Here is a 105977-nt window from a genome sequence, read left to right as displayed (position 1 = left end):
GTTCCTGCTGCATCCGTGAAATCATAGGTGCCGTCGCCATTATCCACCAAAGCCACCGTACCGGCAGCCGCGTTGATCTCATCGATCGCATCCTGTACATTCAGGGCTGCTAAGCCAGAAGTCGTATTGTCGTAATTTACTTCTGTTGCTGTTTGGTCATCGGTACCTACAAGTCCCGAAAGATCAACGGTTTGGGTATTACCACTCTCTAAAGTAATTGTAAGAATATTGCTTGCATCTAAGCTAAATGCAGTTATTGTCTGATCGTCTGTATTGTCTAAATAAGGAGCAAGGTTTACGGTACCACCATCTTCCAAAGTAAGGATATTACCTGCAAGGGTAAGTGCCTGGTCATCTGTGCCACTGTTGCTCAAAGCAGATAAATCTACTGAAACGGAATTACCATCTTCAATATCTAAAGTAAGAATACTGGTTGCCCCATTAAAACTAAAATTCTGCAGTTGCTGGTCATCCGTTGATGTCAATTCCCAGCTATTACCATCCCAGAAATATATGATTCCGGTGTTAGTATTTACATAAATATCTCCTGTATCTGCTCCTGAAGGACTAATTGCACCGGGCACAGTAACCGCAGTTCCGCTTAAGACCTCACAATTACACTGATCCTGCAGCGTAACCGTGGTTTGGGCAAAAGCAAATCCGGATATCAGAAATACTACTAATAAAAGTCTTAATTTCATGACTATATCTTTACCTATAAATTTTTCTTCAACTTTATAATTCTACTTGTGTAATACACCTTGTTTGGCTTCCTCCCATTATGTGATCTGGATCACATTTTTATAAGAGCGCAACCAACATTAAATTGACTATGGGAATATCTTTTTCCGAACAGAAAAGAAATTTGTTCAGGCCGGAGAAAATTTCTCCATGATGAGCTGAGAAACCAGGCCTGGTTATACTTCATTAAGTTGGTCAAGTTATTCATAATCCGGGGGTTGATTAAACCATTAATCAATTGTTTATTATTCAAATGGTTTAATTACACCTTACAAAATTAACTCTATGGCTGCGCCAGGAAAATAATTGTTGTGTAAGTGGCATTATTCAGAGTCAAGGGATAAATAATTGAGGTGTTCATCGAAAATTTGCCTTTTTTCTTGGAAAATTCGTTGGTCGATCATCCCAATAATGATAGGGTTTACCAAAATATTTTTGTAAGAAATACCTGTAATTTTAACAATTTATAGCCAACCTTTACTTAGGCTAATTTTGGTTAACTCTGTAAGTGATTCTGCGGTTGGTAATGACCGTTTGGACTTTAAGTATACTCATAGGGGAAAATTCAGAAGTACTGTTACTTAGGGTAGCAGTCGCCGTTATAAAATCACCTATGGAAACTATGGGTGGGATTGCCATACTAAAATGAAAACGATTGGTATTGTCCGTGTTTCCGTCAACATCCGTATACGCAGAGCTGCCTGTATCAAGATCAGCTCCACTTCCCTCAACGACGGTTCCCAGATATGACTGACCTTCACCATAGTCCGTACTGAAGCCTAATTCGTTCTCTCCTGCAGTGGCAGTTCCTTCATTGATATCGGTAAGAAATACCTCAATAGTGGCCCCCGGACGCGCCCAGCCTTTAATCACCAGGTCGGTACCCGACATATATGCTGCAGTTATAATTGGAAAATTCGACAGATTATTAGGACCGTTATCACTATCGCCATTATCGTTCAGGGTAACCCCATCTCCTGCGTTATCCGAACTGTCCAAATCAATCCCCAGGGCATCTGAGGTGGTTCCGTTGGCATAAATGGAATTTTGAGAAATTAGATTTCCACTGGTATTTCCTCCGGCCAGAACTATACCCGGGCCTCCATTAGAAAATATTAAATTATTTGTTATAGCAGAATTATCACCGTCGAGCAATATCCCTGCATTTTCAAGATTTCCACTACAGGTACCTCCATCCTGACCAGAACCGGTAATTGTATTTTCCAGTATCGATACATTTCCAGAAATCCCATCCCCGTCAATACCTAGTCCGGTTGCATTTTCAATTAAATTCTGTTGTATCACGATTCCTGTTCCACCTGCAATTGTAATATTATCATCACAAGGCCCATCGCCATTCGTGCTAAAATGATTATTCTGAATGGTGGTAGAAGTTCCTCCATCTACCAAAATTCCGGCATCCGTATTGCTGGAAAAATAATTTCCATCTATAACTGCAGCCCCGTTGGAAATTAATATACCATTGTCAGTATTGCCTGATCCTACGCCAGCAGCATTAACTCCAATAAGATTATTGGATATAGCGGCAGATCCGTCTAATACCTCTATACCTGCCACATTTCCTCCAAGGATTGCCATATTTCGGATTGAGACATTTGTACCCTGTGTTTGTGCTACTTCTCCATTTTGTTTGTTAATTTGTATTTCAGGCAGGTTATAACTTGGTAGCGGAATTGCCGAAGTTCCAACAGATGTGCCACCAGAACCAACGGCTCCCGTATTGGTATCTCCGGAGTAGGCCGTCTGTGTTCTCCCATCGATATTTGTGTTATTACCAGAAATCACGGATAACGGAGTACCATTAGTTAAGAAAATATCGAAATAACCACTCCCAAAATTAGGATCGGCTGCCCTGCCTAAAGGATCTGCGGAGGATGGGATCATAAATACGGAAGTATCTTCCCCGGCCACGGGATCAAATATGGCATTTGCTTCAATATCGAGTCCGGTTTCACCCAGATTATTGCTATTTACAATAAATTGTTCCAGGGACCCCTGTTCATCCGCATTAGTATTTACAATAGTATTAAAATTAAAGCCAAAGTCTAATCCAGCAACTCCCTCATTAGCAATAGTAACAGAAGCAATTGTTTGAGCACCTGCTAATGTACCTGCTGAAGGATCTGCAGCAGAAGGATTTGCTCCTCCCACCTCATTGGGTCTTTCCACGAGAGCACTGGCAATATATTCGGTTTTAAAGGTCTGGACCGGGATGCAACTGCCACAACCGCTACCTCCCGGCCTTGACGATCTAACATTTCCATTTACAACGCGTATGTTATACGTATCATTCACCATCCCGGCGAATACATATGTTCCTGAAGCATCTGTAGTTTGGGTGTCCACAAGGATACCAAGCGAGTCGTATAATTCGACTGTTACACCGGGTAACCCAACACCGGAAGCGGATGCATAGTTTCGTCCGGCACCACCTCCATAATTCACATCTTCAAACACACGTCCGGTTATTAAATTGGAAGGCACTTTTAGTACTACAGCGTTCATAATTACATAATCAATCCCTACATTGATCTGGGTAGTGGCGGATGTTTCGCCAGGTAAGATATACGAAGAAACGTCATATGTATCTAGATCAACGCCATAATTGCCAGTGTTATTTACAACCGGGGCCGTTGTATTGTCATATAGAGTGGAGTTAAATGGATTGTCTGTAGTAACGCCGTCATTATCTCCATCTCCAACGAGTTTGTTAGTCCCTGATAATGGAGCTGTGAATTGTAGTGATTCGCTGCCCGTACGGTTTTGATCACCTTCCCAGGAAAGAGCAGTAGTTTTCGCCCCTGTTGAGCCAATGGCATAAAATCCGCTTAATGAAAAAGTGGAAGAAGAATATTGATTGCCATCATATCCCTGATAGAGGTTGATCGTAGATGCCGGTAGACTTGGATGCGAATAAAAAACAATTAACGACCACCCTCCCAAAACGACGGTGGTACTGCAATATGAACCTGTATTATCTACGGACAATCCTGAAAAATCATAGACATTGGTGGATGGATCAGGAATTCCTGAAATTAGAGAGGTCACATCGCTGACTAATCCATAAAAGGTCAAACCAAATTCCGTTGTCGTATAAGCCATATCTGCATTAACCGTAGTACCCTCAAAAGTAACTTGAGAATCCAGGGTAGTACCGGAATGAGCCCAATACAAATAAGCTCCTTCAATAGTTGCCCCGGCGGGTATTGATGAAGTTAACGTATTTGAGGAAGAAGTGGTAATGGCACATGGATCGACAGAATCTGGTTGAGTTCTAAGTGTACCAGCCGTTGAAGTATAATCCATATATCCATCAAATTCACGAAAAAGGGCTAAGGGAGTATTCCCCAAAACCGCTTCATTATCATTTATAGACCCTGTACCCGTATCAGTGATATCAACTGAGACATCAGAAGTTCCTGTAAGTTGAATACTAAAGGTTTCAACGGATTCAAATATAGTATCATCGCTTATCGAAACCGTTATTTGTTCTGTATCTCCAACTGTTCCGTTAAAACTTAATATACCTCCAGTTATAGCCGTATAATCGCTTCCTGCGGTAGCTGTACCGTCAACAGTTTGAAAATTCACCGTAAAAGGCCCTCCGGCCGGAAGCCCCAAATGAGTGGCCGTAAAAGTCGCCGTTCCGGCATTCTCATTAACCGATATTTCATCAATGGAGATAAATGGCGTGGATATTGCCACAAACTGAACATTATCAATAAAAATTGTCTCTCCATTACCCCAACCATTATCAACACCCACAAATCTAATAGCCGATGCTGATGACATTTGATCAGTAGTTAATGAGTGTGATATAGAACCGCTTACAGAGGTATTAATCGTTGCAACCGTTTCGTAAGCGGAGGTGTTGTTATTCCAAAGCTGAACCTGCAAACCTTCATTGCCACGGCTGGTAGCATCATAATCTAAGGTAAGTGTCACTGCTGTACTTACAGACAAGTCCAGGGTCCTGGCTATGCTCCTTCCATCCAGATTATTAAATCGTAATTGATTGGAATTTATCTGTATCCTGCCTCCTGACGGATCTGTGCCTTCATTCGTCTCCACCCAATCCGCGGCAAAATTTGCCGATCCATTGTTGTTGGAATATGAGGTTGAATTGAAATTATCCAGGAAAATTCCCTGTCCATAAGATTGAACTGCCGAACCTAAAAAGGCCATAAAGACCAGGGCAAATAGCAATGGATTATACTTCATTTTATAATTGGGTATAGCTATAAGCATCAAAAATACCTTTGATAATCCTTTCAAATAAATATTTGTTGTATAAGTGCGAATTAGGTTAGTGAAAAGCCTGGTTATCGAAGTATAGCATACTTTTTTTGAGCCAATTCCGGAGATATTCAGCGTGCAGTTAAACGATAAAGCCCTGCTATTAATGATTTTTAAACCTTTAAAAAAATAAAGCAGTTACCAAAAGTAACTGCTTCAAAATCATACTTTGTCAAATGAATTTACTCCAAAATGATGAACTCCGACCTGCGATTTAACTGGTGCTTTTCTTCGGAGCATTTTACACCATCATCACATTCATTTATCAGGCGGGTTTCTCCATATCCCTCACCTTTAATACGATCTGCGTCAATACCCTGAGATATCATATAATTCACGGTAGACTCGGCCCTTTTTTGAGATAACCAAAGATTAAAGGAATCAGCCCCCCTGCTATCTGTATGAGAATTCGCTTTTATTTTAAGGCTGGGATATTTATCCATTGCCGCGATAACTTTCTGAATTTCTATTTCCGCATCGCGCCTGATATCGTATTTGCCAAAATCGAAATATATCGTGCTTAGCTGCAACAGTTTGAACAAATCATCCCCAAAACCGGCATCTACTATCTCTCGTTCCAAATAAAAGTCAATTATAATTGGTTTGCCATCCGATATTGGAAGATATTCCTCTGCCGGAATATACCCTTGTGTTTGTGCCCTGACAAAATTTCCCTGATTGCAATCGCAACTCAGGGTATAATTGCCATTATCATCTGTAATTGCAGACAAGACTTCTTCATTTTCTTCATTTATCACTTTAACAGTGGCTCCAACGAGTACGTCATTGGAAATTTTGTCTCTAACGGTGCCTGTTATAGGTTGCAGACATTCAAAGATTAAAGGTCTTGTTTCCAGGAAACCATAAATATCATCGGCTCCCATGCCATCGGCGCGATTAGATGCAAAATAACCTCTTTTGTTTTCCTCATTTATTATATAGGAAAAATCATCCCTGTTACTATTTACAGGCTCTCCCACATTTAATACAGGATTTGAAATATTCTCATTGTCGATTTTAGTTGCAAAAATATCCAACCCTCCGAGTCCCGGATGACCATCTGAAGAAAAATAAAGGATATTTTCACTACTGACAAACGGGAATGTTTCCCTTGCTTCCGTATTTACAGCAGCGCCTAAATTCATTGGTAAGCCAAACGTGCCATCCTCATTTATGGAAACCTTATAAATATCGGATGCGCCTTTTGAATCCGCCATATCTGCAGCAAAGAAAAGTGTTTTTTCGTCAGGGCTCAAGGCCGGGTGGGCAACTGAATAGCTATCACTGTTAAAGGGTAATTCTTCAATGGCAGACCATTCGCCATCCTTCCAGTTAATCCTGAAAACCTTTAATCGCACAACACCTTCTTCATCTTTTCTGGATTTACCATCAACAAAGTTATTTCGTGTAAAATAAATTGTTGTGCCATCCCTGGTGGCCACGGAAGTAGATTCATGCAGCCTGGAGTTAAGCATATTCATCTTTACCACCCGGTTGTTCGAACTGCTATCTGTATTTACCTTATAGATATCCAGAAAATCCTTGGAATTCCAGGTATGTCTGTATCTGGCAAGATTGCCCGTGTCCCGGTCTGATGAAAAAATCAAACCCTCTTTATAGAAGGCAGGTGCAAAATCTGAATATTTGGAATTGTACTCAAAAAGTTCAATATCATAACGGCCGGAATTTCTGGCAATTTCTTCCTTATAATCTTTTGCGGTTTTGATTATTTTTGATCGCAAATCATTTGAGCTCATATCCGCAAAGCGGGCCAGGATAGAATCCGAGTTTCTGTAGTCTCCAAGTGTTTTGAGCGTTTGCCCATACCTAAAATAGTATTCCGGACCTACTTCAGACCCATAAGTTTCAATAAGCTGCTTATAGACTTTTTCCGCCTCTTCGTAATTTGCATTAAAATAATATGAGTTTCCTAATTTTTCTAATAGTTCACTAGTCACATATCCTTTATCGATTACTTTTTTATAAATATCAATCGCCGGACTAAATGAATATTCGGCATACTTTTTATTCCCCTTGACTACGAGTCTTTCCTGAGCAAATGTCATGGCCAGCAGAAATACTGTCAGGATTGAAGTTAAGAGTACTTTTTTTGTCATTTAATTACATTTTAAAAGAATCGGGGTGAAACTAAACGTTGAAATGATTTTACCAATTCGAATCTAAGGAATACCTCAAAAGACCCATCATTAAATCGGGTACTTCCCAGTTCAGTAGTTTCCTTATCATATGCAAGGCCCAGCATTAACTGATCAGATAATTGAAATCCGATTAATGCGCTAAAGGCAGCATCCCAACGGTATGCCGCACCAAAAGAGAACTTCTCATTCAATAGAAAACTTGCAGAAAGATCTACCTGTAGGGGGGCTCCTCCTACAACTTTAGTCAGTAAGGCAGGTTTAAACTTTAGCTGACTGTTTAAATCAAGTACAACTCCGGTGATTAAATAAAAGTTTATTTTTTCTCTTGAAAGGAATTGCACACTATTGGCATCGCGTTGAGAATTGTCAAAATAATCTGAGGCTATCAACCTTGGTGCGGATATTCCGGCGTAAAATTTATTGGTATGATAATAAACTCCCAAACCAAAATTGGGGCTAAATTTATTTTCTATATTATCCCCTGCAATTGGTTCGTCATCAAAATTATTCAAACCTGCAAAATCCAGGTTTAACATACTACCGCCAAAGTTAAGACCAAAAGACAATTTTCCTTCGTAGGATACGTCAATAGTATATGACAAAACCCCATCCAGATAAGTTTCCTGGACTACGCCATCACCAATATTATCATTAATAATAGAAATTCCATAGCCTAATTTGCTATTCCTTATAGGTGAATGAAGGTTTAATGTAAATGTTTCCGGGGCTCCCTCAAGGCCTACCCACTGAGATCTATACAAACCCGCAATACTAAGCTGGCCTCTTGAACCGGCATAGGCAGGGTTAACGCTCATTGTATTATACATATATTGCGTAAACTGGGCATCTTGCTGTGCTAACAAGCCTCCTATTGCAGTAAAAATCAGTATTAGAGTAACAATGTAGTGCTTGTTAAATATCATATACTTTGCCATGTATTATTTGCTTATGTAGAGATAACCGCTGGCGGAAATATTTTCCTGGTCTTTTACGTATTCAAAGATATAGAAATATACCCCAGACGGCAGATAATCATCCGTACTAATCGTTGATCTGCCCCGCGACCTGCCATCAAAAACATTATTTTGATTATTATAGTTACTACCTTCATAAACAGCAACCCCCCATCTATTAAATATTTTCAGAGAATTATTTAATGCATTTTCCACTCCGTTAATAAATAAGAAATCATTTCTACCATCATTATTAGGTGTAACCAATTGATTGACTTCAATGGCTGTTGCTATTGTTTCTGATACTAACACAACAACAGTAGCTGTGTCGCAATTAGTCGGAACTTCATTCTCACATATAGTATATTCAATACTGTATGATCCTGTAGGCGTATCCGGAGCAACACTAATAGTACCATCCACATTAACTGTCAAAGGGCCTGTTGGTGTTGAGGTAATGGTTACATCGTCTGCATTAACCGAAAGTCCATTCAAAGTATCATTATCTAAAACATTGCTATCAGGTAGAATACCGCCGTCTTCTCCGTCTATAAAAACATCACTATAGTCATCATCCACCGCATCTATTGTAACCAGAATGACTTTGACTGTTACAGTAGCCGTATCACAATTTATTGCATTTGCAATCTCGCATATTGTATATTCTATCGTATATATACCCGGGTCAGTCCCAGGTGCCACACTAACGGTCCCATCAGGATTAATGGTCAGAGGGCCCGTAGGGGTCGATGTTAAGGTTACATCCGCCGGATCGAGCGCTTCTCCGTTTAATGTATCATTATCAAAAATGTTACCTCCTTCTACAATGCCTCCCGCAGTTCCATCTGCCAACAATTCACTAAAATCATCATCAACAGCATCTATAGGGTTCTCTGATACAAAGATGGTAACTGTGGCCGAAGCGCATACATCCGGATCCGGAACCGTATTACATACTTCATAAATTATCGTAACGCTTATATTGTTTTCTGATGATGATGGAGTATAGGATAATTCCCCTGTTTCAGGGTCAAACAAAACTACTCCGGTTGCATCTCCTCCTATTCTCGCAATAGATGTAATTCCCAGATTATTGGGATCATTATTAGGAAGGTAATCATCGTTCTCTAAAACATTGATCACTACCTCAGCCAGTGGTAAGGTGGTTCCAGAATCATCAACTGCTGTAGCCGTTAGAGGGTTAGGATCTGTTCCGTTCGGATTCCCATCATTATCACAATCCAGGAGATTCCATTCTTCCGAAGGATTCTCAGTCTGACTTGCCAGTAGAAGATCGCAAGGATCTAATGGATCTGTTGCATCAATAATTTCATCAACATTAGTTACACCATCACCGTCGCAATCCAGGGTTTCCCATTCATCAGAAGTCGCCACCGTTTGGTTAGCGAGCACAAAATCGCAGGAATCCAGAGGATCCGTTGCGTCAGATATTTCGTCACCATTGGTTACACCGTCTCCGTCGCAATCCAGATTGTTCCACTCATCACTCGTTGCAACCGTTTGGCTTGCGAGTATAAAATCACAGGAATCCAGAGGATCTGTACCGTCTGTAGCCTCATCTCCATTTGTTACGCCGTCACCATCGCAATCGGCCACTAAATAATCCCCGCCTGGTGCAAGGGTTACACTGTCTGCATTAAAGTCGCATGGATCTAACGGATCAGTTCCATCCGAAACTTCATCACTATTGGTAACTCCATCTCCATCACAATCCAGGTTGTTCCATTCATCGGTTGGCGTAACACTTTGGCTGGCCAGTAAAAATTCACAGGAGTCTAGTGGATTCGTTCCGTCTGAAACTTCATCCCCATTGGTAACCCCATCACCATCACAATCCAGGTTGTTCCAATCAATTGTTGGAGTAACTGTCTGACTTGCCAGTATAAGATCACAGGAATCTAATGGATCAGTTCCATCTGTAGCTTCATCCCCATTGGTTACGCCATCGCCATCACAATCTGCCGTTAAATAATCGCCCCCGGGAGTGAGTGTTACACTGTCCGCATTAAAGTCGCAAGGATCCAATGGATCTGTTGCATCCGAAACTTCATCACTATTGCTTACACCATCTCCATCGCAATCCAGGTTGTTCCACTCCTCACTCGGTGTAACAGTTTGACTTGCCAGTATAAAATCGCAGGAGTCCGCCGGATCGGTTTCATCTGCAAGTTCATCCTCATCAGTAACTCCATCTCCATCTGTATCCGGATCGCAGGTTGTAGTTTCCGAATCTAAATAATCTGGTGTTCCATCACCCGTGCAATCATCGTTGGTAGGATCCCCATCCCCATTGGCATCCTCATCGGGAGTGTCGAAACCATCCCCATCATCATCGAAGTCCCGGTAATTTACATCTTCAGTACCGTCTGTATCCGGCAAATCAGTTGCGGGATCTGTAATTTCATTATTTACAACAAAACCGTCATTAATATCACTGCCCTCATATCCATCATCCAAACCATCCCCATCGGTATCTGCACCTGTAAAGGCCTGATCCGGAATTCCATCAAAGTTAAAGTCGTTCCCCTCATTATTATCAGGAACCAAATCATTGTCTGTGTCTGTGTCTAAATAATCGAATTCATCTGTTCCATCCGTATTTTGTGGTGTAAGGCCACCTAAGTAAGCTGAGTTCACCCCATCATTGGAAACATAGGTTGCCTCATCATCTTCATTTGGCAAAATATAGCCACTTGTGGTCTGTGCTTCTATATTGTCGGGCAAACCATCATTATCCGAGTCAATATCGAGATGATTCGGGAAACCATCATTATCACTATCCAATGGATTGGTTAAAGGATCGTCATCATTATCGAGGTTAGGGTCTTCTTCTGTGTCCAGAAGACCGTCATTATCATCATCAAGATCTGTACTGTCTTTTACACCATCCCCATCTGTATCCGGATCGCAGGTTGTAGTCCCCGAATCTAAATAATCAGGCGTTCCATCACCGGTGCAATCGTCGTTGGTAGGATCGCCATCCCCATTTGTATCCTCATCGGGAGTATCGAAACCATCCCCATCGTCATCCAGATCGCGGTAGTTTACATCATCCTTACCATCAATATCGGGGAGGTCGGTGGCAGGATCTGTAATTTCGTCATTTACAATATATCCATCATTTACATCACTACCTTCGTAACCATCGTCCAAACCATCGCCATCGGTATCTATACCGGTAAAGGTCTGATCCGGAATCCCGTCAAAGTCAAAGTCGTTCCCCTCGTTATTATCAGGTACTAAATCATTATCTGTGTCGGCATCCAAATAATCTGGTTCATCGGTACCATCAGTATTCTCAGGAGTAATGCCCTGATCCCCGGATCCTTCATAAGAATTATCCAGGCCGTCTTTATCATCATCCATCCCTGAAGGCAGAATATAGCCGCTTGTGGTTTGTGCCTCTATATTATCCGGGAGACCATCATTATCTGAATCTATATCCCTGAAGTCGGGATTTGGGTCGTTATCGGAATTAATCGGATGTAGTCCTTCTCCTGCCCCCGGACTGCTCTCATAATGATCATCAAGTCCATTGCCATCAGAATCCGTTCCGCATGGTGGTTGAAAATCTGCAGCAGTTTGTGCTTCCATATTATCAAGGATACCATCATTATCTGAATCTATATCGCGATAGTCTGGCTGTAAATCACCATCCGTATTTACAGGAGTAAGTCCTCCACAGCTACCAGGTGTTTCCTCATAATGATCATCCAGGCCATTGCCGTCAGAATCCATGCCACAAGGAGGTTGAAAATCTGCAGTAGTCTGCGCTTCCACATTATCCAGAATACCATCGTTATCACTATCAATATCCAGATAATCAGGATAGTTATCCAAGTCTGAATCTATAGGTACCAATCCTCCGCAACTTCCCGGCGTTTCTTCATAATTATCATCCAGTCCATTGCCATCAGAATCAATCCCGCCGGGGGCAATATAGTCATCCGTGGATTGTGCTTCTACATTGTCAATAATTCCGTCATTATCCGAATCCACATCGAGGTGATTCGGAACCCCGTCATTATCAGTGTCTGTCGGATTTGTTAATGGATTATCATCCCCGTCCGTGTTTTTGTCTTCAATTGCATCTATAATACCATCATTGTCGTCATCAATATCGGTAAGGTCCTCTACGCCATCATTATCCGTATCTATATAGCTTGCTGTAAGTGCAAACTCTGCAGGAACTGTAATAAATGAAGAAGATAGCGTAAAAACCAGAATGGCAGTTATCAAGGTAATGCCAAAAGCCGCTTTACCTTGTATTTTGTTTGGGGTGATGTTATCCATAAATGATAGTTTTCAATTAAACATATCACCATGGCTTTGTAGGAAAAAAATTATGCAAGAGATAGGGCTTCTCTAAAATATCATTGCAAGATATAGTTAATATACGTAGCATCAAATGCATTTGAAAACTTAAGTTAACAAATATCTTTAAATAACCTCAAAACTCGTTAAACGTCAAATATCCCTGATCTAATTGGCGGTATGCCGGGTAATAAAAAGCCTCTAAAATTTCTGAAAGATTCATAAAACGAAGATTCTTAGCCGTTAATCGATGCAAGAGCTGAAATCAATAAAAATGCGAGACATAATCTAGATGGGATGCATGCTATTTGATGAATTGGAAGTGAATCTATAAAAACCCGCCTATTCGTAAAGAGTTATTTTATTTGCCGTATTTTTGCACAAATTTTTGCGGTGAATTTTATAAAAGAAATAGAAAAAAGAAGAACATTTGGGATTATTTCTCACCCCGATGCAGGTAAAACCACGCTTACTGAAAAATTACTGCTATTTGGGGGTGCCATTCAGGAAGCCGGAGCTGTTAAAAATAATAAGATAAAAAAAGCAGCAACCAGCGATTTCATGGAAATTGAGCGCCAGCGTGGAATTTCTGTAGCTACCTCTGTGCTGGCATTCCTGTACAAGGATAAAAAAATTAATATTCTTGATACACCAGGACATAAGGACTTTGCCGAAGACACTTTTAGAACTCTTACCGCGGTAGATAGTGTAATTGTTGTTATAGATGTTGCCAAAGGAGTGGAAGAACAGACCAAAAAATTGGTTGAAGTCTGCAGAATGCGAAACATTCCCATGATAGTGTTCATAAATAAACTGGATAGAGAAGGAAAGGACGCTTTTGACCTTTTGGATGAAGTAGAGCAGGAATTGGGACTAACCGTTACCCCACTGAGTTTTCCTATTGGGATGGGTTATGATTTTAAGGGCATTTATAATATTTACGAGAAAAACATCAATCTTTTTAGTGGAGATAGCAAAAAAAACATATCAGATGTAATTGCATTTGATGACATAAGCAGTCCTGAACTGGAGAATTATATTGGGGTATCGGCTGCTGAAACCTTGAGGGACAATATGGAGTTGGTAACCGGGGTCTATCCCCCTTTTGACAAACAAAAATATCTGGAGGGCGCTCTTCAACCTGTTTTTTTTGGTTCGGCATTGAATAATTTTGGAGTAAAAGAACTTCTGGATTGTTTTATTGAAATAGCTCCGTATCCAACATCAAAGATGGCTGAGGAACGGTTGGTTAAGGCAAATGAAAAAGAGCTTTCGGGTTTTGTATTTAAAATTCACGCAAATATGGATCCCAAACACAGGGATCGCCTGGCGTTTGTAAAAATTGTCTCAGGTATATTTGAACGCAACAAACCGTATTTGCATGTCCGGCTTAATAAAACTTTAAAGTTTTCAAGTCCAAATGCCTTCTTCGCAGAGAAAAAGGAAATTGTAGACAAGTCTTATCCCGGGGATATAGTAGGATTGCATGATACCGGCAACTTTAAAATAGGTGATACTCTGACTGAAGGTGAAATTCTTCATTATAAAGGTATCCCCAACTTTTCTCCAGAACATTTCAGGTATATTAACAATGCTGATCCGATGAAATCCAAACAATTGAACAAGGGAATCGACCAGTTAATGGATGAAGGTGTAGCACAGTTATTTACCCTGGAACTTAATGGCCGGAAAGTTATAGGCACTGTAGGTGCCCTGCAATACGAGGTAATTCAATACAGATTGGAGCATGAGTATGGTGCTAAATGCACCTATGAAAATTTTCCTGTTCACAAAGCGTGCTGGGTAGATCCTGAAGATCCTAATAATCATGAGTTTAAAGAATTTGTTAGAGTGAAACAGAAATTCCTGGCTAAGGATAAGCGCGGGCAATTAGTCTTTCTGGCTGATTCCTCATTTTCATTACAAATGACACAACAGAAGTATCCTACTGTAAAACTGCATTTTACTTCAGAATTTGAATAAACTCAGAATGCGCTTATCACTAAAAATCAAAAACCCCTGAATTATATAATTCAGGGGTTTTTGATTAAGCCTCTCCGGTTGGTCCAAAATTCAATGGAATCGGAGGTTGTTCGTAATCTTTAATAGCACCGTGAGCCTTTTCAAAACGACTTACATTGTCATTCAGGGCCTTTAAAAATTTCTTGGCGTGCTGCGGAGTCAGCACAATCCTGCTCTTCACCTTTGCCTTTGGTGCCCCGGGCATCATACTTATAAAATCTACAACAAATTCTGAAACCGAGTGATTGATTATAGCCAAATTCGAATAGATTCCTTCAGCTATTTTTTCATCCAGCTCAATATTTATCTGTTGTTGTTTCTTGCTTTTTTCTTCCATTATTCACTTCAAAAAATAATCAATATCATAAACAAAAACCCTCAATTAGAAAATTGAGGGTTAATGATTTTAAAACTTCAATTCTTCTTTGCGTGCCATTATTTCATCGTATTCCTCTTTTGAACCTACGATGATATTTTCATAATCCCTCATACCGGTACCGGCTGGAATTTTATGGCCTACAATGACATTTTCTTTCAATCCTTCCAGATAATCTATTTTACCGCTTACTGCAGCTTCATTTAAAACCTTTGTTGTTTCCTGGAACGATGCCGCGGAAATAAACGATTTGGTCTGTAATGATGCCCGGGTAATCCCCTGCAAAATTGGTGTAGCTGTTGCTGAGACTGCATCCCTGGCGGTAACCAAAGTCTTATCTGCACGCTTTAAGATTGAATTCTCATCTCTCAGTTCGCGAGCGGTTATAATCTGGCCTGCCTTAAGGTTTTCTGATTCCCCTGCATCCTCAACTACTTTCTTACCAAAAATTTCATCATTTTCTTTGATAAAGTCATCTTTGTGAACCAACTGATTTTCAAGGAAAGTGGTATCTCCGGAATCCTGAATTCGAACTTTTCGCATCATCTGGCGAACAACAACTTCAAAATGCTTATCATTAATCTTAACACCCTGAAGACGGTAAACTTCCTGTACTTCATTTACAAGATACTGTTGTACCGCAGACGGTCCTTTAATGGCAAGAATATCTTCAGGTGTTATTGAACCATCGGATAAGGGCATACCAGCCCTCACATAGTCGTTTTCCTGAACTAATATCTGGTTGGAAAGTTTTACCAAATATTTCTTAATCTCACCAAGCTTGGATTCAATGATAATCTCTCTGTTTCCTCTTTTGATCTTACCAAAAGAAACAACTCCGTCTATTTCTGTTACAACTGCAGGATTAGAAGGGTTACGAGCTTCAAAAAGTTCGGTTACCCTTGGCAAACCTCCTGTGATATCACCAGCTTTGGCTGATTTACGAGGAATTTTCACCAAAATTTTGCCTTCTTTAATCTTATCGTTGTCATCCACCATTAAGTGGGAGCCAACCGGAAGGTTATAAGAACGCAAAACTTCATCCTTGGCATTTTTTATCAATAAGGTAGGAATCAACTTTTTATTTCTGGATTCAGAAATTACCTTCTCCTGGAAACCTGTTTGTTCATCAATCTCTACCTGATACGTAATTCCCTGCTCAATATTCTCATAGGCAATCTTACCGGGAAATTCTGAAACTATGACTCCGTTGTAAGGATCCCACTGACATATGATATCCTCCTTAGAAATCTTACTGCCATTCTTTACAAAGATTTGAGAACCATAAGGTATATTGTTTGTACTAAGTGTAATTCCGGTCTTGGCATCAACAACTTTGATCTCTGAAGTTCTTGAAATTACTATATCCGCAACTTTACCTTCGGCATTCTCACCTTTGACGATTCGCAAATCTTCAATTTCTGCAACGCCATCAAATTTTGCTACAAGTTTACTCTCCTCTGAAATGTTACCTGCTATACCTCCAACGTGGAATGTACGCAATGTAAGCTGCGTTCCGGGCTCTCCAATAGACTGCGCTGCCACGACGCCAACTGCTTCACCGCGTTGTACCATTTTATTGGTAGAAAGGTTTCTTCCATAACATTTGGCACATATTCCCTTTTCAGCTTCACAAGTAAGTGCAGAACGAACTTCTACTTTATCTATTGGCGAAGCCTCAATTTTCCTGACATCGCTTTCCATTATCTGCTGTCCTGCTGTCAATAATTGTTCTTCAGTCAAAGGGTTATACACGTCATGTAAAGAAACTCTGCCTAATATGCGTTCTCCGAGAGTTTCAACGACTTCTTCATTTTTCTTTAAAGATTGAACCTCAATTCCTCTAAGCGTTCCGCAATCCTCAATATTCACTATAACGTCCTGCGAAACGTCAACCAGTCGCCTGGTAAGATATCCTGCATCGGCTGTTTTAAGAGCTGTATCCGCAAGTCCTTTACGAGCACCGTGTGTAGAGATAAAGTATTCCAAAATAGATAATCCCTCTTTAAAGTTGGAAAGAATCGGGTTTTCTATAATCTCACCCCCACCTGCAGTAGATTTCTTAGGCTTAGCCATTAATCCACGCATTCCGGTTAACTGTCTAATCTGTTCTTTTGATCCCCTGGCACCAGAATCCAACATCATATAAACCGAGTTAAATCCTTGTTGATCTTCCCGGATTCGCTTCATTGCCAACTCTGTTAACATGGCATTTGTTGAAGTCCAGACATCAATTACCTGATTGTAACGTTCATTATTGGTGATAAGGCCCATATTATAATTCATCATGATAGCATCTACCTGTTCATTGGCATCTGCAATCATGTCGTGCTTTTCCTGCGGAATTATAATATCTCCAAGGCTAAATGACAATCCTCCTTTAAAGGCAAATTCATAACCCATGGTCTTTATCAAATCAAGGAAAGAAGCTGTTGTGGGCACATCCGTTACCGCAAGAATCTTTCCGATAATATCTCGTAAAGATTTCTTGTTGAGTACATCATTAATATATCCCGCTTCTTCCGGAACAACCCTATTAAAAAGTACTCTACCAACTGTAGTTGGGATAATCTGATTTACTAATTCTCCTTCCTCGTTGAAATCTTTAGCTCTAACCTTAATTCCGGCATTCAGCTCTACTTTTCCTTCATTGAATGCAATTACTACTTCTTCATAGGAGTAAAAAGTAAGGCCTTCTCCCTTAACGGGTACTTCCTTCGTAGATTTGCGTTCTTTGGTCATATAATATAACCCCAGGACCATATCCTGTGAAGGCACGGTAATAGGTGATCCATTTGCAGGATTTAATATATTGTGAGAAGCCAGCATTAAAAGTTGTGATTCCAATATAGCTTCAGGACCCAAAGGCAGATGCACCGCCATCTGATCCCCATCAAAATCCGCATTAAACGCCGTACAAACAAGAGGGTGTAAACGAATTGCCTTCCCTTCAATCAGTTTGGGTTGAAACGCCTGTATGCCTAATCTGTGTAATGTAGGAGCCCTGTTAAGCAAGACTGGATGTCCTTTTAGGACGTTTTCTAAAATGTCCCAAACTACCGGTTCCTTTTTATCAATTATCTTTTTGGCTGATTTCACAGTTTTAACAATACCTCTTTCGATCAACTTTCTGATTACAAAAGGTTTGTATAGTTCAGCAGCCATATCTTTTGGCAGCCCGCATTCGTACAAGTTCATTTCCGGTCCAACAACAATCACGGAACGAGCAGAATAATCTACCCTTTTACCCAATAAGTTTTGACGAAAACGCCCTTGTTTTCCTTTTAAGGAATCCGAAAGCGATTTTAAAGGTCTGTTAGATTCAGTTTTTACTGCTGACGCTTTACGTGTATTATCAAAAAGAGAATCAACCGATTCCTGAAGCATTCGTTTCTCATTTCTTAGGATAACTTCAGGTGCTTTAATTTCCATTAATCGCTTTAAACGATTATTCCTTATAATTACACGCCTGTACAGGTCATTCAAATCAGAAGTCGCAAACCTGCCACCATCCAGGGGAACCAATGGACGTAGCTCCGGCGGGATAACCGGAATTACCTTCATGATCATCCATTCGGGTTTGTTATCTCTGTTATCCTGAGATTCTCTGAGTGCTTCAACCACCTGAAGTCTTTTTAAGGCTTCCGTTTTACGTTGTTTTGAAGTCTCGGTATTGGCTTTATGTCTTAAATCATAGGATAATTGTTTCAAATCAATTCGTGCCAGGAGATCAATAAGGCATTCTGCTCCCATTTTGGCAATAAATTTATTCGGATCTGAATCTTCCAAATACTGATTTTCCGGTGGAATAGAATCAAGGATATTTAAATACTCTTCTTCTGTAAGAAAATCTAATTTTTGAATTTCCTCTCCATCAGGTCCCTGAGCAATGCCGGGTTGAATTACCACATAACGCTCATAATAAATTATCATATCCAGCTTCTTGGAAGGCAATCCAAGGAGATATCCAATTTTGTTTGGAAGGGAACGGAAGTACCAAATATGCGCAACAGGTACTACTAAGTTTATATGCCCTACCCTGTCGCGACGAACTTTCTTTTCCGTTACTTCAACGCCACATCTGTCGCAAACAATTCCTCTGTATCGGATACGCTTGTATTTTCCACAAGCACATTCATAATCCTTTACCGGACCAAAAATACGTTCGCAGAACAATCCATCGCGTTCTGGTTTATGAGTTCTATAATTAATAGTTTCGGGTTTTAAAACCTCACCACGGGATTCTCCTAAAATTGATTCAGGAGAAGCCAATCCAATTGAAATTTTATCAAACCTTTTTATTGCGGTATTATCTTTTATTCTAGCCATTATAATATGGTGATGGTAAATTTATTATATCTAAAAAAACTATTATTCTTCAAGCCTAATATCCAAACCTAATCCCTTAAGTTCGTGCATTAAAACATTGAAAGATTCTGGCAAGCCAGGTTCAGGCATGGTTTCGCCTTTTACAATTGATTCGTAGGTTTTGGCTCGTCCAATCACGTCATCAGATTTTACAGTCAAAATCTCACGAAGGGTAGCAGATGCGCCATATGCCTCCAGGGCCCAAACCTCCATTTCTCCGAAACGTTGTCCACCAAATTGTGCTTTACCTCCTAAAGGCTGCTGTGTAATCAACGAGTATGGTCCAATGGAACGTGCATGCATTTTGTCATCCACCATATGTCCTAATTTTAACATATAGATTATACCTACCGTTGCGGCCTGGTCGAAGCGTTGGCCAGTTCCTCCGTCATAGAGATACGTATGGCCAAATCTTGGAATCCCGGCTTCATCTGTAAATTCGTTAATCTCATCAAGAGTCGCACCATCAAAAATTGGGGTGGCAAATTTCTTACCAAGATTTTGACCTGCCCATCCAAGAACGGTTTCATAAATCTGACCAATATTCATACGGGATGGTACACCTAATGGATTCAATACAATATCTACAGGGGTTCCATCTTCCAGGAACGGCATATCTTCATGTCTTACAATACGGGCAACAATACCTTTGTTACCATGACGCCCGGCCATTTTATCTCCTACCTTAAGTTTACGTTTTTTAGCGATATAAACTTTGGCAAGCTTCATAATACCTGCTGGTAATTCATCTCCAACAGATATGGTAAACTTATCTCTTCTAAGGTTACCCTGAAGATCGTTCAACTTAATCTTATAGTTGTGAAGCAGGTCGGCTACCAAAACATTTGTGCTCTTATCCGTAGTCCAGCTGCCCCCTACAAGGTGGGCAAAATCATCTACTGAATTAAGCATCTTCATGGTATACTTTTTACCCTTTGGTAAAACCTCTTCACCAAGATCATTTAATACTCCCTGAGAAGTTTTCCCATTGATAAGTTTAAACAATTTCTCTACCAGGATATCTTTAAGTTCCTGGAATTTCACTTCATATTCCAGTTCCAGGCTAGAAATTGCTTCCTTGTCTTCAGAACGTTTGCGCTTATCTTTAATAGATCGGGAGAACAACTTTTTATCAATAACAACTCCGCGTAATGAAGGTGAAGCTTTTAAAGATGCATCTTTTACATCCCCTGCTTTATCTCCAAAAATTGCGCGAAGCAGTTTTTCTTCCGGAGTGGGATCCGATTCGCCTTTTGGTGTAATCTTACCAATAAGAATATCCCCTGGTTTTACTTCCGCACCTATTCGTATCATCCCATATTCATCAAGGTCTTTGGTAGCCTCTTCAGAAACATTAGGAATATCATTGGTTAGTTCTTCCGCTCCTAACTTTGTATCTCTAACTTCAAGAGCATATTCATCTATGTGTATTGAAGTAAAGATATCCTCGCGGACAACTTTTTCAGAAATTACAATTGCATCTTCAAAGTTATACCCTTTCCAAGGCATAAAAGCAACTTTAAGGTTTCTACCCAAGGCCAATTCACCGCCTTCTGTAGCATATCCCTCGCAAAGTACCTGTCCTTTTTTAACCTTATCGCCCTTTTGAACAATTGGTTTAAGATTAATGCTGGTACCCTGGTTGGTTTTTCTGAATTTAACCAATTCATAAGTCTTGGAATCTTCTTCAAAACTTACCAGTTTCTCATTCTCGCTGCGTTTGTAATTAATAGTGATCTTTTTAGAATCTACATATTCAATCACTCCATCGCCTTCTGCATTTATAAGAACTCTTGAGTCTGATGCAACTTGTCTTTCCAATCCTGTACCCACAATAGGAGATTGTGGCTTCAATAAAGGAACAGCCTGGCGCATCATGTTAGAACCCATCAAAGCCCTGTTTGCATCATCATGTTCAAGGAATGGAATTAATGAAGCCGATATAGATGCAATCTGGTTAGGTGCAACGTCTGTATAATTGACTTCTTTGGGATCAACAACCGGAAAATCTCCTTCTTCCCGTGCAATAACTTTTTCCTGATCTATTGCCCCGTTATCCTTGAGTGGAATATTGGCCTGAGATATTTTCATGCCTTCTTCTTCTTCCGCACTCAGGTATACAAAATCTTTTGTGTCTACTTTTCCATTATCAACCTTGCGATATGGTGTTTCCAAGAATCCCATTGGGTTTACTTTGGCAAATACTGCGAGAGATGAAATAAGTCCAATATTCGGGCCTTCCGGAGTTTCAATCGGACAAAGCCTTCCGTAATGTGTGTAATGTACGTCACGGACTTCAAATCCAGCACGTTCTCTGGAAAGTCCCCCTGGTCCAAGTGCAGATAATCTTCTCTTGTGCGTAATTTCGGCAAGAGGATTCGTCTGATCCATGAACTGCGATAGCTGGTTTGTTCCAAAGAATGAATTTATCACAGAAGACAAGGTTTTGGCATTTATAAGGTCAATTGGCGTAAATACCTCATTGTCTCTTACGTTCATCCTTTCACGGATAGTTCGTGCCATTCGGGCCAAACCAACACCAAATTGCGATGACAATTGCTCCCCTACAGTTCTCACACGCCTGTTGGAAAGGTGGTCTATATCATCAATTTCTGCTTTCGAATTGATAAGTTCAATCAAATACTTGATAATAGTAATGATATCTTCCTTGGTAAGAACCTGCTTGTCCATACCAATGTCCAGACCAAGTTTTTTGTTCATTCTATAACGACCAACTTCACCCAGATTATAACGTTGATCAGAGAAAAACAATTTATCAATTATCCCACGGGCTGTTTCTTCATCTGGCGGTTCAGCATTTCGCAGCTGACGATAAATATGTTCAACGGCTTCCTTTTCGGAATTAGTAGGATCTTTTTGCAAAGTATTATGAATAATTGCATAATCACTTTGGGCATTGTTCTCTTTGTGAAGCAAAATGGTTTTGACATCTGCTTCCATAATTTCATCAATGTGTTCTTTTTCAAGTACGGTATCACGATCGAGTACTATTTCATTTCTCTCAATAGAAACAACTTCCCCTGTGTCTTCATCAACAAAATCCTCATGCCAGGTATTAAGCACCCTTGCTGCAAGTTTGCGTCCCAGGTATTTTTTCAACCCGGTTTTTGAAACTTTTACTTCTTCGGAGAGGTCAAAAATCTCCAGAATATCTTTATCCCTTTCAAAACCTATTGCTCTGAATAAGGTTGTGACCGGTAATTTTTTCTTTCTGTCAATGTAGGCATACATGACGCTATTGATATCCGTAGCAAATTCTATCCAGGATCCCTTAAATGGAATTACCCTGGCGGAATACAATTTAGTACCGTTTGCATGGAAAGATTGACCAAAGAAAACCCCTGGCGAACGATGCAATTGTGAAACAACTACGCGCTCCGCCCCATTAATAACGAATGTACCACTGGGCGTCATATAAGGAATAGTGCCCAAATAAACATCCTGAACAATAGTTTCAAAATCTTCGTGTTCCGGATCGGTACAATAAAGTTTTAAGCGCGCTTTTAAAGGTACGCTATACGTAAGGCCTCTTTCTATGCACTCCTGGATGGAATACCTGGGTGGGTCTATAAAGTAATCAAGAAACTCGAGTACAAATTGATTTCTTGTGTCAGTTATTGGAAAGTTTTCCATGAAGGTGTTGTACAAACCCTCATTGCCCCTTTCGTCAGATTTTGTTTCAAGTTGAAAAAAATCTTGAAATGATTTAATCTGAATGTCCAAGAAATCCGGATAGTTCGGAATGTTCTTAGCGGATGCGAAGTTTACTCTTTCAGTCTGTTTTGTGAACATCAATGGACAATATTTTGAACGTGAATATCTAAATTGGGTCGTATATTACATCATATACTAAATATTATATAAAAGGGTTTAGGTCTAGCCACCAAACAGGCGGAAAGACCTAAACCAAAACCGTATGGTTGTTGCTATTATTTAAGCTCAACTTCTGCTCCAGCTTCTTCCAATGATTTTTTGATTCCTTCAGCTTCGTCTTTAGACACACCTTCTTTTACTGCTTTCGGTGCACTATCAACGATATCTTTAGCATCTTTTAATCCCAGGCCAGTTAATTCTTTTACCAATTTAACTACTGCCAGTTTAGAGCCTCCAGCTGCTGTTAAAACAACATCAAATTCTGTTTTTTCTTCAGCGGCCTCGGCTTCACCTCCTGCGGCGGCGCCACCTGCAGCAACTGCAACAGCAGCAGCAGCGGGCTCTATGCCATACTCTTCTTTTAATATATCAGCTAACTCATTTACTTCTTTTACAGTCAGGTTAACCAATTGTTCTGCGAAATCTTTTAAATCTGCCATTTTTCTATCGTTTAATGAAATTCTTAAATTATTCTAGTTTTTAGTGCGTATTAGTTATTTTTCAGATAATGTTTTCAGGATACCTGCCAGTTTTCCACCTCCGGATTTCAATCCAGAAATAACATTCTTGGCCGGGGATTGTAACAGAGCAATAATATCGCCTATTACTTCCTCCTTTGATTTAATATTAACCAAAGTATCCAAATTCTCGTCACCTACATAAATTGCTTCTTCTACAAAAGCGCCTTTTAATAAAGGTTTGTCTGATTTTTTTCTAAAACTTTTAATAAGCTTAGCCGGCCCGTTACCAGTTTCTGAAAACATTAAAGAAGTATTTCCCTTTAACGTTTCAGGCAACTCTCCGAATTCTTTTTCAGACGCTTCCATTGCCTTTGCCAGTAAAGTATTCTTTACTACAGACAATTTTATATTTGCTTTAAAACAAGCTCTTCTTAATGCTGAGGTTGCCAATGCATCCAGTCCGGAAATATCTGCCAAATAAATCGTCGAATTATCAGCTAACTGAGCCGTCAAATCTTCAATAACGATTGCTTTTTCTTCTTTTGTCATGATTTTAAACGTTTACAGTTATACTGCTTTTGGATCTAATTGGAGACTAGGACTCATTGTACTGGACATATATATACTTTTCATATATATACCTTTTGCAGCAGCCGGTTTTAACTTATTTAAAGTATCCAGCAATTCCTGGGCATTACCGGCTATTTTATCGGCGGAAAAGGAAGCCTTTCCTATGGCCGCGTGTACTATACCCGATTTGTCTACTTTAAAATCTATCTTACCTGCCTTCACATCTGATACTGCCTTAGCCACATCCATGGTTACTGTACCTGTTTTTGGATTGGGCATTAATCCTCTGGGACCTAAAACTCGTCCTAAAGGCCCTAATTTACCCATGACACTTGGCATTGTGATGATTACATCTACGTCTGTCCAACCGCCCTTTATTTTATCCAAATACTCATCTAATCCAACAAAATCTGCTCCGGCTTCTTTCGCTTCGGCTTCTTTATCTGGTGTTACCAAAGCAAGGACCTTTACATCTTTACCGGTACCATGAGGCAATGTCACAACACCACGCACCATTTGATTGGCTTTACGCGGATCTACTCCTAACCTAACTGCGAGATCGATGCTGGCATCAAACTTCGTTTTGGTTATTTCTTTTACAAGCGCAGAAGCTTCTTCAATTGAATAGAGTTTGTCTTTCTCTATTTTGGCATAGGCTTCTTTTTGCTTTCTAGTTAATTTTGCCATGTTAAAAATTGCTTTTAAGATTTTTTAAAAAGGTCTTTTTCCTGAAACTTTCAATCCCATAGATCTGGCAGTACCTGCCACCATGGACATTGCGGATTCAACAGTAAAAGCATTGAGGTCAACCATTTTGTCCTCTGCAATACTTTTTACCTGGTCCCAGGAAACATTCCCTGATTTTACTCGGTTAGGTTCGCCAGATCCTTTCTTAATCTTAGCCGCTTCCAAAAGTTGCACTGCCGCCGGTGGTGTTTTAACAACAAAATCAAATGACTTGTCCTTATATACGGTGATAACAACAGGCAGAATTTTGCCTTGTTTGTCCTGTGTACGAGCATTAAACTGCTTACAGAACTCCATTATGTTAACGCCGGCAGCACCTAAAGCGGGTCCAACCGGTGGCGACGGATTCGCAACACCTCCCCTAACTTGTAGTTTAACTACTTTACTTACTTCTTTTGCCATTGTTTAAAATTAAATTTAAAGCGTGTTATAATTTGGAAGCAACACAACTTTTATATATGTAACAATTTTCTATACTTTTTCTACCTGCATGTAACTTAATTCCAATGGTGTTTTTCTGCCAAAAATTTTCACCATTACTTCCAGTTTTCTCTTTTCTTCATTAATTTTTTCAACTGTGCCATTAAATCCATTAAATGGTCCATCTATGACCTTAACAGTCTCCCCGATAACAAAAGGAATTGCAACACTGTCGGTACTTACAGCTAATTCGTCTACTTTCCCTAACATGCGGTTTACTTCAGACTTTCTCAATGGAACAGGATCTCCTCCTTTTGTCTCACCTAAAAAGCCAATTACATTTGTTATGGAGCGGATAATATGAATCATTTCTCCACCCAAATTGGCTTTGATCATTATATAACCCGGAAAATAAACCCGCTCTTTGTTTATCTTTTTTCCATTTCTTATCTGAACCACTTTCTCAGTTGGCACCAATACTTCTTCCAGATAATCAGCAAATCCATGGCGTTCCACTTCACTTTCTATATAGCCTTTGATCTTATTCTCCTGACCACTGACTGCTCTTACTACATACCATTTCTTTTCTAATACTTCAGACATAGGTCTCAAACTTAATTTATTAAGGCGTTAAAATAAAATTGGATAAGTTTACTAAATACGGTATCCACACCCCAGGTTGCCAAAGCAAACAATATAGAAAACACAGCCACTATAACCATGAGGTTTGATGATTCTGCCCTCGATGGTAATGTAACATTATGTCTTAATTCTTCTATGGACTCCTTTATATAAGTTAACATACCTCTTATTTTAATCCTTTAAATGCAATTATAAGCTCTATTATTCAGCTACTTAACCAGACCATTACTTAAGGTCCTTATCTCCTCAATCTTAACTCCTTGTCTGCACGGGAGGAGAGGCTCGAACTCCCGACACCTGGTTTTGGAGACCAGTGCTCTACCAACTGAGCTACACCCGTTTATATTTACACTGAAAGGTATCCCGCCAAAACGGGACACCCTTAGTGCAAAAATTATATAGTGATTAATCTAAAATCTTAGTTACCTGACCAGCACCTACAGTTCTGCCTCCTTCTCGGATAGCAAATCGTAGTCCTTCGCTTAGAGCGATAGGCTGGATAAGGTCTACAGTAATAGTTAAGTTATCACCAGGCATTACCATTTCAACACCACTTGGAAGGCTTATTGTTCCTGTAACATCCGTTGTTCTAACATAGAATTGTGGACGATAGTTATTGTGAAATGGAGTGTGACGACCACCTTCTTCTTTTTTAAGGATATAAACCTCAGCCTCGAATTTTGCGTGCGGCTTAACAGAACCTGGCTTACAAATAACCATACCTCTGCTAATTTGAGATTTTTCAATACCCCTTAATAAAATACCAACGTTATCACCTGCTTCTCCTCTGTCCAAAATTTTACGGAACATCTCAACCCCGGTAATAGTAGAGGTTAATTTTTCAGCACCCATACCAATGATTTCAACAGGGTCTCCTGTATTGGCTATTCCTGTTTCTATACGTCCTGTTGCAACAGTACCCCTACCTGTAATAGTAAACACATCTTCAACAGGCATTAAGAAATCCTTTTCAACATCTCTTTTTGGCAATTCAATCCATTCATCAACAGCAGTCATTAATTCCATAACTGTATCTACCCACTTTTGCTCACCATTTAAGGCACCCAAAGCTGAACCTGAGATAACAGGACCATTGTCACCGTCGTACTCATAGAAAGAAAGAAGTTCTCTCACTTCCATTTCAACAAGTTCCAAAAGCTCATCATCATCAACCATGTCTACTTTGTTCAGGAAAACAACGATTCTGGGAATACCTACCTGACGTCCCAATAAGATATGCTCTCTGGTTTGAGGCATTGGACCATCTGTAGCTGCAACCACCAAAATTGCTCCGTCCATTTGCGCTGCACCTGTTACCATGTTCTTAACATAATCCGCGTGACCAGGACAATCAACGTGAGCGTAGTGACGATTCGCCGTTGAGTATTCAACGTGAGAAGTATTAATTGTAATACCTCGTTCCTTTTCTTCCGGAGCGTTATCGATTGAATCGAAACTTCTCATTTCGGATAATCCTGCGTTTGCCAAAACAGATGTAATAGCAGCAGTTAATGTAGTTTTACCGTGATCAACGTGTCCAATAGTACCAATATTTAAGTGCGGTTTGGAACGATCAAAAGTTTCCTTTGCCATTTTGAATGAATTTAATCTTAGTTTATATTAGTGTATAATAATTAATGCCTAACTTATTTTGAGCCAACGACGGGAATTGAACCCGTGACCTCTTCCTTACCAAGGAAACGCTCTACCCCTGAGCTACGTCGGCTTTTGGGTCTTCAGGTTTTGTATTTTGACAATAAGGTTAAAATTAACCCCGATCATAATAGCAAACGTTAACTCAATTTCTTTGAGCGGGAGACCGGGTTCGAACCGGCGACATTCAGCTTGGAAGGCTGACGCTCTACCAACTGAGCTACTCCCGCAATTATAATTTTCAAAATTTCAACAATCCCGCTATAATATTTTAGCTCAAAACTGCAATTATTTCCAGATTGCAACTTTTTCCGGTCCCGGAATACCAAGGGCATTTTCATAAAACTGCTCTCAATAACCTGTTGTGGGGAGAGCAGGATTCGAACCTGCGAAGGTAAAACCAACAGATTTACAGTCTGTCCTCGTTGGCCGCTTGAGTATCTCCCCCTCCTTGTTTTTATGAACTTACGAGCCGATGGAGGGACTCGAACCCACGACCTGCTGATTACAAATCAGCTGCTCTAGCCAGCTGAGCTACATCGGCCTTTTAAAGCCTTTTAAAGCATAAAAAAGTCCGCTATTTCTAACGGACTGCAAATGTAGATAATTATTTTTTTAATCAAAACAATTTTACAAAAATTTTAAAGAGGTCTGGAACCTTGGTTTTTTCTTCTTTTTAACCAATTTTCTCTCCAGAGAATTGCATGCCGAATCAATCGCTTCTTCAAAAGTTTTGCATTGCTTTTTTACTACGAACTTATCCTTTGGAATATACAGTTTGATTTCTACAATTTTATTTTCCTTAACGCTGGTATTTTCAACCTTTAAATATACATCCGAAGTGACAACCCTGTCATAAAAAAGCTCGAGTTTGTCTAAACGAGATTGAACAAAATCTAGAAGCCTGGCGTCAGCATTAAAGTTGACAGCTTGCGCATTTACCTTCATAAGCAGCGTGTTTTAGATTAAACAATAGAAAAGAACATAACCCAATTTATTTCTTACTCCTTGGATGAGCAGACGCATGTACTTTCTTCAATTCGGCTATACTATTATGTGTGTAAACCTGAGTTGAAGCCAAACTGGCATGACCTAACAATTCCTTCACCGAGTTTAAATCTGCCCCTTTATTGAGAAGGTGAGTTGCGAAGGTATGCCTGAGTATATGCGGACTCTTTTTAACTTTGGAAGAGACCTTACTAAAATACCCATTAATAATTCTATATACAAGTGTTTCATAAATTTTAACCCCCGATTTGGCAAGAAATACAAAGTCCATTTCCTTAATGGACTCTAACTTCATTCTCTCATCCAAATAAATTTTAAACAAATTTATTGTCGGGTCCAGGAGCGGAACAATTCGTTCCTTGTTTCTCTTTCCCAGTACCTTCATTGTTTTTTGAGACAGCTCGATATCCTTTAATCTGAGATTGATTAGCTCTGCCCGCCTTATTCCTGTGGTGTAAAGTAATTCTATGATCAACCTGTCCCTGTATCCTTCAAATCCATCTTCAAAATGAACCTGTTGTAAAAGCAATTCCATTTCCTTTTCAGAAAAAGGTACTTCAATTTTTGCAGGAGTTTTTAGAGCCTTGTGCTTAGCCAAAGGATTAACCCGGATATTCTCAGTTTTCAACAAAAACTTATAATAAGCTTTTAATGAAGCTATTTTTCGGTTTACAGATCGGTTAGATAAACCCTGAGTGACCATCTGAACTACCCACCCTCTTATTAAATTATACTCAACCTGCTCTATTTCCTTTAAATCGTACTCCTTAATACAAAAGTTTGCAAACCCCTGAATATCTTTTTCATAGGCCTTCACCGTATTAGGTGAATAGTTCTTCTCATAAGTAAGATAGGATATAAAAGCAGCTAAAGACATATCACAAAGTTACCTTTAGTTATTTTCATAAAAAAATCCCGTCGTGATAGTTATCACAACGGGATTATGTAATGCTATAAGCTTTGTATTATATTTCTTCCTGGTCCCTTAGGCCCTGAATATACTGTGCTTTCTGTATTTGTTGTCGTCTTTCAACTGAAGGTTTGGTAAACTGCTGGCGTTTTCTCAACTGACGCATGGTACCCGTACGATCGAACTTTCGCTTAAAACGCTTTAAAGCTCTGTCTATATTTTCTCCTTCTTTTACTGGTATTATCAACATAGGCTACAACCTCCTTTCTTTAAATATTTTCGAGTGCAAATATAGAATGAATAAATTAAATGGTAACAAATTATTTTAAAATATTCTTCGCTATAACTACTTTTTGTATTTCAGTAGTACCTTCTCCTATTGTACAAAGCTTGGAATCCCTGTAGAATTTTTCTACCGGAAAATCCTTGGTATATCCATAACCCCCATGAATTTGAACAGCTTCATTGGCTACTTTAACACATACCTCAGAGGCATACATTTTGGCCATTGCACTCATTTTAGTCATTTGGCGACCCTCATTTTTCAAAAATGCGGCCTTATGAATTAATAATTCAGAGGCTTCTATTTCTGTAGCCATGTCCGCCAGTTTAAATGAAATTCCCTGAAATGAACTAATAGGCTTGCCGAATTGCACACGTTCCTTGGAATACTTTACAGCAGCTTCATAGGCGCCTTTGGCTATCCCAAGAGATAAGGCCCCAATTGATATCCGACCCCCGTCTAAAACTTTCATGGATTGTACAAAGCCGTCCCCAACTTCACCAAGTCTCTGGCAATCAGGTATCCGGCAATTATTCATAATTAATTCAGCCGTCTCACTGGCACGCATGCCTAATTTATCCTCTTTCTTCCCACTGGAAAAGCCCGATGTCCCTTTTTCAATAACAAAAGCTGTCATCCCATGACTATCACCTTTCTCTCCTGTTCTTGCAATAACCACGGCGATATCTCCACTAATACCATGAGTTATAAAATTCTTTGCCCCGTTCAGAATCCAATCATCCCCATCTTTGACAGCCGTTGTACTCATCCCTCCGGCATCTGAACCCGTGTTATGTTCTGTTAGGCCCCAGGCACCAATCCACTCGCCAGTAGCGAGCTTCGGAATCCACTTTTGTTTTTGCGCATCGTTTGCAAAAGATAAAATATGATTCGTACATAATGAATTATGAGCAGCTATAGAAAGTCCAATTGATGGATCGACTTTTGAAATCTCTTCTATGATGGCAATATATTCATGATAGCCCAAACCCGCTCCACCTAAATCATGAGGCACCAATACGCCCATAAAACCATATTTCCCGGCCTTTTTTAAAAGATCAGCAGGAAAAAACTGAGCCTCGTCCCACTCCATGATGTGCGGCCTGATATACTGTTCAGCAAATTTCCTTGCAGACTCGGCTACATGGTGTTGCGTCTCAGAATAATCAAAACTAATAATGGGCACTGTATCTGTAGTCATTATTGCAATTTTTTAGAGCGACAAATATAATTTAATTCTATCAATCTTTTTTGCCGGGAAATCGTCAATTTTTATTAATTCATCAAAAGATCTTATAATCCCCACACTATCTCTGTAACTAACTATTTGAATTGCAAGGCTTTGATTGATATAAATCAGATTTTCCATCTCTTTTCCGGTAGCCGTGTTTATATTGATCTTTTCAATTTCGGGTGGCTGCTTAACACTAAATTTTTCCAGTATTCTTAAAACAACTTCTTCCTCCAGACCATATACATCATATAGTTGTTCGTTTACCATAAAGCCGCCCAACCTGTTTCTGAACTTTATAATCCTTGCAGATAATTTATCGCCGATTCCATAAATGACCTTAAGTTCCTCTGCTTTAGCCTGGTTTAAGTCTTCTAGGTGAGGATTTGCTGCTACCGACTTTTCCTGACTAATTCTTTTTTTGTTTTCTGATTGATTAGCCCATTCCGGGAATAAAAATAATGGCTCTATACTGCGCAGTAAGGAATCTGAAACAAGGGTAACCCTTTGAAATTCATTTGCGGAAGAAACCCATCTGTTTTCAGATCTGAATAGATGTAGTCTATCTATCTCATCATTAGACATGCCAAGAGCATAACCTTTGTAATCAGACAAAAAGTTTGGATTGAATGGGTATATCTTAGGTGATTCATCTGCTTTACTTTGCGCCTTTATTGAATCCAATAATTTTTGAACTTTGGTGTCCAATACAAAATTAACCTCCGGGGCATAAAAAAATTCATTACTGATCATCGTATAAACCAGTTGTAAACTGAAAATTACAAGCAATAAATAGAAAATCCCACTTCGTTCCTGTTTATTGAACTTAAAGTGGGATTTTAAATTTTTCAAGAATCTTTTTATTTTCTTATGCCTTTTATATCCATTATATATTTGTTGAGTTCTTCTTTTACCCTGGGAAATAAAAACAGTAAGCCTATCATATTCGGAAAAACCAATGCGAGGATCATAGCATCTGAAAATTTAATAACAGCATCTAAAGTAGCTCCGGCACCTATTACAACAAATAATAAAAATAACACCTTGTATACAACATCTGCATATTTACCCCGGCCAAAAAGGAACTTCCAGGATTGAAGGCCGTAATAAGACCACGAAATCATGGTTGAAAATGCAAAGAGTATAATTGCAATTGTCAGGATATATCTGAATCCGGGAATTACTGAATCATAAGCCATTGAAGTTAAATCAACGCCTCCAACATAATTGCCCGTTTCAGTAATTAAAACAGTGCTATTTACAGCATTGCCATATTCGAAGGCACCGGCATCCATATTAAAGAAAATAATTACCAATGCGGTCATGGTGCAAATAACCACAGTATCAATAAACGGCTCTAAAAGAGCAACAACTCCTTCACTGGCCGGATATTTTGTTTTCACTGCTGAATGCGCTATTGCTGCCGAACCTGCGCCTGCTTCATTAGAAAAAGCAGCCCTCTGGAAGCCTACAATAATGACACCCAGAATACCCCCTAAGCCGGCCATTGGAGTAAAGGCACCATTAAATATCATTGCAAATGCTTCACCTATATATTTAATATTGGCAAAAATTATGACCAGAGAAGCCAAAACATAAATTACGGCCATAAAAGGCACAATTTTCTCTGTTACACTGGCAATCTTTTTTATTCCCCCAATGATTACAATACCAACAAGAAATGCAAGGATAACCCCAATAATTACTCCGGTAGCACCCCCTTGCAAATTCAACATTGTTGTAAGTTGTACAGCTGCCTGATTTGACTGAAATGCGTTGCCACCTCCAAAAGAAGCACCTACGCATAGGATGGCAAATACAATCCCCAAAACTTTCCCTAATCCGCTAAATCCCTGTTGTTTTAAACCTCTTGATAAGTAATACATGGGACCTCCATAAACCGTTCCGTCTGCTCCTACATCCCTGTATTTAACTCCTAGCGTGCATTCTACAAATTTTGTAGACATCCCGATTAAACCACAAACAATCATCCAAAATGTGGCTCCGGGCCCTCCAAGCGCAATGGCTACGGCTACTCCGGCAATATTACCCAGACCTACCGTACCTGATACTGCTGTGGCCAAAGCCTGAAAATGACTTACTTCACCTTCTTTGCTTTCGTCCCCGATTGTATCAACAAGGTCGCCATCAACAATATTTAATTCTGCTTTCTCTACGCTGTGATGATCTAATTCATCATACTTACCGCGCACGGTATTTATAGCCAGACCAAATTTTGTGATATTTGGAAATTTAAAATATACCGTAAAAAAGGTGGCACCAATTATCAATAGCATTAGAACTATTGGCAAGTTATATCCGGCTATAGGAATTGATGTAAGAACAAAACCCTCCCACCAAACTGCTACTGGCATAAAAGCATCATTTACTTTTTCGTCTAGGCCTTTATCCTGAGCAAAAGTCAGCATTGGCAGAAATATGGTAAAAATTGAAAGAAGTTTGTACTTCATAATAGTTTTTTTGGTTTTATCTGGACTGTTCGGCCGGCAATATCCTAAAAATTAGTAACACTAAAAAATATAATTATTTATTGAAGTTTAGGTAATATGAAACATTTCATTGAGCTTTTTAATCTGTTCCGGTCTTCCTAAAACAATTACTTTGCTTTTCGGCTCCAGGGGCAAATCGGCTTCAGGGTTGATTATGTAATTACCACCTGGATCTATGTAACCAATGATGGTACAACCTGTTTTCCTCCGCAGATCAAGGTCCCTTAAGGAATTGCATTCCATCTGATCTGCAAAATCTTCAATTGCAACTTCTTCCAGGTTGGTTGTATTTTCTCCCTCGGTAGATAATTTGTCCATAAATGTTATTAAATCTGGTATTACAACCAGGGAGGCCATATGATCACCTCCAATTTTATCTGGCATAATAACCTTGTCGGCCCCTGCTAATTTCAATTTTTTTTGGGATGTTACATGAGAGGCTCTGCTAATGATAAACAATTTTTGATTTAACTGTCTGGCCGATAACACAACAAATAAATTTGCTGCATCATCCGGCAATGTAACTATTAAGTATTGTGCATCCTTTAAACCGGCAGATAATAAAGTTTCATCCTCATTGGCATCGCCCTCAACAAATAAGACATCTTCTTCATACCTGTTTATAATATCTTTGTCGTTTTCAATGACAACAAAAGGTTTTTTGTATGCCTTAAGACGTTCCACTGCTTGCATTCCGTTACGTCCATAACCACAGACAATAACATGATTGGATAAACCTTTAATCATTTTTTTCACCTTTTTTGTTTTAAGTAGCTGTAACTGATTTTTGCTGAATAAATATTCTGTAATCACAGAAATGGCATAAGCAAATATAAAGACACTGGATATTATTAAAAAAATCGTAAATATTTTACCTTCTGCTTGCATCGGCCCAACTTCAGTAAATCCAACAGTGGTAACCGTAATTATAGTCATATAAACGGCATTCAACCAGGATAATCCGGATATAAAATGATATCCGAGGGTACCTGCCAGCAATACTGTTAACATCAGCCCAACTGCAATGTAAATTTTGGAGCGAAAGAGTCTTATCATAGCTAAAGATCAAAAACCGAATGCCTCTTGGTGTAGATCAAATCCTTTATTCTCAGCCAAAATGCTAAAAACAGGTATAATGCGAAACCAAAGCCCAAAGTTACAAAGGTCAGGTAGATAAAAGTGGTTCTTACCACACGTGCCCTGATACCAAGACTCTCTGCAATCCGTCTGCAAACTTCAAAACCTCGTTTTTGAAAATAATATAAAAGGCGATAGAAAATATTCATTTTTTAAAAATACTATTTTCCTTTTAATAAACTATCTCCAACAACACATTCCATACATCTGTTTTTTGTACAATATGAATTGTAAAGCTGCAGCAAAGCCTGACTATTCATAGCGTTGCCACACCTCACTCCAAAATTTTTAAATTTTCTGGTAATCTTATTGTCCTCCCTATTTAGCTTGTGCAGTAATGAAATTATTTTTGCACTTACATCAATGCCCTGCCATTTGGAATAACAAAAAATCAGCGGTAGTATCGTATTAATAAGCAAAAGATTTATAAAACTCTTTGTTAGCTTATTTTCTCTTTTGGGAGACAATTTCCCAAATACATAATGGGTTTTCCAATAGGTGCCGGCCGATATGCTAAAAATTTCATAAAAGTGATCAACTTCTTTTGTCGTAATTATTTTACCAAATAATTGAGGCTGCCTGCCGTATAAATTAGCTAGTTGTGATAAACGGATAGTAGGAAAGTTCACAGGGCGTAATCTAAAAAACGACGGGCATTGAACACTATTCTCTCTAATGTTGTATTTATTCCTTAAAAAAGAATATTCGCTTTGCATTTGAATTAAAAACTTATCCGTAGACGAGGCATTATTCAATAGCCCTGATAATCCAAACAGCAAACTCTCCAACTGAAAAACATTGTGGGTTAACTTACGGACTATATCAAATTCCATGGCCTTGCCAAGGCTTAAAAAAGCATCGCCGTTTAACTTTAGTCCGAAGTTTTTCAATAAGAGTAAGAAAAGTACTTTTTCCCAATTGTTGTTTGTTTCTACCAGCAAGCTGTTTATTTCATTGGATTTTTCTTCCAGCCTCTCAATGTAAAGTCGTTCCAGCCAAATTGAAAATTTAAAATCATTCGTCAGGCTTATCTCCTTCTCACAATTAATAAACTTAGCTTTCCTTGAACCGAAGAGATTATAATAATTGGTAAGAATGGTCAAGGGTATATAATTAATAAGTTCAAGTGCAGGTATTTCTTCCTTGTTTTTCCTGTATACCACGGCATCTGCTTCCCAGACCACATGTAATATAACATTGTCATAGTTGGTATCTGTATGGTGCTGGTGTACATACCAATCCGAAGATTTTACATGAATTTCTACATTTCCAAACCAAAGTTGTCCGTCAATTTCTAATTTTGCGTGAAGAAAATCAGGTCCTGCATCATGATTATGAATTCCAAGCGATATAATTTGAAGTGATTTACGTCTGGAAGTATATAGATTGGATAATGGAATTTTTCCATTTTTCCAGATGTAATGAAGGAGGTCTTCGCGCATGCTCCTAAACTAAAAAAACCCACTGAATGTGGGTTGCAGCATCAAAACTTTAAGATAATCAGATTATATCTCCATTCCATTCCAATATACCCCCCATGAGGTTGTAGGCATTGGGAATGCCAATACTATTCATTATGGCACATGCCTGACGACTTCGCTGACCAGATCTGCAGTATACATAGTAATTTTTAGATTTATCTAATTTCTTCAATTCCTCCAAAAATTCTGGCCCCAGATAGATATTTAGATTGATTGCATCCGGAATTTGACCCTGATCTACTTCTTCCGGGGTTCTTACATCCAAAATAAAAGCGTTGTTGTCTTTCTCCAGTTTCTCAACCCATTCATCCTGTAATAAATCTGCCATTTTTATTTTTAATTTCTTTTTGGGCGAAGGTACAAACTCCTTTAGTTTTCACAAACATTTATCACTTGCGCGATTTTATTGAACAACCAATAGCCCGGGTAGTGGTTAATGGTATTTCCTCTCCGCTTAACATGGCATCTACGGCATTTTCAACATACCTGGTCTTAACCGAAGAGGCATCGGAATAGTTGTCATCAATTGTACCGATATAGCGTACTACATTTCCATTTTTGGTTTTTTCGAGCAAATATACATGGGGCGTTTTAGTTGCGCCATATTGCGGAAATATCTCCTGTTTTTCATCAACTAAATAGGGAAAAGTGAACCCTTTCTCCATTGCTCTTTTTTTCATGTGCTGAACATCATCTGCCGGCTGCAAATCGGGGTCATTGGGATTTATGGCAATTACGGGAACCCCTTTGGTCTTATATTTTTTATCCAGAGCAATAATCCTGTCTTCATAGGCAATTGAATATGGACAGGTATTGCAAGTAAAAATCACCAAATACCCTTTTGCATCTTTGAAATCGGCCAGAGAGACCTTTTTTCCATTAATATCAGGGAGACTGAAATCGGTTGCATAATCCCCTATACCATAACCTTTGTCAATTTCTTTAAGGGTACCGTTGTGACTCAAAAAACTCGCTAATAAAACTAAATTGGCTAATAGATATTTCATACTTACTTAATTTTGGAATTCTTGTAATTCTTTGTTCAGCATATCGTAAGTAAAGGTCTGTTCATAGAACTTCCTTTTATTACGACTATAGATTAATGTCGCCGGAATTGCCCCAGACCAGTCCTTGTCTATTTTTGGAATCCAGCTATTCTGATCCGGGTCATCTAAAACCACGACTTCCGCTTTAAGGTTTTTGTTCTTTATAAAAGGAATTAATTTTGTCTTCCACATAGAAGGCATATCAAGACTAACCAGAATCACCTTCCAGTTGTGGGCCTCCCCTTCCCGGTTGATTTTTTCAAAATAGGGTAATTCCTTGATGCAGGGTGCGCACCAGGTTGCCCAGAAATTTATAATATAAATTTTATCATCCTTTTTATTTAACAGCGGTTCCAATTCATCAAATTTATAGACAGGGATACCCAGGCTATCTGCCGGAGCTAGTTCGGTTTCAACGAATTCTGAATTTGCAGATGTCGCTTTCTCACGCTCTTTGAAATCACATCCCGCTAAAACCAGAATACATAATAAAAGGACTGACCGAATCATTAGGGTTACTGCTTTTCAACTAAAATTAGGCAACATTAGATAAGGCATAATAAATTTAACAAAATTTTATCTGTAATGGTGTGGCAGATGCAAATTGAATTATTACATTTGTATATACAAATATTGTAAGTACATGAATGTTGAGGCTATTATAAAAACCGATAAAAAGATTCCGTTAAGAAGCAGGACTATTATCCACTTAATGCTGATTCATAATAAAGTGTCCGAACATATCTCACACGCGCTAAAACCATATGGAATATCAATTCAACAATTTAATGTTTTGCGCATACTTAGGGGCCAGCAAGGTAAACCAGCCAATCTGTCTACCCTAAACGAGAGAATGGTCAGTAAAATGAGTAATACGACCCGTTTAGTGGATAAACTTTTAAAGAAAGGTTACGCGAACAGAATTGTATGTATCTCTAACCGGCGCAAGGTAGAGATTACTATAACCGATGAAGGACTGGAAGTTTTATCTGACATGGATAGTGCAATGAAAAAGGCTGAAAAAGATTTGTTAGCCAATTTAACCGACTTAGAATTGAAACAATTAAATCACTTATTCAACAAATTTTAATTACACTTATGAACGATTACCTGGAAAGCCTTAACTGGCGATACGCAACAAAAAAATTTAATAGCGAAAAACAAATATCTGATGCAGATTTAAATGCTTTGTTAGAAGCTATTCGTTTGAGTCCTTCTTCCTATGGACTTCAGCCCTATCATGTGTTTATCATCAAGGATAAAGAATTAAGGGAAAAATTAAAAGCGGCCTCATGGGGTCAACCACAAATCACAGACTCGTCTTGTTTAATTGTCTTTGCAAATAATACGAGCTTTGATTCGGACCTCATCGATAATTATTTAGCGAATATCAGCAACACAAGGGACATCGATTTAAATAATTTGCAGGGGTATGGAGATTTTATGAAATCTAAATTACTTGATCTCCCGGACAACATTAAAGAGAACTGGAGTGCAAGACAAACCTATTTGGCCTTAGGAAATTTACTCTCAGCGGCGGCAAACCTAAAGATTGATGCCTGCCCTATGGAAGGTTTTGAAGCCGAAGTATACAATGAACTATTAGGTTTAAATGATAAAGGATTGAATACTTCTGTTGTAGCCGCAATTGGTTATCGAGCTGAAGAAGATGATACCCAACATTACAAAAAAGTCAGACAGTCAAAAGATTTATTATTCACACATATATAGAACCTTAATTTTAAAACAGTAATTAAACAAAGTAAATTTAGAAACATGAAAAAAAATGTATTAAGTCTGGCACTGGCCATAGTATTTGGGGCAACAGCGGTTGCAAACACTTCAATCAATGAAGAAAAGAAAGAAGTAAAAGCCAATGAAAGTAAGGTTACCTGGAAAGCTTATAAAGTAACAGGGTCTCATACCGGAACTGTAAACCTTAAATCCGGTGCACTAATGTTCGATGAAGGCAAACTTACGGGTGGAGAATTCGAAGTAGATATGACATCTTTGATCTCAACGGATCTTGAAGGAGAATACAAAGGAAAATTAGAAGGACATCTTAAGTCTGATGATTTCTTTGGTGTTGAGAATCACCCATCCTCTACATTGGTTTTTACAAATGTTAAGTCCAGTGGAAAAAATTCTTACGAAGTTAAAGGTGATCTTACTATTAAAGGTGTAACAAAGCCGGTTACCTTTGATGTATCTGTTTATGGAAGCAAGGCAACTGCGACTTTAAAAGTAGACCGGGCCCAATACAATGTTAAATATGGCTCAGGTAGTTTCTTTGATGACCTGGGTGATAAAACAATCTATGATGAATTTGATCTTGTAGTAGATTTGGAATTCTAAGAAAGTTTAAACTGATATCAAATCCTGAATATGATCATATTCAGGATTTTTTATTTAATGGCATCCCATACTGCTATTGCCTGACTTGAAATATTTTCTTCAGGACTGGCCTATCCTATTTATCGCCTGTTTCATCTGCAGGGTATTGTCATTGATTGTATCCTTCCATGTAAGCTATCAGTATAAATGCTTTTATTCCGTCTGATTCTCCCTGCGAGAAATTTTTATCTATATATAAAATCAGTGAAATTAGTCCTAAACCTTTATTTTTGAATAAAAATAAAAAATGACATTTAAGGCATCCTCTAGCTTAGCTGGTACGTTAGTTTTTTTTCTGCTTATTTTAAGTAGTTGTGGCTCCGAATTGGAATATTCCATAAAATCAACCATAAACCCTTACAAGATATCGCCATTAACCGCTCTTTTGGAAATTGAAACAGAAAAACCCTGTAATGTTACCATTAAGGTGCTGGGTGAGATTCCTGTAGAACAAACTTTCAATCATAACGCCACCAAGCTGGAGATTCCGGTAGTTGGTTTATACCCAAATACTTTAAATAATGTGGTAGTTACGCTGGCATACGAAGAGGGGCGGGTGATAGATACCATTCAATTGAAAACAGAAAATACTCCAAGTCATTTTCCAGATATTACCATAAACAAGCTAAACAGGGATGAAATGGAACAGGGCATGCACGCCTGTGACCTTCATTTTGCAAACAATGGCAAATTCAATTCCGGTCCTATTATTTTTGATGACCAGGGCCAGGTCAGATGGTATCTTGATCTGAGTTTTGCCGGTAAAATGGTTAGCCCGTTTCATAGACTTAAGGACGGAACAATAATAATGGTTAGCAGGCATACTATTTATGAATTTGACATGTTGGGCAAACCTTTAAAAGAAACTAATATAAATGCAAATTATGGCATGCACCATGATGTGGTTGTGTTGCCCGACGGAAATTTATTAGCATGTGTTGGAATTAGAGGACAATTTATAAGCCTGGATGGCAAAAAGGTTAAATCTGATAGTGATTATATCGTTGCAATTGACCGTAAAAGTTCCAAAATTTTGCGGGTATGGGATTTAGCCAAAAATTTAGATGTGAGCAGAAATGATCTTAATTTTTTTAAACCGGGAGATTGGTTACACATGAATGGGTTAGCTTTTAACCCAAGTGATAATTCAATTATTGTATCCGGGAAAAACCAGGGATTAATAAAAATATCATGGAATGACAGTCTGGAATGGATACTGGCACCACATAAAGGTTGGGGGAAATCTGGCCGTGACGGAGTCGGTTTCGAAACCAAACCATATTTACTAACCGCTGTTGATGCCGAAGGGAAACCATACCGGAGAGGCGTTCAGGAGGGTAATGAAAGTGCTGATGATTTTGACTTTCCATGGGGATTGCATGCACCAATGCTATTACCCAATGGCAATGTTATGGTATTTGACAACGGCATCCTGAGGCATTTTGAAGATAACGTCCACTATTCCCGTGCGGTTGAATATAAGATAAATGAAAAGGATAAAACGGTAGAACAAGTATGGCAATATGGTAAGGAAAGAGGGGAGGAATTTTTCTCTACTATTGTTAGTGACGTAGACTATCTGTACAATTCAAATAATGTTCTGGTAACTGCAGGTTATCTGAAAAAAGGAACAAAATTATCCGCTAAAATCGTTGAAGTAGACTATAAGACCGGGAAAGAGGTTTTTGAAGCTACACTGGATTTGAAAAGTGAAAATGGCAACAATACTGCTTCCTGGGGTCAAACAGATATTTTATACAGATCAGAACGCATGGAACTTAAATATTGAGAATTCCTATTACTAAAGGCACTTAAGGGAATCTTTAAATTTGATTCTATATTTCCCTGAAATTGATTTGTAATTATAAAATTCCTTTCTATATTTGACTCAATGAACTTTGGAATAGTAAATACATGGTGGTGGAATATCTTACGTTTAATGTCGTGAGCTAAGCACCATTGTAGTATTACTATACGAAAAGGCTTGTCAATCACGACAAGCCTTTTTGATTTTTCAGTATTAGTAAATTTTAATTTTTTCAGAATATGGCATATGAACTCAAAACATATTACAAAAAGATTCTCGCGGATACCATAACCCCGGTTAGCGTATATCTTAAAATTCGTGATAAGTTTCCTAATAGTATCCTTTTGGAAAGCAGTGATTACAGGGCAAACGACAATACATTCTCCTATATCTGTTGCAATCCAATGGCTTCTATTAAAATAAAGGATGAAAAAATTACGCAGCTGTTCCCTGATAAATCCGTCAGGGAAATAGCCATAAACGATAAGACGGATGTAGTGGATATAATACATGAATTCAGTCAAAAGTTCAAAACAGAAACCAATGGCTTCAAGTTTATAAACAATGGGTTATTTGGATACATGTCCTATGATGCTGTGAGATACTTTGAAGATATCTCAATTTCAAAAAAAGACGGGGCCCTGGACATTCCTGATATTTATTATGCTGTTTACCAAAACATAATTGCTATTAATCATTTTAAGAATGAGGCCTACATATTTGCCCATTGCTATGACACGGACAATAATATTTCTGAAATTGAACAACTGCTTAGTATAAGAAATTTTGCATCCTACAATTTTAGAAAGGAGGGTTCGGCTTCATCCAACTTAAATGATGAAGATTATAAAGAACATGTGGCACTGGCCAAAAAACATTGTAAAAGGGGCGATGTTTTTCAATTGGTCCTTTCGAGAAGGTTTTCACAAGGGTTTAAAGGAGATGAATTTAATGTTTACCGGGCACTGCGTTCTATTAACCCATCTCCATATCTGTTTTATTTTGACTATGGTGATTTTAAAATCTTTGGCAGCTCCCCGGAAGCTCAATTAATAGTTAAAGATGGAAAGGCAGAAATACATCCAATTGCCGGTACTTTTAAAAGAACAGGTAATGATGAAGAAGATGCTCTACTGGCCAAAAAACTGACGGAAGATGAAAAGGAAAATAGCGAACACGTTATGCTGGTAGACCTTGCTCGTAATGATCTGAGCAGACATGGGAATATGGTAAGTGTTGAAAATTACAGGGAGGTACAATTCTTTTCACATGTTATTCATCTCGTTTCAAAAGTTACCGGGCAAAAGAAAAAAGAAACTCCTACTATGAAAGTGGTGGCAGACACATTCCCTGCAGGCACCCTCAGTGGTGCTCCCAAACATATGGCAATGCAACTCATAGAAAAGTATGAGACCACCAATAGGGATTATTATGGTGGTGCGATCGGCTTTATGGATTTTAACGGGGATTTTAATCACGCTATTATGATCCGGACCTTCTTAAGTAAGAATCACCAACTTCACTTTCAGGCAGGAGCAGGATTGGTAGCTGCCTCCGAGCCGGAAAAGGAGCTACAGGAAACATATAATAAATTGGGAGCTCTTAACAAAGCTTTGGATATTGCAGAAACTATCTGAGAAGGATAATAAGTAAGACATGAACAGAATATTGGTAATAGATAACTACGATAGCTTTACATATAACCTGGTGCATTATCTGGAAGATTTGGGTTGTGAAGTGGTTGTTAAGCGCAATGACCAGCTAAAGTTGGAGGAAGTAGACGAATTTGAGAAAATAGTACTTTCCCCAGGTCCGGGAATCCCTGATGAAGCTGGGCTTCTTAAAGAAATTATTGCAAAATATGCCCCAACAAAAAGCATATTCGGAGTTTGTCTTGGACAACAGGCAATTGGTGAAGTTTATGGTGGTAAATTGATAAATTTAGACGAAGTATATCATGGGGTGGCTACAAAAATCAACCTTGAAAATAAAGAACCTTTATTTGAAGGGCTGCCCGGAGAAATTGTAGTAGGCAGATATCATTCCTGGGTTGTTGATCCGGAACTGCCTGATGTCCTTGAGGCCACTTCATTCGATGAGAATGGACAATTGATGTCTTTGAGGCATAAAACTTATAATGTTTGTGCTGTTCAATTTCATCCGGAATCGGTACTAACCCCGGACGGTAAGCAAATTCTTAAAAATTGGCTGAAAAACTAATTAAACCATCTGTGATTCACTGTAAATTTAACTCAAATGAAAGCGATTCTAAATAAATTAATCAATCATGACATTCTCTCAAAAGAGGATGCCAGGCAGGTATTGGTAAATATCGCAAAAGGCACTTATAACAACAGTCAGATTGCGGCATTTCTAACGGTGTACATGATGCGGAGCATTACCATTGAAGAATTAGAAGGGTTCAGGGACGCACTCTTAGAGTTATGTCTTGCCATAGATTTATCTGAATACAATCCTATTGATTTATGTGGCACAGGAGGTGATGGCAAGGATACATTTAATATTTCTACTCTGGCTTCCTTTGTTACCGCAGGAGCCGGCATTAAAGTCACCAAACATGGCAATTACGGAGTATCTTCTACCTGTGGGAGCAGTAATGTTATGGAATTTTTAGGTGTAAAATTCAGTAATGATCCGGATTTTCTAAGAAAATCAATAGACGAAGCGGGGATTTGCGTATTACACGCCCCATTGTTTCATCCTGCCATGAAAAATGTGGCCCCTATACGCCGGGAGCTCGCAGTGAAGACTTTTTTCAACATGCTCGGGCCCATGGTGAATCCTGCTTTTCCTAAAAATCAAATAGTTGGTGTTTTTAATTTGGAATTAGCACGAATGTATGGATACCTGTATCAGAATACGGATAAAAAATATACAGTGCTCCACGCCCTTGACGGCTACGATGAGATTTCATTGACAGGCAGCACTAAAACTATTTCAAATAATACTGAGGCTATTCTAAATCCTTCAGATTTCGGAGTAGAAATTGTTGAGCAAAGTGAAATCGCAGGAGGTGAAAGTATTGACCAGTCTGCGCAGATATTTATGGATATTTTGCAGGGCAAGGGTACAGAAGCACAAAACAATGTGGTCTGTGCAAATGCCGGAGTAGCTATTGCCACAGTTTTAGATATAAGTCCGAAACAAGGTTTTGAAAAAGCAAAAGAATCTCTCCTAAACAAAAATGGCCTGAAAGCCTTAAGAAAACTTCAGCAATTAAGCACCTGATGGATATATTAGAAAAAATAATTACTGATAAAAAAAGAGAATTACAACTTAAAAAAACTGTAATTCCCCTTATGCAATTAGAGAATTCTTACCTCTTCCAGCGGAAACCATTATCCCTGTCTAAGCGATTGCGGAATAGTGAATCCGGGATTATTGCCGAGCACAAAAGGAGGTCTCCTTCTAAATCTGTGATCAATCAAAATTCGAGTGTTCAGGATATTGCTATAGGATACATGAATGCAGGTGCTTGCGGCATGTCTGTATTAACAGATGCGAAGTATTTTGGTGGCTCCCTTGATGATTTGCTATTGGCCAGGGCAGCCGTTGATTTTCCGCTGTTGCGAAAGGAATTTATTGTAGACGAATACCAGGTCATAGAAGCACGTGCCTATGGAGCTGATACTATTTTACTTATCGGCGCTATTTTGACCAGAAAACAAATAAAGCTTTTGTCAGAATTAGCAAAAAGCCTGGGTATGGATGTTTTACTGGAAGTGCATAATGAAGAGGAATTAGTTAATTCATTGATGCCAAGTTTGGATATGTTAGGAGTAAATAATCGCAACCTAAAAACCTTTGAAGTAAGCTTAGAAACCAGTGTTTCGCTATCGCAACATATCCCTCAGGAATTTGTAAAGGTATCAGAAAGTGGTATCAGCTCTGTTTCTGCGATTAAAATGCTGAGAGAACTGGGGTACCAGGGTTTCCTGGTTGGTGAAAACTTTATGAAAACAGAGAACCCGGGTGAGAGTGCCAGGGAATTTATAAACCAAATGGCGAGATGAAATTGAAGATCTGTGGAATGAACCACAATATAGCGGAGGTTGCAAAATTACAGCCCGATCTCCTTGGGTTTATATTTTGGGAGCCTTCCAAACGCTTTTTTGACGGAACTATTCCCGAATTACCTGAAACAATTTGTAAAGTTGGGGTATTTGTTGATGCGAATACCAATATAATTTCGGATCGCACCAGAGAATTTGCATTAAATGCGATACAATTGCATGGGAATGAATCTCCAGAATTCTGTGCAAATCTAAAAGTGCAATTTGAAAAACAAAATAGAAGGATTGATATCATCAAGGTATTTAGCATAAAGGACAGCTTTGATTTTTCACAACTTGATGCATACGAGCAGTCGGCTGATTTCTTTTTGTTTGATACAAAGGGTAAATTACCCGGTGGCAATGGATATCAGTTTAATTGGGAAGTCCTAAAGGGATATCCATCAAAAAAGCCGTATTTCCTTAGTGGTGGAATAGGACCTGAGGAACTCGATAGTGTTTTGGAATTTCTTCAAAAAGAAGAATCTAAATTTTGCTACGCTATTGATGTCAACAGCAAATTTGAAAAATCTCCTGGCCTTAAGGATATAGATAAATTAAAGGAATTCAAGAATCGTTTGTTAGAAACCAACTCATCATAAATATTGAAATATGACTTATCATGCAAATGAAAAAGGCTATTACGGACAGTTTGGGGGAGCATTTATCCCTGAAATGCTTTACCCCAACACTGAAGAGCTTCGACAAAACTATATTCGGATTATGGAAGAACCATCTTTCATTAAAGAATTCAAGGCATTATTAAAAGACTATGTAGGAAGGCCAACCCCGCTCTATTTTGCCAATCGCCTTTCAGATAAATATAAAACAAAGATTTACCTGAAAAGGGAAGACTTATGTCATACAGGTGCCCATAAGGTCAATAATACCATAGGACAAATATTAATGGCTAAAAGACTCGGCAAAACAAGAATTATTGCAGAAACCGGCGCCGGGCAGCACGGGGTAGCTACCGCTACGGTTTGTGCACTTATGGGTATTGAGTGTGTAGTTTACATGGGCGAAATAGATATTGCACGTCAGGCACCAAATGTTGCCAGAATGAAAATGTTGGGTGCCGAAGTAAGGTCTGCCTTATCAGGCAGCAGGACGCTTAAGGATGCGACAAATGAAGCTATACGCGACTGGATTAATAATCCTGTAAATACCCATTATATTATAGGTTCCGTTGTTGGTCCTCACCCCTACCCGGATATGGTTGCCAGATTTCAATCTGTAATATCAGAGGAAATACAGTCGCAGTTAATGGAAAAAGAAGGTACACCCAACCCTGATTATGTTGTGGCTTGCGTGGGTGGCGGAAGTAACGCTGCAGGCGCTTATTATCATTATCTGGATAATAATGATGTTGGTATTATTGCCGTGGAGGCGGCCGGCAAAGGAGTTCATTCCGGAGAAAGTGCGGCAACTTCTGCCCTGGGTAAAGTAGGAATTATTCACGGAAGCAAAACCCTGCTCATGCAAACTCAAGATGGTCAGATAACCGAACCATATTCTATTTCTGCGGGATTGGATTATCCTGGCGTCGGCCCTATGCATGCACATCTTTACACCTCCGGGCGAGGTGAATTTATTTCAGTTACCGATGACGAAGCCATGGAGGCAGGATTAGTCGTTTCCCAGTTAGAGGGTATTATACCGGCCATAGAGACATCTCATGCCTTCGCCATTTTTAATCACAGAAAATTTAAAAAAGACGATATTGTCGTCATAAACCTCTCAGGAAGAGGTGATAAAGATTTGCAGACTTATATAGATTATTTCAAATTATAATGGTTCCCATAAAATGAAAAACAGAATACAAAAAAAGCTGGAAGAAGACAAAAAACTGCTTTCCATTTACTTCTCTGCCGGTTATCCCAACCTAAATGACACGGTACCTATTATTGAGGATTTGGAAAAAAGCGGTGTGGATATGATTGAAATAGGCTTACCATTCAGTGATCCTTTGGCAGATGGGCCCACCATTCAGAAAAGTTCCACAATAGCTTTAAAAAATGGCATGGGAACAGATTTGCTTTTTGATCAATTAAAGGAAATAAGAAAAACAGTTTCAATACCGCTTGTCATAATGGGGTATTTTAATCCTGTCTTGCAGTATGGTGTGGAGAATTTTTGTAAAAAATGTAAGGAGACAGGTATAGATGGACTTATCCTGCCCGATTTACCGCTGGATGTTTATCAGGAGGATTATGAGCCTATTTTTAAAAAATACGGATTGATAAATATATTCCTGATAACCCCCCAGACGAGTGATTCACGGATTAGACAAATTGACAGAGCCTCCGATGGATTCATTTATATGGTAAGTTCAGCAAGTACTACAGGAGCTAAACAAGGATTTGGAGAAGAGCAGGATGCTTACTTCAGGAGGATTGCCGGAATGAATCTTAAAAACCCGCAAATAGTAGGTTTTGGCATAAGTAATGCATCGACTTTCGAACAGGCTACAAAGACGGCTAAAGGAGCTATCATAGGCTCAGCTTTTATAAAGATGTTATCACAAAACGGCACAGAGGGAATCCCGGATTTTATAAAAACAATTAAACCATTATCATGAGTATAATTAACAATTGGAAAATTGTAATCTTATTGTGTTTAACCCTGGGGTTGGCTCCATTTTTCCCGGAACCTCATATTTGGGGTAAACTAAAATGGGTTTTAGGAGGAGGCATTGGCATGAAACCCATAGATTGGTTTGATCTTGTTTTACATGGATTTCCATTTTTGCTTTTGTTTCGCTTATTTATTTTAAAGCTTAAGCATTTGCGCAACGCATAGAAATTGCTATTTTTAAATCTTTATCAACTCACATGACTATATGAAAAAATTAATAGCCCTATTGTTATTTTTTACATTTTGGAGTAACAATGCACAGGATTCTGAAATTAAATCTCAGGTGCGGCAAACTATAGATGAGCTAAGGGAGTTTATAGCCATCCCCAACGATGCTTTAGATCATTCAGATATCAACAGAAATCTTTCATGGTTAACTCAAAAATTTAATGAGAGGGGCTTTAATTCCTCTGTACTGCCTACCGAAGGGGAGTCGCTTTTTTTTGCAGCCCTTCCTATGGAAGACGACAAGCCAACAATTCTCTTTTATATGCATTTCGACGGACAGTCTGTGGATCCATCCAAATGGGATCAACCAGATCCTTATAAAGTAGAACTCAAAGCAAAGGAAAATGATGGGTGGAAAACGCTGTCATTTGATGATTTAAAGGAAGATGTGAATTATGATTGGCGTCTTTTTGGCCGTTCTACTTCGGACGACAAAGGGCCAATAGTTATGTTCCTCAATACCATAGACCTTTTGACGAAAAACAAGGTGGAAATTCCATTTAACATAAAAGTAATCCTGGACGGAGAAGAGGAAAAAAGTAGCGCCCCCCTGCCAAAGGCAGTAAAAGAATATCGAGAATTGTTAGAAGCAGATTTTTTGATCATTTCAGATGGTCCTGTACATGCTTCCGGCAAACCAACTATTGCATATGGTGCCAGAGGAATAACTACATTAACGCTTACCACCTATGGGCCTATAAATCCCCAACATAGTGGCCACTATGGCAACTATGCCCCTAATCCCGGGTTTCAATTGGCAGGGCTATTGGCCAGCATGAAAGACAAGGATGGCAGGGTACTGATTGACGGCTACTATGATGGAATTACTATAGATGAATCAACAAAAAACATATTGCGCAGTGTACCGGACGATGCCGCTGCAATCAATACCCACCTGGCTATTAAGCAACCCGAGAAAGTGGGTTCTTTTTATCAGGAAGCCTTACAATATCCATCATTGAATATCAGGGGCCTTGCTTCTGGATGGGTTGGTGAGAAAGTACGCACCATAGTACCTGAAAGTGCCACTGCTGAAATAGATCTCAGGCTGGTTCCTGAAACAGATGGGAATCATTTGAAAAACATTGTCAAAGAACATATCGAAAATGAAGGGTTTTATGTGATGGCTGAAGTGCCGGATGTCACTCAAAGAATGAAGCACAACAAAATCATAACCATTACTGAGGGTACAGTAACAGATGCATTCAGGACAGATTTGGACAATATGTATGGAAATTTTCTGGTAGATACATTTAAAAAAACATTTTCAGAAGATGTCGTACAAATAAGGATCATGGGTGGCACTGTTCCAATCGCTCCTTTTATTAATGAACTTAAGATTCCTGCTTTTCTTGTCCCTCTTGTGAATCCGGATAATAATCAGCACAGCCCAAATGAAAATCTAAAAATTGGTCAGATTGCATACGGTATAGAAGCTTTTTACGCAATTATGAGTACTAAAATGCAATAAATTGATTTCCTGGACTTCTGTTGGAAAAATATGTTTTACGCTCTAAAAAACAGCATAGCCTGGCTGCATACCCAAGTTACGCAGAATTTCTACTGGCATTAATATTGCCATATAAAGAACGCGTAACTATCTTTTCATAAAGTGCTTTATTAGCGGAATTCTCACTAATCTGATGTAAGGCATATTGTTGAATTACCAGGAGCGGCAATACAATATTTTCCCGTATCCTAATTGATTCTCTTGACACAGCTTCATTTTCCATTAGAATTTTGGAACCACTGACAAGCAATAACATCTCTTTGGATAACAGATATTCATTATGCAGGATATTCCAGAAGTCGCCGTATTCTTCATCTTCCTTCATATAACTTGTCAATTCAAAATAACACTTAGACAATGACATCATACTATTATTCATCAGAGCCTCAAAGAACGGTACTTCCCGGAATAGTTTTTTCAATTCTCTTAACCTTCCCTTATCTTTCAGTTTTTTAATAGCCGTACCTATACCAAAATATCCGGGTACATTTTGTTTGAGCTGGCTCCAGGACCCCACAAAGGATATTGCTCTCAGGTCAGTGAGTTCCAATTTGGCTTTTTGCCCCCTTTTTCCCGGCCTGCTTCCAATATTGGCTTTAGTATAATATTTTAACGTACTCCTGTTTTCGAGATAGGAAATAAACTTTTCATGTTGCTTAAGCTCATCGTATTTGGCAAAACTGAGATCAGAGAGTTCTTCCATCAACTTTCTTGATTCCCTTGAAATTATATTTTCTTTTCCAAATAGGTTATTAGACAATCCTGCAGTTAATAACTGTTCCGAATTATGCATGAACTGTTCCTTAGTACCGTAAGTACTTGTAATTGTCTGGCCCTGAATTGTCAATTGTATTTCATTATTGGCAATATCCTTGGTTTGTGCAGCATAAAAGCGATGTGTTTTTCCTCCTCCACGTGCAGGTGGCCCCCCCCTGCCATCAAAAAATATTGCATCGATCCCATTTTTAGAACAAACTTTTGACAAAACTTCCTTGGTTTTCAAAATAGACCAATTGGCCTTTAAATAGCCACCATCCTTTGTGCCATCAGAGAATCCGAGCATCATGGTCTGCTTGCCACCCCGTTGTTCAAGGTGTGAACTGTAATCAGGCAAATCAAATAAGGACTGCATGGTAGCCTCCGCAGTATCCATACCGTTCATTGTTTCAAAAAGCGGAACAATATCAAAAGTAATATTATCCTTCTCCCAACCACACCATCTGAAAAGACCATAAACAAATAGAACAGAATAGATATCCTCCGAGTTGCTAATAATATAACGGTTACAACCTTCCTCACCATTTTTATTCTGAATTTCTCTTAATTGGGAAATATTCGCAATGGTATCTTTTACAATTTCATCATCATAATCCTTAGCCTCTAATTTCAAATTTTTATTGAGAAGTAAATTCGTTAATTCACTTTCTGCAAGTTCATCAAGACTTGCATTAATGCAGCCATTAACCTTAAGAATAGTTTCAACTACCTCTTTGTGTTTACTATGATCCTGACGAATATCAAGGGTTGCAAAATGTGTTTTGAATAGTCTTACCTTGTCAATAAGATCGTCAAGTTGTTTCAGATAGAGCGAATTGTACTTGTCTATCAATATTTCCCGTACTTTTAGTAACGGTCTGATGATATCATCATAGTTCACTACTTTTTCAGGATCGAACATTGCTATATAGAGCCTGTCTCTTAAAGCATTCAATTCCGGTCGTGAGTCCTTAAAAGTAAGTTTCTTACGAAGTATTTTAAGATCATTATAATAGCATTTCATTAAATTAGTGCGGAGCTCATCAGCTACGTCTTTTGTAATTTCCGCCGTCACAAATGGATTTCCGTCTCTATCCCCTCCCGGCCAAAACCCAAGTTTAATAATGTTGTAGTTATCAAAATCATCATTCTCAATATTGCTTTTAATATATGAGAACAAATCTCCGACCGCGTCATAATAAACATTTCTAAGGATGTAAATAATATTTTTTGCCTCATCCAAAGGCGTTGGTTTCTTGGTGTTTATTAGTGATGTGAGACCTAACTGCTGAAGAACAACATCAATATCATTAATCTTATCTTCAAGAATAAGTGATTTCAATTCTTCGATAATATCAAGGACAGCCGGGGAATAAAACTGAGTCGGGTGAGCGGTTAAAACAATTCGTGCACTGAAGTTTGATAATTTCTTTGCAATCTTTTCCCAGCTTTTATTCTTACTTACTAATTGAAAGTAATCTTTTATGGATAAAGAGCTCGAATGTTCATGTAATTTCGGAAATGCCGCATCCTCCACACTATCATATAATACCACCTGCCGCTCAACGTATTGAATTATGCTGAACATAAAATCAATTTGTTCTTTTTCTGTTTCTATATTTGCATAATACCGGAAAAATAAATCTAATATTTCCTGTGGATTTTTGCCGGATTTTAACCCTTTTTCGCATTGATCAAATAAAAGCGGAATTAGCATTCCCACATTTTCAATACCCCGGTAGGGCAGATTTAAAAACAAGCTGTTATAAATGTAGAATTTATTTTTTACCGATTTTTTGAATTCTTCTAATCTATCTGTCTGATGCATAAATTTTATTAACTGTTCTGTTGAACTCTAAAGTTCCAGAATTTTATTCTGGTTTTAAGCCTCTAATATCCGCATTATAATATAATCTTTAAACCTTAAAGCGGCAAATCACAAAATAATTTTTCCCAATTAAAAAAACAACAAAAATCCCGCTATAAACCCCATTTTCTAAAACAAACATTACAACTGGAAAACGAAGCAGTTTAAAAGTGAATTTTATGCTGGCCGCATTAGGTGACTATAGTGAACTGCAGGGTTTTAGTCCTTGAAAAAAGAAAGGTATTGATCTACTCTGAACTGTAAAGTTGTATATCCCGGATTCAACGCTTTTATCTTTTTATAAGTATCAAAACTACCGATAGCCCTGTTTGCAGAACCCGAAGGAGCGGTAAGAGAAACGGTTCTGATAGTTCTTTTTAAGTTCCCGCTAAGGGTAAACTCATGCACTCGGGGAATTTGTTCAGAAATAGGCTTTAACTTCAAACCATGTTCTTTAATATGTTTTCTAAAAAAATATTCCGGTCCATTTTTACTATTTCCTCCGGTAAAAATTAACCATTCTACCTTCTTGTATTCATCGAGGTAAGAAATAAGGTTTCTTAGGGTGACATTATTCATGCCCAAATCGGATGCGTCCACTTTTAAACGCTCTGCACTTTCGACTATATCGCAAATCCCCAATTTTTGCTCTTTAAGAAAATTCATTCGCTGTTTTACAGCTTCCCCCGTCGTTTCGAATTTTAAATTCAATTCAAAAATCTGATCTAAAATTTTCCACAACTGGCCGTCCCTGCTGCCATAACAAAAATCAACATCTCCATCTTTCAAATCACCTGTAGAGAATCTGGGTGGGGGTAGTGTTCCTACAATGAGTTTAGTGGTATCGTGAAATATATAAGGCTTATAAGGGTGGGTATGCAAGAACAAATTGAATGCTAATTATGGGTGTAATCTCTTAAATCTAACTACTTTATAAAGATAGTATTTTGCGCACATGTAAATGTGCAGATTGTTTTTTAATGCCAAATTTCGTAAATTGAAAGAAATATATAGTACTAATGGGCAAAGGAGATATAAAAACTAAAAGAGGTAAGATTGCCAATAAATCATACGGTGCCCGCAGACCTAAAAAGGCAAAAGCGAAAGTCGTTGTTGTAAAGAAAAAAAAGACGAAAGGTAAAACCTAGTCAACAATGAATTCAAGCCCTACTTCGCCCTCCTCATTTACACTGAGTTTATAGGTGTAAAAACCAATGGGAAGTTCCATTTCTCCAACAAAATCTATAGGTTGAAATACATAGGTTTCCTCTCCTGATTTTATTTCAACAAAATCATATTGATAAGCGATCTCATAGACCAGATAATTGGAATATTCACCTGGCGCCACATTTGTATACAATTCTTCGTTAGTACTTACTTGTACCTCGTCAAAATTTATACTACTATCATTCTTGATACGGATATTGATGGTATCTACATCATCATCCCTGTCTGTACAGCTAAATGTAAAGACTAAAAAGGCAAGTAAAACAATACCAATATTTTTCATTGCAAGTTGTTTATAAATGGAACTTCATAATATAAACGGTTGCTTCAGAAAATTATTCTATCTAATAAAAACAGGCTGATTTTCTTTTAACGTATGCTCCTTGCTATAGATATAGTCATCCAGGTTAAATCCTTTAATGTCTTCAAGGGTTCTTGCATCCGTATCCAGAATATAGCGCACCATTGAACCGCGGGCTTTTTTTGCGAAGAAACTAATTACTTTGAGCTTGTCGTTTTTCCAATCCTTAAATACCGGTGTAATTATAGTTGCTTTTAATTTTTTTGTGTCCACAGCACTAAAATACTCGTTACTGGCTAGATTAATAAAAAGTTCTCCAACTTCGAGTTCCTGGTTTAAAAAATCGGTTATAAGAGGTTTCCAAAGCTCGTACAGATTTTTTTTCCGTCCAATTTTTAATTGTGTCCCCATCTCTAATCGATAGGGCTGTATTAGATCTAATGGCCTTAAAATACCATAGAAACCTGAAAGGATTCGAAGTGTATCCTGCAACTTGTCCAATTTGTCTTCAGAAATGCTGTATGCGTCTAACCCCTGATAAACATCCCCATTAAAAGCATAAATAGCCGGGCGGGCATTATCCGGAGTAAATGGCCGTGAAAATTTTTGATTGCGTTCCCAGTTTAGTTCAGCCAGGTCATTTGAAATGCCCATTAATCGAGTCAGGGACCTGGGGCTTTTCTTTGCCAATATCCTGTTTAGTTTTTCTGACTGGTCCAAAAATTCCGGCTGTGTATAGTTTACTGTGGGAATAGGACGTTCAAAATCCAGCGACTTAGCCGGAGAAAGCACAATCTTCATAATTCAATAATTTAAAGATAAAAGTAAAGAGGATTTTTGTGAATTCCTTACTAAGAGTGAAAAGACTTTTCAATACTCCTATCGACGAAATTTATTGCTACTGGGAATGTCGTGAATAATGCCTCCACTTCTCAACGCAATTTGCCATATCATCCGGCAACTCACTATCAAAACGCATCATTTTACCACTTACCGGATGTATAAACCCCAGGGTTTTAGCATGTAATGCCTGTCTGGGCAGTATTTTAAAAGCATTTTCTACAAATTGTTTGTATTTAGTAAATGTAGTCCCTTTCAATATTTTATTACCTCCATAGCGTTCATCATTAAAAATAGTGTGGCCAATATGCTTCATATGTACCCTGATCTGGTGCGTCCTTCCGGTCTCCAGCTTGCAGGAAACAAGAGTAACATATCCCAAACGTTCCAAAACCTTATAATGAGTAATGGCTTCTTTCCCTTTATCCCCTTCAGGGAAAACCTGCATTTGAAGTCGATTTTTCGGGTTGCGGTCAATATGTCCTTCAACAGTACCTTCATCTTCTTCTATATTCCCCCAAACCAATGCTATATACTCCCTCTCGCTGGTTTTATCAAAAAACTGCTTGGCCAGATGCGTCATAGCCTGCTCAGTCTTGGCAATGACCAGCAGTCCCGAAGTATCTTTATCAATACGATGAACAAGACCCGGTCTTTCATCAGAATTTACGGGTAAATTTTTAATATGATATAGCAATGCATTTATCAAAGTGCCGGAATAATTGCCATGTCCGGGATGCACTACCATGCCCGCAGGTTTGTTAACCACGAGCAGGCTTTCGTCTTCATAGACTATATCCAAATGTATGTCTTCAGGAGTCAATAAAAACTCATAAGGGGGGTGTTCAAAAAGCACTTTAACTTCATCCCCCGCCTTAACTTTGTAGTTTTGTTTTACAACGCATTTGTTAACCCATATATGTCCTTCCTTTGCGGCAGTTTGAATTTTATTCCGGGTTGCATTTTCTATAAAGTTCATTAGAAACTTATCTACACGCAAAGGGTCCTGCCCTTTGGAAGCAACAAAACTATAATGCTCGTAAAGCTCATCCTCTTCAGGATCTGAAGTGTTGTTAAGTGCCATTTCTTATTCCGAATCGGCTTTAACTTTGGCCTGGCCCGTAATAGTTCCGTTTCCGCAGACCAGCTCAATTTTTGAAGTCTTCTGAATTTTATCACCGGGATTGATAGTTTTTCCCTTATATCTGATATAATATACCATATCCTTCCCCAACTCATCAATATAGGTAATGCGCTCAACATCCAATCCTACTGCCCGAAGCATAGATTCAGCATTGCGCTGTGTAACCTGAATAATATTTGGTACCGTTACTTTTTTATAACCGGAAGGATTAACGGTAATATATATTTTTCTATTTTCCTTTACTTTGTTTCCGGCAGGCGGATCCTGTTCAATAATGGAAAACCTGGGATAATCAGGGTTAAAATTAGCAGAATCCAATACCTCATAACGTAAATTCGCATCCTCGATAACGCCCCTCATTTCCATTACGGATAACTTTGAAAGATCAGGGACCTCAATAAATTCTCCATGGTTCGTAGACCTTTTCAACCACTGCAGGGCAATAACAGATAAAACTACTATTGCCAGAAGAGCAAGTCCTATATTTATCAGAAAAACTTTACTTCTAAGAAAATTCCAAAAATTCTTCATTGCATTTTTTTATGTCTGATACAAAGATAGGAAACCCTATCATTTTTTATTTACGTTAAAATCGTGATATTTGTTGTCATAGGTCAAGAGCTTGCATAGATAACATAAGATGAAAAAAAATATTGCCATCATTATGGGTGGCTATTCCAGCGAGTACAAAATCTCAATAAAAAGCGGCAATGTAGTCTTTAAATATTTAGATAAGCAGAAATTTAATGCCTATCGAATTATTATTTCCAAAGAAAAATGGGTTTACCTGGATGAAGAAGAAAATGAACTACCAGTAAACAGGCATGATTTTTCTGTAACGATTGGAAATCGGCTTCTTAGGTTCGATTGCGTGTTTAATGCAATTCATGGTTCCCCGGGAGAAGATGGATTAATGCAGGCTTACTTTGCTCTTTTAGGAATTCCGCACACTTCATGCAATCATTATCAGGCGGCGCTGACATTTAATAAAAGAGATTTATTAAGTACCCTTAATCCTTACGGTATTAAAGCAGCCAATTCGTATTACCTGAATTTGGGAGATACTATGGATCATGACGCTATTCTGGAGAAAGTGGGGCTTCCTTGCTTTGTCAAAGCAAATAAAGCAGGGAGCAGTTTTGGAATCTCCAAAGTTTATAAGAAAAAAGAACTACAAGCGGCAATTGATAAGGCATTTCATGAGGATGATGAAATTATTATTGAGTCTTTTCTTGACGGCACGGAAGTTTCGGTCGGAGTTATAACCTTTAAAGGAAAAACCCTTGTCTTGCCTATAACAGAAATAATAACAGATAATGATTTTTTTGATTATGAAGCCAAATATGAAGGAAAATCAAAGGAAATAACCCCGGCCCGTTTAACCAGATCTCAGGAAGAAAACACAATGCGACAGGCAAAGAAGGTTTATGACATTTTAAAAATGAAAGGATTTTCAAGAAGCGAATTTATTTTGATAGGCAATGAGCCTTATATGCTGGAGATGAATACTACCCCGGGCTTAACAGAAGAGAGTATCTTACCCCAACAGGCACGGAAAGCAGGTATAGGTTTACCGGAACTTTTTGAAAACGCTATTACCGAAGCATTGGAGTAAATTGATTACATTTAACTGTTAAACCAAGAATCCTAATGAAGCGTGCTATTTTTCCCGGTTCTTTTGACCCAATTACATTGGGCCATTCCGATATTATTGAAAGGGGAATAATTCTGTTTGATGAATTAATAATTGCTATAGGCATAAATGCCGAAAAAAAATATATGTTCTCGCTTGAAGAAAGGATGAAATTTATTTCAGAAGCCTTCAAAGATGAACCCAAAATCAGGATTATGACTTATGAAGGCCTGACCATAGATTTCTGCAAGAAGGTTAATGCCGGATACATCCTTCGTGGTTTGCGGAATCCCGCAGATTTTGAATTTGAAAAAGCTATTGCACATACCAACAGAAAGCTTTCAGAAATTGAAACCGTCTTTCTCCTGACGGCTTCCGGTAAATCCTATATCAGTTCGTCCATTGTAAGAGATGTAATTAGAAATGGTGGGGATTATAGCGTTTTGGTACCAAAAACTGTTAAATTATCCTGAAATTTGTCGATAAAGCTATTATTTATTGTTCCTTCAGAGCTTTTCTCTTTGTAATTTAATTCCATTTATTTCATAAAATATTCTATTTTAGTAGGATTTTACTGACTTTTTAAGTTATTTTATCGGGTACTCCATGTAAAATTGAAGTCACACAACTAGTTTGGTGCAGTTCACAACAATCATTGACCAATGATGGATAATCGGATTACTTTAGTAGGAAATTACGGTAGTATGTTGCCCGAAACTCAAACGTCTTCTAATAACTACTTAATAAAACAATTGCCTGTTCCAATGGCATTTGTCAATACTAAATTTAAAATAATCCATGCTTCCGATAAGTGGGTTACGGATTTTGATTTTAGCAACAGGGATGTCATTGGTATGTCGCTATTTGAACTCTTTGAGGACATCAGCAAATCCTGGAAAAAGGATCTAAATAGCATAATAAAAGGTAAAGCTATGCTTTCGGGTGTAGAAAATTTTTATGATTCCCAAAATAATGAAAAGTGGTTTGAGTGGGTAAATGTCCCCTGGTATGATGAGCGGGAAAACATTATCGGGGTAATTATTCAATCAAAGGATATTACGGATACTATTTTTGACGACATTAAGTTAGAAAAGCTTGAAGTTTTACTAAAGGATAAGTCTAAAATATCCAAAATTGGAAGTTGGGAGTACGATGCGATAAAGGATAGATTAACCTGGTGTAAAATCACCAAAAAACTGCATGAAGTAGCTGAGGGTTTTGAACCGGATATGGAAAGCGGTATTTCTTTTTATAAAGAAGGGTACAGCCGGAACACGATAGCCATGGCCGTCGACAATGCCATGACAAAAGGAGTAACCTGGAATGAAACCTTACAATTAATAACAGCTAAAGGAAAGGAAATATCTGTTATCGCCACGGGAAAACCGGTATTTAAAAATGATAAGTTTTTGGGTATGATCGGGACCTTCCAGGACATTACCGATGAAGTAATGAACAAGGCTAAAACAGAAGAACAAGAACGTATTTTCAGCAGCATATTTAATTCCTCTTACCAGTTTACGGGCATTTTGGATACAGAAGGCACATTTCTTGAAATAAACGAAACAGCTTTACAATTTTCCGGCCTTAAGCAGGAGGCCATCGTTAAAAGGAAGTTTTGGGATGCCTACTGGTGGCCAATCCCCGACATGGTAAAGGAAGGGTTGAAACAAGTTATTGCAGCCGCAGCACGGGGAGAATTTATGCGAAGTGAGATAGTGGTTCTGGATAAAAATAAACAGCCCATTCCGGTAGATTTCAGTTTAAAACCTATACACAACGAAAATGGTAAAGTAGTATCTCTTTTGGCCGAGGGGCGTATGATAAAAGAAATGGTTGAGGCTCGACAGAAGCTGAAAATAAGTGAGCAGAAATTTAGATCCTTATATGAGCTATCTCCAATTGCCTATATACTTAGTGATTTTGAAACCGGTGAAATCCTGGATTTTAACAGTTCCTTTGAAAAGGCCACGGCATATGGCAAAGGAGATATGGAACATTTAAGGTACCCCGATCTTGTGCCGGATTCTTCAAAGCATAAATTAATTAATTTTTTAAAGGAAGTAGATTTAAAAGGGACTTATGGTCCTTTTCAACATCTGTTTAGCAGAAAGGACGGAACAACTTATCCTGTTTTGATTAGTGGGTCCTTGGTGGGTAACAAAAAAGGCAGAAAGCTGCTTTGGTCCACAGCGCAGGACATTTCGGAAGTAAAGAAAAAAGAAAAACAAATCAGGGGCGAACAAAAACTATTAAAAACACTTATAGACAACCTACCGCTGAATGTCTATATAAAAGATTTGGAATCCCGGAAGGTATTGGTTAATAAATCAGAAATAATTTATTGTGGTTTTAAGGAAGAAGCCGAGGTTTTAGGTAAGAATGATTTTGATTTTTATGATGAAAAATCCGCATTAATTTCAAGGGAGGAAGACCTAAGCGTAATGAATAGTTTAAAACCAATCTTGGGAAAAGAAACGATAAGCGTAAAGAAAGACGGGAGTTTAATCAGATTTATGACTTCTAAAATCCCGCTTATTGGCCCTGATGGCAAGGCCAGCGGCCTGATCGGCATTAGCATGGATATCTCTGATCTGAAACAGCAGGAACAGGAACTCAGAGACCTTATAAACGTTACTTCAATTCAAAACAAACAATTAATCAATTTTGCACATATCGTATCTCACAATTTAAGGTCCCACACAGCAAATTTTTCCATGTTGTTGGAATTTCTGGTTGATGAAAAAGATGCGAACGAACAGGCGAATCTGATAAAAATGCTTACCGAAGCCTCCGATAACCTTTTGGAGACCCTGGACAACTTAAACGAAGTAGTTGCCATAAGTACTAATCTGAATCTGGACAAAAAACCAGTTAATTTAAACGAAAAGGTTGCTGCTGCTGAGAAAAATTTAGCGGCATTTCTTAAGAAGAATAAGGCTAAAATTATAAATAAAATACCCGATGAAACTTATATTAAAGTAATACCGGCATATATAGACAGCATACTTATGAACTTTATTACCAATGCTGTAAAGTATAAGGACGACAACCGTAATCCGATCATAAAATTAACTGTATCCAAAAATGAAAAATATACTATTTTAAGTATTGAAGATAACGGACTGGGTATTGATTTGAATAAATATGGTGAAAAATTATTTGGAATGTACAAAACATTCCATGATAATTCAGATGCACGGGGCATTGGCTTATATATTACCAAAAATCAAATAGAAGCCATGAATGGAAAGGTTATGGCTTGCAGTGAAGTGAATAAGGGAACTACGTTTAACATATATTTTAATGACAAAACTTAAATCCATAGCCATAATAGATGATGATCCCATAACGGTATTTGGTGTTAAAAGAATGCTCAATACTTTAGGTGTAAGTGAAAATATTAGAAGTTATGTGAATGGAAAAGAGGCCATTGATGATTTTAAAAGCATTATGAATAATAAGGGAGTGATACCAGAGGTCATATTTTTAGATATAAATATGCCTATAATGGATGGTTGGCAATTTCTGGAGGAATTTATAAAACTGCCAATTACCCATAAAATAAGAATCAACATTTTAACTTCGTCCATAGACCCGGCTGACAAGGAAAACTGGAGATACTATATGACAAGGACACACCACATAATAGATTATAAAAATAAACCAATACAAAAAAAGGAAATTGAGGAGATTACCAGGGCAGCATAAATTATAAGCCGGAATTTTGTTTAATTTTGATAAGGGATTTATCAGAATTTATTTTGCAAACTTCATGAAACGGCTCTTAGTTTTCATTTTATGTGCAGCTCTTATTTCTTGCGAAAATAAACAAGAAGACAGAAAAACTGAATTTATTACCCCCTTTGAATCCGCTGAAGGCAGAAAAACAGCTACGTACACCGAGGCCCTTGATTTTTATATTGCCTTAGCCAGAGAATTTCCGGAAATTAATATACAGACCATTGGTGAAACAGATAGTGGGCATCCTCTCCATGTGGTTACCTACAATCCTGAAGCCGACTTCAACTTTAACAAAATAGGACAAAAAAAGACTATTATATTAATTAATAATGGTATTCATCCCGGCGAAAGTGACGGTGTGGACGCCAGCATGCTTTTATTTAGAGACCTCGGGCTAGGAAAACTTCCTGCACCAAAGAATGTTGTTGTTGTATCCATACCTATCTTCAATATAGGAGGTGCTTTGAATCGCAATTCTACATCAAGGGTAAATCAGAATGGGCCTGAAGAATATGGGTTTCGCGGGAATTCCAAAAACTATGATCTGAATAGAGATTTTATTAAAAATGACACAAAGAATACCCGGACCTTTGTTGAAATCTTTCATTTGATTAAGCCTGATATTTTTATTGATACGCATGTCAGCAATGGCGCCGACTATCAATACTCCCTTACCCATCTTTTTACCCAGCATAACAAGTTGGGAGATAAAATAGGGGCCTATTTGCAGCATGAATTTAAACCAGCCATAGAAGCATCGCTCTCAGAAGATGGCTGGGATATAACGCCATTTGTAAACGTGTATAATGAAGTGCCTGAAAACGGATTCTCTCAGTTTATGGACCATCCGAGATATTCTACGGGTTACACAACCCTATGGGGTACCCTGGGGATGATGTTGGAAACACATATGCTTAAACCCTATGAGCAAAGAGTAAAAGGAACCTATGCTTTTTTAAACAGGGTTATGTTAGTTGCAGAAACTCAAAGTAAAAAAATAAAAGAATTACGAGATGATTTAGGGAACAATCGAAAGAATTGGAGCCATTACCCCTTGTCCTGGGAAATAGATTCAACGCGCACTACAACGCTCAATTTCAAAGGCTACGAAGCAGACACCATTGAAAGCAAGGTTACCGGCTTGCCAAGATTAAAATATGACCGCAGCAAACCATATAATAAAAAAGTTACCTACTACGACACTTTTATGCCTAAAGATTCCGTGACAATTCCCGAGGCATATATAGTAGGTAAGGCATGGAATAAAGTTATAGATCTTATGGATTTAAATAAAATTTCATATTCTATTGTAAAAGAAGACACAGCACTAATGGCAGAAGTCTATAAAATAAAAGATTACAAAACAAGGGGTTACGCCTATGAAGGACATTACCCCCACTATAACACAATGGTTTCGTGCTCAAAGAAACAAGTGAATTTATATGCAGGCGATTATATAATTCCTACAGATCAGTCAGGGATCAGATACATAATTGAAGCGCTGGAGCCTGCCGCTGTAGATTCTTTTTTCAACTGGAATTTTTTTGATCCTATTTTGCAGCAAAAAGAAAATTTCTCTCCATATGTATTCGAGGATCTTGCTCTGAAAATATTGGAAAATAATCCCAAACTTCATGAGAGCTTTCAATTTAAGAAGGATACGGATGAGGCCTTTAGCCAAAATGCATATGACCAATTGCATTGGATTTATATAAAATCAAAATATTACGAAGCTGCCCATTTGCTGTATCCGGTCTATCGCATACCGAAGGATACGCATTAAGGTGTAAAACAAAACTAATCTGCAAATAGTGATCTTATATTAGTATAAGAATTTTCCAGGGCCTTATGAATTTTTTGAGGACCTTTCCATTTTACTTTTTCTATCCCCTCGCTTTTTTGACCTACCAGCTTTCCCTTGTAATTGGTTTTCATAGCATACCAATGCACTTCCTTGAGCTTGTAGGTTCCGTTTCTTTTAAAAATGTGGTACGTGGTACGGAGAAAGTTTTCAATCTTCAACCCTTTTACCCCGGTTTCTTCCTCAACTTCTCTGAGTGCACACTCCTCAATGGATTCGCCTTTTTCTATTTTTCCTTTAGGCAGGTCCCATTTATCGTTTCTATATATAAATAGCACTTTACCCTGTTTGTTTGTCACCACGCCTCCACCAGCAATTTCTAAAGGGATTTTTTTTGTAAACTTTTTTAAAATTTCCTCATGGTTGGGGTGGTAAATAAATGCCCTCTCCATCTTTTTTTTTGCCAGAGCATCTATTGCACTATTGATAGCTTGGCCATTCAGCATAAAATACTCACCATTCACGGTATCGGAGAGTCTGTTTGTTAAAATCAAAGGGGCATCTTTAACAAAAACTTTATACATTTGTGAAATGGTTTTAGATAAGAACACTGCGGCAAAAACGGCCGAGCTCCTACTGCAAATTAATGCAATAAAGTTGAAACCAGAAAATCCTTTTACATGGGCCTCCGGCTGGAAATCTCCAATTTATTGCGACAACAGGATAATTCTATCTTTTCCTGACATCAGAAATTATATCAGGGAACAAATTGCAAAACAACTTGTGGACTTATATGGAAAGCCAGATGTAATTGCAGGCGTAGCTACCGGGGCAATTGGTATTGGGGTGCTTGTTGCTGATTATCTGGGGTTGCCTTTTATTTATGTCAGACCTGAAGCCAAATCGCATGGCAGGCAAAATCAAATTGAAGGCCGGTTATCTGCCAATCAGTCTGTTGTAGTTATTGAAGATCTCATAAGTACGGGTAAAAGCAGCCTGAATGCCGTAGAAGCCTTAAAGCAGAATGGGGCGGTTGTAAAAGGCATGCTGGCTATTTTCACCTACGGTTTTAGCGTCTCTGACGAGAGTTTTAAAGCTAAAGAAATAGAACTTCATACACTAAGTAGTTATGAATATCTCATAGAGCAAGCCTCTAAGAGCAAACATATTAAGGAAGACCAATTAAAAACACTCATTGAATGGAGAAACAATCCTTCAATATGGAAATCATAAAAAATGGAAATAGCAACTGAAAAGAAAACCGTCCCGAAAAGCATAAAGGACGTCTACGAATTTGTTATCGATCTTAAAAATTTTGAACAATTAATGCCAGACAGTATTGATAAATTCGAAGTTTTAGACAACGATACCTTCTTATTTGCCCTGAAGGGGATGCCACAGATAGTACTCAAAAGAAATAATCAGCAGCCTTTTAACCAACTGGTATTAGGAGCTGCCAGTGAAAAACTGCCATTTACACTTACCGTTGACATAGATTCTAAAAATGACAATGAAACGGACGTAGTCCTGAGCTTTACAGGAGAGTTTAATCCTATGATGGCCATGATGATAAAAACGCCAATTACTAATTTTATGAATGCCCTATCAGATAATTTGAGTCGAATTTAACTTTAAATTACAGGGCATACACAATTCAATACAACAACTCCAATTCTTTAAAAGCATATTCCTTAAAAATAGAATCCTCCTCTTCGACTACTAATTTCCCGGCTTCAGAAACCCCGCGAATATAGCCTGTGAACAGTTTGGAATTCATGTCCCTGAAGGTAGAAGGCTTGTTCATCCTGAAAAGCAGGGTTTCGTATTGCCTCCGCAATGCCATACCATTTCCGGATTCAAATTCATTAAAAAGTATTTTCAGATTTAGCACTAAAGAAGTGAGCACCTCATCAAGATCAAAAGTCTTACCCATAATTTTTTTTAAGGATGAAGCTTTATCTAAATTTCGGAATTCCAGTTGATTAACATTCAATCCAATTCCAATTATGGAAGACTGAATTAGATTATTCTTCAAATTATTTTCTATTAAAATACCACATATCTTAAAATTACCTGACATAATGTCGTTAGGCCATTTTACATACAAATTTGGTATAAATATTTTTTCAAGTGTATTATAAACTGCTAAAGAAATAATTATATTTAACAGGAATTGTTCTTTAATGTGGTAATTTTTAAAATACTTTAAAACGCTAAACGTTAGGTTTTTACCTGCTTCAGAATCCCATTTAGACCCCATTTGCCCCCGTCCTTGCAGTTGCTGATTTGCTGTGACTATTGTAAAATCCTCCTGCTTTTCTGAAAGCATTAAGTTTTTCAGGAAGGCATTTGTAGAATCCGTGGCATCAAGTTTGACTGTAATCATGTGGGCTTGTTCGTTTTTGATCTACAATGTTATGTTAAAAACAATAGCTAAGAAAACAAAAAAACAATAACTTTGTACAAATTAAAATTATTGAATGCAGAAAAGGAAAGCGAGTGCAGATGAGTTGATTACTTTGATCCTGGAAGGAATAGAAGAAGTAAAAGGACTCGAGATAAATGTACTTGACCTAAGGGAAATAGAGAACACTGTCTGTGACTACTTCATAATTTGTAATGGCACTTCTAATACCCATGTTAATGCCATAGTAAATTCAATCCAAAAAACGGTAAGTAAGGCAATAAAAGACAAACCCTGGCATGTTGAAGGATCTGAAAACTCAGAATGGGTATTGCTGGACTATGTAAATGTCGTTGTTCATGTATTTCAAAAGCATATACGAGAATTTTATGATGTTGAAGGGCTTTGGGGAGACGCAAAAGTCACGTTGGTAGAAAGTAGTTTTAATCAGTAAAAAAAGACAATGGCAAAAGATAATAATACCCCTCAAAAGAAACCGAAATTCAGTTCCTGGTGGATATATGGCCTGATTGCAATTTTTCTAATTGCCTTCCAATTCTTTGGGAGCGATAATCTGGCCTCTACAAAGAAAACAACTACTTCTGAACTACAGGAATACCTGAGAAATGGCGATATCACAAAGATATTGATTATTACAAACACAAATCAGGCTAAAGTTTTCCTGTCTGATGAAGCACTTGCAAAGGACGTGCACAAAGATGTATCGGAAAAACCTTTGTTTCCTTCAACAGGCTCTATTCCTCAATATGTTTTGGATTACGGGGATTTACAAATTTTTCAAAACGAGATAACCGAGATCAAAAAAGAGAATAACTTAGACACCATAGTAGAATTTGACAAGGAGTCCAATGTCTTTATGGAACTGTTGCTATCTATTCTGCCATTTGTTCTGATTATTGGTATATGGATTTATCTTATGCGCAGAATGTCGGGAGGTGCCGGAGGTGGCGCCGGGGGTCAGATATTCAATATCGGAAAGTCAAAAGCTAAGTTATTTGATGAAAAAACAGATACCAGGACTTCTTTTAAAGATGTCGCCGGTCTGGAGGGTGCCAAAGAAGAAATAGAAGAAATAGTAGAATTTTTAAAGCACCCGGATAAGTATACATCTTTGGGCGGGAAAATTCCTAAAGGAGCTTTGCTGGTTGGCCCTCCGGGGACTGGTAAAACCTTATTGGCAAAAGCCGTTGCTGGCGAAGCCAAAGTTCCTTTTTTCTCCTTATCCGGTTCAGATTTTGTTGAAATGTTTGTAGGTGTAGGGGCCTCGAGAGTTAGAGATCTTTTCAAGCAGGCGAAAGACAAATCTCCGGCAATTATTTTTATAGATGAAATTGATGCCATAGGGCGGGCACGAGGCAAAAACAATTTCACAGGATCCAACGATGAGCGTGAAAATACCTTAAACCAATTATTGACGGAGATGGATGGTTTTGGCACTAATACCAATGTAATTGTATTAGCTGCTACAAACAGAGCCGATGTATTGGATAAAGCCTTGATGCGTGCTGGTAGGTTTGACAGACAGATTTATGTGGATCTTCCTGATATTCGGGAAAGGAAGGAAATTTTTGAAGTTCATCTTAGACCCATTAAAACTTCTGAGACATTAGATCTTGATTTTCTTGCAAGACAGACACCAGGATTTTCCGGGGCAGATATAGCCAATGTCTGCAATGAGGCTGCTCTAATTGCTGCACGTAAAGAAAAAAAGGCAGTAAACAAGCAAGATTTCCTGGATGCTGTGGACAGAATAGTCGGTGGACTCGAAAAAAAGAATAAAATCATTACCATCGAAGAGAAAAAGACTATTGCTTATCATGAGGCTGGTCATGCAACGGTAAGCTGGATGCTGGAACATGCGGCACCACTTGTAAAAGTAACAATTGTTCCAAGGGGTCAGTCCCTGGGATCTGCCTGGTATTTGCCCGAAGAAAGACTTATTGTGCGTCCTGAGCAAATGAAGGATGAAATGTGCGCTACATTGGGAGGAAGGGCTGCTGAAAAAGTGATTTTTGATAAAATATCTACCGGTGCCCTAAGCGATTTGGAAAAGGTAACCAAACAGGCCCGTGCCATGGTGACAATTTACGGGTTAAATGACGAAATTGGAAACCTTACCTATTACGATTCTTCCGGTCAAAATGAATATGGGTTTACCAAGCCTTATAGTGAGGAAACAGCCCAGGTTATTGATCAGGAAATTTCTAAATTAATTGAAGAGCAGTACCAACGGGCAGTTGAAGTTCTGAAAGAAAATAAAGATAAACTTATAGCATTGGCTGAGCGCTTATTGGAAAAAGAAGTTATCTTTAAAGAGGATTTAGTTAAAATTTTTGGTAGTCGCCCGTTTGAAAAAGAATTTGATCAGAAAGGACAGGAAATAGTTTCTACCGAAAAGCTAACTGCTGAAGAATCTACCGAAGAAAATAATTAGTAATTCTTAGCGTTTTTTTAAATAAATCGAATATTATTTGAAGATTAAATATATCGATGGGTCTATTTGACAAGCTATTTGGCGGTGGTAAAAAGAAGGTTTCCAAAGAAACAGTGGAAACCAGAGGAATGCATATGCCCGACTTAAATATTCCTGTTGATGAGAAGTTTACCATTCATTTTAAAAAGAATGGCGGTAAATTTATTTATTGCGATTCTTTCGATGAAGTTTCTGAAGCTTTAAAAAATATAATTGAAGAAAATCATTGGGAGGAGGAGCCCTTCTTTGTAATGAATCCCCGATTAAAAGAAAAATTTTCCAAAGACAACTTAAGGTTTACAGATAAGGCAAACGACAGTGAAATTTTCTTCACTACTTGTGAGCATTTGGTTGCTCAAAACGGATCTATTTTGGTTTGCTCCAATCAGCTAAAAGAAAAAAAGCTCAATGAAGTTCCTGATAATGTTATTGTTTTCGCCACAACCAGTCAGTTGGTAGAAACTATTGGCGAGGGGTTAAAAACAATCAAAAAAAAATACAGACAAGGTATTCCAGCAAATATTACTACTATTAAGCATTTTCAGGGAACTGAAGAAAATGCCAATGATTTTCTAACCTACGGAAGCAGCACAAAGCACTTGTATTTATTACTTATGGAAGACCTTTAGTATGAAAGAACTTCTTAGGCGATTATTGACCGGAGCTGTTTATGTAGTATTACTTCTTTCTGCCGTTTTTCTAAGTTCAGATGCGTTTGATTTTCTTTTTATGGTTTTTGGCCTGGCATGTTTGTATGAATATAAACGTCTGGTATCCCTACGGGGATATTATATTTTTATAGCATATCTGGGCCTTTGGTGGGCTTATATATATCTTATAGACGACAAAGTATTGATCAATCTGCTCATGTTTCTTACTATCATAGTTAACTTCAGTTTGATTTACTACCTATTTTCTAAAAAGAAAAAAATCTATTATAATTACGAAAAATTTATTGCAGGTCTTTTCTATGTTGGCGGGGGATGTATTTTTTTAACTATGATCCCTTATAAGGACAATGAATTTGCGAAATACCTGATTATGGGAATTTTTATTTTAATTTGGGTCAATGATTCATTTGCCTATATAGTGGGCAAAACATTGGGTCGCACAAAATTATATCCAAAGGTTTCACCTAAAAAAACTATTGAAGGGACCCTGGGAGGTTTGGTTTTTACTTTGGGAGCCGCCTATATAATGGCGAAATACGAGGATATAGTAAATCCGGCTCAATGGGTTATATTGGCCGGAGTTATAGTATTAACAGGGAGTTTAGGTGACCTTGTTGAATCTAAATTAAAGAGACAGGCCGGTGTTAAAGATAGTGGTGCTATTTTACCGGGACATGGCGGTATGCTGGATCGTTTAGACAGTTTAATATTTGCTGCCCCTTTTGCTTATTTAACTTTAATGTTGTTTTCATATGTTTCATAGAGAAGGCCAGAAAATAATACTTACAACATTTTTTAGCGTTTGCGTTATCGTTGTATTGGCTCATTTTTATATAGCTGAACCCTGGGTAAAGTATGCAGTTCAAATTCTGGCTTTAATACTGTTAATTTTTATTCTTCAGTTTTTTAGAAACCCGAAGAGAGTTATTAATAAAAATTTTAATGATATACTGGCTCCCGTAGATGGTAAGGTGGTTGTTATAGAAGAAGTAGCTGAAGAAGAATATTTTAAAGACAGGCGCATACAGGTTTCCATATTTATGTCACCCACCAATGTGCATATAACGCGTTACCCTTCCAGCGGGGTAATTAAATACTCCAAATATCACCCCGGCAAATACCTTTTTGCCTGGCATCCGAAATCAAGTGAAGAAAATGAACGCACCACAGTTGTGATTCGTACTCCTAAATTCGGGGATATTCTTTACAAACAAATAGCAGGTGCCATGGCAAGACGCATTATAAATTATGCGGAGATCGGAGAAAATGTGCAGCAAGGCGAAGATTCCGGCTTTATTAAATTTGGGTCAAGAGTAGATCTATTATTGCCCTTAGACAGCGCTATTACAGTAAAATTAAATCAGAAAGTTGTGGGTGGCAAAACCTGCATCGCCACAACTTCTCATGAGGATGAAGAATCATAAATTAAATAGCGATTTTTTAGAGGCCGTACAGCTGGTCAATAACTATAAACAGCCTTTGCCGGCAGATTTGCTATTAAAATTATATGCTTACTACAAAATTGCAAACAAAAACTACAATAACCCGGGGAGTAAGACCCCATTAATAAATGCGTTTAAGGCAAATGCTTTGATTCAGGCGCAGAATATTGATCGCGAAGAAGCTATGAAATTATATATTAATCTGGTACGAAAGGAGATAATTAAAAAGCAATAAGGAGTTTTTATTCATAAAGATCTTTTATATCAGCTTTGCATAAATCATATATTAAATTTCCGAATTTTAACGAAATATCTTTAAAGAACCGCTCACCTTTTTCTCTGGTTGCAAGTTCCGGATTCCCCACACCTGTATCTTCACTTATTTCTGACCATTTCCGTTCTGCCCATATCCATCCTTCGCTGAATGCCTTTATCTTAAATTTTTTGGATTTACCACTACCCCATTTTTCTTTTGGTAACACCAGTTCAGGTTTTAAATACAACATAAGACTCGTCTCCATTTCCTCTGCATGATCACCTTCGTTTTCAAAGTAATCCGGTCTGTTCATAGTCTGAAACCAATTAGAGAAGCATATAAACATATCAGGAAATTTTAATCCTAATTCTCTAACCAAAGGCTTAAAATTATTTCCCCCATGACTGTTAAAGATCAGAAGCTTTTTTATGCCCTGCCTACTCAAGGTTTCTATTACGTCGTTTAAGATGGCTAATTGTGTTGTGGGATAAAGATTAATATCTAAATAGATATCGGATTGCCCTGTATTTACTCCAAACGGCACTGTGGGTAAAACAATTGGTTTTGCACCCTTTTCCCAGGCAATTTTAGCCGAAGCAGCGGCCAGATAATCGGCTTCATAATTATCTGTGGCATATGGCAAATGATAATTATGCGCTTCTGTAGCTCCCCAGGGGAGAATTGCCATATCAAAATCTTCAACTTTGTTGGCTTCCCAGTTCGATTCTGCAAGTATGTAAGGTCGTATCCCCATAAGCTATTTTTATAAAACTGCATTGGCAGTTAATGATTCTCTTTCTATGTAAGTAAAATAAACACCTCCTATTATTGTAAGAACAAAATATAATGCTACCAAAAAACTCCCGCCCGGAACCAGTGCATTAATACCAAACCAATCTCCTGTAAAAGAAATGAGAAAAAGCCCAAGTATTCCTCGAAATAGTTCAATCCATACCGCACTTTTTTTTCTATCCATAAGGGTGGTATAGCCATATATTCCAATAAATACAAATGCTCCGAAAGTAATTAAACCGTTAAATCCAATTTCAGAATAATTATAAAACATAAATAGTAATAATATTAAAGTAGCCAGCATTTGAAAAATTACATACCCTTTAAAAGCACGAGAAGCGCTCGTTTGATAACGTTGAAAATGATATACATCCTCAACGACACTCAAAGGAAAATTCTCTTTAACATCAGCCGGCCTCCAACCTGTGGGCATAAACCAAATTCTTACCTTATCCCAATAGTTCTTCGCACGCCACGCATCTTTAATTAAACGCCAGATATGCTGAAAATTAATAAGTAATGGATTCCAGGTGCGTGCAGGCTTCAAAATACCATATTGCGGTGGCACCGTTACCAGTTCTTCCTGAAAAGTACCAAACAAACGGTCCCATATGCATAATACCTGACCAAGGTTTTTATCAATATATTCCGGGTTTATTGCATGGTGTACCCTATGTTGAGATGGCGTAACAATTATATATTCTAACCAGCCCATTTTCTTTATGTGCTGCGTATGATACCAAAATTGAGCAAAAAGATGAATTGGGGCCAGGATAGCAATAATTTTTGCAGGTACTCCCAGAAGAGCGGCTGGAAATAATAAAAGAGGAAAATAGCCTATTAAATTGGAAACTGACTGGCGCAATGCGCATGCCAGGTTAAATTCCTCACTACTGTGATGAATAACATGTTGATTCCAAAAAAAGTTAATGTGATGGCTAAGTCGGTGATTCCAGTAACCGGCAAAATCAATTACAATAAAAGCAATAACCCAAACTAACCAAGTGGCTTTTATCTCTGTCAATGCAAGGTGTTCTAATAAATAAGGATAACTGACAATAATGATTCCCAGACCAAGGGAATCCTTTAAAATATTGGTAAGACCGGAACTAATACTACTAACCGTATCCAGAACCTTATACTTTTGATTTTTAGCAAAGTAGCCGTAGAGTATTTCTATACCCAGTAAAAAAATAAAAAAAGGAATGGCATAAAGGAGTGCAGTTGCGTAAGATTCCATTTAATAAATATGCTTAACTCAAAGATAGAAAAATTCATCAATTACCTGTTATGGTAAAATTATCCTCTCCCCTGATTTAAATTTTTGGGGTATTAAAAAGCAAACCCTTATTCTTAATTCCCGGCAGTTAAATCTGCGCTACTAATAAAACTTAACTTAGATTTTGGGATCTGCCTTCTAGTTGAATGGGCCTACCATTATATGTGCTCTATGGGTCCCGGGATCCATAAGCCATGGCATACCCGGTGCGTGAGGTTTGCTGGGAAGCCCTGTAGATTCTGTCGTGGCAAATGGTGTATAAATTACATATCGAAACTTCCCGTCTTTTAAATCCCCTGTAGTTTTATCATAATTTTCATCCGTACCATAAAATATGTACATCATGCTGGGTTCTTCGGGCATTTTCAGCTTGCCCGAAGCCACTTCTTCACCTCGGATTTCCCGTTTTTCCTTAAAGTTTTTACCCTGAGCCGTAAGCTCTCTTCCTCTGGCCATAAAAGGTTCTAGTTTCTTGTAGTAGCAGCTGACACTAATCCCTTCTTTGGTTGGATCATCAGCCAGGCAGACGAGGTTATTGTTTCCTTTACGCAAAACAATCAATTTACCCTCTTTATTATAGCCATATACCATGGCATCTGCTTTGGCTTCATCAGGTGCCGGTAAGACCGCTGTTTTTATTTGAATCTCCGCAGGTAAAATTTCCAAAGATTCCTCCTGGGCCAATGCAATCCCCGAAATAAACAGGAAACAGGCTAATAATGATGTTTTCATATGTCTTAGTTTGCTATTAAAGATAAACATAGGAAAGGATATCCTCAAAAAATAATCTTTAAATTATTGGTCAGGAAAGGCCCCAATGGAAATACCGGGCTTCCAATTACATTCCAAAGCATATAAAGCCGTTCAGAGCGGTAAGGTGGATCCGATTACATAAATCACTTCACTCCAAATTACTTAGACTTTTTTCGAGCGTCAGGATTTTTGCCTCCGCATCTGCTGCTTTCTTTTTTTCCATGGAAACAACAGACTCCGGGGCATTGTTCACAAACCTCTCATTTGCCAATTTTTTATTTACAGATTCTAAAAACCCTTTAGTGTATGACAGTTCTTCCCGGATTTTCTTAAGTTCAGCTTCTATATCCAGCATTCCCGAAACAGGTATAAAATATTCATTGCTTCTAACCCTAAACGACAGGGCGCCATCAACAGCCTCGGTTACTGTATTGATTTGTCCTACATTAGCCAGTTTTTTTATAACCACATCCCAATCTTCGTTTATTCCTTCCTTATTCAGAACTGAAAGGTCCAGAGTTTCCTTTAATGGAATATTCTTCTCCTTGCGGATATTTCGGATACCCGATATTACCTCAGCAGTAAATTGAAATGCATTAATGTGTTTGGAATCAAAATGTTCTGAATTCGGCCACGAAGAAATAACCAAAGCCTCAGATGGTTTGCGATCCGAAATACGTTGCCATATCTCTTCAGTTAGAAAAGGCATAAATGGGTGCAGCAGTTTCAAATTATTCTCAAATATCGCTAAGATTTCAGTGTAGCTTTTCTTATCTATCGGTTGCTGATAGGCGGGCTTTACAATTTCGAGCAACCAGGAACAAAAATCATCCCAAACCAGTTTGTAAATCGCCATTAAAGCTTCAGATATTCGATATTTACTGAAATGGTCCTCAATCTCCATAAGTGCCTGATTGAATCTGGCCGTATACCATTCAATTCCTTTAATGGAAGATTCAGGTTGTGGTATTTCGGCAATCTCCCAGCCCTTTACAAGACGAAATGCATTCCATATTTTATTGGCGAAGTTTTTACCCTGCTGGCAAAGTGCTTCATCAAATAATAAGTCATTCCCTGCCGCAGAACTCAATAGTAAACCAACTCGAACGGCATCTGCCCCAAATTTTGAAATTAACTCCAGAGCGTCAGGCGAATTCCCAAGAGATTTAGACATTTTGCGTCTTTCTTTATCACGGACTATACCGGTCAGATAAACATTGTCAAATGGTCTTTCTCCCCTAAATTCATAACCGGCAATAATCATCCTTGCTACCCAAAAAAACAAAATATCCGGTGCGGTAACCAGATCGCTTGTTGGATAATAATAAGCAACCTCTTCGTTATCCGGCTCCATGATACCACCAAAAACACTTATTGGCCAGAGCCATGAAGAAAACCAGGTGTCCAATACATCTTCATCTTGTTTCAGGTCCTCTATGGTTAGCCCAACATTCCCTGATTTATCTTTTGCTTTAGCCAAAGCAGCCTCTATTGATTCTGCAACAACGAAATCATTTTCGCCATCTCCATAATAATATGCCGGTATTCGCTGACCCCACCATAGTTGACGGGAAATGTTCCAATCCCTTATATTCTCCATCCAATGGCGATAGGTGTTTTCAAATTTTCTTGGATAAAATTTGACCTCTCTGGTTTCCAAAACGGCAGACAGTGCAGGCTTTGCCAAATTTTCCATCTTAAGAAACCATTGATCGGAAAGTCTGGGTTCTATAACAACTTTTGTTCTTTCGGAAGTCCCTACTTTATTAACATAAGGTTCTACCTTTGTTAAAAAGCCTTTTTCTTTTAATTCTTTTACAATTGCTTTTCGGGCATCAAACCTATCCATTCCTTCATAGTGCATTCCGAATGAATTCAGGGATGCATCTTCATTAAAAATATCAATGGTCTCCAGTTGATGTTTTTCACCAAGAAGTTTATCGTTTTCGTCGTGTGCAGGGGTAACTTTTAAACAACCTGTTCCAAATTCCATGCTAACATATTCGTCTTCAATTATTGGAATTACCCTGTTGCAAATAGGTACGATTGCCTTTTTACCTTTTAAGCCCCGGAAACGATCATCATTTGGATTAATGCATATGGCTGTATCCCCCAAAATGGTTTCGGGCCTTGTAGTAGCTATGGTTACTTTGTCATCAGAACCTTCAATGGTATAGGCAAGGTAATATAATTCGCCCTGCCGTTCTTCATAGATTACCTCTTCATCCGAAAGTGTAGTCTTTGCCTGCGGGTCCCAGTTCACCATTCGGTATCCACGATAAATCAGCCCTTTATCGAATAATTCAATAAAAACCTTAATAACTGAGGCTGACATATCGTCATCCATTGTGAATTTTGTGCGTTCCCAATCGCACGAACATCCCAATTTTTTCAGCTGTTCCAGAATAACACCTCCATATTCGTGAGTCCATTCCCAGGCATGACCCAGGAATTCCTCTCTTGAAATATCCTTTTTATCTATTCCCTGTTCCTTTAGCTTCGCAACCACTTTTGCTTCTGTTGCTATAGACGCATGATCTGTTCCGGGAACCCAGCACGCATTAAGACCAAGCAGGCGTGCTCTGCGTATAAGCACATCCTGAATGGTGTTATTCAACATATGTCCCATATGAAGAACCCCCGTGACATTAGGGGGCGGTATAACTATCGTATATGGCTTCCTGCCATCGGGTTTTGAATGAAAGTATTTATTGTCCAGCCAATAGTCATACCAATGGTCTTCTACTATCTGAGGCTCATATTTTGATGGAATATCCATAATTTCGGTACGGTTTTTGTTCATTCAACCAGGTATCAAAAAATGATTATCACTTAAAATGTTAAACTTGCGATAATCATTTTATTATTTACCGGATTGGAAATACGAAACAAAAATAAGTAACGTTAGAAGATAACAAAAGAATTTTGGATGTTGATACTAAAACATTTACATTTGAGATTCACCCAAAACCAAAAAGTAATGAAAAAAATAGTATTAGTATTATTTGTAGGCCTACTTGCATTAAGTGTAAACGCCCAGGATAAAGCTGCTAAGATTGAATTTAAAACGGAAACCGTGGATTATGGTGTAATTGAAAAAGGCAGCGATGGAATTAGGGTATTTGAATTCACAAACACAGGAACAGCTCCTTTAATTATTAGTAAGGTAAGTTCCAGTTGTGGCTGTACCATTCCTAAAAAACCTGAAGAAGCAATTTTACCGGGTAAAACAGGAGAAATTCAAGTTAAATATGACACTAAGCGCGTTGGACCTATCAGAAAGGCAATAACGGTCATTTCAAACGCCGATACACCTACCAAAGTATTAAAAATAAAAGGTGAAGTGAAAAGCGTGGACGGGAAATAGCAAAAACAAGCCAGTTTAATTATAAATAAAAAAAACCGGAATTTTCATTCCGGTTTTTTTTATTTAAATGCTTTCTTTAATACAAATGAAAAAAGCAAATCCTTGTTATATCTTTCGATTAGCACCTTTATCCGTTTTCCTTCTTTTTCATTGAGCATTTTCATGACTTCCTGAAGTTTATAACTATGTATTCGCCTACCGTTTACAGCTAAAATTATATCCCCCTCCTGCAAGCCAGCCAATTCTGCCGGACTGCCTGCTCTGATTCCTGAAACAATTATCTCAGGCACTAAACTAAGCCGGGTTTGATTTTCCATGAGAATCTGGACATCTCCAAACTTCCTGTTGCTATTTATCACAAACCCTCTGCTATCCGCAATCCGATCTGCAATATATCTCACCCCATTATGCTGTAATTGCAAACCGCTCATATTGTATTGGAAAGGAGTACTAAAGTGTCTGTTCTTCTTTAAGGTAATTTGTTTAGCAGGATAGTTAAAAACAATATTAAAACGTTTAAGAATCGCCCCGCCAATACTGCCGTTTCTATTGCCGGGAACCACTGATGAGCTAAAAGTCTCCATATCCGGAAATGCTGCTTTCGCCTCCTTTAATGCAAAATCCCCAATATTAATTGAATTTACCTTCGTTCGTTTACCAAATATGCTTCCATTTAAGCCTTCTCCTAAAAAGTCCTGATAATTTTGTTCCGGAATACCAAGGCCTTTTTTTTCATCCTTGAAAAGCCATACGGCATCTGTACTGCCTGTATCAATTAAAAGTTTAACCGGTACATCTTTTGTAGTCCCCAAAACAATATTCCCCTCAATATAAGCCCTGTTTCGCCTTATTGCGATAGGTAAAGTCTGTGATTTCTTATTTTCTTTTTCCTTATAAAATTCGGGATCATGAAATTTGATATATTCGGCACTATAATTAATCTCAACAACGAAATCTCTAAAGAGGTCATATCCAATTATTCCATGAATGGGGATGCCAAGACTTGGAGAGAAATTCATTTCCTTATCCAGCACTACATATAAAAGTTGGTTATAATTCCTGATCTCGTTTAAGCGGAAAAAATTATCCTTTGAACTCAGACCCTTTATTGGTTGTCCTCCACCCAGTCCTTTAATTGTGATTTCAGACACATTCCTTAACTGTACAGAGTCCTGATCGGAGACATTAAAAAGTATAGGTTTACTTACTCCTGAATCCAAAATAAATGACAACTTAGCTCCGTTAACCTCAATTGGAATTATAATAAGGTTATTAATTAATTTGAAATTTACTTTTTCAAATTTTTTCCCATTGGACAAACGAAAACCTTGTGATATACCATAAAAGGGAATACACAGAGTTAACACTAAAATAAACTTAAATAATGTCCGCAACTTGCTAATAATTAGTTGAATGTCTATTAAAGATATTAAATAATTACAGAAGTTCAGTATACTTTAACATTCCATTAGATCAACTTATTATATTTAACTTTGTGTTGTTTTGTCCATTATGATTTCCCATTTTTGTTAAAATTTAGAATTGTATGCCAGCGATCTCAAGGAAGGGTCAATTAATGCCCGAATCTCCAATCAGGAAATTGGTTCCTTTTGCGGAAGAAGCCAAATTTAGAGGTATTGATGTAATTCATTTAAATATTGGGCAACCAGATATAAAAACTCCGAAACAAGCTTTGGATGCTGTCAGAAACAACACAATTGAAGTTTTGGCCTACAGCAGGACCGAAGGTTCTGAAACCTATCGGAAAAAATTAAGCGACTATTACAAAAAGCAAAAAATAAATGTCACACACAATGATATTCTGGTAACGACAGGAGGATCAGAAGCTCTGTCATTTACTATGGGTAGTATTGCCGATGAAGGGGACGAAATCATAATTCCTGAACCGTTTTATGCCAATTACAATGGTTTTGCCACAGCAATGGGTATAAAGGTCTCCCCCGTGCTTTCGAGAATTGAAAATAATTTTGCGCTACCTCCTATTGAAGAATTTGAAAAGCTCATTACGCATAAAACAAAGGCAATCCTTATTTGTAACCCCGGAAATCCCACAGGATATTTATACAACAAAACTGAAATTCAAAAACTGGCATTATTGGTAAAAAAGCACAACCTTTTTCTAGTGGCAGATGAAGTATATAGGGAATTCACATACGATGGCAAAGAGCATTATTCTATATTGCGGGAAAACGGTTTGGAAGAACACGCTATCGTCATAGATTCTGTTTCAAAGAGGTATAGCATGTGTGGTGCAAGAATTGGTTGTCTGGTCACCAAAAACAAGGAAATCATAAAGACAGCCCTGAAATTTGCCCAAGCCAGGCTTTCTCCTCCCACATACGCCCAAATTGCCAGTGAAGCTGCTTTAGATACCCCGCAGGAGTACTTTGAAGAAGTTATAGAAGAGTATGTTGAAAGACGTGATCTTCTTCTATCTGAATTGAGCAAAATACAGGGTGTAATAGTCGGAAGGCCACACGGTGCTTTTTACTGTATAGCACAATTGCCTATTGCAGACGCCGACCATTTTGCCCAATGGCTTCTGGAAAAATACAATCTAAATGGCGAGACTGTAATGGTTGCACCGGCTGCAGGATTTTATGCAACTGAAGGAATGGGCCAGAATCAGATACGTATTGCCTATGTTCTCAATAAGGAACGTTTGATTAAAGCAGTTCAAATATTAAAAGAAGCACTTAAAACCTACCGGGCTTTGTGAAAATACAGAAGAATATATCCTTAAAAACATACAATACCTTTGGAATTGAGGCTCTTGCAAGTCACTTCGTAGAAATAACTACAGTTCAGGATCTCAGGGAAGTGCTTAAAAAAGAAGATTACCCGAATAAAATAGTGCTGAGTGGTGGAAGTAATGTGCTTATTACCAACGATTTAAATGCCCTGGTAATCCATCTGAATATCAAAGGCATTACCATACTTACCGAAGATGCTCATAGCGTATCCCTAAAAGTAATGGCCGGTGAAAACTGGCATGATTTAGTAATTTGGACCATTAGTCGTGATTATGGAGGGCTGGAAAATCTATCGCTGATCCCCGGAAATGTTGGAACCTCACCAATACAAAACATTGGCGCATACGGAGTTGAACTGAAAGATTCCTTTGTGAGCTGTGAAGCAATGGATATTGGCACTCAGCAACTCAAGACCTTTTCAAAATCTGACTGCAGGTTTGGCTATAGAGACTCCATTTTTAAAAATGCAGGAAAGGGCAAATACATAATTACCTCTGTAAATTTAAAACTCAATAAACCACCGCATAAACTATATACCTCTTATGGTGCAATAGAATCCGAGCTGAAAGAAAAAAAAATAAAACACCCTACAATTAAGGATGTATCAGATGCTGTAATTGCAATTCGCCGGAGAAAACTCCCGGATCCACTTAAATTAGGCAACAGTGGAAGTTTCTTTAAAAATCCGGTAATCACAAAAGATGTTTTTGCTACTTTCTTAGAAAACAACCCTGAAGCACCCTTTTACCAAATTTCAGAAAGTTCTTATAAAATCCCTGCAGCATGGCTTATTGAGCAATGCGGATTTAAAGGAAAAAGATTCGGTGATGCAGGGGTTCATAAGAACCAGGCCTTAGTATTGGTAAACCACGGAGATGCAAGTGGCCAGGAATTGCTGCAATTGGCAAAAAAAATACAAAATGCCGTTTTAAAGCAATTTGGCATTGTCATTAAACCTGAAGTCAACATAATTGGGTAACAAGGATATAAAATTTCAAAAAATAACCCCCGTAATAGAACTCACGGGGGTTATACCAAACCAAACTAACCAAAAATAAATGTACAATAACCAGTTGTACATTTGTCTAATTAAAATTGAGAAAACGCTTACTTAACAATCAATTTTATAATTTAGCGTTTACACTATATACGGCGCAAAATATTATTTTGGATGCTTTCCCGGCTAATTATTTGATGTCGTTAAACTTATATGAGTACACTATTAGAAAAACATATTGTTGAATTGTTGCATGAACGCAATGAAAAGGCTATTTCATTGCTTTATGAGCATTATGGTGACACACTCTTTGGGGTTGCATTTAAGGTTGTCAGAGATTCAGAACTGGCGCAGGATGTTTTGCAGGAAAGCTTTGTGAAGATCTGGAAAAAATCTGACTCCTATGATTCGTCAAAAGCCAAATTATTTACATGGCTCTTCAGGATAACCAGAAACACTGCTATTGATAAGCTGCGCAGCGTTAACACAAAATCTGATAAAGAAATCCAAATTGATGTTTCAGACGTATATAATCTAGGTGTAGAAAGTATCAGACCCGAGTTTATGGACGTAAAAGAAAACTTGGAGAAGATAGAACATAAATATCACGTAGTGTTGGATGCCCTTTTTTTTCAGGGTATGACACAGCAGGAAGCTAGTGACGAATTAAATATTCCGTTGGGTACTATCAAATCCAGGTTAAAAATAGGATTAAGAGAACTCAAAAAGATTTATGGAAACTCTATGGTACTTTTGCCTCTTTTAAATTTAATATCATGAAAGAAAAAATACGAATATTTTTAGATACTGATTTGCTGGAAAAGTATCTTCTGGGAACAACTACCCCTGAAGAATCAATGCAAGTTGAGCGATATATTGCCATGTATCCTGAAGTAAGAAAAACCTATGATGAGTTACAGGAGAATCTTGAAACATTTGCAAAGATGTATGCCCTTAAAACTCCGGAAGGCCTTAAAGCCAGAATTCTCAATAGAATAAAAGCACAGAATACAGGTAGAAGGAAATTTCAAAGATATGCCGTTGCTGCAAGTATAGCTGCTTTACTTTTCGCAGGATCATCTTATTTCTTCTGGAATCAAAACCAAAATTTACAGGATGAAAATGTAATCGTAAATAATAGGATCAGAACTTTAGAAGAGGATATGAAAGAACAACTGGAAGATGTAAGAAACCAGTTTATTGTTCTGAATAATCCTCAAACTAAAAAGTATGCAGTTAATGGAAATAAAAAGGCGAAGGAATTAAAAGCTGTTGCCTATATTAATCCTGTTAAAAAACTATCCTATATCAATGTAAGGAATTTACCAAATTTACCGGACAACCAATGCTATCAGATGTGGGCCGAAGTTAATGGGGAAATGGTAAATCTGGGAGTCATAAAAAGTGTTGACGATAAAGATCACCTCAGACCTCTGCCCTATGCAGAAAATGCGGTTAGCTACATTACTATAGAGCCTCAAGGCGGAAATGACACTCCTACTGTTAAGAATATTGTAGCCAATATCAGTTATTGAGAAGCAATTTTATATAGATCATATAAAGCCCCTTCCAGGGGCTTTATTTTTGTATCTTTGCATAAATTCTTTTTATGAAGTTGATTTTACTTACCATAGGCCTTCTGGCGCTTGCTTTTGCAGGTATTGCAATTAAAATATGGTCTAAAAAAGATGGCAAGTTTGCCGGTACCTGCGCCAGTCAGAATCCTTATCTGAACAACAATGGCGAGGCCTGCGGTTTTTGTGGTAAACTTCCAGACGAGCAGGATTGCCTAAAAGAAGAGGCTTCTGCTAAGTCATTATAGCGCACAGTGACCTTTAGATTTTTTTAAAAACACAGGGTTTGGATAAAACTGACGATACACTCCAGAGTACCATTGAAAGGGCTAAAGCAGGTAATCAAATGGCTTTTAGTAGTTTACTTGACAGATACTGGAATGATGTATATGGTTTTCAATTGATACGGACCAAAAATGAAAATGATGCCGAGGATATTACAATACAAACCTTTTCCAGGGCTTTTGATAAATTAGATACCTATGATCCGTCATATGAGTTCAAAACCTGGCTAATCACCATTTCCAAAAATTTGCATGTAGACCTTATAAGAAAAAGAAAAAGGAATGTTCTTCATGCCACAGACACCGGAAATAACGAGGCCATTAAAAAGGTTCTTGATGATGCCCCGACAGCAGAAGATCAATTAATAACAGATCAGAATCTTGCCAAACTTCTTCAAAATATTAAACAATTAAAGCCCCATTATCAGAAAGTCATTAATCTTCGGTATTTTAACGAACTAACCTATTCAGAAATAGCCAAAGAGTTAGGTGAACCGGTAAATAATGTTAAGGTAAAATTACTCAGGGCTAAAAAGTTGTTAGCTGAAATTATCAAAAGCAATAGATAGTCTTTTCATTTTGTATTTTATCCTAAAAGTTGAACCCCTGGCTAATTGCTTTTGTTTTTCTATTTGGTCGTATATTTGCTAAAATTTTTCTATGAGCATTGAATCTATTCCACATGTACAACCGCCCAAAGGCAAGCCAAAATGGTTAAGGGTTAAATTGCCAACCGGGAAAAAATATACGCAACTAAGAAGTCTGGTTGACAAGTACGACTTAAATACTATTTGTACTTCAGGAAGTTGCCCTAACATGGGTGAATGTTGGGGTGAGGGGACTGCCACTTTTATGATTTTAGGTAATATTTGTACAAGGTCCTGTGGTTTTTGTGGCGTTAAAACCGGCCGGCCCGAGAATGTGGATTGGGAAGAACCAGAGAAAGTTGCACGTTCCATAAAGATTATGGGAATTAAGCATGCGGTAATTACCTCGGTAGATCGCGATGACCTTAAAGATATGGGTTCTATAATCTGGTCCGAAACTGTGAAAGCTATCCGGAGAATGAATCCGAATACCACATTGGAAACCCTTATTCCGGACTTTCAAGGGCTTGGAACTCATCTGGATCGCATTGTTGGTGTTGCTCCTGAAGTTGTTTCTCACAATATGGAAACCGTAAAAAGACTTACACGGGAAGTGAGGATACAGGCAAAATACGAGCGTAGCTTAGACGTTTTAAGGTACTTGAAAGAGCATGGTGTCAGACGCACCAAATCCGGTATTATGTTAGGCCTGGGAGAACGAGAGTCTGAGGTAATTGAAACTATGGAAGACCTCAGAAAAGCCGGCGTTGATGTGGTTACAATAGGGCAATATCTTCAACCATCTAAAAGGCACTTGCCGGTCAAAGAGTTTATCCTGCCCGAACAATTTTCCAGATATGAGGAATTAGGTAAAAATTTGGGATTCAGGCACGTCGAAAGCGGAGCTTTGGTCAGATCTTCATATAAAGCGCATAAACATATTAATTAAAATATTTGTAAAGTCACTGTTTTTTCAAGGGCTCTAAAGCAGATATAATGTTACGTCATGAATTTCCATCCATTAACCACAGGTTCAGAAGTGGTTTTTTAACATAAAACAGCGGTGATTATTCCCCAAATAAATAATACTTTTAAAAGATTTTTCCAAAATGAGCTAAAAAACGGGGCTTTTTATAAGAAAGAACCTATAGTTTCTGCTTAAATAAACAATAGTTGCCTATCCTAAACGTTTGATTTTAAGGCAAGGTTGATAAAAAATTTAATAATTCTCGAAATATCAAAAAGTTAGATGAGTGCATCAAAATATTTAATGTATTTACTTAACTTAAAAGATTGATAAAAAGTCATTTGAAATTTATTTTCCAACATATCATAATTCGCAAGGCATTGCTCCTGGCAATATACTTGGCTTGTGCTCCTTTTGTCCTGGCCCAGGAGCGAACGAACCAGGTAAATGGTCTGGAAACTTTCTTTAATGAAACCAGAATCTACAAAAACCAAAACAAAATAAATCTTGCGCTGGAATCCCTGGACAAGGCTGCCGCTTTGGCCGAAGAAACCGAAGACGAAAAAGCACTTGTAGATTGTTATCACAAATTTGCCTTGCTTTACATGGAACTGGAAAAAAGGGAAACTACTCTTTTTTATTGGGATCGTGCTACGGTTCTGTTGAACGAACTGGAATATCCATATGGGCACGCGGTACACAAATTCATTGAATCCATCCTACTTTACGATAGCGGCAATAACTTTCAGGCTATTTTTATGCTCAATGAATCCAGGCAACTTACCAATGACCGAAATCTTCTCAACAATATATTGCTACTGGAGGCGAATATTTACCTAAGTATAGAAAAATATGACAGCGCCGCTTTAAATTTCAATTCGCTTGTGGTAAACAATGATGTATTTGAAAAAGAATCCCTCATGGCAAAATCACATCTGGGATTAGCCAAATTATATATTAATACGCAAGATTATGAAGAGAGTATTAAAAACGGAGTCAGGGCATTAGAAATTGCTCAGGCTAACAACTTCTCCAAAGAGGAATTTGAAGCCAACGAATTATTGGGACAGGCGTATGAAAAAAGAGAAAGGTATAATCTTTCTCTTGTACATAACAGAAATCTGTTAAAATTAAAGGATTCTGTTTTTACCATTGAAAAAATTAAGGCCGAGGCCAAAACAGCTGATAGGATTCAATTTGAATTTATGGCTGATGAAATTAAACGCCAGGACGCCAAAATAGAAGAATTAAATGAATCCCGTAACAGATCTGAAATTACCGCGATCCTGACTTCTGCTTTTTTGACTATTATTTCTTTGTTAGCAGTATCTCTATTTAGGAACAATCAGATCAAGTTAAAGACCAATGATCTTTTACAAACTAAAAACAGGGAGCTTCAAACAGCCAGAGATGCTGCCGTTCAGGCCATGGAAGCTAAAACTAATTTTCTGTCTACAGTGAGTCATGAATTGAGAACTCCACTTTATGCCGTTACAGGTTTGGCCCATTTGTTATTGGAAGAGAATCCAAGTGAAAGTCAAAAAGAACATCTTAAGTCTTTGAAATTTTCAGGAGATTATCTGCTTAATTTTATAAACGACATACTGCAAATAAACAAAATAGACGCAGACAAACTAGAGCCTTTAAACATGGAGTTTAATTTGAAAAAAGTACTCGCAGATGTTATTAGCTCATTACAACAAAGTGCCAAGGAAAATAACACAAAAATTATCCTGGAGTATGATGAGGAAATTCCCAAACATTTAATGAGTGACCCGATTAAATTATCTCAAATTTTTATGAACCTTGTAGGTAATGCTTTAAAATTTACGAAGAACGGAGAAGTAAATGTAATAGCGAAACTGATGAAAAAGGAGGAAGAAGAGGTGACTATATATTTTGAAGTTAAAGATAATGGAATTGGCATTTCAAATGAACAACAACAGAACATCTTTGATAGTTTTGAACAGGGCTCAATTCAGATTAACCGGGAATATGGAGGTACCGGCCTTGGACTGACCATTGTTAAGAGTCTGCTGGGACTATTTGACAGTAAAATTCAACTGGAAAGCACTTTGGGTAAGGGTAGTTCATTTTTCTTTGAACTGGATCTAAAAAGTAAAGACAGTGTGATTGATGAAATTCCATTTGAGATAACCCAAAAAGACTATGATTTGAATGGCTTGCATGTTTTAGTTGTTGAAGACAACAAAATAAATCAGGTTATCACCAAAAAAATGTTGAATAAAAGGGGAATAAGCTGTGAGATTGCAGGAAATGGAAACACTGCTGTAGAAATGGCTAATACAAGTCAATATGATGGAATACTCATGGATATACATATGCCCGGAATAAGCGGAGTTGAAGCAACCATTCAGATTCGAAAATTTGATACGGACACTCCAATTATAGCGCTTACTGCCATCTCCCTCGATGACAGCCTGGAAAGTTTTTACGCGGCAGGATGTAATGACGTGGTTACCAAACCTTTTAAACCGGAGGTATTCTATCAGAAAATTGGCGAAAACATCCTTGAACACAAACTAAAGAAATCGGTTACTTAAGTCCTCAAGGCTTTTTTGAATTACCTCCTTACCTCCTCCCAAAAATCGGTGCCTGACAGATATATAGTATAGGTTGTTAACCTTATTCTTTAAACGCATATAATCCTTTTCCGTTGTAAGTACTAAAGGTCTGGAGTTAAAAAAATCGATCTCTTTCCCGGAAAAATAATGATGATCATTGAACTTTCGATGATCAAAACGAATTTCTTCGCTTTTTAGAAATTCCAGTAATGGTTTAGGGTTCGCGATTCCTGTAACCAAAGTAACCTCTTTCTTCTTTAAAGCAAGAATGGACAAATTCGTTTTTGCGCCTTTTAAATTAATGTCGTACTCCAGGGTACAGAATAATACCTTCTGATTCATTTCAGGATTTAGCTCCCTTATGATACTCAATTTTGCTTCATCATCAAGAATGGGCGGGCACTTGGTCACAACAATTAAATCTGCGCGCTTAGAAGCGTTTTTACTGTCTCTTAAATTTCCTGTGGGTAAATACCAGTCCTTGGTATATAACTGTCCATAGGAAGTCAATAAAATGGAAAATGACGGGTTTACTTTTCTATGTTGGTATGCGTCATCTAAAAGTATCAGATCCGGATGCAAGGTAGTTTCAAGTTGCTTAATCCCTTCAATCCTGTCTGTTGCTACCGCTACTCCGACGTCAGGGAATTTAGAATATATCTGTAAGGGTTCATCTCCAATTTCTTCGGCCGTACTGGTTGGTTGTGCCAGAACATACCCTTTTGACTTTCTCTTGTAACCTCTGCTCAAAACTGCAAGTCTGGAACCTCCGGATAAATGATTAAGAAGCCATTCTATCATTGGTGTTTTACCGGTACCTCCCACACTTAGGTTACCAACACATATAGTAGGCGTATTTAATGTAGCAGAAGTTAAAATTCCCGAATCATACAACAGATTCCTGAAATATACCGCCAGGGCATAGATCAATGAAAATGGGAAGGCCAGAATTCTTAGCAGTTGCATAGCAACGAAAATATAATATTTTATCTTTGATGCATGCAAATAGCTAAAAACATACGATTAAATTTTTATGAATTTGATTAGTTTAAAGCCTATTAAAATTAATGTTGATGTTCATGGATTTGCAGGTATCTGTATATTATTTTAATCCCATGAAAGACCTTGCAGAGCATCCCATCTAAGTATAGATCTTATTTTAACAGTTATAAATTTTAAATATGAAAGTTAAAGATGTTGCTGAAATACTTGAGGAATTGGCCCCTTTGGAATATGCGGAAGATTTCGATAATGTCGGGCTATTGGTAGGTGATCAGGACATGAATGTTACGGATATTCTTGTTACCCTTGATTCGCTTGAAAATGTTATAGATGAAGCAATAAGCAAATCATGCAATCTTATCATTAGCTTTCATCCCATATTATTTAAGGGAATCAAGAACCTTACGGGATCTAATTATATAGAACGTGCCGTCATAAAGGCCATTCAAAATAATATTTCAATATATTGCCTGCACACCGCACTGGATAATGCAAAGGATGGTGTTAATGCGAAAATATGCGATGTATTAGGGGTAAAACAAACCAAAATTTTAATACCTCAAAAGGGAACCATAAAAAAGCTAACTACATATGTGCCTGAAAGTCATGCTAATGTATTATTAAATGGTCTGTTTAAAGCCGGGGCGGGAAGTATTGGGAATTATAGTGAATGCAGCTTTACGGTAGAAGGAACGGGCAGCTATAAAGCAGGGAAGAATGCAAATCCGGTAAAAGGAAATAAAGGGGAACTGCATTTGGAAAAAGAAACGCAGATCAACGTTACTTTTCCTCGTAACAAAGAAAAAAGTATTTTATCCGCTTTATTTGATAATCATCTATACGAGGAGGTAGCCTACGAAATAAGTACTTTAGAAAATGTTGATTCTCAAATTGGTATGGGAATGATAGGTGAACTGGAAAAACCTCTGGATGAAAAGCATTTTCTCTCCTTTATAAAAAACAAAATGAACGTGTCCTGCATAAGACACTCGGGTTTTTTAGGTAAAAAAATTCAAAAAGTAGCAGTTTTAGGAGGCAGTGGGGCTTTCGCTATTGGTGCGGCAAAAAAATATGGTGCAGACATTTTTATTACCTCGGATGTAAAATACCACCAGTTTTTTGAAGCTGAAAACAAAATTCTTATCGCAGATATAGGGCACTATGAAACTGAGCAGTTTACAAAAAATTTATTGGTAGACTATCTTACAAAAAAAATGCCTAATTTTGCAATCTCTTTATCAGAGAGTATTACAAATCCTATCAAGTATTATTAAATATGGCAACAAAAGTAGAAACAACCGTGGAGGAAAAATTAAGGGCATTATACGATTTGCAATTAATTGATTCCAGAGTTGATGAAATTAGAAATGTACGTGGTGAATTACCCCTCGAAGTAGAAGATCTTGAAGACGAGGTGCTTGGTTTAAAAACAAGGATGGACAAGTTAAAAACCGATTTAGAAACTATAAATTATGAAATCGGGGCTAAAAAGAACTTAATTGAAGAGGCCAAAGTACTGATAAAAAAATATGCTGATCAACAAAAAAATGTAAGAAACAGCAGAGAATTCAATTCACTTGCGAAAGAGGTTGAATTTCAGGAATTGGAAATTCAATTGGCTGAGAAGAACATCAAGGAGTTCAAAGTTCAAATAGAGCAAAAAAAGGAAGTAATAAGTGAGACCAAAGAAAAACTTACAGAGCGTGAGGCCCACTTAAAGCATAAGAAAAGTGAATTAGATGCCATTCTTGCGGAAACAGAAAAGGAGGAAAAAGCACTTTTGGCTAAATCTGAAAAATTTGAAAAGCAAATTGAGGACAGGTTGGTCCAGGCTTATAAACGAATTCGAAATAACGTTAAAAACGGCCTGGCAGTAGTCCCAATTGAAAGAGGTGCCTCAGGTGGTTCTTTCTTTACCATACCTCCGCAGGTTCAGGTAGAAATTGCTTCAAGAAAAAAGATAATTACAGATGAGCATAGTGGCAGAATTCTTGTAGATCCTGTTTTGGCTGAAGAAGAACAGGAGAAGATGCACAAAATGTTTTCTAAAATCTGATAGAATTAAATATTTATCTGAAACCACCTGTAGTCAGGTGGTTTTTTTATTTTAGTACTATATACGTATATGTTTATTCTAAGATTTATTGCGCTTTTAGTTTTAATGTTACAATTTAATGGGATGTTCGCACAGGAACTGGCGGAATTCAAGTGGAAAAAACGAATTCTCCTTATTATAGATTCGAATAATGATTTGCCTGCCAGAAACATACAAGTTAGCAAGTTTGTTGCTCGGAATGACGAAATGAAGGAAAGAGATTTAGATCTTTTTGTATGCACAGGCAAGGAAGTATTGGATAAGGACGGATTAAAAACCAATATTGATCCTGCTAAAATATCCTATGGTGAATTTCAGGGTGTTATCCTCATAGGAAAAGATGGTGGCGTGAAACTTAGAAAGAAGTTCATTGTAGAACCAGGTGAGGTTTTTGATCTAATAGATCAAATGCCCATGCGCAGGGCTGAAATGAAAAACAGGTAGTTATTTTAGAAAGTCAATCTTGTTTAAGCAATTCTAATATTTTCTCTTCTACTTCCCGGCTGTCCCATTTAGATTCAATATTGGGTATTTGCATTACCTGTTCCATAATTCTTTCCTGCCAATCGCCTATTGCCAGGGCTTCTGAATAAGGCTGATCAGAAAATGTCACCCTGGAGTAAACAGGAATCCATTTGTCCGGGTGTTTTTTTGCAAAATGTTTTTCTATTTTCTTTTGAAGCAGAAAAAGCGGATCCGCTGTTTTGCTGCTCATTTCAATAAAGTTTCTAAAGCTCAATTCGGCTATCGCATCTGCATCTGGTTTCCTTTTCTTCTGATACTCCTGAAAAATATGCTCCCAGTCATCCCCGTATTTAGAGATTAATTCATTTAAAACATAGATGTCTTCAAAACCTGCATTCATTCCCTGTCCATAAAAAGGCACTATAGCATGGGCAGAATCCCCTACAAGAGCCACCTTATCCCAATAGGTCCAGGGATAGCATTTCATGGTAACCATAGCACTCGTCGGGTTTTTAAAAAAATCCCCGGCCAGGTTGTCTATTTCTTTAATTACATCGGGAAAATAGGTTTTAAAAAATTCCTTTGCCTGGGGTTTGGTTTTTATATTTTCAAAAGATATTTCACCTTCAAATGGTAAAAATAATGTACAGGTGAAACTACCATCCTGATTGGGCATTGCAATGAACATGAAATTTCCTCTTGGCCAGATGTGAAAGGAGTTTTTGTCTAGTTTGTGCGTGCCATCATCATTAGCCGGAATTGTGAGCTCTTTATAACCAACCTCAATAAAATCCTGTGAATAATCAAACCTGCTCCTGCGCTGCATTTTGTGGCGAATTCTGGAAAATGCACCATCACAACCAAATACAATATCATAATTATAAGCTTTCCATGCACCTTTTTCAGTTGCTCCTGTGTACAATCGGGCTTCGGGCAGATCAATATCCCATACTTTTTCATTAAATCTGAAAATTACGCCGGTGCTTTCAGCAAGATCAATCATCTTTTTGTTCAGCAATCCTCTGGAGATGGACCAGATTGCCTCCCCTTCTTTACCATATTTCTGAAAATAAACCGGTTTGCCATTAACATGCATTGCCCGCTTATAAAGTGGAATTGCAATTTTCTTTATCTCTTTTTCAATACCCACTTCACGCAAAGATTTCCAACCCCTGTTGCTCATTGCAAGGTTTATGGAACGTCCCGAAAATTCTATGGTCCTGATATCAGGCCGACGATCGAACACAGTAATATTATGGCCCAGCCTTTTTAGATAAATGGCTAATAAAGATCCTATTAGTCCGGATCCAATTATAGCGATATCTTTTGAAGTTTGCCTCATAATTAAAGCCTGCAGAATGGTTAGGTTTGAAGGTAAATGTACTAAAATTAAGTTTTCTCCGGGTTATGATTACCACCAGTCCCGAAAACATGCAATAGTTTATAAGTGGATTAAGGGCATGGAAGACCTCCGATTGAATAATAGCTTGTCATTTTTTTTCAAAAAAAAGATCTTTTTAGAGGGTGCTGTTCGTATATATAGAAAACAGAATTTTCCGCCTGAGGCGCCCATATATATTTATAAAGACCTTCATATTATAATCTATGAAGGTCTTTTTCTGTTAAAGTAGGAGCTCCTATTCTAAAATGGCATCCACTATTCCATATTCAATGGATTCTTCTGCACCCATCCAATAATCACGGTTAAAGTCTTTCAGAATTTTTTCATAGGGTTGCCCGCAGTTTTCAGCCAGTATCTTAGCCCCTATCTCTTTTGTCTTGATTATTTCTTTGGCCTGAATTTCAATGTTCGAAGCCTGACCTCTTGCCCCGCCGCTTGGCTGATGGATCATTACACGAGCATGAGGCTGTATGAATCGTCGCCCCTTTTTGCCAACAGAGAGGAGAATAGAACCCATTGAAGCCGCTAATCCACTGCATACTGTTGAGACAGGACTTTTCAATGATTTTATCGTATCGTAAATAGCAAAACCAGAAGTTACATAACCGCCTGGACTATTTATTACCAATTGAATTTCCTTATTGTTCTGCATATCAAGATATAATAAACGATCAATGACATGTTTGGCAGAATCATCATCAACCATTCCCCATAGAAATACTTTTCTATCCTCCAATAACTTTGCATCAATGGCTTCTTGTACTTTTCCCTTTTTATTACTCATTTTTTCATTTTTGTTAAAAACCAAAATTAATCATTTTATTGGGATTTCATACCCCAATAAAGTGATGTAATAATAGCTTTTAAGAATTGAAAAGCTGTTATATTTGAAAAAACATTATTATGAGATTTCTAAACTTTCTGATTATACCTGCATTAGTTCTTCTTTTCAGTTGCAAAACCGAGCAAAAAAAAGATGCAGATTCAACAAGTATTGAACAATCCGTTCCTGAAAAAATAGCCAATGCGCACGGTATAAAGAATTGGAAAAATGTGGAAGAAATAAGGTTTGCCTTTAATGTAGACCGGGATACCACACATTTTGAGAGGGGCTGGATATGGAATATTCAAAAAAATGAGGTTACCAGAATCTCCCAAGGAGATACGGTTACTTATAACCGCAGTGAGATAGACAGTACAATAGCCAAAGTTGATGCCGGCTTTATTAATGACAAATATTGGTTTTTAGCTCCTTTTAACCTTTTATGGGACAAAGGCGGTTACAGCTATGAAGTATCAGAAAAAGCAGAAGCTCCGATTTCAAAAACCCCTATGCAAAAACTAACCATAGTATATAGCAGCGAAGGAGGTTATACCCCTGGCGATGCGTACGACTTTTATTTTGAAGATGATTATATCATCAAGGAATGGTCATTTCGGAAAGCAAATCAAAAAGAGCCCAATCTTTCTACCACATGGGAAGAGTATATAGAATTAAATGGATTGAATATTTCAAAGAGCCATATAAATGCGGAAGGGAATATTAAATGGTATTTTACGAATATTCTGGTAAAATAATTCGCCATTAGCCTTTAACGGGTTGTTTTCTCTTCAACAGGAAAGTGGCGCCCAATACAGCAACTGAACAAACCATTAATGTAATAAAACTTAAACTCAATGAGAATTGTTCGGCTATGAAACCTAAAATCACCGGCCCTACGAGAAAACCCGAATATCCTGTCCCGGCTATAAAAGCTACTCCCTGGGAAGATTCTACTCCCTTTACATTACCTCCAATTCTGAATAATTCGGGAACAATGACAGAAAAACCGAGACCGGTAAGGGCAAATCCTGTAATAGCCAAATACATATCTGTTGTTAGAACCAATAAATATCCAATAATGGCTATAACAGATCCCAATGCCACAATTTTAACTGATCCTATCCTGGTACTAATGGCATCTCCTAAAAAGCGCCCCAGGGTCATAAATACCTGAAACCCTAAAAATCCTGCACCCCATATGGCTTCCGGTGCAAGGCTAACTTCTTTTAAAAATAATCCGCTCCAATCCACGATAGCACCTTCACTGCCCATAACAACAAAAGACACAACCCCAAGAAGCATGAGAGGCTTAAAATTTTTAAAACTAAACCCCTCCTTCTCTATAGGCGCCGCAACAACTGCATAATATCTCCGATAAAACATAAAATTTACAGCGAGAACCAGTAAGACAGCCAAAAGCATATGCAATCCCCTGTTATCCAGAACAGGAATCAAAAAACTGCCAAGCCCTGCTAAAACCCCCCCAAGACTAAAAAACCCATGGGAGGCAGACATAAATTTTTGCCTGTCTTCTTTTTCAATCTCCGTAACCAGCGTATTCATGGAAATATCTGTAAATCCATTAGTGGCTCCAAACAAAAAGAGAGCAATTGCAAGGCTAATAAAACCAGGCGCAATTAATGGAAATAAAGCCGCAATGCAGCTTAAAATTAATCCAATAAAGGTTGCTTTGCCAACCCCAATTCTATTAATGATTTTTGAAGCTATAGGAAAAATAGTGAAAACACCCAGTGAAAGAAAAAAGATAGCAAACCCCAGGGCAGCCTTATTAATTCCGAGATCTTCTTTTACAGAGGGTATATAGATTGCCCAGGTACCAAATAGAATATTTAAGCTGGCGAAAACCCAGGCAGGGCCAAAATATCTGGGATGGGTAAGGATAATTCTAAGAGATCTCATAATGTTCCTTCTAATAGAGGGCAAAAATATACAATCATTCGATATACAAGGTAGTTACCTCTAAACGATTATTATCCGGATCCAACAACTCAAATTCATAGTATCCATCACCGGTTTTTCTTGGACCACTAATTACATTGTAACCAGCTCTTTTTAACTCTGCAGCCTTTTCGTCGACTTCAGACATACTTTCCACGCCAAAGGCTAAATGAATAATTCCCAAATGCTGTTTATCTGCCGTATAATTTGCATTTTTTGGAATATCGGGCCTGTGCATAAGTTCCAGTCTTGCGCCGGACTCAAAATTCAGAAAGTAACTCTGAAACTCTTTAACGGGATTATAATATTTGGTTTTTGCCTTAGCTCCGAAATAGGTAACATAGAAATCCTTAAGCAATTCAAGTTTTTCCGTCCATATAGCTACATGCTCTAATTTCATTGGATTCTGTTAGAATATTTAGGAAGACAACCTTTAACTTCCTTATTGAATTTCATTAAAACGGTCAATCTCCGATCAGGTTCTGCCAAGTATTCCTCTTTTCAAAACCTGCCCGAAGTTATACATATCTTCAAAACTGCAATAGAACGGAGCGGGGGCAAGCCTTATTACGTTAGGCTCACGCCAATCTGTAATCACCCCGTTTGCCATCAGATATTCAAATAAAGACCGCCCTTCTCCATGAAGCAATACAGATAGTTGGCACCCTCTTTCGGCCGGAGTAATAATTTCAAAACTGCTGTCTACCTCACTATCAATTTCGTGTAAGATAAACTCAAGATAAGAGACTATTTTTTCCCGTTTTTCAATTAACGCTTCCATTCCCACTTCTTCAAAGAGTTCTAAAGAAGCAAGATATGGGGCCAATGCCAATACCGGGGGATTACTCAGTTGCCATGCATCGGCGGTAGCAATGGGTTCAAATTCCTGTTTCATTAAAAACCGGGTTTCTTTACTGGTCCCCCACCATCCTTCAAACCTTGGAATGTTATCCTGTCCCAAATGCTTTTCGTGAATAAATATCCCGGAAGCATTCCCGGGTCCGCTGTTCATATACTTATAGCTACACCAGGCCGCAAAATCACAATTCCAGTCATGTAGTTTTAATTCTATATTCCCGGCGGCATGGGCAAGATCCCAGCCCACCATGGCATCAACAGATTTGCCCGCACCGGTTATGGCTTTCATGTCAAAAACCTGACCATTGTAATAATTTACACCTCCCAGCATAACGAGCGCTAACTCGTCTCCGAGTTCATTAATTTTTTCAATAATATCATTGGTATGCCAGTGATGCTGGCCTGGGCGCTTAGCTACTTCAACTATTGCATCTTTCGGATCAAAACCATGAAAACGTACCTGGCTTTGCAACATATACTGATCTGAAGGAAAGGCTTTCTCTTCACATAATATTTTATATCGTTTTTTGGAAGGCCTGTAAAAAGAAACCATTAAAAGATGAAGGTTTACCGTAAGTGTATTCATCACTGAAACCTCCCCCGGTTTGGCACCAATTATCTTAGCCAATGGTTTTGCCAGTCTTTCGTGGTAGTCCCACCAAGGTTTTTTTGAATGAAAATGACCTTCTACGGCCAAATTTTTCCAGTCTTCCATTACTTCATCCACAAAATCTTTTGCATTTTTAGGTTGAAGGCCTAAAGAGTTTCCCGTAAAATAAATTACATTTTTGCCATTCAATTGTGGAAAGTAAAATCTATCCCTGAATTTTTGAAGAGGGTCTATCCTATCTAATTCTCGCGCAAAGGATAAAGTATTTTGAAATGGCATAGTTAATTTTTAGTCAAAAATACAATATCCACTTAAAAGATAGCCCTGATAAAATTAACTATTACCAGTCTGGTCCCGAGGTATTCTCATTTCCAGGATATGACTTACAAACCCTGCTTTTTCATAGGCTTTTATAGCAGGAATGTTATCTGAGTATACCGTTAGGCGCATTTCGTTGTATCCTTTCGATTTTGCCCATGACCTTAACGAATCTAAAACCTTTTTATTAATTCCCATACCTCTGCAGGCTGGAAGTGTATACATAAAACCAAAATTGGCATAGTCCTTATGATCCAGGTAAGATCTTGCCTGTTTTATTACAGCTGCACCACAACTAACTACGATATTATTCATTTCAGCAACAACCACGGACACCTGGTTATCCAAAATCATCCCTTTTAAATCGTAATAATTAACAGGGTCTCTGCGAATGGTTTTATCAAAAGGACGTTCAGCCTTAATTAATTCTTGCTCAAAAGTCAAAAGCACATCCAAATCGGATAATGTTGCATTTCTAATGGTTATTTCATCCATGCTTATTGCCTAATTTAAAGGTAAGATAGTATATAAATCCATATTTTTACCAAAAAGGATTTATGCATTTTCTTCCTGAGTCTCTGGAAAACTACATTAAACTGCATTCTGAAAATGAACCTGATATTCTGCGTGATTTAACCCGGGAGACGCATTTAAAGGTAGTACAGCCCAGAATGATTACAGGCCATTATCAGGGTAGGGTTCTTAGCATGCTTTCCAAGATAATTCGTCCCGGTAAAATTTTGGAAATTGGCACATATACAGGGTATTCAGCCATTTGCCTTGCAGAAGGGCTGACCACTGGCGGTGTACTCCATACCATTGATGTCAATGAAGAGCTAACGGATATACAACGTACATTTTTTAACCGAAGCGGATTTGGAGATAAAATAATTCAACATACAGCAGATGCCCTGGAAATTATTCCGGAATTGGACCAGATTTTTGACCTGGTTTTTATTGACGCTGAAAAAAAGATGTATGATGCTTATTTCGAAGCTGTGATTGAAAAGACAAAACCCGGAAGCATCATACTAACTGATAATGTCTTATGGTCCGGTAAAGTAGTTGAACCTCTTGATAAGAAAGATTTGGTTACCAGTAAACTGCTGGCTTTTAATAAAAAATTAAAAAACGATCCAAGGGTAGAAACTGTTCTGCTCTCCATAAGAGACGGGCTTACTTTATGCAGGGTTCTATGATCTTACGATAAAACAGAAAAAACAGAATACCTAAAAGTATCCCTACTGCAGCACCTGTCAAAATATCTATTGGATAATGGACCCCTACATATATTCTACTATAGGCAAATAAAAAGGGCCAAAGAAAAAGCAACCAGATAATTGAAAACTTTTTTCTGAGAAATAGAAAAAATATAGTCGACAATGAAAAAGATGAGGAGGCGTGACCGGAAAAGAAGCTATATCCCGGAGGGTTTTTTAAAACTCTGATGATGGAATTAATTTCAATGTCATTATTGGGCCGCAGACGTTCAAAATATGTCTTGGTGATATCGGTAAGACCTAAAACACACAGTAAAAGCAGGACAATTGTGCAAGTAATGAAAAAAGCTTCCTTTTTTGGGTATTTAACAATAATTAATGCGAAAAGTAAAATATAAAGCGGAATCCAGGAAGCTATATTCGTAGTAATTACCCAAAATAAATCATACTCTTCTGTCCCCAGATTATTCAGATATATAAAAGTATTCCTATCCCATTCCAGAAGATGCTTGAGCATTAACCCATCTATTTACGCTTGATTGTACCAGTAACATCATCCACCCCTTTCTTCACTTTATTGATTTCATCTTTTATATCATCGGTAAAACTGGTATCAATCCCTTGTTTTTCTGCGCTTTTTTGAATTTCTCTCTTTATATCATCCGTGGCATCCCTCAACTGTCTCATACCTTTGCCAAGGCCTTTGGCAATTCCGGGAATTTTATCCGCCCCAAATACCATTACCACTATAAACATGATAAAAAATATTTCAGCTCCGCTGATAAATAAAAAAATCATTGCTTGCATACTACAAATATAGTTAAGTTTTGGATCCTTTTTTAAAATAGACTAATTCATCTATTTAATATAAAAACAAAAACTGCATTTTTTAGCCGTTTTAAAAGATACAACGAAAAGGTATTGATTTCTGATGGTTTACAAAAAAAGTATTTCCAACCATAGACTTATTAAATATATTTCGAAATAAATAAAGTTGTTCCTGTATAAGCCCTAAATGGACGATTTTAACGCAAAGATTAACATTTTACAATGCATATTTAAAACCCTACGCTTCAATATAAATGAATTTTCTGCCCCGGAAGCATCAGAAATTATAGCCATTTCCTCTATGAACAGTTAATATTTTTTAATTCTTAAACGCTTCTTTGTAATTTGCTCTACAATAAAATATTTAATCAATGAAAATAGTCCTTATCATTACCTTCAGTCTCCTTCTAAATACACCTATTCTTTTAGCTCAAACGAATTCTCCGGGCACTATACGTGCTGCCGGAAGCCCTCTTGACCGCGATGGTGCGCTAAAATGGTTAAATGACGTAAATAAGGCTCAAGCTGCAAAAAGCAACCAAAGCCTGGATGTTTCCAGTATCGAGGGCTCTCCTTATTACAATGAAGAATTCATCCCCGGGAACATTTATTATGTAAACAAAATATATGGCAACTATCCAATGCGATACAACGCTTTCAGCGACGAGGTAGAAATTCAGAGAACAGGAAGTAATACAATGGAATCTGTATATAAAAGCATGTCGCTTAGCTGTCATATTGATGGTGAGAAATTTATATATGCCAAATACAGAAACCAGAAAGGAATAATACAGGAAGGGTATTTAAACAGATTGAATTCATCACAGAAATATGTTCTCTACGAAAAAAAATCTAAGGTTTACAAAGAAGGTAAAAAGGCAGCCACTTCAATGCACCCCTCCTATCCTCCAAAATTTGAGGATAAGCATGAATATTTTCTGTCTGCGGATAATGAATTCCCGGTTTATTTTAAACCTTCTAAAAAAGAACTAACCGAGCTTTTTGGCCAGGATAAGGCTTCAGATATAAAGTCCTATATAAAGCAGAATAAAATTAAATTAACGCAGAAGGAAGATCTCCTGAAACTTATTGAATACCTCAATTCAAATCTCTGAAAATTACTTTCTATTGTTTAAGTGGGGATTCGCCATTTTAGATTTTATATTCCTATAACGGATAAGGCCACATAAGTAAATGCCCTGGCCATTTAAAATGGCCAGGGCATCTTTTCACATTTTAACCTCCCAGGCTTTTTTAATCTGAACTGAAGAAATTATTTGCCTTTTATGTCTTGTTTAAACTGTTCAAATTCAGATTGCTGTTCCTTTTTAGGCCAGGAATTGTTAGTTGAGTCAATATCTGCAGTTTCCAATTTAGGGTCTATAACAATTCCAACGAGTTCTTTTTCAGAAGAAATAACTCGTTTAAATTCGCGATCATTTTTCCTCCAAATTTGTGGAGGATAAGTCACATTCTCCTTAGAACCATCGGCATATGTGTATTCAACAATTATGGGCATTGGTATCCCACCCGGTTTATTAAAAACAACCTCATAAAAATATTTGGGCTCTTTGATCCGGGTACGTTCCTGTACTGTCATATTATCCATCATATATTCCTTTAAAGTCTGTGAAGTTTCTGAAGGTAATTTGCCTTTAAGGCCTGCTTCAAAATCTTCACTTTCTTCATCCACAAGGTAAACCAATGGTGGAAAATTTGCTTCTGATAATCCTCTTGAAACCATATATTCTTTCATTTGCTTTGATGGCTTATCACTCACATAGTACTTTTTAACTCCTTTTATGCCAATATCCACATAATCTGTTGTGTAAAACCAACTTCTCCAATACCAGTCAAGATCTACTGCCGAAGCGTCTTCCATAGTCCTGAAGAAATCCTCCGGAGTGGGATGCTTAAATTTCCATCTCTGGGCGTAGGTTTTAAAAGCATGATCGAATAATTCCTTTCCCATTATGGTTTCACGAAGTATATTGAGGGCCGTAGCAGGCTTTCCATAGGCGTTTGGCCCCAATTGAAACACGTTTTCCGGATTAGACATTATAGGAGATATAGTAGATTGGTCACCACTCATATAAGGCACTATCTTTGCCGGCGCACCTCTTCTGGAAGGATACTTTTTATTAGGTGCAATGATATCGGGGTTTTGCTCTCCAAACTCCTGTTCGGCAATATACTGCATAAAAGTATCAAGGCCTTCATCCATCCAGCCCCACTGACGTTCATCAGAATTGACGATCATTGGGAAAAAATTATGCCCAACCTCATGAATAATTACACTGATCATCCCGAATTTTACCCGGTCAGAATAGGTTCCGTCTTCTTCCGGCCTTCCGTGATTCCAGCAGATCATAGGATATTCCATTCCCTGATTTTTGGCATGTACGGAAATTGCTTTATGATAGGGATAGTCAAACGTATGCGATGAATATGATTTTAAGGTACTTGCCACAGCTTTGGTAGAAAATTCTTCCCATAGCGGATTCCCCTCTTTGGGATAAAGAGAAACAGCCATGACATCCTTGCTCCCAATTTTAACTGCTTGCATATCCCAGATAAATTTCCTGGAAGTGGCAAACCCAAAATCCCTTACATTCTCCGCTTTGAATTTCCAGGTCTTTTTGTCTTCGGAAAATCCTTTTTCGGCCTGTTCGGCCTCCGCTTGAGTTACAATCAGTACCGGCTTGTCATAAGAGTTTTTCGCCTGTTCATAGCGCTGCATCATTTCCCTTGTAAATACTTCCTTCCTGTTCGTGAGTTCCCCGGTTGCATCTAGTATGTGATCCGCCGGAACTGTAATATTTACTTCATAATTACCAAAAGGCAGGGCAAACTCTCCCTTACCCCAAAACTGATAATTCTGCCATCCTTCTACATCGCTATAAACAGCCATCCTTGGAAAAAATTGAGCTATTACATACGAACGGTTACCGTCTTTGGCAAAATACTCATAACCAGATCGGGCCCTGTCTATGGTATGATCTACAATATTATACCACCATTTTATTGAAAATGAAACCTCTGCGCCACTTTTAAGATGCTGGGGAAGGTCTATTCTCATCATAGTCTCATTTATGGTGAAGGGTAAGCTTCTGCCATTGGCATCCTTAACAAATTCTATATTAAAACCGCCGTCAAAAGATTTTGGCATTAGATTCTTAACAAAATTATCTGTGCTGTAGGCAATGGATAGTTCACTTTCATCTCTAAGAGGAGCTTTTGAATCTTTTGCCCTCAAATTCTGATCTAATTGAAGCCAGAGGTATTCCAGGTCATCCGGAGAATTGTTGAAATAGGTAATGGTTTCTTCGCCATAAATTTTGGCGTTTTTATCATCTAATTCAATATCGATCTTGTAATCTGCCTGTTGTTGATAGTAGTCGGGACCCGGTGTTCCGGAAGCCGACCTGTAGGTATTTGGAGTTGCAAATTCTTCATAGAGCTGTTTGAATTTACTTTGATTCGTATGGCCCGGCTCTCTTTCTTTTTGGATATCCTGTTGTGCAAAACTCAAAGTGACAACAAAACACAGTAAGCCTGCGAGGGAACAATTCAGATTTTTCATGTAGTTGAATTCTTTTTGGAATTCGCGAATTTAGAATTTTTCAACTATTTGCAGTTCAAAATGTTACAAGTTTAACATACCTTTATTATTTTCCTTAACCAATATAAAGCTCTTCTTTTTGCCATTTATTTTAAAATGAACTATGTTCTGCTGTTCATCAAACATATCTGTAAGAATATCATTTTCAACAGCTAGAGTTTTATGTTCAGGAAGATCAATATCCTCGATTTCCAAATAACAAATAACCAGGTCATTATCGTATTTCTTGCCTAAAAACACAAAAGCCTTGTTTGTGCCGTCTGCACTTATTACCAATTTAGACCTCATATATTTTTCAATATAAAAGTTTGCCTCATCAGATTCCTTTTCAGTGGCCAGGTTCATTTCTACGCCATAGCGTTCTTCAAGCGCGTTTTCCAGGTCATCAATAAAGATGCGGCTGGTAATTTGAAGGGAGTTGTCTTTTTCAGAATATTGAATATTGGTAACGCTGACATAAAACTTATGCATTATGGAAAATGCAAAAAGGGGAATTACAAGAAGGAGCAGGCCCGAACGAATTAGCCTGGTTTTAAAAGAATACATATGTTATGTTTTGCAAGATTCGTGCCATAGGTATTACTTATTCTTCAGTGGCTTCCCTTAAATAGGCCGTGCTGCGCAATTTAAGGTACTCCCAGATTTTAAGCCTATCATGGCTGTCTACTACCGAACTGAAAGAGTTATCCACTTCACAATAATACATAAAGTCTTCTATTTTATTTTCCGGTATTTTGAGGTATTTTACAAATAAGGAATCTGCATAATACTCCCGCACCCTGCTTGTCCGGGCATACTTCTCCTGGGAAGCCAATACTTTCTTAAGATATTTTGTCCTGCCCGAAATGGCATTTATAATTGGGTTTAGAGGCACCAGGCCACCACCTGTAGTAGCTTCGTTTAGCTTGCGTTCTGCCTGGGTTATTGGCTTAACATAGGCATTTGGCAACCCTAAAGTAGCCGCAACATATACTTTATCCGTTTTTAAATTATTCATGTCCCTGCCCAGATCACCAGATAGATTATAGGGCCTAACCACCACCTCATCCAATTCATTGATAAATTCCTCTAAAGGCACAACTATAGAACTGCTCTCCAGCATTGCCCTGGTTACTACCAGGTTTACGCGTTTATATTGTACTGCCGAGAACAGGATAGTGTCATTAAGTCTGGCGGCAATGGAAAACAGTCCTTCCTCATCAGTTATAGTAGCCCTGTTTGAAGAGGTATTCATAACATGAACGTCTGCTATACCCTTATTTGAGTTTATGACTTTTCCTTCTAATTTGTAAAAAAAAACGTTTTGTGCTGAAGCACTTGTAACAACCAGAAATAAAAACAGTAAAAATGTCTTATTCCTCAACATTCATCTGTTTTAAGAAGATATTACTCTGGACAACTAAAAATTCAATAAGTTCAAATTCATTGTCTTTTTTCAATAGGCTACGGGGAGGAATTTTTTCGTCACAATAAATCAAAAAAGCATCTATTTGATCCTGAGGTATTTTCAGGTCCAGGACAAAAAATTCATCATCATAAACCAGCCGCAGGACTTCGCTAACTTTTAAAGGTTTCTGATCTTCGTCTGGCTGATCTTTTTTAGTATTCACAAGTGCTTTGAATATGTTTACAAAATTTATCCCATCTCTCATGATACCGCGGGTTATTTTATCCTCAGCAATGTTTACAATATCCGTGGACTGGTCGGTTTCGTATTCAAATTTTTTAAAATCTTCATTTTGAAGTTCAAGGAATTTCTGTTGATTTTCAGGACTCACCACAACCTCATCTAGTTGTGTAACCTTCTCATTAACTTCAACCACCAATCGGTTGTTATCCAAAATTTGCTGGGTTATTTTAACAACTTCGATCTGATAGTTCACTGACGTAAAAACCAGTTCATCATTTACCTTTACCTGAATGGCAAATTCACCTTTATCATTGGTAATTGTAGCCCTCTGTGAAGTACTATTAATGACATTTTCATTAGGAACCAGTGAATTCCTGTATAAAACCTGGCCCCGCAAAATAACACGATCATCACTCTGAGCATTACCTATGGAAAAAGAAAATATTGCAAAAAGAAGAAGTAATTTAGAATTCATAGGTAACTGCGCTTATATAAAGATTACTCTAATTTATAAAGAAAAAGCATGTTCTTGTCATAAAAAAATTTGACGTCATAAAACTTTTGTTAATTTCTGAAAATACAGCCGCAAAATCCTGGCCTGTGATGCACAATAAATACAGCGGTATCGGATAAATTTGGAGGTTTAACCAGACATCATATCCTTTTACCCCATAATCGGGTATTTTGGAGTATAAAGTTAGCTAAATATGGATATAATTCTATTTTTGTTAGTCCCCAACAAACGAGAATAAATAAGTATATTACATCTACTGTGCCTTAACAATTTTAGTGACTGGAATAGTATTAGGAATATATTTAAAACATATGATTTCAGCTAATTAAAAATATGCCAAAATGAAAATGAAACTCCTGTTAGCCCTGGTAAGTTTTACGCTTTGCAACGTTCTTTCAGGCCAGATTAAAATTGGTGATAATCCCCAGAACATTGATGCAGCCTCTGTCCTGGAATTGGAAAGTTCCAACCGGGTATTCGTCGTTACCAGGATCAGCACCTCGCAAATGAACAGCATAGTTCCTTCCCGGGGGGCTATAGTGTATAATACCGACGAACAATGCCTGTACTTTTACGACGGCGCCAGTTGGTTAAATATGTGTGAAACCTTTGGGCTCACATTTTCGGCAGATCCCATTGTAAATCCTACCCCCACTATTGTAATTACAGAAACCGGCGATAATCGCAATTTTGAGGTTGGGGAAATAACAGGTGCCAACATTGTGGATTTCAGCATCAGTGGAAATGACATTCAGAATAATTCTATTACCTCAGATAAACTGGCTCCGGATTCTGTAGGAAGTGAAGAATTGCAGACTAATACGGTAGCAGATGACGAAATTGATTATAACCAGGTAACCCTGAATGATTTTAACAATGATGCCGGTTTTATTACCGGGGCCCAAATAGTTAGCCCGGACCCCAATAATACTATTACTGATAATGCAGGTGCCTTTTATGATGATACTTCTTTGCAGGATGGCATTGCTGCCAACACCGCCGCTATAGCTGCGGATGGGGATAGAGATTCGACTAACGAAATACAGAGTCTTGCCCTAAACGGAAACGATCTAACTATTTCGGGCTCCAATACGGTAGATTTAAGTGTTTTTAACAACGCAGGTACAGATGAACAGGATTTAACAGGAGCCACACTAAATGGTGCAAATATTTTACAAATAGATATTGAAAACGGTGCATCTGCAACTGTGGACCTAACCCCATTGAGTGGAACCGGGACAGATGATCAAAACCTTACAGGTGCTACCCTTAGTGCGGCCAATATACTGCAGATAGATATTGAAGATGGTACATCGGCCACAGTAGACCTTTCCGGTTTAAGTGGTACAGGCACTGACGATCAACAACTTACATTAACGGGTGGAAACATTCTAACCCTGGAGGATGGCGGTACCGTAGATTTGAATCCGTTTTTGGATAATACCGATGACCAGAACATTACCAATTTTACATTTGATGATCTTACCAATGTGTTGACCATTACCTTAGAAGATGGAAATACACAAACTGTAGACCTGACTGCCTTGGCTACAGGTGCTGGCACAGATGATCAACAATTAACACTAACGGGTGGAAACATTTTAACCCTTGAAGACGGCGGTACGGTAGATTTGAACCTGTTTTTGGACAATACAGATGATCAGACGATCACAAATTTTGCGTTTGACGACCCTACCAATATTCTGACCATTACATTGGAAGATGGGAATACGCAAACTGTAGATTTAACCCCTTTGGCAACTGCCGCAGGGACTGACGACCAGGTAGCCGCAGAAGTCCCTTTTACAGATTATCTGTCAATTACTGCTCCGGAAGTTCAAGGTGCTGTGGAGCAACTAAAAGATGAATTAGATGCTGTTGTGGTTGCCGGAGGGGGTAATCCTGTTGACGAATTACAGGATCTACAACTGGCAGGTAATATTTTATCATTAACAAACCCGGCAACAGTTGGAAATAATGTTGATTTAACAGCTTTTATCGATGATGCTGATGCTGATCCTGTCAATGAAATTCAGACGATTACGTCTACAGATGGTTCCGTTGCCCTGGTACAGACAGGGGATGATTATGATTTATCGGTGGCGGCGGGCTCAGATGATCAGAACCTTACTTCAGCTGTTTTGGCAGGAACTAATCTGACCATTGCCATTGAAGATGG

Annotated in this window: 96 protein-coding genes, 5 tRNA genes and 1 pseudogene; 44 read left to right on the top strand and 58 right to left on the bottom strand. The window is 38.0% G+C overall.

The features are described 5' to 3' along the window. The 5 genes from G504_RS18940 to G504_RS0117040 all read right to left on the bottom strand — a co-directional run. Positions 1 to 701, bottom strand: a 701-nt coding sequence (locus G504_RS18940) for a hypothetical protein (RefSeq protein ID WP_040444399.1), incomplete at its 3' end; no start/stop codon positions are given. A 526-nt stretch (positions 702 to 1227) separates the two neighbouring features. After that, a complete protein-coding gene (locus G504_RS0117055; RefSeq protein ID WP_019671411.1) occupies positions 1228 to 5010 on the bottom strand; it encodes a beta strand repeat-containing protein in 3783 nt (1260 codons plus the stop codon). Positions 5011 to 5240: 230 nt separating this feature from the next. Further along, positions 5241 to 7175: an OmpA family protein gene (locus G504_RS0117050; RefSeq protein WP_019671410.1), complete on the bottom strand. Its 1935-nt coding sequence runs from the start codon at positions 7173 to 7175 to the stop codon at positions 5241 to 5243. An 11-nt stretch (positions 7176 to 7186) separates the two neighbouring features. Next, complete coding sequence (locus G504_RS0117045; RefSeq protein ID WP_019671409.1) at positions 7187 to 8152, bottom strand: PorP/SprF family type IX secretion system membrane protein; 966 nt, start codon at positions 8150 to 8152, stop codon at positions 7187 to 7189. 3 nt (positions 8153 to 8155) lie between these two features. Continuing rightward, the gene (locus G504_RS0117040; RefSeq protein WP_019671408.1) at positions 8156 to 12484 is read right to left on the bottom strand and encodes a T9SS C-terminal target domain-containing protein; all 4329 of its coding nucleotides are present in this window, start codon (positions 12482 to 12484) and stop codon (positions 8156 to 8158) included. A gap of 414 nt (positions 12485 to 12898) precedes the next feature. Here G504_RS0117040 and G504_RS0117035 point away from each other — a divergent pair, with 414 nt between their 5' ends. Beyond that, complete coding sequence (locus G504_RS0117035; RefSeq protein WP_019671407.1) at positions 12899 to 14488, top strand: peptide chain release factor 3; 1590 nt, start codon at positions 12899 to 12901, stop codon at positions 14486 to 14488. 64 nt (positions 14489 to 14552) lie between these two features. On the opposite strand, the gene G504_RS0117030 is transcribed toward G504_RS0117035, so the two are convergent. The 27 genes from G504_RS0117030 to G504_RS0116900 form a co-directional block, all read right to left on the bottom strand. After that, positions 14553 to 14864 carry a DUF3467 domain-containing protein gene (locus tag G504_RS0117030; protein WP_019671406.1) on the bottom strand — a complete coding sequence of 104 codons (312 nt, stop codon included), beginning with the start codon at positions 14862 to 14864 and terminating at the stop codon, positions 14553 to 14555. Positions 14865 to 14933: 69 nt separating this feature from the next. After that, positions 14934 to 19232: a DNA-directed RNA polymerase subunit beta' gene (rpoC, locus tag G504_RS0117025; RefSeq protein ID WP_019671405.1), complete on the bottom strand. Its 4299-nt coding sequence runs from the start codon at positions 19230 to 19232 to the stop codon at positions 14934 to 14936. Positions 19233 to 19274: 42 nt separating this feature from the next. Further along, positions 19275 to 23084 carry a DNA-directed RNA polymerase subunit beta gene (gene rpoB, locus G504_RS0117020; protein WP_019671404.1) on the bottom strand — a complete coding sequence of 1270 codons (3810 nt, stop codon included), beginning with the start codon at positions 23082 to 23084 and terminating at the stop codon, positions 19275 to 19277. A gap of 137 nt (positions 23085 to 23221) precedes the next feature. Then, positions 23222 to 23605 (bottom strand): 50S ribosomal protein L7/L12, encoded by a 384-nt coding sequence (rplL, locus tag G504_RS0117015; RefSeq protein ID WP_019671403.1) that lies wholly within the window; start codon positions 23603 to 23605, stop codon positions 23222 to 23224. A gap of 54 nt (positions 23606 to 23659) precedes the next feature. Beyond that, the gene (rplJ, locus tag G504_RS0117010) at positions 23660 to 24175 is read right to left on the bottom strand and encodes a 50S ribosomal protein L10 (RefSeq protein WP_019671402.1); all 516 of its coding nucleotides are present in this window, start codon (positions 24173 to 24175) and stop codon (positions 23660 to 23662) included. Between the two features lie 18 nt (positions 24176 to 24193). Then, positions 24194 to 24883: a 50S ribosomal protein L1 gene (gene rplA, locus G504_RS0117005; protein WP_019671401.1), complete on the bottom strand. Its 690-nt coding sequence runs from the start codon at positions 24881 to 24883 to the stop codon at positions 24194 to 24196. Between the two features lie 24 nt (positions 24884 to 24907). Continuing rightward, positions 24908 to 25345 (bottom strand): 50S ribosomal protein L11, encoded by a 438-nt coding sequence (rplK, locus tag G504_RS0117000; RefSeq protein ID WP_019671400.1) that lies wholly within the window; start codon positions 25343 to 25345, stop codon positions 24908 to 24910. Positions 25346 to 25414: 69 nt separating this feature from the next. Then, the gene (nusG, locus tag G504_RS0116995) at positions 25415 to 25966 is read right to left on the bottom strand and encodes a transcription termination/antitermination protein NusG (protein WP_019671399.1); all 552 of its coding nucleotides are present in this window, start codon (positions 25964 to 25966) and stop codon (positions 25415 to 25417) included. Positions 25967 to 25977: 11 nt separating this feature from the next. Continuing rightward, positions 25978 to 26166 carry a preprotein translocase subunit SecE gene (secE, locus tag G504_RS0116990; protein WP_019671398.1) on the bottom strand — a complete coding sequence of 63 codons (189 nt, stop codon included), beginning with the start codon at positions 26164 to 26166 and terminating at the stop codon, positions 25978 to 25980. A gap of 106 nt (positions 26167 to 26272) precedes the next feature. Continuing rightward, positions 26273 to 26345, bottom strand: a tRNA-Trp gene (locus tag G504_RS0116985). Between the two features lie 65 nt (positions 26346 to 26410). Further along, positions 26411 to 27598, bottom strand: a complete 1188-nt coding sequence (gene tuf / locus G504_RS0116980; RefSeq protein WP_019671397.1) for an elongation factor Tu — start codon at positions 27596 to 27598, stop codon at positions 26411 to 26413. Between the two features lie 61 nt (positions 27599 to 27659). Next, positions 27660 to 27731, bottom strand: a tRNA-Thr gene (locus tag G504_RS0116975). A gap of 84 nt (positions 27732 to 27815) precedes the next feature. Further along, positions 27816 to 27888: transfer RNA gene (locus G504_RS0116970), tRNA-Gly, on the bottom strand. Between the two features lie 135 nt (positions 27889 to 28023). Then, positions 28024 to 28105, bottom strand: a tRNA-Tyr gene (locus G504_RS0116965). A gap of 23 nt (positions 28106 to 28128) precedes the next feature. Continuing rightward, a tRNA-Thr gene (locus G504_RS0116960) sits at positions 28129 to 28202 on the bottom strand. Positions 28203 to 28288: 86 nt separating this feature from the next. Next, complete coding sequence (gene hpf / locus G504_RS0116955) at positions 28289 to 28606, bottom strand: ribosome hibernation-promoting factor, HPF/YfiA family (RefSeq protein ID WP_019671396.1); 318 nt, start codon at positions 28604 to 28606, stop codon at positions 28289 to 28291. Between the two features lie 46 nt (positions 28607 to 28652). Next, entirely contained in the window at positions 28653 to 29543 is an 891-nt protein-coding gene (locus tag G504_RS0116950; RefSeq protein ID WP_019671395.1) for a tyrosine-type recombinase/integrase, read from the bottom strand. An 88-nt stretch (positions 29544 to 29631) separates the two neighbouring features. Beyond that, complete coding sequence (rpsU, locus tag G504_RS0116945) at positions 29632 to 29826, bottom strand: 30S ribosomal protein S21 (RefSeq protein ID WP_019671394.1); 195 nt, start codon at positions 29824 to 29826, stop codon at positions 29632 to 29634. Between the two features lie 70 nt (positions 29827 to 29896). Further along, positions 29897 to 31036: an acyl-CoA dehydrogenase family protein gene (locus tag G504_RS0116940; RefSeq protein ID WP_026348657.1), complete on the bottom strand. Its 1140-nt coding sequence runs from the start codon at positions 31034 to 31036 to the stop codon at positions 29897 to 29899. A gap of 36 nt (positions 31037 to 31072) precedes the next feature. Then, positions 31073 to 31942: a ComEA family DNA-binding protein gene (locus tag G504_RS0116935; protein ID WP_026348656.1), complete on the bottom strand. Its 870-nt coding sequence runs from the start codon at positions 31940 to 31942 to the stop codon at positions 31073 to 31075. A gap of 8 nt (positions 31943 to 31950) precedes the next feature. After that, complete coding sequence (locus tag G504_RS0116930; protein ID WP_026348655.1) at positions 31951 to 33561, bottom strand: alanine/glycine:cation symporter family protein; 1611 nt, start codon at positions 33559 to 33561, stop codon at positions 31951 to 31953. An 87-nt stretch (positions 33562 to 33648) separates the two neighbouring features. Next, positions 33649 to 34656, bottom strand: a complete 1008-nt coding sequence (locus G504_RS0116925; RefSeq protein WP_019671390.1) for a potassium channel family protein — start codon at positions 34654 to 34656, stop codon at positions 33649 to 33651. 2 nt (positions 34657 to 34658) lie between these two features. Then, positions 34659 to 34886, bottom strand: coding sequence for a PspC domain-containing protein (locus G504_RS0116920; protein WP_019671389.1), 228 nt, complete (start codon positions 34884 to 34886; stop codon positions 34659 to 34661). A 12-nt stretch (positions 34887 to 34898) separates the two neighbouring features. Next, positions 34899 to 36179, bottom strand: a complete 1281-nt coding sequence (locus tag G504_RS0116915) for a DUF2851 family protein (protein ID WP_019671388.1) — start codon at positions 36177 to 36179, stop codon at positions 34899 to 34901. 58 nt (positions 36180 to 36237) lie between these two features. Next, positions 36238 to 36546 (bottom strand): rhodanese-like domain-containing protein, encoded by a 309-nt coding sequence (locus tag G504_RS0116910; RefSeq protein ID WP_019671387.1) that lies wholly within the window; start codon positions 36544 to 36546, stop codon positions 36238 to 36240. A 61-nt stretch (positions 36547 to 36607) separates the two neighbouring features. Further along, entirely contained in the window at positions 36608 to 37225 is a 618-nt protein-coding gene (locus G504_RS0116905; RefSeq protein ID WP_019671386.1) for a thioredoxin family protein, read from the bottom strand. Positions 37226 to 37231: 6 nt separating this feature from the next. Continuing rightward, positions 37232 to 37774 (bottom strand): TlpA disulfide reductase family protein, encoded by a 543-nt coding sequence (locus tag G504_RS0116900; protein ID WP_019671385.1) that lies wholly within the window; start codon positions 37772 to 37774, stop codon positions 37232 to 37234. Positions 37775 to 37907: 133 nt separating this feature from the next. Between G504_RS0116900 and G504_RS0116895 the strand changes: the two genes are divergently transcribed. The 13 genes from G504_RS0116895 (at position 37908) to G504_RS0116835 (ending at position 49874) form a co-directional block, all read left to right on the top strand. Next, a complete protein-coding gene (locus G504_RS0116895) occupies positions 37908 to 38354 on the top strand; it encodes a MarR family winged helix-turn-helix transcriptional regulator (RefSeq protein WP_019671384.1) in 447 nt (148 codons plus the stop codon). Between the two features lie 8 nt (positions 38355 to 38362). Continuing rightward, positions 38363 to 38995, top strand: a complete 633-nt coding sequence (locus tag G504_RS0116890; RefSeq protein ID WP_019671383.1) for an NAD(P)H-dependent oxidoreductase — start codon at positions 38363 to 38365, stop codon at positions 38993 to 38995. A 45-nt stretch (positions 38996 to 39040) separates the two neighbouring features. Then, complete coding sequence (locus tag G504_RS0116885; RefSeq protein ID WP_019671382.1) at positions 39041 to 39619, top strand: YceI family protein; 579 nt, start codon at positions 39041 to 39043, stop codon at positions 39617 to 39619. Between the two features lie 286 nt (positions 39620 to 39905). Next, complete coding sequence (locus G504_RS0116880) at positions 39906 to 41447, top strand: aryl-sulfate sulfotransferase (RefSeq protein ID WP_019671381.1); 1542 nt, start codon at positions 39906 to 39908, stop codon at positions 41445 to 41447. Between the two features lie 257 nt (positions 41448 to 41704). Continuing rightward, entirely contained in the window at positions 41705 to 43102 is a 1398-nt protein-coding gene (locus G504_RS0116875) for an anthranilate synthase component I family protein (RefSeq protein ID WP_019671380.1), read from the top strand. Between the two features lie 19 nt (positions 43103 to 43121). Beyond that, a complete protein-coding gene (locus G504_RS0116870; protein ID WP_019671379.1) occupies positions 43122 to 43685 on the top strand; it encodes an anthranilate synthase component II in 564 nt (187 codons plus the stop codon). Between the two features lie 36 nt (positions 43686 to 43721). Next, on the top strand, positions 43722 to 44714 hold the full coding sequence (gene trpD / locus G504_RS0116865; RefSeq protein WP_019671378.1) for an anthranilate phosphoribosyltransferase: 993 nt from the start codon (positions 43722 to 43724) through the stop codon (positions 44712 to 44714). Beyond that, positions 44714 to 45499 (top strand): indole-3-glycerol phosphate synthase TrpC, encoded by a 786-nt coding sequence (trpC, locus tag G504_RS0116860; RefSeq protein ID WP_019671377.1) that lies wholly within the window; start codon positions 44714 to 44716, stop codon positions 45497 to 45499. Before trpD ends, trpC begins: the two co-directional genes overlap by 1 nt. Continuing rightward, a complete protein-coding gene (locus G504_RS0116855; RefSeq protein ID WP_019671376.1) occupies positions 45496 to 46140 on the top strand; it encodes a phosphoribosylanthranilate isomerase in 645 nt (214 codons plus the stop codon). The genes trpC and G504_RS0116855 overlap by 4 nt, the downstream gene beginning before the upstream one ends. A gap of 10 nt (positions 46141 to 46150) precedes the next feature. Then, the gene (trpB, locus tag G504_RS0116850; RefSeq protein WP_019671375.1) at positions 46151 to 47332 is read left to right on the top strand and encodes a tryptophan synthase subunit beta; all 1182 of its coding nucleotides are present in this window, start codon (positions 46151 to 46153) and stop codon (positions 47330 to 47332) included. A gap of 13 nt (positions 47333 to 47345) precedes the next feature. Continuing rightward, a complete protein-coding gene (trpA, locus tag G504_RS0116845; protein ID WP_019671374.1) occupies positions 47346 to 48119 on the top strand; it encodes a tryptophan synthase subunit alpha in 774 nt (257 codons plus the stop codon). After that, entirely contained in the window at positions 48116 to 48340 is a 225-nt protein-coding gene (locus G504_RS0116840) for a hypothetical protein (protein ID WP_019671373.1), read from the top strand. The genes trpA and G504_RS0116840 overlap by 4 nt, the downstream gene beginning before the upstream one ends. 40 nt (positions 48341 to 48380) lie before the next feature. Then, positions 48381 to 49874: a M20/M25/M40 family metallo-hydrolase gene (locus G504_RS0116835; RefSeq protein ID WP_019671372.1), complete on the top strand. Its 1494-nt coding sequence runs from the start codon at positions 48381 to 48383 to the stop codon at positions 49872 to 49874. Positions 49875 to 49950: 76 nt separating this feature from the next. Here the strand turns inward: G504_RS0116835 and G504_RS0116830 are convergent, their stop codons facing one another. Beyond that, positions 49951 to 52497, bottom strand: coding sequence for a phosphoenolpyruvate carboxylase (locus tag G504_RS0116830; RefSeq protein WP_019671371.1), 2547 nt, complete (start codon positions 52495 to 52497; stop codon positions 49951 to 49953). A 258-nt stretch (positions 52498 to 52755) separates the two neighbouring features. After that, complete coding sequence (locus tag G504_RS0116820) at positions 52756 to 53424, bottom strand: uracil-DNA glycosylase family protein (RefSeq protein WP_026348654.1); 669 nt, start codon at positions 53422 to 53424, stop codon at positions 52756 to 52758. A gap of 131 nt (positions 53425 to 53555) precedes the next feature. On the opposite strand from G504_RS0116820, the gene G504_RS19555 reads away from it, so the two are divergent. Next, positions 53556 to 53684: a 30S ribosomal protein THX gene (locus G504_RS19555; RefSeq protein WP_019671368.1), complete on the top strand. Its 129-nt coding sequence runs from the start codon at positions 53556 to 53558 to the stop codon at positions 53682 to 53684. On the opposite strand, the gene G504_RS0116810 is transcribed toward G504_RS19555, so the two are convergent. The 4 genes from G504_RS0116810 to G504_RS0116795 all read right to left on the bottom strand — a co-directional run bounded on the left by G504_RS0116810 (position 53681) and on the right by G504_RS0116795 (position 56579). Beyond that, entirely contained in the window at positions 53681 to 54046 is a 366-nt protein-coding gene (locus G504_RS0116810) for a hypothetical protein (RefSeq protein ID WP_019671367.1), read from the bottom strand. The genes G504_RS19555 and G504_RS0116810 overlap by 4 nt on opposite strands. 57 nt (positions 54047 to 54103) lie before the next feature. Beyond that, on the bottom strand, positions 54104 to 54865 hold the full coding sequence (gene yaaA / locus G504_RS0116805) for a peroxide stress protein YaaA (protein WP_019671366.1): 762 nt from the start codon (positions 54863 to 54865) through the stop codon (positions 54104 to 54106). Positions 54866 to 54962: 97 nt separating this feature from the next. Continuing rightward, positions 54963 to 55988, bottom strand: a complete 1026-nt coding sequence (locus G504_RS0116800; RefSeq protein WP_019671365.1) for an RluA family pseudouridine synthase — start codon at positions 55986 to 55988, stop codon at positions 54963 to 54965. A gap of 3 nt (positions 55989 to 55991) precedes the next feature. Beyond that, on the bottom strand, positions 55992 to 56579 hold the full coding sequence (locus tag G504_RS0116795; RefSeq protein WP_019671364.1) for a PASTA domain-containing protein: 588 nt from the start codon (positions 56577 to 56579) through the stop codon (positions 55992 to 55994). A gap of 109 nt (positions 56580 to 56688) precedes the next feature. Here G504_RS0116795 and G504_RS0116790 point away from each other — a divergent pair, with 109 nt between their 5' ends. The 5 genes from G504_RS0116790 to G504_RS0116770 all read left to right on the top strand — a co-directional run bounded on the left by G504_RS0116790 (position 56689) and on the right by G504_RS0116770 (position 63208). Continuing rightward, positions 56689 to 57663 carry a D-alanine--D-alanine ligase gene (locus G504_RS0116790; protein WP_019671363.1) on the top strand — a complete coding sequence of 325 codons (975 nt, stop codon included), beginning with the start codon at positions 56689 to 56691 and terminating at the stop codon, positions 57661 to 57663. Positions 57664 to 57698: 35 nt separating this feature from the next. After that, positions 57699 to 58154, top strand: a complete 456-nt coding sequence (coaD, locus tag G504_RS0116785; protein ID WP_019671362.1) for a pantetheine-phosphate adenylyltransferase — start codon at positions 57699 to 57701, stop codon at positions 58152 to 58154. A 189-nt stretch (positions 58155 to 58343) separates the two neighbouring features. Beyond that, on the top strand, positions 58344 to 61001 hold the full coding sequence (locus G504_RS0116780; protein WP_240473060.1) for a PAS domain S-box protein: 2658 nt from the start codon (positions 58344 to 58346) through the stop codon (positions 60999 to 61001). Further along, complete coding sequence (locus G504_RS0116775; protein WP_019671360.1) at positions 60988 to 61392, top strand: response regulator; 405 nt, start codon at positions 60988 to 60990, stop codon at positions 61390 to 61392. Before G504_RS0116780 ends, G504_RS0116775 begins: the two co-directional genes overlap by 14 nt. 64 nt (positions 61393 to 61456) lie before the next feature. Next, the gene (locus tag G504_RS0116770; RefSeq protein WP_019671359.1) at positions 61457 to 63208 is read left to right on the top strand and encodes a M14 family metallopeptidase; all 1752 of its coding nucleotides are present in this window, start codon (positions 61457 to 61459) and stop codon (positions 63206 to 63208) included. A 14-nt stretch (positions 63209 to 63222) separates the two neighbouring features. Here the strand turns inward: G504_RS0116770 and G504_RS0116765 are convergent, their stop codons facing one another. Further along, complete coding sequence (locus G504_RS0116765; protein ID WP_019671358.1) at positions 63223 to 63810, bottom strand: NUDIX hydrolase; 588 nt, start codon at positions 63808 to 63810, stop codon at positions 63223 to 63225. Between the two features lie 7 nt (positions 63811 to 63817). Here G504_RS0116765 and pyrE point away from each other — a divergent pair, with 7 nt between their 5' ends. Together pyrE and G504_RS0116755 are read left to right on the top strand one after the other, a co-directional pair. Next, positions 63818 to 64459, top strand: coding sequence for an orotate phosphoribosyltransferase (gene pyrE / locus G504_RS0116760; RefSeq protein ID WP_019671357.1), 642 nt, complete (start codon positions 63818 to 63820; stop codon positions 64457 to 64459). Between the two features lie 3 nt (positions 64460 to 64462). After that, positions 64463 to 64855, top strand: a complete 393-nt coding sequence (locus G504_RS0116755; RefSeq protein ID WP_019671356.1) for a hypothetical protein — start codon at positions 64463 to 64465, stop codon at positions 64853 to 64855. Positions 64856 to 64880: 25 nt separating this feature from the next. Here the strand turns inward: G504_RS0116755 and G504_RS0116750 are convergent, their stop codons facing one another. Next, positions 64881 to 65612 (bottom strand): biotin--[acetyl-CoA-carboxylase] ligase, encoded by a 732-nt coding sequence (locus tag G504_RS0116750; protein ID WP_019671355.1) that lies wholly within the window; start codon positions 65610 to 65612, stop codon positions 64881 to 64883. 94 nt (positions 65613 to 65706) lie between these two features. On the opposite strand from G504_RS0116750, the gene rsfS reads away from it, so the two are divergent. From rsfS to G504_RS0116720, 6 genes are read left to right on the top strand one after another with little or no spacing between them, the layout of a single operon-like run. Beyond that, positions 65707 to 66084: a ribosome silencing factor gene (rsfS, locus tag G504_RS0116745; protein WP_019671354.1), complete on the top strand. Its 378-nt coding sequence runs from the start codon at positions 65707 to 65709 to the stop codon at positions 66082 to 66084. 9 nt (positions 66085 to 66093) lie between these two features. Continuing rightward, complete coding sequence (gene ftsH / locus G504_RS0116740) at positions 66094 to 68085, top strand: ATP-dependent zinc metalloprotease FtsH (protein ID WP_019671353.1); 1992 nt, start codon at positions 66094 to 66096, stop codon at positions 68083 to 68085. 56 nt (positions 68086 to 68141) lie between these two features. Then, positions 68142 to 68753, top strand: coding sequence for an LUD domain-containing protein (locus G504_RS0116735; RefSeq protein ID WP_019671352.1), 612 nt, complete (start codon positions 68142 to 68144; stop codon positions 68751 to 68753). A gap of 1 nt (position 68754) precedes the next feature. Next, the gene (locus G504_RS0116730; protein ID WP_019671351.1) at positions 68755 to 69558 is read left to right on the top strand and encodes a phosphatidate cytidylyltransferase; all 804 of its coding nucleotides are present in this window, start codon (positions 68755 to 68757) and stop codon (positions 69556 to 69558) included. Further along, positions 69548 to 70219 carry a phosphatidylserine decarboxylase family protein gene (locus tag G504_RS0116725; RefSeq protein ID WP_019671350.1) on the top strand — a complete coding sequence of 224 codons (672 nt, stop codon included), beginning with the start codon at positions 69548 to 69550 and terminating at the stop codon, positions 70217 to 70219. The genes G504_RS0116730 and G504_RS0116725 overlap by 11 nt, the downstream gene beginning before the upstream one ends. Then, a complete protein-coding gene (locus G504_RS0116720) occupies positions 70206 to 70472 on the top strand; it encodes an acyl-CoA-binding protein (RefSeq protein ID WP_019671349.1) in 267 nt (88 codons plus the stop codon). The genes G504_RS0116725 and G504_RS0116720 overlap by 14 nt, the downstream gene beginning before the upstream one ends. A gap of 7 nt (positions 70473 to 70479) precedes the next feature. Here the strand turns inward: G504_RS0116720 and G504_RS0116715 are convergent, their stop codons facing one another. The 4 genes from G504_RS0116715 to G504_RS0116700 all read right to left on the bottom strand — a co-directional run bounded on the left by G504_RS0116715 (position 70480) and on the right by G504_RS0116700 (position 76096). Then, positions 70480 to 71247 carry a creatininase family protein gene (locus tag G504_RS0116715; protein ID WP_019671348.1) on the bottom strand — a complete coding sequence of 256 codons (768 nt, stop codon included), beginning with the start codon at positions 71245 to 71247 and terminating at the stop codon, positions 70480 to 70482. A 9-nt stretch (positions 71248 to 71256) separates the two neighbouring features. Beyond that, positions 71257 to 72525 carry a sterol desaturase family protein gene (locus tag G504_RS0116710; protein WP_019671347.1) on the bottom strand — a complete coding sequence of 423 codons (1269 nt, stop codon included), beginning with the start codon at positions 72523 to 72525 and terminating at the stop codon, positions 71257 to 71259. Positions 72526 to 72702: 177 nt separating this feature from the next. Then, complete coding sequence (locus tag G504_RS0116705) at positions 72703 to 73296, bottom strand: hypothetical protein (RefSeq protein ID WP_019671346.1); 594 nt, start codon at positions 73294 to 73296, stop codon at positions 72703 to 72705. A gap of 169 nt (positions 73297 to 73465) precedes the next feature. Further along, on the bottom strand, positions 73466 to 76096 hold the full coding sequence (locus G504_RS0116700) for a valine--tRNA ligase (protein ID WP_026348652.1): 2631 nt from the start codon (positions 76094 to 76096) through the stop codon (positions 73466 to 73468). 201 nt (positions 76097 to 76297) lie between these two features. On the opposite strand from G504_RS0116700, the gene G504_RS0116695 reads away from it, so the two are divergent. Then, positions 76298 to 76684, top strand: coding sequence for a DUF1573 domain-containing protein (locus tag G504_RS0116695; protein ID WP_019671344.1), 387 nt, complete (start codon positions 76298 to 76300; stop codon positions 76682 to 76684). 59 nt (positions 76685 to 76743) lie between these two features. On the opposite strand, the gene G504_RS0116690 is transcribed toward G504_RS0116695, so the two are convergent. Then, complete coding sequence (locus G504_RS0116690) at positions 76744 to 78051, bottom strand: aspartyl protease family protein (protein WP_240473059.1); 1308 nt, start codon at positions 78049 to 78051, stop codon at positions 76744 to 76746. Positions 78052 to 78230: 179 nt separating this feature from the next. Between G504_RS0116690 and G504_RS0116685 the strand changes: the two genes are divergently transcribed. The 8 genes from G504_RS0116685 to G504_RS0116650 all read left to right on the top strand — a co-directional run bounded on the left by G504_RS0116685 (position 78231) and on the right by G504_RS0116650 (position 86431). After that, positions 78231 to 79424: a pyridoxal phosphate-dependent aminotransferase gene (locus G504_RS0116685; protein WP_019671342.1), complete on the top strand. Its 1194-nt coding sequence runs from the start codon at positions 78231 to 78233 to the stop codon at positions 79422 to 79424. After that, positions 79421 to 80437, top strand: a complete 1017-nt coding sequence (gene murB / locus G504_RS0116680; protein WP_019671341.1) for a UDP-N-acetylmuramate dehydrogenase — start codon at positions 79421 to 79423, stop codon at positions 80435 to 80437. Before G504_RS0116685 ends, murB begins: the two co-directional genes overlap by 4 nt. 231 nt (positions 80438 to 80668) lie before the next feature. Then, positions 80669 to 81235 carry an RNA polymerase sigma factor gene (locus G504_RS0116675; RefSeq protein WP_019671340.1) on the top strand — a complete coding sequence of 189 codons (567 nt, stop codon included), beginning with the start codon at positions 80669 to 80671 and terminating at the stop codon, positions 81233 to 81235. Then, positions 81232 to 81990 (top strand): anti-sigma factor, encoded by a 759-nt coding sequence (locus tag G504_RS0116670; protein WP_019671339.1) that lies wholly within the window; start codon positions 81232 to 81234, stop codon positions 81988 to 81990. Before G504_RS0116675 ends, G504_RS0116670 begins: the two co-directional genes overlap by 4 nt. 74 nt (positions 81991 to 82064) lie before the next feature. Next, positions 82065 to 82277 carry a hypothetical protein gene (locus tag G504_RS0116665; protein ID WP_019671338.1) on the top strand — a complete coding sequence of 71 codons (213 nt, stop codon included), beginning with the start codon at positions 82065 to 82067 and terminating at the stop codon, positions 82275 to 82277. Between the two features lie 38 nt (positions 82278 to 82315). Beyond that, complete coding sequence (locus tag G504_RS0116660) at positions 82316 to 82882, top strand: RNA polymerase sigma factor (protein WP_019671337.1); 567 nt, start codon at positions 82316 to 82318, stop codon at positions 82880 to 82882. Positions 82883 to 82973: 91 nt separating this feature from the next. Beyond that, positions 82974 to 83849 carry a lipoyl synthase gene (gene lipA, locus G504_RS0116655; RefSeq protein ID WP_019671336.1) on the top strand — a complete coding sequence of 292 codons (876 nt, stop codon included), beginning with the start codon at positions 82974 to 82976 and terminating at the stop codon, positions 83847 to 83849. Between the two features lie 359 nt (positions 83850 to 84208). Further along, entirely contained in the window at positions 84209 to 86431 is a 2223-nt protein-coding gene (locus G504_RS0116650; protein WP_019671335.1) for a response regulator, read from the top strand. On the opposite strand, the gene lpxK is transcribed toward G504_RS0116650, so the two are convergent. Further along, complete coding sequence (gene lpxK, locus G504_RS0116645) at positions 86411 to 87418, bottom strand: tetraacyldisaccharide 4'-kinase (RefSeq protein WP_040444401.1); 1008 nt, start codon at positions 87416 to 87418, stop codon at positions 86411 to 86413. The genes G504_RS0116650 and lpxK overlap by 21 nt on opposite strands. A gap of 215 nt (positions 87419 to 87633) precedes the next feature. Between lpxK and G504_RS0116640 the strand changes: the two genes are divergently transcribed. The 3 genes from G504_RS0116640 to G504_RS0116630 all read left to right on the top strand — a co-directional run bounded on the left by G504_RS0116640 (position 87634) and on the right by G504_RS0116630 (position 89993). Next, positions 87634 to 88728, top strand: coding sequence for a Nif3-like dinuclear metal center hexameric protein (locus tag G504_RS0116640; RefSeq protein ID WP_019671333.1), 1095 nt, complete (start codon positions 87634 to 87636; stop codon positions 88726 to 88728). Between the two features lie 2 nt (positions 88729 to 88730). Further along, entirely contained in the window at positions 88731 to 89510 is a 780-nt protein-coding gene (locus tag G504_RS0116635; RefSeq protein WP_019671332.1) for a zinc ribbon domain-containing protein, read from the top strand. Positions 89511 to 89579: 69 nt separating this feature from the next. Further along, positions 89580 to 89993 (top strand): DUF4174 domain-containing protein, encoded by a 414-nt coding sequence (locus G504_RS0116630; protein ID WP_019671331.1) that lies wholly within the window; start codon positions 89580 to 89582, stop codon positions 89991 to 89993. Between the two features lie 13 nt (positions 89994 to 90006). Here G504_RS0116630 and G504_RS0116625 read toward each other — a convergent pair whose 3' ends face one another. Together G504_RS0116625 and G504_RS0116615 are read right to left on the bottom strand one after the other, a co-directional pair. After that, positions 90007 to 91404 (bottom strand): FAD-dependent oxidoreductase, encoded by a 1398-nt coding sequence (locus G504_RS0116625; RefSeq protein ID WP_394330231.1) that lies wholly within the window; start codon positions 91402 to 91404, stop codon positions 90007 to 90009. Between the two features lie 247 nt (positions 91405 to 91651). Continuing rightward, on the bottom strand, positions 91652 to 92200 hold the full coding sequence (locus G504_RS0116615; RefSeq protein WP_026348650.1) for a ClpP family protease: 549 nt from the start codon (positions 92198 to 92200) through the stop codon (positions 91652 to 91654). 119 nt (positions 92201 to 92319) lie between these two features. On the opposite strand from G504_RS0116615, the gene G504_RS0116610 reads away from it, so the two are divergent. After that, a complete protein-coding gene (locus G504_RS0116610) occupies positions 92320 to 92994 on the top strand; it encodes a hypothetical protein (protein WP_019671327.1) in 675 nt (224 codons plus the stop codon). Between the two features lie 7 nt (positions 92995 to 93001). Here G504_RS0116610 and G504_RS0116605 read toward each other — a convergent pair whose 3' ends face one another. The 4 genes from G504_RS0116605 to G504_RS0116590 form a co-directional block, all read right to left on the bottom strand. Continuing rightward, positions 93002 to 94159, bottom strand: coding sequence for an MFS transporter (locus G504_RS0116605; RefSeq protein ID WP_019671326.1), 1158 nt, complete (start codon positions 94157 to 94159; stop codon positions 93002 to 93004). A 34-nt stretch (positions 94160 to 94193) separates the two neighbouring features. Further along, the gene (locus tag G504_RS0116600) at positions 94194 to 94598 is read right to left on the bottom strand and encodes a VOC family protein (RefSeq protein WP_019671325.1); all 405 of its coding nucleotides are present in this window, start codon (positions 94596 to 94598) and stop codon (positions 94194 to 94196) included. Positions 94599 to 94673: 75 nt separating this feature from the next. Further along, positions 94674 to 95945, bottom strand: a complete 1272-nt coding sequence (gene kynU, locus G504_RS0116595; protein ID WP_019671324.1) for a kynureninase — start codon at positions 95943 to 95945, stop codon at positions 94674 to 94676. A gap of 54 nt (positions 95946 to 95999) precedes the next feature. Beyond that, positions 96000 to 96479 (bottom strand): GNAT family N-acetyltransferase, encoded by a 480-nt coding sequence (locus G504_RS0116590; RefSeq protein ID WP_019671323.1) that lies wholly within the window; start codon positions 96477 to 96479, stop codon positions 96000 to 96002. A gap of 62 nt (positions 96480 to 96541) precedes the next feature. On the opposite strand from G504_RS0116590, the gene G504_RS0116585 reads away from it, so the two are divergent. Further along, a complete protein-coding gene (locus G504_RS0116585; protein WP_019671322.1) occupies positions 96542 to 97183 on the top strand; it encodes an O-methyltransferase in 642 nt (213 codons plus the stop codon). Here G504_RS0116585 and G504_RS0116580 read toward each other — a convergent pair. After that, positions 97161 to 97721, bottom strand: a complete 561-nt coding sequence (locus G504_RS0116580; RefSeq protein ID WP_019671321.1) for a phosphatase PAP2 family protein — start codon at positions 97719 to 97721, stop codon at positions 97161 to 97163. The genes G504_RS0116585 and G504_RS0116580 overlap by 23 nt on opposite strands. 8 nt (positions 97722 to 97729) lie before the next feature. After that, positions 97730 to 98011: a Sec-independent protein translocase subunit TatA/TatB gene (locus tag G504_RS0116575; RefSeq protein WP_019671320.1), complete on the bottom strand. Its 282-nt coding sequence runs from the start codon at positions 98009 to 98011 to the stop codon at positions 97730 to 97732. 392 nt (positions 98012 to 98403) lie between these two features. Here G504_RS0116575 and G504_RS0116570 point away from each other — a divergent pair, with 392 nt between their 5' ends. Further along, the gene (locus tag G504_RS0116570; protein ID WP_019671319.1) at positions 98404 to 99147 is read left to right on the top strand and encodes a hypothetical protein; all 744 of its coding nucleotides are present in this window, start codon (positions 98404 to 98406) and stop codon (positions 99145 to 99147) included. A gap of 158 nt (positions 99148 to 99305) precedes the next feature. Here G504_RS0116570 and G504_RS0116565 read toward each other — a convergent pair whose 3' ends face one another. The 4 genes from G504_RS0116565 to G504_RS0116550 all read right to left on the bottom strand — a co-directional run bounded on the left by G504_RS0116565 (position 99306) and on the right by G504_RS0116550 (position 103759). Further along, positions 99306 to 101615: a M1 family metallopeptidase gene (locus G504_RS0116565; protein WP_019671318.1), complete on the bottom strand. Its 2310-nt coding sequence runs from the start codon at positions 101613 to 101615 to the stop codon at positions 99306 to 99308. Between the two features lie 63 nt (positions 101616 to 101678). Continuing rightward, on the bottom strand, positions 101679 to 102200 hold the full coding sequence (locus tag G504_RS0116560) for a DUF6702 family protein (RefSeq protein WP_019671317.1): 522 nt from the start codon (positions 102198 to 102200) through the stop codon (positions 101679 to 101681). A gap of 37 nt (positions 102201 to 102237) precedes the next feature. Continuing rightward, positions 102238 to 103020: a carboxypeptidase-like regulatory domain-containing protein gene (locus tag G504_RS0116555; RefSeq protein WP_019671316.1), complete on the bottom strand. Its 783-nt coding sequence runs from the start codon at positions 103018 to 103020 to the stop codon at positions 102238 to 102240. Continuing rightward, entirely contained in the window at positions 103007 to 103759 is a 753-nt protein-coding gene (locus G504_RS0116550; protein ID WP_019671315.1) for a carboxypeptidase-like regulatory domain-containing protein, read from the bottom strand. The genes G504_RS0116555 and G504_RS0116550 overlap by 14 nt, the downstream gene beginning before the upstream one ends. A gap of 386 nt (positions 103760 to 104145) precedes the next feature. Between G504_RS0116550 and G504_RS18935 the strand changes: the two are divergent. After that, positions 104146 to 105977 (top strand): annotated as a pseudogene (locus tag G504_RS18935) (hypothetical protein); the annotation flags it as partial.

The organism is Eudoraea adriatica DSM 19308, assembly GCF_000382125.1.
Lineage (GTDB): Bacteria > Bacteroidota > Bacteroidia > Flavobacteriales > Flavobacteriaceae > Eudoraea > Eudoraea adriatica.
Note: the sequence above shows the minus strand (reverse complement) of the source record. Positions and strands in the feature narration are given on the sequence as shown.

Coding starts and splice junctions, on each gene's coding strand:
- G504_RS0116880 (WP_019671381.1), top strand. CDS start 39,906: ATGACATTTAAGGCATCCTCTAGCTTAGCTGGTACGTTAGTTTTTTTT.
- G504_RS0116725 (WP_019671350.1), top strand. CDS start 69,548: ATGTTTCATAGAGAAGGCCAGAAAATAATACTTACAACATTTTTTAGC.
- G504_RS0116905 (WP_019671386.1), bottom strand. CDS start 37,225: ATGAAATATCTATTAGCCAATTTAGTTTTATTAGCGAGTTTTTTGAGT.
- G504_RS0116600 (WP_019671325.1), bottom strand. CDS start 94,598: ATGAAATTAGAGCATGTAGCTATATGGACGGAAAAACTTGAATTGCTT.
- rplK (WP_019671400.1), bottom strand. CDS start 25,345: ATGGCAAAAGAAGTAAGTAAAGTAGTTAAACTACAAGTTAGGGGAGGT.
- rplJ (WP_019671402.1), bottom strand. CDS start 24,175: ATGACAAAAGAAGAAAAAGCAATCGTTATTGAAGATTTGACGGCTCAG.
- G504_RS0116590 (WP_019671323.1), bottom strand. CDS start 96,479: ATGGATGAAATAACCATTAGAAATGCAACATTATCCGATTTGGATGTG.
- G504_RS0117040 (WP_019671408.1), bottom strand. CDS start 12,484: ATGGATAACATCACCCCAAACAAAATACAAGGTAAAGCGGCTTTTGGC.
- G504_RS0116930 (WP_026348655.1), bottom strand. CDS start 33,561: ATGAAGTACAAACTTCTTTCAATTTTTACCATATTTCTGCCAATGCTG.
- G504_RS0116755 (WP_019671356.1), top strand. CDS start 64,463: ATGGAAATAGCAACTGAAAAGAAAACCGTCCCGAAAAGCATAAAGGAC.
- G504_RS0117055 (WP_019671411.1), bottom strand. CDS start 5,010: ATGCTTATAGCTATACCCAATTATAAAATGAAGTATAATCCATTGCTA.
- G504_RS0116610 (WP_019671327.1), top strand. CDS start 92,320: ATGAGATTTCTAAACTTTCTGATTATACCTGCATTAGTTCTTCTTTTC.
- G504_RS0116780 (WP_240473060.1), top strand. CDS start 58,344: ATGATGGATAATCGGATTACTTTAGTAGGAAATTACGGTAGTATGTTG.
- G504_RS0116685 (WP_019671342.1), top strand. CDS start 78,231: ATGCCAGCGATCTCAAGGAAGGGTCAATTAATGCCCGAATCTCCAATC.
- coaD (WP_019671362.1), top strand. CDS start 57,699: ATGAAGCGTGCTATTTTTCCCGGTTCTTTTGACCCAATTACATTGGGC.
- G504_RS0116810 (WP_019671367.1), bottom strand. CDS start 54,046: ATGAAAAATATTGGTATTGTTTTACTTGCCTTTTTAGTCTTTACATTT.
- G504_RS0116585 (WP_019671322.1), top strand. CDS start 96,542: ATGCATTTTCTTCCTGAGTCTCTGGAAAACTACATTAAACTGCATTCT.
- G504_RS0116790 (WP_019671363.1), top strand. CDS start 56,689: ATGAAAAAAAATATTGCCATCATTATGGGTGGCTATTCCAGCGAGTAC.
- G504_RS0116795 (WP_019671364.1), bottom strand. CDS start 56,579: ATGAAGAATTTTTGGAATTTTCTTAGAAGTAAAGTTTTTCTGATAAAT.
- G504_RS0116800 (WP_019671365.1), bottom strand. CDS start 55,988: ATGGCACTTAACAACACTTCAGATCCTGAAGAGGATGAGCTTTACGAG.
- yaaA (WP_019671366.1), bottom strand. CDS start 54,865: ATGAAGATTGTGCTTTCTCCGGCTAAGTCGCTGGATTTTGAACGTCCT.
- G504_RS0116565 (WP_019671318.1), bottom strand. CDS start 101,615: ATGAAAAATCTGAATTGTTCCCTCGCAGGCTTACTGTGTTTTGTTGTC.
- G504_RS0116770 (WP_019671359.1), top strand. CDS start 61,457: ATGAAACGGCTCTTAGTTTTCATTTTATGTGCAGCTCTTATTTCTTGC.
- G504_RS0116890 (WP_019671383.1), top strand. CDS start 38,363: ATGAACGATTACCTGGAAAGCCTTAACTGGCGATACGCAACAAAAAAA.
- rsfS (WP_019671354.1), top strand. CDS start 65,707: ATGCAGAAAAGGAAAGCGAGTGCAGATGAGTTGATTACTTTGATCCTG.
- G504_RS0116630 (WP_019671331.1), top strand. CDS start 89,580: ATGTTTATTCTAAGATTTATTGCGCTTTTAGTTTTAATGTTACAATTT.
- rplA (WP_019671401.1), bottom strand. CDS start 24,883: ATGGCAAAATTAACTAGAAAGCAAAAAGAAGCCTATGCCAAAATAGAG.
- G504_RS0116915 (WP_019671388.1), bottom strand. CDS start 36,179: ATGCGCGAAGACCTCCTTCATTACATCTGGAAAAATGGAAAAATTCCA.
- G504_RS0117050 (WP_019671410.1), bottom strand. CDS start 7,175: ATGACAAAAAAAGTACTCTTAACTTCAATCCTGACAGTATTTCTGCTG.
- ftsH (WP_019671353.1), top strand. CDS start 66,094: ATGGCAAAAGATAATAATACCCCTCAAAAGAAACCGAAATTCAGTTCC.
- rpoB (WP_019671404.1), bottom strand. CDS start 23,084: ATGTTCACAAAACAGACTGAAAGAGTAAACTTCGCATCCGCTAAGAAC.
- secE (WP_019671398.1), bottom strand. CDS start 26,166: ATGTTAACTTATATAAAGGAGTCCATAGAAGAATTAAGACATAATGTT.
- G504_RS0116835 (WP_019671372.1), top strand. CDS start 48,381: ATGAAAAAATTAATAGCCCTATTGTTATTTTTTACATTTTGGAGTAAC.
- G504_RS0116775 (WP_019671360.1), top strand. CDS start 60,988: ATGACAAAACTTAAATCCATAGCCATAATAGATGATGATCCCATAACG.
- trpA (WP_019671374.1), top strand. CDS start 47,346: ATGAAAAACAGAATACAAAAAAAGCTGGAAGAAGACAAAAAACTGCTT.
- G504_RS0116715 (WP_019671348.1), bottom strand. CDS start 71,247: ATGGGGATACGACCTTACATACTTGCAGAATCGAACTGGGAAGCCAAC.
- trpD (WP_019671378.1), top strand. CDS start 43,722: ATGAAAGCGATTCTAAATAAATTAATCAATCATGACATTCTCTCAAAA.
- G504_RS0116750 (WP_019671355.1), bottom strand. CDS start 65,612: ATGATTACAGTCAAACTTGATGCCACGGATTCTACAAATGCCTTCCTG.
- G504_RS0117045 (WP_019671409.1), bottom strand. CDS start 8,152: ATGGCAAAGTATATGATATTTAACAAGCACTACATTGTTACTCTAATA.
- G504_RS0116925 (WP_019671390.1), bottom strand. CDS start 34,656: ATGATAAGACTCTTTCGCTCCAAAATTTACATTGCAGTTGGGCTGATG.
- nusG (WP_019671399.1), bottom strand. CDS start 25,966: ATGTCTGAAGTATTAGAAAAGAAATGGTATGTAGTAAGAGCAGTCAGT.
- G504_RS0116735 (WP_019671352.1), top strand. CDS start 68,142: ATGGGTCTATTTGACAAGCTATTTGGCGGTGGTAAAAAGAAGGTTTCC.
- G504_RS0116665 (WP_019671338.1), top strand. CDS start 82,065: ATGAAGTTGATTTTACTTACCATAGGCCTTCTGGCGCTTGCTTTTGCA.
- G504_RS19555 (WP_019671368.1), top strand. CDS start 53,556: ATGGGCAAAGGAGATATAAAAACTAAAAGAGGTAAGATTGCCAATAAA.
- G504_RS0116885 (WP_019671382.1), top strand. CDS start 39,041: ATGAAAAAAAATGTATTAAGTCTGGCACTGGCCATAGTATTTGGGGCA.
- G504_RS0116895 (WP_019671384.1), top strand. CDS start 37,908: ATGAATGTTGAGGCTATTATAAAAACCGATAAAAAGATTCCGTTAAGA.
- G504_RS0116555 (WP_019671316.1), bottom strand. CDS start 103,020: ATGTTGAGGAATAAGACATTTTTACTGTTTTTATTTCTGGTTGTTACA.
- G504_RS0116710 (WP_019671347.1), bottom strand. CDS start 72,525: ATGGAATCTTACGCAACTGCACTCCTTTATGCCATTCCTTTTTTTATT.
- G504_RS0116570 (WP_019671319.1), top strand. CDS start 98,404: ATGAAAATAGTCCTTATCATTACCTTCAGTCTCCTTCTAAATACACCT.
- G504_RS0116855 (WP_019671376.1), top strand. CDS start 45,496: ATGAAATTGAAGATCTGTGGAATGAACCACAATATAGCGGAGGTTGCA.
- trpC (WP_019671377.1), top strand. CDS start 44,714: ATGGATATATTAGAAAAAATAATTACTGATAAAAAAAGAGAATTACAA.
- lpxK (WP_040444401.1), bottom strand. CDS start 87,418: ATGCAACTGCTAAGAATTCTGGCCTTCCCATTTTCATTGATCTATGCC.
- G504_RS0117030 (WP_019671406.1), bottom strand. CDS start 14,864: ATGGAAGAAAAAAGCAAGAAACAACAACAGATAAATATTGAGCTGGAT.
- lipA (WP_019671336.1), top strand. CDS start 82,974: ATGAGCATTGAATCTATTCCACATGTACAACCGCCCAAAGGCAAGCCA.
- rpsU (WP_019671394.1), bottom strand. CDS start 29,826: ATGTTGATAATACCAGTAAAAGAAGGAGAAAATATAGACAGAGCTTTA.
- G504_RS0116640 (WP_019671333.1), top strand. CDS start 87,634: ATGAAAGTTAAAGATGTTGCTGAAATACTTGAGGAATTGGCCCCTTTG.
- G504_RS0116830 (WP_019671371.1), bottom strand. CDS start 52,497: ATGCATCAGACAGATAGATTAGAAGAATTCAAAAAATCGGTAAAAAAT.
- G504_RS0116700 (WP_026348652.1), bottom strand. CDS start 76,096: ATGGATATTCCATCAAAATATGAGCCTCAGATAGTAGAAGACCATTGG.
- kynU (WP_019671324.1), bottom strand. CDS start 95,945: ATGCCATTTCAAAATACTTTATCCTTTGCGCGAGAATTAGATAGGATA.
- G504_RS0116575 (WP_019671320.1), bottom strand. CDS start 98,011: ATGCAAGCAATGATTTTTTTATTTATCAGCGGAGCTGAAATATTTTTT.
- G504_RS0116705 (WP_019671346.1), bottom strand. CDS start 73,296: ATGAAAACATCATTATTAGCCTGTTTCCTGTTTATTTCGGGGATTGCA.
- G504_RS0116730 (WP_019671351.1), top strand. CDS start 68,755: ATGAAAGAACTTCTTAGGCGATTATTGACCGGAGCTGTTTATGTAGTA.
- pyrE (WP_019671357.1), top strand. CDS start 63,818: ATGGTTTTAGATAAGAACACTGCGGCAAAAACGGCCGAGCTCCTACTG.
- G504_RS0116720 (WP_019671349.1), top strand. CDS start 70,206: ATGAAGAATCATAAATTAAATAGCGATTTTTTAGAGGCCGTACAGCTG.
- trpB (WP_019671375.1), top strand. CDS start 46,151: ATGACTTATCATGCAAATGAAAAAGGCTATTACGGACAGTTTGGGGGA.
- G504_RS0116870 (WP_019671379.1), top strand. CDS start 43,122: ATGAACAGAATATTGGTAATAGATAACTACGATAGCTTTACATATAAC.
- G504_RS0116560 (WP_019671317.1), bottom strand. CDS start 102,200: ATGTATTCTTTTAAAACCAGGCTAATTCGTTCGGGCCTGCTCCTTCTT.
- G504_RS0116765 (WP_019671358.1), bottom strand. CDS start 63,810: ATGTATAAAGTTTTTGTTAAAGATGCCCCTTTGATTTTAACAAACAGA.
- G504_RS0116920 (WP_019671389.1), bottom strand. CDS start 34,886: ATGAATATTTTCTATCGCCTTTTATATTATTTTCAAAAACGAGGTTTT.
- G504_RS0116550 (WP_019671315.1), bottom strand. CDS start 103,759: ATGAATTCTAAATTACTTCTTCTTTTTGCAATATTTTCTTTTTCCATA.
- G504_RS0116875 (WP_019671380.1), top strand. CDS start 41,705: ATGGCATATGAACTCAAAACATATTACAAAAAGATTCTCGCGGATACC.
- rpoC (WP_019671405.1), bottom strand. CDS start 19,232: ATGGCTAGAATAAAAGATAATACCGCAATAAAAAGGTTTGATAAAATT.
- rplL (WP_019671403.1), bottom strand. CDS start 23,605: ATGGCAGATTTAAAAGATTTCGCAGAACAATTGGTTAACCTGACTGTA.
- G504_RS0116840 (WP_019671373.1), top strand. CDS start 48,116: ATGAGTATAATTAACAATTGGAAAATTGTAATCTTATTGTGTTTAACC.
- G504_RS0116615 (WP_026348650.1), bottom strand. CDS start 92,200: ATGAGTAATAAAAAGGGAAAAGTACAAGAAGCCATTGATGCAAAGTTA.
- hpf (WP_019671396.1), bottom strand. CDS start 28,606: ATGAAGGTAAATGCGCAAGCTGTCAACTTTAATGCTGACGCCAGGCTT.
- G504_RS0116950 (WP_019671395.1), bottom strand. CDS start 29,543: ATGTCTTTAGCTGCTTTTATATCCTATCTTACTTATGAGAAGAACTAT.
- G504_RS0116675 (WP_019671340.1), top strand. CDS start 80,669: ATGAGTACACTATTAGAAAAACATATTGTTGAATTGTTGCATGAACGC.
- tuf (WP_019671397.1), bottom strand. CDS start 27,598: ATGGCAAAGGAAACTTTTGATCGTTCCAAACCGCACTTAAATATTGGT.
- G504_RS0116605 (WP_019671326.1), bottom strand. CDS start 94,159: ATGAGATCTCTTAGAATTATCCTTACCCATCCCAGATATTTTGGCCCT.
- G504_RS0116635 (WP_019671332.1), top strand. CDS start 88,731: ATGGCAACAAAAGTAGAAACAACCGTGGAGGAAAAATTAAGGGCATTA.
- G504_RS0116900 (WP_019671385.1), bottom strand. CDS start 37,774: ATGATTCGGTCAGTCCTTTTATTATGTATTCTGGTTTTAGCGGGATGT.
- G504_RS0116580 (WP_019671321.1), bottom strand. CDS start 97,721: ATGCTCAAGCATCTTCTGGAATGGGATAGGAATACTTTTATATATCTG.
- G504_RS0116910 (WP_019671387.1), bottom strand. CDS start 36,546: ATGGCAGATTTATTACAGGATGAATGGGTTGAGAAACTGGAGAAAGAC.
- G504_RS0116670 (WP_019671339.1), top strand. CDS start 81,232: ATGAAAGAAAAAATACGAATATTTTTAGATACTGATTTGCTGGAAAAG.
- G504_RS0116695 (WP_019671344.1), top strand. CDS start 76,298: ATGAAAAAAATAGTATTAGTATTATTTGTAGGCCTACTTGCATTAAGT.